The sequence below is a fragment of the Bosea sp. 29B genome, from assembly GCF_902506165.1.
Taxonomy (GTDB): Bacteria; Pseudomonadota; Alphaproteobacteria; order Rhizobiales; family Beijerinckiaceae; genus Allobosea.
In genome coordinates this window covers 6196020-6307856 of the sequence record NZ_LR733817.1, presented here as the reverse complement: position 1 = coordinate 6307856, position 111837 = coordinate 6196020, and the positions used below count along the sequence as shown (strand labels likewise).

At 67.2% G+C, this 111837-nt stretch carries 109 protein-coding genes and 2 other RNA genes (1 of these 111 cut by a window edge); 68 read left to right on the top strand and 43 right to left on the bottom strand.

The features are described 5' to 3' along the window. Together GV161_RS30710 and GV161_RS30705 are read left to right on the top strand one after the other, a co-directional pair. A protein-coding gene (locus tag GV161_RS30710; RefSeq protein ID WP_152013046.1) for a hypothetical protein crosses the window boundary here: on the top strand, nt 1–299 show its end. Its footprint begins 625 nt before the window's first position; the window shows 299 of its 924 coding nt (coding positions 626–924); its start codon lies off the left edge, out of view; the stop codon is at nt 297–299. Further along, a complete protein-coding gene (locus tag GV161_RS30705) occupies nt 296–1309 on the top strand; it encodes a DUF2891 domain-containing protein (protein ID WP_152013045.1) in 1014 nt (337 codons plus the stop codon). Before GV161_RS30710 ends, GV161_RS30705 begins: the two co-directional genes overlap by 4 nt. 12 nt (nt 1310–1321) lie before the next feature. On the opposite strand, the gene GV161_RS30700 is transcribed toward GV161_RS30705, so the two are convergent. Further along, entirely contained in the window at nt 1322–2467 is a 1146-nt protein-coding gene (locus GV161_RS30700; RefSeq protein WP_152013044.1) for an alpha-hydroxy acid oxidase, read from the bottom strand. Between the two features lie 198 nt (nt 2468–2665). Here GV161_RS30700 and GV161_RS30695 point away from each other — a divergent pair, with 198 nt between their 5' ends. Then, nucleotides 2666–4867, top strand: coding sequence for a glycoside hydrolase family 3 N-terminal domain-containing protein (locus tag GV161_RS30695; RefSeq protein WP_159650602.1), 2202 nt, complete (start codon nt 2666–2668; stop codon nt 4865–4867). 248 nt (nt 4868–5115) lie between these two features. Then, nucleotides 5116–5319, top strand: a complete 204-nt coding sequence (locus tag GV161_RS30690; protein WP_057190882.1) for a cold-shock protein — start codon at nt 5116–5118, stop codon at nt 5317–5319. A 178-nt stretch (nt 5320–5497) separates the two neighbouring features. On the opposite strand, the gene GV161_RS30685 is transcribed toward GV161_RS30690, so the two are convergent. Then, the gene (locus GV161_RS30685; protein WP_152013042.1) at nt 5498–6361 is read right to left on the bottom strand and encodes a DMT family transporter; all 864 of its coding nucleotides are present in this window, start codon (nt 6359–6361) and stop codon (nt 5498–5500) included. 84 nt (nt 6362–6445) lie between these two features. Between GV161_RS30685 and GV161_RS30680 the strand changes: the two genes are divergently transcribed. From GV161_RS30680 to metH, 4 genes are all read left to right on the top strand, one after another. Continuing rightward, a complete protein-coding gene (locus tag GV161_RS30680; protein ID WP_152013041.1) occupies nt 6446–7885 on the top strand; it encodes a PLP-dependent aminotransferase family protein in 1440 nt (479 codons plus the stop codon). A gap of 195 nt (nt 7886–8080) precedes the next feature. Next, a complete protein-coding gene (locus tag GV161_RS30675) occupies nt 8081–9094 on the top strand; it encodes a metalloregulator ArsR/SmtB family transcription factor (protein ID WP_193219503.1) in 1014 nt (337 codons plus the stop codon). After that, nucleotides 9094–10005, top strand: a complete 912-nt coding sequence (gene metF / locus GV161_RS30670) for a methylenetetrahydrofolate reductase [NAD(P)H] (RefSeq protein WP_152013039.1) — start codon at nt 9094–9096, stop codon at nt 10003–10005. Before GV161_RS30675 ends, metF begins: the two co-directional genes overlap by 1 nt. Nucleotides 10006–10009: 4 nt before the next feature. Then, nucleotides 10010–13762, top strand: coding sequence for a methionine synthase (metH, locus tag GV161_RS30665; RefSeq protein ID WP_152013038.1), 3753 nt, complete (start codon nt 10010–10012; stop codon nt 13760–13762). A gap of 37 nt (nt 13763–13799) precedes the next feature. On the opposite strand, the gene GV161_RS30660 is transcribed toward metH, so the two are convergent. Further along, a complete protein-coding gene (locus tag GV161_RS30660) occupies nt 13800–14687 on the bottom strand; it encodes a LysR family transcriptional regulator (protein ID WP_152013037.1) in 888 nt (295 codons plus the stop codon). 117 nt (nt 14688–14804) lie between these two features. Here GV161_RS30660 and GV161_RS30655 point away from each other — a divergent pair, with 117 nt between their 5' ends. Next, complete coding sequence (locus tag GV161_RS30655; protein WP_152013036.1) at nt 14805–16004, top strand: MFS transporter; 1200 nt, start codon at nt 14805–14807, stop codon at nt 16002–16004. Between the two features lie 86 nt (nt 16005–16090). Here GV161_RS30655 and GV161_RS30650 read toward each other — a convergent pair whose 3' ends face one another. From GV161_RS30650 to gstA, 4 genes are all read right to left on the bottom strand, one after another. Then, the gene (locus GV161_RS30650) at nt 16091–16552 is read right to left on the bottom strand and encodes a hypothetical protein (protein WP_152013035.1); all 462 of its coding nucleotides are present in this window, start codon (nt 16550–16552) and stop codon (nt 16091–16093) included. A 180-nt stretch (nt 16553–16732) separates the two neighbouring features. After that, nucleotides 16733–18442, bottom strand: a complete 1710-nt coding sequence (locus GV161_RS30645; protein WP_152013034.1) for a Na/Pi symporter — start codon at nt 18440–18442, stop codon at nt 16733–16735. Nucleotides 18443–18680: 238 nt separating this feature from the next. Then, on the bottom strand, nt 18681–19070 hold the full coding sequence (locus GV161_RS30640) for a nuclear transport factor 2 family protein (RefSeq protein WP_152013033.1): 390 nt from the start codon (nt 19068–19070) through the stop codon (nt 18681–18683). Then, complete coding sequence (gstA, locus tag GV161_RS30635) at nt 19067–19678, bottom strand: glutathione transferase GstA (RefSeq protein ID WP_152013032.1); 612 nt, start codon at nt 19676–19678, stop codon at nt 19067–19069. Before gstA ends, GV161_RS30640 begins: the two co-directional genes overlap by 4 nt. Nucleotides 19679–19804: 126 nt before the next feature. On the opposite strand from gstA, the gene GV161_RS30630 reads away from it, so the two are divergent. Then, complete coding sequence (locus GV161_RS30630; RefSeq protein WP_152013031.1) at nt 19805–20170, top strand: helix-turn-helix domain-containing protein; 366 nt, start codon at nt 19805–19807, stop codon at nt 20168–20170. A gap of 11 nt (nt 20171–20181) precedes the next feature. On the opposite strand, the gene GV161_RS30625 is transcribed toward GV161_RS30630, so the two are convergent. The 7 genes from GV161_RS30625 to GV161_RS30595 form a co-directional block, all read right to left on the bottom strand. Continuing rightward, complete coding sequence (locus tag GV161_RS30625; RefSeq protein WP_152013030.1) at nt 20182–20652, bottom strand: VOC family protein; 471 nt, start codon at nt 20650–20652, stop codon at nt 20182–20184. Between the two features lie 150 nt (nt 20653–20802). Further along, nucleotides 20803–21138 carry a hypothetical protein gene (locus GV161_RS30620; RefSeq protein WP_152013029.1) on the bottom strand — a complete coding sequence of 112 codons (336 nt, stop codon included), beginning with the start codon at nt 21136–21138 and terminating at the stop codon, nt 20803–20805. A 248-nt stretch (nt 21139–21386) separates the two neighbouring features. Beyond that, a complete protein-coding gene (locus GV161_RS30615; protein WP_348521232.1) occupies nt 21387–21896 on the bottom strand; it encodes a hypothetical protein in 510 nt (169 codons plus the stop codon). A 39-nt stretch (nt 21897–21935) separates the two neighbouring features. After that, a complete protein-coding gene (locus tag GV161_RS30610) occupies nt 21936–22892 on the bottom strand; it encodes a sensor domain-containing diguanylate cyclase (RefSeq protein ID WP_152013028.1) in 957 nt (318 codons plus the stop codon). 112 nt (nt 22893–23004) lie between these two features. Further along, nucleotides 23005–23793, bottom strand: coding sequence for an N-acetylmuramoyl-L-alanine amidase (locus GV161_RS30605; RefSeq protein ID WP_152013027.1), 789 nt, complete (start codon nt 23791–23793; stop codon nt 23005–23007). Next, nucleotides 23790–24536, bottom strand: a complete 747-nt coding sequence (locus tag GV161_RS30600; RefSeq protein ID WP_152013026.1) for a TerB family tellurite resistance protein — start codon at nt 24534–24536, stop codon at nt 23790–23792. The genes GV161_RS30605 and GV161_RS30600 overlap by 4 nt, the downstream gene beginning before the upstream one ends. Nucleotides 24537–24591: 55 nt before the next feature. Next, on the bottom strand, nt 24592–24891 hold the full coding sequence (locus GV161_RS30595) for a glycine zipper domain-containing protein (RefSeq protein WP_091840392.1): 300 nt from the start codon (nt 24889–24891) through the stop codon (nt 24592–24594). Between the two features lie 313 nt (nt 24892–25204). On the opposite strand from GV161_RS30595, the gene GV161_RS30590 reads away from it, so the two are divergent. Together GV161_RS30590 and rnpB are read left to right on the top strand one after the other, a co-directional pair. After that, a complete protein-coding gene (locus GV161_RS30590) occupies nt 25205–25870 on the top strand; it encodes a lytic transglycosylase domain-containing protein (protein WP_152013025.1) in 666 nt (221 codons plus the stop codon). 154 nt (nt 25871–26024) lie between these two features. After that, nucleotides 26025–26431: RNase P RNA component class A (gene rnpB / locus GV161_RS30585), an RNA gene on the top strand. Nucleotides 26432–26492: 61 nt separating this feature from the next. On the opposite strand, the gene GV161_RS30580 is transcribed toward rnpB, so the two are convergent. Both GV161_RS30580 and GV161_RS30575 read right to left on the bottom strand, forming a co-directional pair. Beyond that, nucleotides 26493–27446, bottom strand: coding sequence for an MBL fold metallo-hydrolase (locus GV161_RS30580; RefSeq protein WP_152013024.1), 954 nt, complete (start codon nt 27444–27446; stop codon nt 26493–26495). Nucleotides 27447–27563: 117 nt separating this feature from the next. After that, complete coding sequence (locus GV161_RS30575) at nt 27564–27989, bottom strand: organic hydroperoxide resistance protein (RefSeq protein WP_152013023.1); 426 nt, start codon at nt 27987–27989, stop codon at nt 27564–27566. A 230-nt stretch (nt 27990–28219) separates the two neighbouring features. On the opposite strand from GV161_RS30575, the gene GV161_RS30570 reads away from it, so the two are divergent. The 10 genes from GV161_RS30570 (at nt 28220) to GV161_RS30525 (ending at nt 38782) form a co-directional block, all read left to right on the top strand. Beyond that, nucleotides 28220–28684: a MarR family transcriptional regulator gene (locus GV161_RS30570; protein WP_193219502.1), complete on the top strand. Its 465-nt coding sequence runs from the start codon at nt 28220–28222 to the stop codon at nt 28682–28684. 384 nt (nt 28685–29068) lie between these two features. Then, the gene (locus GV161_RS30565; RefSeq protein ID WP_152013021.1) at nt 29069–29524 is read left to right on the top strand and encodes a division/cell wall cluster transcriptional repressor MraZ; all 456 of its coding nucleotides are present in this window, start codon (nt 29069–29071) and stop codon (nt 29522–29524) included. Continuing rightward, nucleotides 29521–30525, top strand: a complete 1005-nt coding sequence (gene rsmH, locus GV161_RS30560; protein WP_152013020.1) for a 16S rRNA (cytosine(1402)-N(4))-methyltransferase RsmH — start codon at nt 29521–29523, stop codon at nt 30523–30525. The genes GV161_RS30565 and rsmH overlap by 4 nt, the downstream gene beginning before the upstream one ends. A 2-nt stretch (nt 30526–30527) precedes the next feature. Beyond that, a complete protein-coding gene (locus GV161_RS30555; RefSeq protein WP_152013019.1) occupies nt 30528–30917 on the top strand; it encodes a hypothetical protein in 390 nt (129 codons plus the stop codon). Further along, nucleotides 30914–32710, top strand: coding sequence for a penicillin-binding protein 2 (locus GV161_RS30550; protein WP_152013018.1), 1797 nt, complete (start codon nt 30914–30916; stop codon nt 32708–32710). The genes GV161_RS30555 and GV161_RS30550 overlap by 4 nt, the downstream gene beginning before the upstream one ends. A 136-nt stretch (nt 32711–32846) precedes the next feature. Further along, nucleotides 32847–34319 carry a UDP-N-acetylmuramoyl-L-alanyl-D-glutamate--2,6-diaminopimelate ligase gene (locus tag GV161_RS30545; RefSeq protein ID WP_152013017.1) on the top strand — a complete coding sequence of 491 codons (1473 nt, stop codon included), beginning with the start codon at nt 32847–32849 and terminating at the stop codon, nt 34317–34319. Continuing rightward, on the top strand, nt 34316–35743 hold the full coding sequence (locus GV161_RS30540; RefSeq protein ID WP_152013016.1) for a UDP-N-acetylmuramoylalanyl-D-glutamyl-2,6-diaminopimelate--D-alanyl-D-alanine ligase: 1428 nt from the start codon (nt 34316–34318) through the stop codon (nt 35741–35743). Before GV161_RS30545 ends, GV161_RS30540 begins: the two co-directional genes overlap by 4 nt. Nucleotides 35744–35760: 17 nt before the next feature. After that, nucleotides 35761–36843, top strand: a complete 1083-nt coding sequence (gene mraY / locus GV161_RS30535) for a phospho-N-acetylmuramoyl-pentapeptide-transferase (protein WP_152013015.1) — start codon at nt 35761–35763, stop codon at nt 36841–36843. After that, nucleotides 36843–38273, top strand: a complete 1431-nt coding sequence (gene murD / locus GV161_RS30530; RefSeq protein WP_152013014.1) for a UDP-N-acetylmuramoyl-L-alanine--D-glutamate ligase — start codon at nt 36843–36845, stop codon at nt 38271–38273. Before mraY ends, murD begins: the two co-directional genes overlap by 1 nt. A gap of 47 nt (nt 38274–38320) precedes the next feature. After that, nucleotides 38321–38782, top strand: coding sequence for a cupin domain-containing protein (locus GV161_RS30525; RefSeq protein WP_152013013.1), 462 nt, complete (start codon nt 38321–38323; stop codon nt 38780–38782). On the opposite strand, the gene GV161_RS30520 is transcribed toward GV161_RS30525, so the two are convergent. Continuing rightward, on the bottom strand, nt 38779–39291 hold the full coding sequence (locus tag GV161_RS30520) for a DinB family protein (protein WP_152013012.1): 513 nt from the start codon (nt 39289–39291) through the stop codon (nt 38779–38781). The genes GV161_RS30525 and GV161_RS30520 overlap by 4 nt on opposite strands. A gap of 63 nt (nt 39292–39354) precedes the next feature. Here GV161_RS30520 and GV161_RS30515 point away from each other — a divergent pair, with 63 nt between their 5' ends. The 6 genes from GV161_RS30515 to murB all read left to right on the top strand — a co-directional run bounded on the left by GV161_RS30515 (nt 39355) and on the right by murB (nt 45194). Beyond that, nucleotides 39355–40014 (top strand): TetR/AcrR family transcriptional regulator, encoded by a 660-nt coding sequence (locus tag GV161_RS30515; RefSeq protein WP_348521233.1) that lies wholly within the window; start codon nt 39355–39357, stop codon nt 40012–40014. 109 nt (nt 40015–40123) lie between these two features. Then, nucleotides 40124–41263, top strand: coding sequence for a putative peptidoglycan glycosyltransferase FtsW (locus GV161_RS30510; protein ID WP_152013011.1), 1140 nt, complete (start codon nt 40124–40126; stop codon nt 41261–41263). Beyond that, nucleotides 41260–42360: an undecaprenyldiphospho-muramoylpentapeptide beta-N-acetylglucosaminyltransferase gene (gene murG, locus GV161_RS30505; RefSeq protein WP_152013010.1), complete on the top strand. Its 1101-nt coding sequence runs from the start codon at nt 41260–41262 to the stop codon at nt 42358–42360. Before GV161_RS30510 ends, murG begins: the two co-directional genes overlap by 4 nt. Nucleotides 42361–42381: 21 nt before the next feature. Beyond that, nucleotides 42382–43821: a UDP-N-acetylmuramate--L-alanine ligase gene (gene murC, locus GV161_RS30500; protein WP_152013009.1), complete on the top strand. Its 1440-nt coding sequence runs from the start codon at nt 42382–42384 to the stop codon at nt 43819–43821. A 16-nt stretch (nt 43822–43837) separates the two neighbouring features. After that, nucleotides 43838–44266 (top strand): endonuclease domain-containing protein, encoded by a 429-nt coding sequence (locus tag GV161_RS30495; RefSeq protein WP_152013008.1) that lies wholly within the window; start codon nt 43838–43840, stop codon nt 44264–44266. A gap of 4 nt (nt 44267–44270) precedes the next feature. Next, entirely contained in the window at nt 44271–45194 is a 924-nt protein-coding gene (gene murB, locus GV161_RS30490) for a UDP-N-acetylmuramate dehydrogenase (protein WP_152013007.1), read from the top strand. On the opposite strand, the gene GV161_RS30485 is transcribed toward murB, so the two are convergent. Then, nucleotides 45149–46069, bottom strand: a complete 921-nt coding sequence (locus tag GV161_RS30485; RefSeq protein ID WP_152013006.1) for an EamA family transporter — start codon at nt 46067–46069, stop codon at nt 45149–45151. The genes murB and GV161_RS30485 overlap by 46 nt on opposite strands. A gap of 105 nt (nt 46070–46174) precedes the next feature. Between GV161_RS30485 and GV161_RS30480 the strand changes: the two genes are divergently transcribed. The 8 genes from GV161_RS30480 to recN all read left to right on the top strand — a co-directional run bounded on the left by GV161_RS30480 (nt 46175) and on the right by recN (nt 55919). After that, the gene (locus tag GV161_RS30480) at nt 46175–46690 is read left to right on the top strand and encodes a MarR family transcriptional regulator (protein WP_152013005.1); all 516 of its coding nucleotides are present in this window, start codon (nt 46175–46177) and stop codon (nt 46688–46690) included. A 110-nt stretch (nt 46691–46800) separates the two neighbouring features. Next, nucleotides 46801–47715 (top strand): D-alanine--D-alanine ligase, encoded by a 915-nt coding sequence (locus GV161_RS30475; protein WP_152013004.1) that lies wholly within the window; start codon nt 46801–46803, stop codon nt 47713–47715. Nucleotides 47716–47717: 2 nt separating this feature from the next. Continuing rightward, nucleotides 47718–48647: a cell division protein FtsQ/DivIB gene (locus GV161_RS30470; RefSeq protein WP_244665376.1), complete on the top strand. Its 930-nt coding sequence runs from the start codon at nt 47718–47720 to the stop codon at nt 48645–48647. Further along, nucleotides 48644–49969: a cell division protein FtsA gene (ftsA, locus tag GV161_RS30465; RefSeq protein WP_091840459.1), complete on the top strand. Its 1326-nt coding sequence runs from the start codon at nt 48644–48646 to the stop codon at nt 49967–49969. Before GV161_RS30470 ends, ftsA begins: the two co-directional genes overlap by 4 nt. Before the next feature lie 130 nt (nt 49970–50099). Next, nucleotides 50100–51809 (top strand): cell division protein FtsZ, encoded by a 1710-nt coding sequence (gene ftsZ / locus GV161_RS30460; protein ID WP_152013003.1) that lies wholly within the window; start codon nt 50100–50102, stop codon nt 51807–51809. Nucleotides 51810–52139: 330 nt separating this feature from the next. After that, on the top strand, nt 52140–53087 hold the full coding sequence (gene lpxC / locus GV161_RS30455; protein ID WP_152013002.1) for a UDP-3-O-acyl-N-acetylglucosamine deacetylase: 948 nt from the start codon (nt 52140–52142) through the stop codon (nt 53085–53087). Nucleotides 53088–53255: 168 nt separating this feature from the next. Beyond that, nucleotides 53256–54170, top strand: coding sequence for an outer membrane protein assembly factor BamD (locus GV161_RS30450; RefSeq protein ID WP_152013001.1), 915 nt, complete (start codon nt 53256–53258; stop codon nt 54168–54170). 60 nt (nt 54171–54230) lie between these two features. Next, complete coding sequence (gene recN / locus GV161_RS30445; protein WP_152013000.1) at nt 54231–55919, top strand: DNA repair protein RecN; 1689 nt, start codon at nt 54231–54233, stop codon at nt 55917–55919. Between the two features lie 5 nt (nt 55920–55924). On the opposite strand, the gene GV161_RS30440 is transcribed toward recN, so the two are convergent. After that, entirely contained in the window at nt 55925–56743 is an 819-nt protein-coding gene (locus tag GV161_RS30440) for an MBL fold metallo-hydrolase (protein WP_152012999.1), read from the bottom strand. A gap of 233 nt (nt 56744–56976) precedes the next feature. On the opposite strand from GV161_RS30440, the gene GV161_RS30435 reads away from it, so the two are divergent. Further along, nucleotides 56977–59082: a DEAD/DEAH box helicase gene (locus GV161_RS30435; RefSeq protein WP_152012998.1), complete on the top strand. Its 2106-nt coding sequence runs from the start codon at nt 56977–56979 to the stop codon at nt 59080–59082. Nucleotides 59083–59235: 153 nt separating this feature from the next. On the opposite strand, the gene GV161_RS30430 is transcribed toward GV161_RS30435, so the two are convergent. Further along, a complete protein-coding gene (locus tag GV161_RS30430; RefSeq protein ID WP_159650600.1) occupies nt 59236–59385 on the bottom strand; it encodes a hypothetical protein in 150 nt (49 codons plus the stop codon). Between the two features lie 112 nt (nt 59386–59497). Between GV161_RS30430 and GV161_RS30425 the strand changes: the two genes are divergently transcribed. Genes GV161_RS30425 through GV161_RS30415 form a run of 3 tightly spaced genes read left to right on the top strand, consistent with a single transcriptional unit; the run spans nt 59498 to nt 62446 of the window. Then, nucleotides 59498–60724 (top strand): ABC transporter substrate-binding protein, encoded by a 1227-nt coding sequence (locus GV161_RS30425; RefSeq protein WP_152012997.1) that lies wholly within the window; start codon nt 59498–59500, stop codon nt 60722–60724. 52 nt (nt 60725–60776) lie between these two features. Then, nucleotides 60777–61646, top strand: a complete 870-nt coding sequence (locus GV161_RS30420) for a sugar ABC transporter permease (protein ID WP_152012996.1) — start codon at nt 60777–60779, stop codon at nt 61644–61646. Then, nucleotides 61643–62446, top strand: coding sequence for a carbohydrate ABC transporter permease (locus GV161_RS30415; protein ID WP_152012995.1), 804 nt, complete (start codon nt 61643–61645; stop codon nt 62444–62446). The genes GV161_RS30420 and GV161_RS30415 overlap by 4 nt, the downstream gene beginning before the upstream one ends. A 131-nt stretch (nt 62447–62577) precedes the next feature. On the opposite strand, the gene GV161_RS30410 is transcribed toward GV161_RS30415, so the two are convergent. Next, nucleotides 62578–63387, bottom strand: coding sequence for a DUF2189 domain-containing protein (locus tag GV161_RS30410; protein ID WP_152012994.1), 810 nt, complete (start codon nt 63385–63387; stop codon nt 62578–62580). A 192-nt stretch (nt 63388–63579) separates the two neighbouring features. Here GV161_RS30410 and ligA point away from each other — a divergent pair, with 192 nt between their 5' ends. Then, nucleotides 63580–65730 carry an NAD-dependent DNA ligase LigA gene (gene ligA, locus GV161_RS30405; RefSeq protein WP_152012993.1) on the top strand — a complete coding sequence of 717 codons (2151 nt, stop codon included), beginning with the start codon at nt 63580–63582 and terminating at the stop codon, nt 65728–65730. Nucleotides 65731–65843: 113 nt separating this feature from the next. Here ligA and pepT read toward each other — a convergent pair whose 3' ends face one another. Together pepT and GV161_RS30395 are read right to left on the bottom strand one after the other, a co-directional pair. Then, the gene (gene pepT / locus GV161_RS30400; protein ID WP_152012992.1) at nt 65844–67073 is read right to left on the bottom strand and encodes a peptidase T; all 1230 of its coding nucleotides are present in this window, start codon (nt 67071–67073) and stop codon (nt 65844–65846) included. After that, nucleotides 67048–68118, bottom strand: coding sequence for an AraC family transcriptional regulator (locus GV161_RS30395; protein WP_152012991.1), 1071 nt, complete (start codon nt 68116–68118; stop codon nt 67048–67050). The genes pepT and GV161_RS30395 overlap by 26 nt, the downstream gene beginning before the upstream one ends. A gap of 72 nt (nt 68119–68190) precedes the next feature. Here GV161_RS30395 and GV161_RS30390 point away from each other — a divergent pair, with 72 nt between their 5' ends. The 5 genes from GV161_RS30390 (at nt 68191) to GV161_RS30370 (ending at nt 72358) form a co-directional block, all read left to right on the top strand. Next, the gene (locus GV161_RS30390) at nt 68191–69402 is read left to right on the top strand and encodes an MFS transporter (protein ID WP_152012990.1); all 1212 of its coding nucleotides are present in this window, start codon (nt 68191–68193) and stop codon (nt 69400–69402) included. Nucleotides 69403–69487: 85 nt separating this feature from the next. After that, nucleotides 69488–70351 carry an AraC family transcriptional regulator gene (locus GV161_RS30385; RefSeq protein WP_152012989.1) on the top strand — a complete coding sequence of 288 codons (864 nt, stop codon included), beginning with the start codon at nt 69488–69490 and terminating at the stop codon, nt 70349–70351. 17 nt (nt 70352–70368) lie between these two features. Then, nucleotides 70369–71079: an AzlC family ABC transporter permease gene (locus GV161_RS30380; RefSeq protein WP_152012988.1), complete on the top strand. Its 711-nt coding sequence runs from the start codon at nt 70369–70371 to the stop codon at nt 71077–71079. Next, nucleotides 71076–71375 (top strand): AzlD domain-containing protein, encoded by a 300-nt coding sequence (locus GV161_RS30375; RefSeq protein ID WP_152012987.1) that lies wholly within the window; start codon nt 71076–71078, stop codon nt 71373–71375. The genes GV161_RS30380 and GV161_RS30375 overlap by 4 nt, the downstream gene beginning before the upstream one ends. Before the next feature lie 20 nt (nt 71376–71395). Next, nucleotides 71396–72358 (top strand): cysteine synthase family protein, encoded by a 963-nt coding sequence (locus GV161_RS30370; protein ID WP_152012986.1) that lies wholly within the window; start codon nt 71396–71398, stop codon nt 72356–72358. A gap of 158 nt (nt 72359–72516) precedes the next feature. On the opposite strand, the gene GV161_RS30365 is transcribed toward GV161_RS30370, so the two are convergent. Next, on the bottom strand, nt 72517–74349 hold the full coding sequence (locus tag GV161_RS30365; RefSeq protein WP_152012985.1) for an aminopeptidase P family protein: 1833 nt from the start codon (nt 74347–74349) through the stop codon (nt 72517–72519). Nucleotides 74350–74654: 305 nt separating this feature from the next. On the opposite strand from GV161_RS30365, the gene GV161_RS30360 reads away from it, so the two are divergent. Both GV161_RS30360 and GV161_RS31415 read left to right on the top strand, forming a co-directional pair. After that, complete coding sequence (locus GV161_RS30360; protein WP_129157094.1) at nt 74655–74900, top strand: hypothetical protein; 246 nt, start codon at nt 74655–74657, stop codon at nt 74898–74900. A gap of 59 nt (nt 74901–74959) precedes the next feature. Then, nucleotides 74960–75088 (top strand): hypothetical protein, encoded by a 129-nt coding sequence (locus tag GV161_RS31415; RefSeq protein WP_280179024.1) that lies wholly within the window; start codon nt 74960–74962, stop codon nt 75086–75088. 161 nt (nt 75089–75249) lie between these two features. Here the strand turns inward: GV161_RS31415 and GV161_RS30355 are convergent, their stop codons facing one another. Together GV161_RS30355 and GV161_RS30350 are read right to left on the bottom strand one after the other, a co-directional pair. Continuing rightward, the gene (locus GV161_RS30355) at nt 75250–76197 is read right to left on the bottom strand and encodes a 50S ribosomal protein L11 methyltransferase (RefSeq protein ID WP_152012984.1); all 948 of its coding nucleotides are present in this window, start codon (nt 76195–76197) and stop codon (nt 75250–75252) included. 145 nt (nt 76198–76342) lie between these two features. After that, on the bottom strand, nt 76343–77098 hold the full coding sequence (locus GV161_RS30350; RefSeq protein ID WP_152012983.1) for an SDR family oxidoreductase: 756 nt from the start codon (nt 77096–77098) through the stop codon (nt 76343–76345). A gap of 124 nt (nt 77099–77222) precedes the next feature. Between GV161_RS30350 and GV161_RS30345 the strand changes: the two genes are divergently transcribed. Continuing rightward, entirely contained in the window at nt 77223–77618 is a 396-nt protein-coding gene (locus GV161_RS30345; protein ID WP_244623965.1) for a helix-turn-helix domain-containing protein, read from the top strand. Nucleotides 77619–77646: 28 nt separating this feature from the next. Here the strand turns inward: GV161_RS30345 and GV161_RS30340 are convergent, their stop codons facing one another. The 6 genes from GV161_RS30340 to GV161_RS30315 form a co-directional block, all read right to left on the bottom strand. After that, nucleotides 77647–78135, bottom strand: a complete 489-nt coding sequence (locus tag GV161_RS30340; RefSeq protein ID WP_152012981.1) for a hypothetical protein — start codon at nt 78133–78135, stop codon at nt 77647–77649. Between the two features lie 125 nt (nt 78136–78260). Further along, nucleotides 78261–78845 carry a TetR/AcrR family transcriptional regulator gene (locus GV161_RS30335; protein WP_152012980.1) on the bottom strand — a complete coding sequence of 195 codons (585 nt, stop codon included), beginning with the start codon at nt 78843–78845 and terminating at the stop codon, nt 78261–78263. 101 nt (nt 78846–78946) lie between these two features. After that, nucleotides 78947–79366 (bottom strand): GNAT family N-acetyltransferase, encoded by a 420-nt coding sequence (locus GV161_RS30330; RefSeq protein WP_152012979.1) that lies wholly within the window; start codon nt 79364–79366, stop codon nt 78947–78949. A 124-nt stretch (nt 79367–79490) separates the two neighbouring features. After that, nucleotides 79491–79661, bottom strand: coding sequence for a hypothetical protein (locus GV161_RS30325; protein WP_159650598.1), 171 nt, complete (start codon nt 79659–79661; stop codon nt 79491–79493). Between the two features lie 179 nt (nt 79662–79840). Continuing rightward, nucleotides 79841–82180, bottom strand: coding sequence for a UvrD-helicase domain-containing protein (locus GV161_RS30320; protein ID WP_244623964.1), 2340 nt, complete (start codon nt 82178–82180; stop codon nt 79841–79843). A gap of 158 nt (nt 82181–82338) precedes the next feature. Further along, the gene (locus GV161_RS30315; RefSeq protein WP_152012977.1) at nt 82339–83262 is read right to left on the bottom strand and encodes an alpha/beta hydrolase-fold protein; all 924 of its coding nucleotides are present in this window, start codon (nt 83260–83262) and stop codon (nt 82339–82341) included. 145 nt (nt 83263–83407) lie between these two features. Between GV161_RS30315 and GV161_RS30310 the strand changes: the two genes are divergently transcribed. Both GV161_RS30310 and GV161_RS30305 read left to right on the top strand, forming a co-directional pair. After that, on the top strand, nt 83408–85054 hold the full coding sequence (locus tag GV161_RS30310) for an acyl-CoA dehydrogenase family protein (RefSeq protein ID WP_152012976.1): 1647 nt from the start codon (nt 83408–83410) through the stop codon (nt 85052–85054). An 88-nt stretch (nt 85055–85142) separates the two neighbouring features. Continuing rightward, nucleotides 85143–86015 carry a DMT family transporter gene (locus GV161_RS30305; RefSeq protein ID WP_201303066.1) on the top strand — a complete coding sequence of 291 codons (873 nt, stop codon included), beginning with the start codon at nt 85143–85145 and terminating at the stop codon, nt 86013–86015. On the opposite strand, the gene GV161_RS30300 is transcribed toward GV161_RS30305, so the two are convergent. After that, entirely contained in the window at nt 86006–86893 is an 888-nt protein-coding gene (locus tag GV161_RS30300) for a LysR substrate-binding domain-containing protein (protein ID WP_152012974.1), read from the bottom strand. The genes GV161_RS30305 and GV161_RS30300 overlap by 10 nt on opposite strands. A 111-nt stretch (nt 86894–87004) precedes the next feature. After that, a complete protein-coding gene (gene msrB, locus GV161_RS30295; RefSeq protein WP_244623963.1) occupies nt 87005–87439 on the bottom strand; it encodes a peptide-methionine (R)-S-oxide reductase MsrB in 435 nt (144 codons plus the stop codon). Nucleotides 87440–87655: 216 nt separating this feature from the next. Here msrB and GV161_RS30290 point away from each other — a divergent pair, with 216 nt between their 5' ends. The 4 genes from GV161_RS30290 to GV161_RS30275 all read left to right on the top strand — a co-directional run bounded on the left by GV161_RS30290 (nt 87656) and on the right by GV161_RS30275 (nt 91102). Further along, the gene (locus GV161_RS30290) at nt 87656–88906 is read left to right on the top strand and encodes a DUF3419 family protein (RefSeq protein ID WP_244623932.1); all 1251 of its coding nucleotides are present in this window, start codon (nt 87656–87658) and stop codon (nt 88904–88906) included. 38 nt (nt 88907–88944) lie between these two features. After that, on the top strand, nt 88945–89562 hold the full coding sequence (locus tag GV161_RS30285; protein ID WP_152012972.1) for a class I SAM-dependent methyltransferase: 618 nt from the start codon (nt 88945–88947) through the stop codon (nt 89560–89562). Nucleotides 89563–89608: 46 nt separating this feature from the next. Beyond that, nucleotides 89609–90409, top strand: a complete 801-nt coding sequence (locus GV161_RS30280) for a potassium channel family protein (protein WP_152012971.1) — start codon at nt 89609–89611, stop codon at nt 90407–90409. Nucleotides 90410–90508: 99 nt separating this feature from the next. After that, nucleotides 90509–91102 (top strand): YdeI/OmpD-associated family protein, encoded by a 594-nt coding sequence (locus GV161_RS30275; protein ID WP_152012970.1) that lies wholly within the window; start codon nt 90509–90511, stop codon nt 91100–91102. Between the two features lie 21 nt (nt 91103–91123). On the opposite strand, the gene GV161_RS30270 is transcribed toward GV161_RS30275, so the two are convergent. Next, the gene (locus tag GV161_RS30270; protein WP_152012969.1) at nt 91124–91690 is read right to left on the bottom strand and encodes a thioesterase family protein; all 567 of its coding nucleotides are present in this window, start codon (nt 91688–91690) and stop codon (nt 91124–91126) included. Between the two features lie 146 nt (nt 91691–91836). On the opposite strand from GV161_RS30270, the gene GV161_RS30265 reads away from it, so the two are divergent. After that, nucleotides 91837–93276 (top strand): FAD-linked oxidase C-terminal domain-containing protein, encoded by a 1440-nt coding sequence (locus GV161_RS30265; RefSeq protein ID WP_244623931.1) that lies wholly within the window; start codon nt 91837–91839, stop codon nt 93274–93276. Between the two features lie 97 nt (nt 93277–93373). After that, on the top strand, nt 93374–97018 hold the full coding sequence (locus tag GV161_RS30260; protein ID WP_152012968.1) for an AsmA family protein: 3645 nt from the start codon (nt 93374–93376) through the stop codon (nt 97016–97018). A 94-nt stretch (nt 97019–97112) separates the two neighbouring features. Here the strand turns inward: GV161_RS30260 and GV161_RS30255 are convergent, their stop codons facing one another. Next, entirely contained in the window at nt 97113–97721 is a 609-nt protein-coding gene (locus tag GV161_RS30255; RefSeq protein ID WP_152012967.1) for a LysE/ArgO family amino acid transporter, read from the bottom strand. A 93-nt stretch (nt 97722–97814) separates the two neighbouring features. Between GV161_RS30255 and GV161_RS30250 the strand changes: the two genes are divergently transcribed. Continuing rightward, nucleotides 97815–98723, top strand: coding sequence for a LysR family transcriptional regulator ArgP (locus GV161_RS30250; protein ID WP_152012966.1), 909 nt, complete (start codon nt 97815–97817; stop codon nt 98721–98723). Here the strand turns inward: GV161_RS30250 and GV161_RS30245 are convergent. The 6 genes from GV161_RS30245 to GV161_RS30220 all read right to left on the bottom strand — a co-directional run bounded on the left by GV161_RS30245 (nt 98707) and on the right by GV161_RS30220 (nt 102234). After that, complete coding sequence (locus GV161_RS30245) at nt 98707–98949, bottom strand: ribbon-helix-helix domain-containing protein (RefSeq protein ID WP_152012965.1); 243 nt, start codon at nt 98947–98949, stop codon at nt 98707–98709. The genes GV161_RS30250 and GV161_RS30245 overlap by 17 nt on opposite strands. After that, nucleotides 98946–99146, bottom strand: coding sequence for a DUF4169 family protein (locus tag GV161_RS30240; protein ID WP_152012964.1), 201 nt, complete (start codon nt 99144–99146; stop codon nt 98946–98948). The genes GV161_RS30245 and GV161_RS30240 overlap by 4 nt, the downstream gene beginning before the upstream one ends. A gap of 6 nt (nt 99147–99152) precedes the next feature. Further along, nucleotides 99153–100547: a class II fumarate hydratase gene (gene fumC, locus GV161_RS30235; protein ID WP_152012963.1), complete on the bottom strand. Its 1395-nt coding sequence runs from the start codon at nt 100545–100547 to the stop codon at nt 99153–99155. A 134-nt stretch (nt 100548–100681) separates the two neighbouring features. Next, the gene (locus tag GV161_RS30230; protein ID WP_152012962.1) at nt 100682–101299 is read right to left on the bottom strand and encodes a ClpXP protease specificity-enhancing factor SspB; all 618 of its coding nucleotides are present in this window, start codon (nt 101297–101299) and stop codon (nt 100682–100684) included. Nucleotides 101300–101457: 158 nt separating this feature from the next. Further along, nucleotides 101458–101844, bottom strand: a transfer-messenger RNA (tmRNA) gene (gene ssrA, locus GV161_RS30225). A gap of 93 nt (nt 101845–101937) precedes the next feature. After that, entirely contained in the window at nt 101938–102234 is a 297-nt protein-coding gene (locus GV161_RS30220) for a PepSY domain-containing protein (RefSeq protein ID WP_091840557.1), read from the bottom strand. A gap of 297 nt (nt 102235–102531) precedes the next feature. Here GV161_RS30220 and GV161_RS30215 point away from each other — a divergent pair, with 297 nt between their 5' ends. The 9 genes from GV161_RS30215 (at nt 102532) to GV161_RS30175 (ending at nt 109869) form a co-directional block, all read left to right on the top strand. Beyond that, nucleotides 102532–103326, top strand: a complete 795-nt coding sequence (locus GV161_RS30215; protein ID WP_152012961.1) for a thymidylate synthase — start codon at nt 102532–102534, stop codon at nt 103324–103326. Then, nucleotides 103326–103976: a CPBP family intramembrane glutamic endopeptidase gene (locus GV161_RS30210; protein ID WP_152012960.1), complete on the top strand. Its 651-nt coding sequence runs from the start codon at nt 103326–103328 to the stop codon at nt 103974–103976. The genes GV161_RS30215 and GV161_RS30210 overlap by 1 nt, the downstream gene beginning before the upstream one ends. After that, a complete protein-coding gene (locus GV161_RS30205; RefSeq protein ID WP_152012959.1) occupies nt 103973–104455 on the top strand; it encodes a GNAT family N-acetyltransferase in 483 nt (160 codons plus the stop codon). The genes GV161_RS30210 and GV161_RS30205 overlap by 4 nt, the downstream gene beginning before the upstream one ends. A 4-nt stretch (nt 104456–104459) precedes the next feature. Then, entirely contained in the window at nt 104460–104975 is a 516-nt protein-coding gene (locus GV161_RS30200; protein WP_152012958.1) for a dihydrofolate reductase, read from the top strand. A 169-nt stretch (nt 104976–105144) separates the two neighbouring features. Continuing rightward, a complete protein-coding gene (hflK, locus tag GV161_RS30195) occupies nt 105145–106338 on the top strand; it encodes an FtsH protease activity modulator HflK (RefSeq protein ID WP_152012957.1) in 1194 nt (397 codons plus the stop codon). Continuing rightward, nucleotides 106335–107261 carry a protease modulator HflC gene (locus GV161_RS30190; RefSeq protein ID WP_152012956.1) on the top strand — a complete coding sequence of 309 codons (927 nt, stop codon included), beginning with the start codon at nt 106335–106337 and terminating at the stop codon, nt 107259–107261. The genes hflK and GV161_RS30190 overlap by 4 nt, the downstream gene beginning before the upstream one ends. Before the next feature lie 138 nt (nt 107262–107399). Then, nucleotides 107400–107585 (top strand): DUF2065 domain-containing protein, encoded by a 186-nt coding sequence (locus GV161_RS30185; RefSeq protein WP_091840576.1) that lies wholly within the window; start codon nt 107400–107402, stop codon nt 107583–107585. Nucleotides 107586–107847: 262 nt separating this feature from the next. Beyond that, entirely contained in the window at nt 107848–109386 is a 1539-nt protein-coding gene (locus GV161_RS30180) for a DegQ family serine endoprotease (RefSeq protein ID WP_244623930.1), read from the top strand. 141 nt (nt 109387–109527) lie between these two features. After that, nucleotides 109528–109869, top strand: coding sequence for a DHCW motif cupin fold protein (locus tag GV161_RS30175; RefSeq protein WP_152012955.1), 342 nt, complete (start codon nt 109528–109530; stop codon nt 109867–109869). Nucleotides 109870–109872: 3 nt separating this feature from the next. Here GV161_RS30175 and serB read toward each other — a convergent pair whose 3' ends face one another. Then, on the bottom strand, nt 109873–110763 hold the full coding sequence (gene serB / locus GV161_RS30170; protein ID WP_152012954.1) for a phosphoserine phosphatase SerB: 891 nt from the start codon (nt 110761–110763) through the stop codon (nt 109873–109875). On the opposite strand from serB, the gene miaA reads away from it, so the two are divergent. Next, entirely contained in the window at nt 110731–111714 is a 984-nt protein-coding gene (miaA, locus tag GV161_RS30165) for a tRNA (adenosine(37)-N6)-dimethylallyltransferase MiaA (RefSeq protein ID WP_152012953.1), read from the top strand. The genes serB and miaA overlap by 33 nt on opposite strands. Nucleotides 111715–111837: the final 123 nt, after the last annotated feature.

Here is a 111837-nt window from a genome sequence, read left to right as displayed (position 1 = left end):
TGCGCGGGCAGATCGAGGCGGACTGGCAAGGCGCGCTGCTTTGCCTCGCGCTCGCCTTCGCCTGCAATCTCGGTTTGCAGGGTGCGGGGGCCGCTCTGCTCCCCGGCGCGCTCGTCGAGCGATTGACCGTCGGCCTCATCCTCGGCAACCGCAATGTCGGGCTGGTCTGGTCGGCGCTCGGCGCTGCGGCCTCGCCGCGCATGGCGCTGTACTTCGCGGCGACGCAGTTGCCGATCTATCTCACCCCGCGTCTGATCGACATGATCATCAGCTACGCCAGAGCAAGGAAGCCATCATGACCGCCGCCCGTCTGACGGAAGAGCTCGCACTCCGCTTCGCCCGCATCGCGCTTGGGCATGTCGGGCGCGAATACCCCAACAAGCCGGATCATACGCTGGCGGGGCCGGAGGATGCGCTGACCCCGCGCGAGCTGCACCCGGTCTTCTACGGAAGCTATGACTGGCATTCCTGCGTCCACAGCTACTGGATGCTGGCGCGCCTGCTGCGACGCTATCCCGGATTCGCGGCGGCTGCCGAGATCCGCGCGCTGTTCGACGCGCAGCTGACGCCCGAGAAGGTCGCGGTCGAATGCGCCTATCTGGCAGCTCCGACCGCGCGCGGCTTCAAGCGCCCCTATGGCTGGGGCTGGCTGCTGAAGCTGGCGGCGGAACTGAGCCTGCTCGACGACAAACGCTGGTCGAAGATTATCGCCCCGCTGGCCGAGGTCTTCGCGCAGCGCTTCCGCGATTTCCTGCCGCTCGCGACCTATCCGGTGCGGGTCGGGACGCATTTCAACACCGCCTTCGGCCTGCGCATGGCCGCGGATTATGCGACCGCGACGGCGGACGATGATTTCGCGGCGCTGCTGCGCGACACGGCCCTGCGCTGGTATGGTGCCGATGTCGATTGCCCGGCCTGGGGTGAGCCGAGCGGCGACGATTTCCAGTCCTCGGCCCTGATCGAGGCCGAATGCATGCGCCGCCTGCTGGCGCCGGAGGCTTTCCTGCCCTGGTTCGATCGCTTCCTGCCGAAGCTCGGGCGCCGGGAGCCGGCGACTTTGTTCCGGCCCGCCACTGTCACCGACCGCAGCGACGGCAAGATCGCCCATCTCGACGGGCTGAACCTCAGCCGCGCCTGGTGCTGGCGGGCGCTGGCCGGTGCGCTGCCGGAAGGCGATGCCCGCCGGGCGGTCGCGGAGACCGCCGCGACAGAGCATCTCGCCGCCGGAATTCCCCATATCGCCGGCGACTATATGGGCGAGCACTGGCTCGCGAGCTTTGCCGTGCTCGCTCTGGAAGAGGAGCCCTGAGCGCCGAAAGCCTCAGGCCTTGCCCTTGACCAGGATGCTGGCGTCGACATCCTGAATGTCGCGCTTGCCGCAGAGGGCCATGGTGATGTCCATCTCCTTGCGGATGATCTCCAGCGCCAGCTTGACTCCCTCCTCGCCCAGGGCGCCGAGCCCATAGAGGAACGGGCGGCCGATCAGCACGCCGCGGGCGCCGAGCGCCACCGCCTTCAGCACGTCCTGGCCGGAGCGGATGCCGCCATCCATCCAGACCTCCATGCGTCCGCCGACCTGCTCGACGATTCCCGGCAGGGCTGCGATCGAGGAGACTGCGCCGTCGAGCTGGCGCCCGCCATGGTTGGAGACGATCAGCGCATCGGCGCCGCTCTGTGCCGCAAGTTCGGCATCCTCGGCATCGAGGATGCCCTTCAGGATCAGCTTGCCGCCCCAGCGGTCCTTGATCCATTTGACGTCGTCCCAGCTCAGCGTCGGGTCGAACTGCTCGGCGGTCCAGGCGGAGAGCGAGGTCATGTCGCCGACGCCGCTGGCGTGGCCGACGATGTTGCCGAAGCTGCGCCGCCTGGTGCCGAGCATGCCCATGCACCAGCGCGGCTTCATCACGAGGTTGATCAGGTTGGCGATGGTCGGCTTCGGCGGAGCGGAGAGGCCGTTGCGGATGTCCTTGTGGCGCTGGCCGAGGATCTGCAGGTCGAGCGTCAGCATCAGCGCCGAGCAGCCGGCCGCCTTGGCGCGGTCGATCAGGCGCTCGATAAAGGCGCGGTCGCGCATCACATAGAGCTGGAACCAGAATGGCTTGTCGGTGTTCTCGGCGACGTCCTCGATCGAGCAGACGCTCATGGTCGAGAGCGTGAAGGGCACGCCGGCCCGGGCGGCGGCCCGGGCCGCGAGAATCTCGCCATCGGCGTGCTGCATGCCGGCGATGCCGGTCGGCGCGAGCGCCACCGGCATCGAGACCTGCTCGCCGATCATGGTGGAGGCCAGCGTGCGGTTGGTCATGTCGACGGCGACGCGCTGGCGCAGCTTGATCCCGGCGAAATCGGCCTCGTTGGCGCGGTAGGTGCTCTCGGTCCAGGCGCCGGAATCGGCATAGTCGTAGAACATGCGCGGGACGCGGCGCTTCGCCAGCAGACGCAAATCCTCGATGGTCAGAAGCTGGGCCATGGTCGCCAAATCCCGCGTTTTCTCCGTTCGCTCGGTCGCATGGAACGAAGCGAGAGGCAACCGCGGAGGCCGCGCGCGAAGATGCCGGCGTCGCTTCAGGCCCTGTTCATCGCGATGCGGCGATGCCAGCGGTTGAGCCGGGCGGCCCGATCCTGTAGGGCGGCTCATCCCTTCCGTCCGTTCAGCGAGACCTCAATCATGCTTCTGCGGCTCGTCGCTGCATTCCTGTTCTGCGGCCTTGCGACCTTCGCCCACGCGCAGCAGGAGGGTGTCGGCTGGAAGCAGGGCCGCGAGGCCGCCGAGATCGAGCGCAAGATCACGGCGCTGATCGGCAGGATGACGCTGGAGGAGAAGGTCGGCCAGCTCCACCTCTCCGGGCGCGGCGAGGGCTTTGACATCAACCAGGTCAAGGCTGGCCGGATGGGTGCGGTGATGAACTTCGTCGTGCCGCAGGAGGTTCGGCAGGTCCAGGAGGCCGTCAGGCAGTCGCGCCTCAAGATCCCGCTGATCATCGGGCTCGATGCCGTCCATGGCTTCTCGACCTATTTCCCGCTGCCGCTCGGCCAGGCGTCGAGCTGGAATCCGCAGCTGATCGAGCAGGCGGCCTACTGGACCGGGCGCGAGGCGCGTGCCGCCGGCGTCAACTGGACCTTCGCGCCGATGGTCGACATCTCGCGCGATCCGCGCTGGGGGCGGGTGCTGGAGGGCGCGGGCGAAGACGCCTATCTCGCCAGCATCATCGCGGTGGCGCGGACGCGTGGCTACCAGCGCGGCGGTGTCGCTGCGAGCGTCAAGCACTTCGTCGGCTATGGTGCGGCCGAGGGCGGGCGTGACTACAATTCGACCTGGATCCCGACGAGCCAGTTGCACGACCTGTTCCTGCCGCCATTCAAGGCTGCGTTCGACACCGGCGCGATGACGGCGATGGCGGCGTTCAATGCGCTGAACGGCATGCCGGCCACGGCCCATCGCGGCATGCTGACCGATCTCCTGCGCGGGCAATGGGGCTTTCGCGGCTTCGTCACCTCGGATTTCGGCTCGATCACCGAATTGCGCCTGCACGGCATCGCCAAGGACGACGCGGAAGCCGCGCGCAAGGCGCTGCTCGCCGGCATCGACATGGACATGATGGGCGATGTCTACCACAAGCACCTCGCCAATGAGGTGAAGGCCGGCCGCGTGCCGGTGAAGGCGCTCGACGAGGCCGTCCGGCGCGTGCTCAGAGTCAAATATCATCTCGGCTTGTTCGAGCGCGCGGATGTCGACGTCGCCGCCGCGCCGTCGCTGATGCAGACCGAGGAAGCCCGCAAGGTCGCCCGCCAGGCCGCGCGCGAAGGCGTGATCCTGCTCCGGAACGACAAGCAGACGCTGCCGATCGCGCCGGCTGTGAAGTCGGTCGCGGTGATCGGCGCCATGGCGGTGCCGGAGGATGAGCGGGTCTGGACCGATCCGGCGGGTTTGGGGCGCCGTGTCGTCCAGCCGTTGCCTGAGGCGCTGCGCGAGCAGCTGCCGGCCGACGTCACGGTTACCTACGAGCCTGCCTTCGCCAAGGCCTGCGGCACCGAGTTCAAGGACAAGGACGCGGCGCTGAAGGCGGCGGCTGCCGCCGATCTCATCGTCACCATGCTCGGCGAGGACTGCGAGTTCATGGGCGAGGGCGCCTCGCGCACCAATCTCGGCCTGCCCGGCGTGCAGCAGGAATTGCTCGAGGCGCTGGTCGCGACCGGCAAGCCGGTGGTGCTGGTGCTGGCGACGGGCCGGCCGCTGGTCCTGAGCTGGGCCGACAAGAACGTTGCCGCGATCGTCCAGACCTTCCATGGCGGCACCGAGGGGCGCGCCGCGATCGCCGAGGTGCTGGCCGGCAAGGTCAATCCGGCCGGGCGGACGCCGATGAGCTTCCCGCGCTCGGTCGGGCAGATCCCGGTCTATTACGACCAACTGCCGACGGGACGGCCGCAGAAGATCCGCCAGCGCTATGAATCCATCTACATGGACGAGGCCAACGAGGCGCTCTACCCGTTCGGCTTCGGCCTGTCCTATAGCCGCTTCGCCTATGCCAATCCGCGCGTGACCAACGCCAGGGTGCCGTTCGACGGGGCGACGGAGGTTGCCGTCGACGTGACCAATCAGGGGGATCGCGACGGCCAGGAGGTGGTACAGCTTTATATCCGCCAGCCCGTCGCAGAGCGCTCGCGGCCGCTGCGTCTGCTCAAGGGCTTCGACAAGGTCGCGCTCAAGGCCGGCGAGACCAGGACGGTGCGGTTCAAGCTGGAGGGCAAGGCGCTCGGCGGCCATGACGATGCCGGCCGCTACCAGCTCGATCCGGGTACCGTGGAGGTTTATTTCGGCGGTTCTTCGCTCGCGTCGGTAAAGGCGCAATTCGAGCTGACGAAGCGCTAGAGCCCGTTCCGGGTGACTTGCGTGCAAGTCGCTCGGATAAAACGGTCTCTACCTAAAAGTGCAGAAACGGATTCACCGATCAGGTCGATGCGACTTGATCGGATCCGGCCCTGGCGGACGTAACGGCAACTGCCAGCGGTTTCATCTCGACAAGCTTGCGTTTTCGGTCAATCCTCGCTGTGCGGGGCCTTTTCGACAGCGTTGCCGAGGGCTCCGTTACGACCACGGATGCTCCAAGGGATGCGGCGATGGCGACCGGAACCGTCAAATGGTTCAATACCGAGAAGGGCTACGGCTTCATTCAACCTGCTGACGGCGGCAAGGATGTGTTCGTGCACATCACTGCCGTCAAGGAAGCGGGCCTGATGTCCCTGACCGAGGGACAGAAGCTCTCCTTCGACCTGAAGACCGAGCGCGGCAAGACCGCGGCGGGTGACCTGAAGCTGCTCTGAACGCAGCAAAAGGCCTGATAGGCGTGACGAAGGCTACCGGCCTGCGGTTGTCATGACTGCGCCCAAAGCCGGCAGGCTCACGCTCCATTTGAGAACCGGCCCCGACCGGCCTGGCAACCACGCGCTCACGACGAGGCCTGCTTCTCATCCTTGAGGTCGAGTTGTCGGCGTTCCTGATCTAGCGCGCGTAACGCCGCGCTCCGGCGACGCAGAGGACGACTGCGGCCGAGGTCGCGATCATCTGCCAGCCGACAGTTTCGCCGAGCAGCAGGCCGGCCAGCGCCAGGCCGAAGAAGGGCTGCAGCAATTGCAGCTGCCCGACCGCGGCGATGCCGCCTTGGGCGAGGCCGCGATACCAGAAGACGAAGCCGATCAGCATGCTGAACAGCGAGACATAGGCGAGGCCGAGCCAGGCCGGGCCGCCCGCCTGAGCGAAGGATACCGGCAGCGTCGCGAGCGAGAGGCCGGCCATGATCGGCAGCGACAGGACCAGCGCCCAGGAGATTACCTGCCAGCCGCCGAGATGGCGCGAGAGGCGCGCGCCCTCGGCATAGCCGAGGCCGCAGACGATGACGGCGGCGAGCATCAGGAGGTCGCCGACGGGTGAGGCGGCGATGCCTTGCGTCCAGGCGAAGCCGACGACGCAGAGGCTGCCGAGGATGGCGAAGACCCAGAAGGCAGGCTGAGGCCGCTCGCCGCCGCGCAGCACGCCGAAGATCGCGGTCGCGAGCGGCAAGAGGCCGATGAAGACGATCGAGTGGGCGGAGGTGACGTGCTTCAGCGCCAGCGCGGTCAGCAGCGGGAAGCCGACGACGACGCAGAGCGCGACCACGGCGAGCGGCAGGACATCGGCGCGGGCCGGCCGCTTTTCCCGGAGCGCGAGCAGGAGGGCGAGCCCGAGCAGGCCGGCGATGGCGGCACGTGCGACGGTCAGGAACACCGGATCGAAGTCGGCGACGGCGACGCGTGTCGCCGGCAGCGAGCCGCTGAAGATGACGACGCCGATGAAGCCGTTGAGCAGGCCGTTCGCAGTTCTGTCCATGATCCCTCCAGGAGCCGGCCTGCATGCGGCGGGGGCTCACGGATTTCCAGAGACAGTCCGGTACAGTTCGGGCAAACTGTCCTGATGCAAGAGGCCGTACAGATTAAGGATTCGGTCGATATTACGGCCGCGGGCGATACGCTGGTCGGGCGGGTCATGGCGACGATCCGGCAGCGGATCGCCGGGCGGACGCTGGCGCCGGGCGCCAAGCTGCCCTCGATCCGCGGCCTCGCCGAGAGCATGGGCGTGTCGAAATCGACGGTGGTCGAGGCCTATGAGCGGCTGGCGGCGGAGGGCGCGATCCAGGCGCGGCGCGGCTCCGGCTTCTATGTCCGGCGCCTGCCGCCGCTCTCGCTCGCCGATGTCGCGCCGAAGCTCGACCGGGCGGTCGATCCGCTCTGGATCTCCCGGCAGTCGCTCGACGCTGGCGCTGACAGTTTGAGGCCCGGCTGCGGCTGGCTGCCGCCGGACTGGATGCCCGAAGCCTCGATCCGCAAGGCGCTGCGCAAGCTCGGCCGGGCGGATGCGGCGACGCTGGCCGAATACGGCACGCCGCTGGGCTTGCCGGCACTGCGCCATCTGCTCGCGCATCGACTTGCCGAGCGCGGCGTCGAGGCTGCGCCCGACCAGATCGTCTTGACCGAGTCCGGCACCCAGGCGATCGACCTCGTCTGCCGCTTCCTGCTCGAGCCCGGCGATACCGTGCTGGTCGACGATCCCTGCTACTTCAATTTTCATGCGCTGTTGCGCGTCCACCGGGTCAAGATCGTCGGTGTGCCCTATACGCCGTCAGGCCCCGATCTTGCCCTGTTCGCGCAGGCGCTGACCGAGCATCGGCCGCGGCTCTACGTCACCAATTGTGCCCTGCATAACCCGACCGGTGCGACGCTCTCGGCCACGACGGCGCATCGCCTGCTGAAGCTCGCCGAGCAAGCAGGGCTGACCATCGTCGAGGACGATATTTTCGGCGATCTCGAACCCGATTTCGCGCCGCGCCTTGCCGGGCTCGACGGGCTGGAACGGGTGATCCAGATCGGCAGCTTCTCGAAGACGCTGTCGGCTTCGGTGCGCTGCGGCTACATCGCTGCAAGGCCGGACTGGGTCGAGGGGCTGACCGATCTCAAGGTCGCGCTCTCCTTCGGCGGTGGGCGGCTCGCAGCCGAGCTGGTGCTCGATATCCTGAAGGACGGTAGCTATCGCCGGCATGTCGAGGCACTGCGCCAGCGGCTGGTGCGGGCGATGGCCGAGACGCGCGGCCGGCTCGCCGCACTCGACATCGAGCCCTGGCTGACGCCGCGCGGCGGGTTGTTCCTGTGGTGCCGCTTGCCTGATGGGCTCGATGCGGGGGAGATCGCGCGGCATGCGCTGGGCGAGGGGGTCGTGCTCGCGCCCGGCAACGCCTTCAGCCTGTCCCGGACGGCCAGGGACTTCATGCGCTTCAACGTGGCGCAGGCCGCCGACCCACGCATCTTCAGCGTGCTGCGCGAGGCGATGCGCGCGGCGGCATCGCACAAGTCTGCGTAGGAAAGGCCCTCATCCTTAGACGCTCCGGTAATCCCGGCCGCCTCTTGCCCCTACCTCGCTTCCATTCGAGATAGGGGTGTGCGTTTGTTTGATCCGTCGATGTCGACTGAAATATCGGACAAGCGGCTTGCATCGCCCTCGCATCTGACATAAAGATATGTTTATATCTTTCACCGAGTTTCGAGGTGCTCGCTGGTGACCCGCCGCTCCCACCATTCGCTGCCGACCTTGCTGGCCTCGCTGCGTGCGGCGGGCGAGGAGACCCGTTTGCGAATCCTGGCGCTGTTGGCGGAAGGCGAGCTCTCGGTCTCCGATCTCACCGACATCCTCGGCCAGTCGCAGCCGCGCATCTCTCGCCATCTCAAGCTGATGGCCGAGGCCGGGCTGCTGCGCCGTTCGCGGGAAGGCGCCTTTGCCTTCTTCAGGCTCGACGACGCGACACCCGGCGGTGCATTGGCGCTGACGCTCGCCCGCGATCTCGATCCTGCCGACCCGGTTCTGGCGGCTGATCGCGAGCGCCTCACCGCGGTGCGTGCATCGCGGGCCGCGGCGGCGCAATCCTATTTCGCCAATGTCGCGCGCGAATGGGACCAGTTGCGCACGCTGCATGTTCCCGATGCCGCCGTGGAAGCCGCGGTCGAGGCCGCCGTCGGCGAGACGCCGTTGCAGGCGCTGCTCGATCTTGGCACCGGCACCGGGCGCATGCTGGAGCGCCTCGCGCCGAAGGCAGCGCGTGCGGTCGGCGTCGATGCCAGCCATGCCATGCTGGCGGTGGCCCGTGCCAATCTGGAGAAGGCGGGGCTGTCGCGGGTCGAGCTCCGGCAGGGCGATATCTACGCGCTGCCCTTCGCGCGCGGCTCCTTCGATCTCGTGATCGTGCACCAGGTGCTGCACTTCCTCGACGATCCCGGCCGCGCTTTGCGCGAGGCGGCGGCGCTGCTCTCGCCCGGTGGCCGGCTGATTCTGGTCGATTTTGCGCCGCACGAGATGGAATTCCTGCGCACCGAGCATGCCCATCGCCGGCTCGGCTTCGAGAAAGACGAGATCGCCGCCTGGTTCGCCGAAGCCGGTCTCGAATGCGATCTCGCCAAAGAGGTCACGGCACCCGACGGGGCTTGCGGCCAGCTCGGCGTCATGCTCTGGCGCGGGCGCGACCGGCGCCTCCAGGGTGATTTTCCGATTCGTCAGTTCGATCGTGAGGTTGCGTGATGAACGCTTTCCGCCCCAGCCGCCACGGCTCGCGCCGTCCGCGCGTCTCCTTCGAGTTCTTCCCGCCGAAGAACGAGGAGATGGAGGTCAATCTCTGGGACAGCGTGCGCCGGCTGGAGCCGCTCGGTCCGGCGTTCGTCTCGGTGACCTATGGCGCCGGCGGCTCGACCCGCGAGCGCACCCACAACACCGTCAAGCGCATGATCGACGAGACGGCCTTGAAGCCGGCGGCGCATCTGACCTGCGTCTCCGCCTCCTGCGCCGAGGTCGACGACGTCATCCGCTCCTATTGGGCGGCGGGCGTGCGCCATATCGTGGCGCTGCGCGGCGACCCGGCCGGCGGGCTCGGCACCACCTATGAGCCGCATCCCGAGGGCTATCACCAGACCTCCGACCTGGTCGAAGGCATCCGCAAGATCGGCGAGTTCGAGGTCACCGTCTCGGCCTACCCGGAAAAGCACCCGGAGGCGGCTTCGCTCGATGCCGACATCGATGCGCTGAGGAAGAAGGTCGATGCCGGCGCGACGCGGGCGATCACCCAGTTCTTCTTCGATAACGACGTCTATTTCCGCTATCTCGACAAGGTCCGTGCCAGCGGCATCGATATCCCGATCCTGCCCGGCATCGTGCCGGTGCAGAACTTCAAGCAGACCGCCGGCTTTGCCCGCCGGACCGGGGCGAGTGTGCCGCAATGGCTGGCCGACCGCTTCGAAGGGCTGGAGGACGATGCGGCGACGCGCCGGCTGGTCGCCGCCGCCGTCTGCGCCGAGCAGGTGCTCGACCTGATCGATCGCGGCGTTTCCGACCTGCATTTCTACACGATGAACAAGGCCGACCTGGTCTATGCGATCTGCCATCTCGTCGGCCTGAAGCCGGAGAAGGCGCAGGCGCAGCAGGTTGCGGCGGAGTAGACTGATGTCCGAGTACAAGCCCACCCTCGCCGACGGCACCGAGGTCGAGCGCGCCCTGCGCCAGGCCGCCTCCGAGCGCATCCTGATCCTCGACGGTGCGATGGGGACGCAGATCCAGGACCTGAAGCTGACCGAGGCGGACTTCCGCGGCGAGCGCTTCAAGGGCTGGAACCACGACCTCAAGGGCAATAACGACCTGATCGCGCTGACGATGCCGGATGCATTGCGCGACATCCACCTGGCCTATTACCGGGCCGGCGCCGACGTCGTCGAGACCAACACCTTCTCCGGCACCTCGATCGCCCAGGCCGATTACGGCATGGAGGCGATCGTCTATGAGCTCAACGTCGAGTGCGCCCGGATCGCGCGCGAGGCGGCGGAGATCGCCCGCAAGGAGGACGGCCGCCGCCGCTTCGTCGCCGGCGCGATCGGCCCGACCAACCGCACGCTCTCTATCTCGCCCGACGTCAACAATCCCGGCTTTCGCGCCGTCACCTTCGACCAGGTGCGCGATGCTTACGCCGAGCAGGTGCGTGGCCTGATCGATGGCGGCTCGGAGCTGCTGCTGATCGAGACGATCTTCGACACGCTCAACGCCAAGGCCGCGATCGTCGCGATCCAGGAGGTCTTCCGCGAGAAGGCGATGAAGCTGCCGGTGATGATCTCCGGCACGATCACCGATCTCTCCGGCCGCACGCTCTCGGGCCAGACGGTCGAAGCCTTCTGGAACGCGGTGCGCCATGCAAATCCGCTGACGATCGGCCTCAACTGCGCGCTGGGCGCCCGCGAGATGCGTGCCCATATCAAGGACATGTCGCGCGTCGCCGGCACCCTGGTCTGCGCCTATCCCAATGCCGGCCTGCCCAACGAGTTCGGCCTCTATGACGAGCGGCCGGAAGCGACCGCCAAGATGCTGGCCGAGTTCGCCGATGCCGGCTTCGTCAACATGGTCGGCGGCTGCTGCGGCACGACGCCCGGCCATATCCGCGCGATCGCCGAGGCCGTCGCCGGCAAGGCGCCGCGCGCCATTCCGGAGCCGAAGCCCTATCTCAGGCTCGCCGGCCTCGAGCCGTTCACGCTCGACGAGACGATTCCCTTCGTGAACGTCGGCGAGCGCACCAACGTCACCGGCTCGGCCAAGTTCCGCAAGCTGGTCACCAATGGCGACTATGCCGCGGCGCTTGATGTGGCGCGCGACCAGGTCGCCAATGGCGCGCAGGTCATCGACATCAACATGGACGAGGGCCTGCTCGATTCCGAGAAGGCGATGACCGAGTTCTGCAACCTGATCGCCTCGGAGCCGGATATCTCCCGCGTGCCGATCATGGTCGACTCCTCGAAGTTCCATGTCATCGAGGCCGGCCTCAAGACGATCCAGGGCAAGCCGATCGTCAACTCGATTTCGATGAAGGAGGGCGAAGAGGCCTTCCTCGAGCACGCCCGCATCTGCCGGCAATATGGCGCCGCCGTCGTCGTCATGGCCTTCGACGAGACCGGCCAGGCCGACACCTATCAGCGCAAGATCGAGATCTGCACGCGCGCCTACAAGCTGCTGACCGAGGTCGCGGGCTTCCCGCCCGAGGATATCATCTTCGACCCGAACATCTTCGCAGTCGCGACCGGCATCGAGGAACACGACAACTACGGCAACGACTTCATCAACGCGACCCGCACGATCCGCGAGACGCTGCCGCATGCGCATATCTCCGGCGGTGTCTCGAACCTGTCCTTCTCGTTCCGCGGCAATGAGAAGGTCCGCGAAGCGATGCATTCGGTCTTCCTGTACCATTGCATCAAGGTCGGGATGGATATGGGCATCGTGAATGCCGGCCAGCTCGGCTCCTATGATGACCTCGATCCCGAGCTGCGCGAGCTCTGCGAGGACGTCGTCCTCAACCGTCGCAAGGATTCGACTGAGCGACTGCTCGACGCCGCCCCGCGCTTCAAGGGCGATGGCTCACAGGCGGTCTCGGGCAAGGACCTCGCCTGGCGCGAGGGCGACGTGCACGAGCGCCTCAAGCACGCGCTGGTCAACGGCATCACCGAGTTCATCGACCGCGATACGGAAGAGGCGAGGGCGCAGGCCGAGAAGCCGCTGCACGTCATCGAAGGGCCGCTGATGGCCGGCATGAACGTCGTCGGCGACCTGTTCGGCGCCGGCAAGATGTTCCTGCCGCAGGTGGTGAAGTCGGCCCGCGTGATGAAGCAGGCCGTCGCCTACCTCATGCCGTACATGGAAGAGGAAAAGCGCCTCAATGGCGGCGCCGAGCGCCAGGCGGCCGGCAAGGTGCTGATGGCGACGGTGAAGGGCGATGTCCACGACATCGGCAAGAACATCGTCGGCGTCGTGCTCCAGTGCAACAATTACGAGGTGATCGACCTCGGCGTGATGGTGCCGACGCAGAAGATCCTCGACACCGCGCGCAAGGAGAAGGTCGACATCATCGGTCTCTCCGGGCTGATCACGCCATCGCTCGACGAGATGGTCACCGTCGCCTCCGAGATGGAGCGCGAAGGCTTCGACATTCCCCTCCTGATCGGCGGGGCGACGACCAGCCGCGTCCATACCGCGGTGAAAATTCACCCGGCCTATAATCAGGGTCAGGCGGTTTACGTCACCGACGCCTCGCGCGCGGTCGGCGTCGTCTCCAGCCTGCTCTCGCAGGAGCAGAAGGGGCCTTACGTCGACGGCATCCAGGCCGAATACGAGAAGGTCGCCGCCGCCCATCGCCGCTCCGAGGCCGACAAGCAGCGCCTGCCGCTGGCCAAGGCGCGCGCCAACGCCTTCAAGCCGGACTGGGCGAGCTACCAGCCGCCGAAGCCGACTTTCCTCGGCACCCGCGTCTTCCGGACCTATGACATTGCCGATCTCGTGCCGGTGATCGACTGGACGCCGTTCTTCCAGACCTGGGAGCTGAAGGGCCGGTACCCTGCGATCCTCGAAGACGAGAAGCAGGGCGAGGCGGCGCGCGCGCTCTGGGACGATGCGCAGTCGATGCTGAAGCGCATCGTCGAGGAGCGCTGGTTCAACCCGAAGGCGGTGGTCGGCTTCTGGCCGGCGAACGCGGTCGGCGACGATATCCGGCTCTATACCGGCGAGAGCCGGCAGGAGACGCTCGCCACCTTCCACGGCCTGCGCCAGCAGCTCTCCAAGCGCGACGGCAAGCCGAACATGTGCATCTCCGACTTCGTCGCGCCCGAAGGCATCGAGCGGCCCGACTATATCGGCGCCTTCGTCGTGACGGCCGGGGCGGAAGAGGAGCGCATTTCGGAGAAGTTCGCCCGCGACAACGACGACTATCGCTCGATCATGGTCAAGGCGCTGGCCGACCGCTTCGCCGAGGCCTTCGCCGAGCGCATGCACCAGCTGGTGCGCACCGAGTTCTGGGCTTATGCGCCGGACGAGAACCTCTCGAACGAAGACCTGATCCGCGAGGAATACCAGGGCATCCGGCCGGCGCCGGGCTATCCGGCCCAGCCCGACCATACCGAGAAGGCGACCCTGTTCGAGCTGCTCCAGGCCGAGCCGCGCGTCGGCGTCAAGCTGACCGAGAGCTATGCGATGTGGCCGGGCTCATCGGTCTCCGGCCTCTATCTCTCGCATCCTGACGCCTATTACTTCGGCGTCGCCAAGGTCGAGCGCGACCAGGTCGAGGATTACTCGGTCCGCAAGGGCATGGACATCCGCGAGGTCGAGCGCTGGCTGGCGCCGATCCTGAACTACGAGCCGAGCGCCTATGCGGAGGCGGCGGAGTAATCGCCGTCTCCCCGCGACCCCGGCGGGACGAGGCCTGTCATGAGGCCAGGAACTCTTCGGCCGCGAAGCCGACGAAGGCCCGCAATTTCGGCGAGGCGTAGCGGCTGGCGGGCCACATCACGCTGAGCTTGGTCTGCGCCTCGACATAGCTCTCGAGGATGCGGACGAGCGAGCCGCGCCGCAGGTGTTCGGCGACGGACAGGTCGGGAACGCAGGCGATGCCGAGCCCGCTTTCAGCGAGGCCGATCTGCGCTTCGAGCGCGTTCGTCACAACGCTGGGCTGGATCTCGACCTGCGCCGGCTCGCCACCTCTGGACAAGGGCCATTGGTGGAGCTTGCCGGTGTTGGCGTAGCGGTAGACCAGGCAGGCGTGCCGGGCGAGGTCCTCCGGTGTCTCCGGCTTGCCCATCCTGCGGAAATAATCCGGCGAACCGACGATCGCCTGACGGAAATGGCCGAGCGTGCGGGTCATCAGCCGGGAGTCGGCTGGCTCACCGGTGCGGAGCACCACGTCGAAGCCTTCGCCGATGACGTCGACCACTCGGTCGGTGGAATCCAGTTCGAGCTCGATCTGCGGATGGCGCCGCTTGAAGGCTGCGAGCTTGGCCATCGGGATCATGCTCATCGACGGCAGGCTGACGCGCAGCTTGCCCTGTGGCGTCGCCCGGCTGCGCGACAATTCGAGCTCGGCGGCTTCATATTCGCAGAGGATGCGCCGGCAGCGTTCGAGGAACATCGCGCCCTCCGGCGTCAGCGTGACGCTGCGGGTCGAGCGATGGAACAGCCTTGCGCCGAGCCGATCCTCCAGGCGCGCCACGGCCTTGCTGACGGCCGAGGCGGAGATGCCGAGCTTGCGACCGGCTTCCGTGAAACCGTCGGCGTCAGCCGCATGCACAAAGGCAAAGAGCGCTCCGAGACTGTCCATGCGGCGGCCACTCAGTCATGACGGAAATGTCCAAAGTGTCATGAGTTGTGTCCTATTTTTCGCTCAGTGGGAACCAGCTACCTCAAGCGCCAACCCATCTTCAAAGGCGCTATAGCCATGACATCAGTGACGGATACGGTATCGGCAGGCACGAGCGAGGTGCGGCTGCCCCTAGGGGGGCTGCTGGCGCTTGCCATGGCGGCCTTCATCACGCTCCTGACCGAAATCCTGCCATCGGGCCTCCTCCCGCAAATGGCCGCGAGCCTCAGTCAATCCGAGGCGCTCATCGGCCAGCTCGTCACGGCCTATGCGGTTGGCTCGCTGGTCTCAGCCATTCCCCTGACGATCGCGACGCAGAACTGGCGGCGGCGCACGCTGCTGCTGATCGCGATCGGCGGCTTTGCCGTCGTCAACACGGTGACGGCGATCTCCGACAGCTATGCCGTTACGCTGGTCGCCCGTTTCGTCGCGGGCATGAGCGCGGGGCTGCTCTGGGCGCTGGCGGCCGGCTATGCCGCGCGCATGGTGCCCGACCATCTGCAGGGTCGCGCGATCGCCATCGCGATGGTCGGAGCGCCGCTCGCCCTCTCGCTCGGCATTCCGACGGGAACCTTCCTCGGCACGCTTCTGGGCTGGCGCTGGACCTTCGGCGTGATGAGCGGGCTGACGGTGCTGCTGGTCTTCTGGGTTCTGGCCAGCGTGCCCGATTTTCCCGGCCAGAAGCGGGGGCAGGAGTTCGGGCTGAAGGCGGTCTTCACGCTGCCGGGCGTCCGGCCGGTCCTGTTCGTGGTCTTCGCCTATGTGCTCGCCCACAACACCCTCTACACCTATATCGCGCCCTTCCTCGAGCCGGCCGGCCTCAAGAACCGCACCGATGTCGTGCTGCTGGTCTTCGGCCTGGCGTCGCTGCTGGGCATCTGGATCACGGGCGCCCTGATCGATCGCTGGCTTCGCGAACTGGTTCTTGCGAGCGTCGCACTGTTCGGCTTCTCGGCATTGGCGCTCGGAATCGCAGGCACGGTGCCCTCGGTGATTTATGGCGCCGTCGCCGTCTGGGGGCTGGCCTTCGGCGGGGCCGGGACGCTGTTCCAGACCGCGTCCGCCAAGGCGGCGGGCCATGCGGCTGATGTCGCGCAGTCGATGCTGGTGACGACATGGAATCTCGCCATCGCCGGTGGCGGCATCGTCGGCGGATTGCTGCTGAGCGGGTTCGGCGTCGCGCCTTTCCCTTGGGTGCTGGCGGCGTTGCTGGTCGCGACATTCATGGTCGCGTGGGGCGCGAAGAGCCATGGCTTCCGCGCCGCCGCGACCAGATAAGACATTGCCAATGACAGGCTGTGCGTATTCGGATCTTGCCCGATACGGCACGGCCTGGCTGTCGCTTCAATTGGGGCGCCCGTTGCCTACCCGCCGCAGCGCTGTGCCAGCACGGCAAAGCCCTTCTGCCCGGCGGCCAGCGGGAAGCTCTGCGTCTCGCCCTCGATGCGCAGGGTGAGGCTTTTCCCCTTGCGCAGCACCGACTGGAGCGCGGGCGACAGCGTCGTCGTCGCCTCGAAGTGATTGCCCATCTCGTCGCTGATCAGCTTCATGCCGACATCCGCCTGCCCGCCGCTCGACGAGAACTTGGCGGTCGCGACGGCGTTGTCCTTCATGCCTTCCTTGAAGAAGGGGACCCGCACGGTCAGGCTCTTGCTGGCGAAATCGCAGGAGAAGAACAGGCGCTGGTCGTCTGTCTGCGGCATCTCATAGGCGACGACGATGCCTTCGCCATCCTGCCGGACACCCCAGGTCAGGCCGTCATCGGCCCAGGCGGCGGCTGGGAGCGCCAGAGCGGGCGCCAGCAGGAAAATCGCCTTCGACGTCATGATAGCTGTCCTCGTATCGATCGATCGCCGCGCCTTTGGGGCGAGCAGGCGACAATTCGCGCATTGCACCGTCATTGCGGATCGCTCCCCTTCGCCCGCAATCACGACAGAAATTCAGCTGGAACAGCAAACAGGCCGCACGATGGCGGCCTGTCCACAGTCCGATGAGGAGCGGATCGCTCAGGCCGGCACGGCAGCGGCGTCGAAACCGCCGGCCTCCCGGGTCTGCTTGCTCGGCTCTGTCACGGGCACGACACGCGAGACCGAACGGCGCTCTTCATCGATGCGCTCGATCAGGAAGTAGGCGCGTTCGGCCGAGCCGAGCAGCGCCAGGATCGCGCCGCGCTCGACCCAGGGCAGCTCGGCGCCGAGGCGCAGGCAGCGCTCGCGGACGCTCGTCAGGGCGGCGATGCGCGGCTGCGCCTCCGCGGAGACCAGCGGAGCATCCGGCCCGGCCGGCAGGATCGCGCGCATCGCCTCGGCGACCTGATCGATGACGCTGTCGACGATCTGGCGCCCTGGCGCGCCGAAGGGCTGGCGCTCGATGCGGCGGGCGATCTGGTAGAGGGTCTCGCCGAGACTGGCGGTGAAATCCTCTTCCTCGATCAGGCTCGCGACGAGGTCGGCGCGGGCATAGGGCATCTCGGCCGTGAACATGCCGGAGGTGTACGTCCGGATGTCGCGATTGAGGATGTCGATCGCAGCGTAATGCTCGTCGCTCTTCTCCGGCGCATCGGGCTTGGTGCGAGCGATGTCGAGGAAGAGCTGCGCGGCCTGGAGATAGCGGCCGGTCTCCTTCTGGATGTTGGCGACGGCATGGGCGTGATCGGTGGCCTTGGCGAGGAAGCGCGGCGCCGAATAGTCCTCGATCTCGTCCGTCGCCGTGGCGCCGACCTTCATCAGGACGCGCTCGAAGACGCCGACGAAGGGGAAGAGCAGGACGGTGTTGAAGATGTTGAAGAAGGTCGAATAGAGGCCGATCGCGACCGGGATGAGCGGGAAGGTTTCCTTGCCGTCCTTGACGACCGCAACGCCCGGATCGCCGCCGAACCACTGCATCGCCCAGGTCAGCACGTCCATGGAAACGAAGAACAGCGGTATCGTGATGGCGACGCCGATGATGTTGAAGGAGATATGGGCGTAAGCCGCGCGCTTGGCGTTCTTGGTCAGGTTGAGCGAGGCCATCCACGAGGTGATGGTGGTGCCGAGATCGGCGCCGAGCGAGAAGGCGACCGCGGTCTTCCAATCGAGGATGCCGGCGGCGCCGAGGCCCATGACGATGCCGATCGTCGCCGAGGAGGAGTGGATCATCGCGGTGATGCCGGCGGCGATCAGCACGCAGTAGAGCAGGCCGAGATAGGTGTCGGCCTTCAGCGAGGAGATGACGCCCATCACCTCCGGCATGTTGCGCAGGGGGCGCAGGCCGCCGGTCATCAGGTTGAGGCCGTAGAAGATCAGCGCGAAGCCCATGCAGGCGAGCGCAATGTTCTTCACCTTGTCGGTCTTGGCGAAGATGTGGATCAGCGCGAAGATGCCGGCGAGCAGCAGGCCCAGCGGGCCAAGCGGCAGCGCGATCAGGCCGTTGCCGAGCGTCGTGCCGATATTGGCGCCCATGATCACGCTGATCGCCGGCCGCAGGCCGATCACACCGGCGTTGACGAGGCCGACGACCATGACGGTCATCGCGGTCGAGGACTGGATGATGCCGGTGATGAAGGTGCCGGCGAGGACGCCCTTGGCCGGTGTGCCGGCGATCCTGGCGAGCAGCGCCCGCATCTTGTTGACGGCGAGATTCTGGATGCCGTTGCTCATGAATTCGAGGCCGAGCATGAAGATGCCCAGGCCGCCGATCACAGGCACGATCACCTGCGTGAAGATGTCGACTTGCATGCTCTCGACTCCGACAAATGTGCGCGGTCGCGTCTACCCCCGGGTCGAGGCGTCACGGCAAGCGGCAACAGGCGCGCCCGGCAATGGACGTGCGTGCTTCTCCGTGCCGGCCCCCACCTGGCCAGCGGAGTCCTTAGGCAGGTCGTACGACGTTTGGGTGACTGTGCGTCACAAGGCTGGCGAGCAATCGACGGGCCGCCGGCGTCGATATCCGCCGACGGCCGCGTCTCTCGGCCGTTCAGGTTGCCGCGGAGTCGAGGTCGAAATGGAAGACCTTGGCGATCAACCGCCAGCGCCCATCGAGCCTGATGAAGCTGAGGAGGTCGGTGAAGCGCTTTAGACCGATGGCGCATTCGACGCGGGCCAGCGCGGTGACCGGACCGGCGAATTCGATCGAGAGGATGCGGTCGCGCCGGGGCTCGCCGCGGCTTGCCGGCGAGGGCCGCTTCGCTACCATCGGCAGGTACTGATCCATGGTGAGATGGGTCAGGCTGCCCTCCGTCCCGCAGGCATAGATCGCCTGCGGGTGGAAAAGCTGGCCGAGCTTGTCGGCGTCGCTGTGATGGAGACCGTCGAAATAGTCGCCGAGCGCAGCGACGATCTCTGTGAAACGCGGATCGACGCTCACTGGAGCAGGCCTTCGGCCCGCATCGCTTCCTGCACACTGGCGCGGGCGCCGATCCGCGCCATGAAGGCGCGCAGCTTCGGGAAGGCGTCGAGCGGAACGCTGCGGCTGTCCGACCAGTTGACGATGGTGAAGAGATAGCCGTCGGCGACGGTGAAGTGCTCGCCGAGAAGGTGGCTGCGGCCGTCGGCGAGGATGTTCTCGATATAGCCGAGCTTTTTGGCCACACGGGCCCGCGCCGCCGTCTTGCCGTCCTCGCTCGTGTCGGGGAGGAAGAGCGGCGTGTAGGCCTTGTGCAACTCGCTGCCGATGAAGTTCATGATCTCCTCGAGCCGGATGCGCTCGAAGCTGCCGGGCTTCGGAGCGAGAGCGGCGTCCGGAGCGAGATCGGCGATATAGCGGGCGATGACCGCGCCCTCCGTGAGGACAGTGCCGTCGTCGAATTGCAGCGCCGGGACATAGCCTTTCGGACTGACGGCGGCATAGTCGGCGCCGGTCTCGGTCCGGCCGGCAAGGAGATCGACCTTCTCGAGGGTCACGGGCAGGCCGGCCTCGCGCAGGGCGATATGGGGCGAGAGCGAGCAGGCGCCCGGGGCATAGTAGAGCTTCACGGCAATTTCCTCATCCGCGTTGACGAATGGCGGAGAGCTAGGCCGATGCAGTTACCTCTGTATACGGGGTAACTTGTTGTAACTGCGTTTTCCGGTATCCTCTCGGTAACCGGAGAGCTGACCGCAATGGCTTTGAAACTCAGGAAGAATCGCGCCGCGGCGCAGCCCGAGACCTGCAATGTCGGCGCCTGCATGCAGGTGCTCGGCGGGGCCTGGACGCCGAACGTGATCTGGTTCCTGTCAGGCGGGCCGCGCCGCTTCGGTGAGCTGCGCCGCGACATGCCGGTGATCTCGGCCAAGATGCTGAGCGCGCGTTTGCGAGCACTCGAGGAAAAGGGCGTCGTCCGGCGCAAGGTGGTGCCGACCACGCCGCCCTCGACCGAGTACGCCTTGACCGAGCTCGGGCAGGAATACGTGCCCGCGATCCTGGCAATCGCCGAGGTCGGCGCCAAGCTGAAGGCACAAGCCGTCGCGCGGGCGCAAGCGGCCTAGGCGCCAGAGTTTCAGCCCTTCGCGGCTGCTTCCAGCGCGGCGATATCGAGCTTGACCATCTTCAGCATCGCCTCGGCGACGCGCCTGGCCTTAGCGCGATCGGGGTCCCGCGTCAGCTCGCCCAGCCGCTTCGGCGCGATCTGCCAGGACAGGCCCCAGCGATCCCTGAGCCAGCCGCACTGCTCGAACTTGCCGCCCTCGCCGAGCGCCTCCCAGAGCCGGTCGATCTCGGCCTGCGTCTCGCATTCCACGAAGATCGAGAAGGTGTGGTTGAAGGTGTCGGAGCGCCAGGCCTCGAACGCCTGGTAGCGCTGGCCACCGATGGTGAAGGCGGCGATCTTGACGCTGCCGGCCGGCCCGCTTGGCGATTCCGCCGGCAGGGCGCTGGTCCATTCCAGCGCCGAGTTCGGGATCAGCGACGTATAGAGGCCGATCGCGGCCTCCATGTCCTTATCGAACCAGAGATTCTGGGTGACCTTCATCGCCATGCTCCTTGCTGCGTCATCAGACCGGATGTCGGCCTGTCGTCTCAAGGACGAAAGAGGGGCGAGGGTTCCGACAGACGGCGTTCGTTTTGTGAAGGGAGCATTGGCCGGGAGAGCGGCCCCGCTTCGCAGCGAGGCCGCCATGTCTCACCAGCGATCGTAGCGGGGGCGACCATAGCCGTCGCCATATCCGCGTCGATAACCATAGCCGCCGCCGTAACCACGTCCGTAGCCGCGCCCATAATCGCCGCCGTAATCGCGTCGGTAGCCACCACCGCGTCCGTAGCGCTGGCGATCGAGATTGTCCTGGATGATCTGCATCCGCCGCAGCTTCGCAGCGCTGGCGCTGAATTCGGCCGGCAGCTTGTCGAGCTGCTGCGCGATCGTGGGCGCAAGCGCTCCGTCATGATGAGCGGAGGGCGCGGCACTGACCGCGGTGATCGAGCCCATGAACAGGGCTGCTGCGATCACGAGATGTCGCATGAGGTGTCTCCTGGTTTAGCTGAGGCGATCATCGCACTTGCAATGGCAACGCCGCCTGAACGGAAATGTTCGCTCGCGTTCAGCGAGCGCGGGCCTCTGCTTCAGGCGCGACACGAGATCGTCAGCCGGAACTGTCCCGCCGGCGAAGGTTGGTCAAAGAAGGTTGCGGAGAGGTTGCCGCAGCTGCGGTGCGAGTTCGGCGCATGCGGCGCTGCGGGGCGGGACGCCGTAATGTCAGCTTCGGGTCGTTAGCTGCCCTCCCGATAGATCGAGGGGCCGTCCGGAATTCCAGGCTCGAACGAGATCAATACGCGCTTGGCACGAATGACGCCGTCTAGCCCGTAACAAGGCTCGAGCTCGATTTCTATGTCTTCGGGCGACTGTGGATGCGAGTAGTAGTTCGCGCGGCCGCGGTCTGTTGCGCGTTGCAGCATCAAGCCTCCGATGACGTTCTGGTGGCTGAAACCATCAAGCTGAAGGTCCATGATGTCTTCCATCGCGAACGTGACGATGGCGTGCTTGTCGAACACGAGGTCGTTGCCCAAATCGGCTTGGTAATTCGCGACAAATCCGTGGACGCGAAGCGTACTCACGCCCCAGCGACGCAAATCTAAGCTCACGATCTCCGCGTCGTGAAAGCTAGGAACCTCTCCGAACCAGCGGAGCAGTTCCGGACCACCGGGCACTTCGCGGTAGATGTTCGGGAACTGATCGTATGCCATGCCGCCCATCAGGTCATCGATCAGCGATGTCTGCAAGGGGGCGAAAGCCGACGCCCCGCCCAGCCGCCCGCCCGCTCAGACCACGTGCATCTCGCCGGCGCTGACCATCGCCACGTCGCCGGCGACCTCCACGGGGTCGCCGAACAGGCGCAGGCAGTTGCGGCCGGCGGCCTTGGCGACGTAGAGCGCCGAATCCGCCTCGGCGAAGCGCCGCTCGGGATCGTGCAGCAGGCCTGGCCGCAGGATGGTGGCGCCGATCGAGGCGCTGACCTCGATGGTCGTTCCGCGCCAGGAGACCGGGCGCGACAGCGCCGCTTGCGCCTGTTCCAGCCGGTGGAGGAGATAGGGGCGACCGGCGGCCGAGCAGAGCAGCAGGCCGAATTCGTCGCCGCCGATGCGGGCGATGATCGCGGCGTCGCTGAGCGCGCTTTCCAGCCGCATGGCGATCTGGCGCAGGCATTCGTCGCCGGCGGCATGGCCGAGGCGATCGTTGATCGGCTTGAGGTTGTCGAGATCGACGATGGCGAGCAGGCCGAGCGCGCAGGCGTCGCCGGTGTGGCGGCGTAGGTCCGAGAGCTGCATCTCGAAGGCGCGGCGGTTGGCGAGGCCGGTCAGCGGGTCGCTGTAGGCGAGCCGGCGCAGGCCCATCCACATGTCCTTCTCGCCGGTGATGTCCTGCTTGGCACCGTGAATGCGGGCCGGCCGGCCGTGCTCATGCGTGACCGAGGCGGAGAGGCGCATCCAGCGCTCGGCGCCGGTGGTGGTACAGATGCGGGCGTCCATGACGAAGCCCTGGCCGCTGGTGATCAGCCGGCTGCGCAGGCGTTCCATCTCGGCGCGGGACTCGTCATGGTAAAGTTCGACGATCGAGCGGCGGTTGATCGCGCAGCCGCGTTGCAGGCCGAACAAGTCGTAGATGCCGTCGGTCCAGCTCAGGCGCGTATCGGCGAGCCGACATTCCCAGGCGCCGATGCAGGCCATCAGCGCTGCTTGATCGTAGAGGCGTCTGGCTTCGGCATCCGAGAGCGGCATACGGCGGCCCTTAGCCTTGCGTCGGTGATGTGAGCAACGTCCGCGACGCTAGGGCCGAAGAGTTAATGAAGCTTGCCGCTCATTCGGGCCGGGATCGCCGCAGACCAGCTGATCAGGCGGTCCGCGCGTCCTGCGTCAGCGCGAGCAGGTCGCGCAGCGTCGTGATGGTTGAGCCATCCGCGACGCCGTCGACCTTATCCGGCCGCCAATGGCGCTGGAAGGCGGCGACCACCGCCTCGAAGCGCTCGTCATAGGTGCCGTCGACCGAAACACCGTAGCCGAGCATGGCGAACATCGCCTGCAGCGCCTCGACCGGCGGGCCAGCATCGCCGCGGGCGAAGAAGCGCCCGCCCTTGATCGGCGCCGGCTCGATCCAGAGGCCGACGCCGCCTTCGGCGAAGCGGCGCCAGGGGAATTTCTCGCCCGGATCGATCTTGCGGCCCGGCGCAATATCGGAGTGGGCGAGCACGCGCTCAGGCGGGATCTGCCAGCGCTCGCAGGTGTCGCGGCAGAGGTTCAGCGTCGCGGCGAGCTGAGCCTCGGGAAAGTCGGGCAGGCCGGCGGGGTGGCCGGGATGGGCGATCTCGATGCCGATCGAGGCGGAGTTCAGGTCGGTCTCGCCGGCCCAATGCGAGGCGCCGGCATGCCAGGCGCGGCGCTCTTCCGGCACGAGCTGGAGGGTGTGGCCGTTCTCGAAGACGAAATAATGCGAGGAGACCTGCGAAGCCGGATTGCACAGCCACTGCAGCGCCTCGCCGGCATCGGGCATGCCGGTGTAGTGCAGGATCAGCGTGTCAGGCCGCCGACCTGTCGAGCCGTCGCGGAACTTGCGCTCGCCATGATTGGGCGAGGGGAAGACCTTGGCGGCGAAGCGGCTGTCGGGTTCGAGGGTAAGGCTCACGCCGGCTCGGGCTCCTTACGGCCGATGCCGCGTTCCTTCTCGATCGCGTCCCAGGCGGCGTTGATGGCGGCGAGGCGGCGCGTCGCGATGCAGACCGCCTCTTCCGGCAGGCCACGGGCGATCTCGCGATCCGGATGGTTTTCCAGGACGAGCCGGCGATGCAGCTGCTTCAACTCGCCATCGCTCATCTCGCGGGTGGCGCCGAGCACGAGATAGGGGTCGTCGCGGCGGCGCACGTGACGCGCTTCGATGCGGGCGAAGCCGGCCTCGTCGATGGCGAAGATCATCGCGACATCATGCAGATAGGCGTGCTCGCGCTCATGGATCGCGCCGTCGGCGGCGGCGATCAGGAAGAGACCGTCGAGCACGTCCTCCAGCAAGGCCGGCTCGTCGCGGAAGGCCTCGGCGATCTGCTGGGCATAGGCCTCGAAGCCGTCGCTGGTCTGCTTGGCAAGGTCGAACAGGCGCTCGACATGCGCCCTCTGCTCCTCGGGCACCTCGACGATGCGCTCGAAGGCGGCGATTTCCTCACGTGTCACCACCCCGTCGGCGCGCGCCATCTTGGCAGCGAGCGCGACCAGGCCGGTGGTGAAGATCAATTGCTTGGGGGCGGGGCCGAAGAGCGCGCCTTCGCGGTCGACCAGGACGTGGCCCGCCAGCGCACCAACGAGCGCGCCGAGCGGCCCCCCCAGGGCGAAGCCGAGGCCGCCGCCGCCCAGAAGCCCCCAGAAAGACGAGGTCATCGTTCATCCAGCCACGGCCGGATCGGCCGCGGCTCCTGCGTAGAATGCGAACGGCTCAGCGGCAATAGAGCCGGCCGTAATAGTCGCGGTAGTAGCCGTACGGGCAGCCGCCATAGCCGTCGTCATAATAGTAGCCGCCGCGGCGATAGGGCGAGGTGGCCGAGCCGACGATGGCGCCACCCACGCCGCCGATCGCGGCGCCGGCGAGCGCACCGCCCGCGCGGCCGGTCGCGAGCCCGCCGATCACGGCACCAGTCGCGGCACCGACCAGGGCGCCGCCGCCGACGCGTTCCTCATGCGGCGTGCAGGCGCCCAGCGCCAGCGCGACGGCCGCCATTGCGATCAACTTCCTCATCTCGTTCCCCCTTCTCGGGTCGTATCCAGCAGAACGGTTTCGGCCGGAGCCGTCTTTTTGCATTGCGACCGGCAATTGCGGTGGCAATGCGGCGATGATTTGACCCGTTGCCATGACTGCGTCAACGCCGGTGAGGATGAATCGTTCCAACGCTCAATACATGATGATTACTGCTTTCGAATCGAGGCTAAAGTAATCACTCTTCCCTTGGAGTCGGTCGAAATTTGTTCGTATCGTCCGGATTGTCGTCACATTCATCTATCATTTCGCCGCACCGTTCTTGGCTCCTGTCGATAGATGAGGCTCCTTCTGCATGATGAAAATCTCTGGTAGCGGCTGCGCCGCCTTCGCGATTTGCCTGGCCTTTCTTCAACCCGCTTTTGCCCAGGTGAACGCCGAGACCGACGCCCGCGCCTTCATCGTGCGAGAGGCTGAAATCAAGCGCCAGGCTGCCGCCGCCGAGCAGGGCCAGGATTCGCGCCAGGCGGCTCCCGAAGCCGCCGAGACCAAGGGCGAGCGCAAGGCGCGCGCCAAGATCGCCAAGGCGAGCTCCGAAGGGCGCAAGCCGCTCGCGGCGCCGGCCGGTTCGGAAGGGCTTCGCGCCATGGTCGCCCGCCATGCCGCCGCCAATGGCGTGCCGTTCGCGCTGGCTGACGCGGTGATCCGCGTCGAGAGCCGTTACAATCCGCGTGCGGCCCATGCCGGCAATTTCGGCCTGATGCAGATCCGCCACCAGACGGCGCGCGGCGTCGGCTATGCCGGCGGCGCTTCCGGGCTGCTCGATGCCGAGACCAATGCCCGCTACGGCATGAAATATCTCGGCCAGGCCTATCGCCTCGCCGGTGGCGACACCTGCCGCACCGTGATGAAGTATCAGAGCGGCCATATGGCCAACCGCATGAACGGCGCCAACCGCACCTATTGCGCCAAGGTGCGCAGCATCTCCGGCAGCGCGCACACCATCTCCGCCAGCAACTGATCCCGTGGTCCGGCAGGTCGCCTTGCGATGCCGGATTCAGCCATCGTTGAAAATCAGGCGCTTGCGTGATTTCCAATGGGCGGAATGCGCAATCCCCTGACGCGATTATGCATGCGCTTGACGGCTCAGGCCTTTCCAGCGCAGAGGGAGCCCGCCAGTCGGCCGGACGGCCGCTCCTGCTTCGGCGGGGGAGGAAAGTCCGGGCTCCACGGAAACACGGTGCCGGATAACGTCCGGCGGGGGCGACCCCAGGGAAAGCGCCACAGAGATCGAACCGCCGCATGCTTCGGCATGCGGTAAGGGTGAAAAGGTGCGGTAAGAGCGCACCGCGGACCCGGCAACGGGGACGGCATGGCAAGCCCCACCGGGAGCAAAACCGAATAGGGACGATGCTCGCCCGCAAGGGAGGAGGGGCCGGTTTCCAGGTCCAGTCGTCCGGGTTGGTTGCTCGAGGCGCGCAGCAATGCGCGTCCCAGAGGAATGGCCGTCACGTCGGGGGCAAGTTCCTGCGGGAGCCTGTTCCCGGCCATCCAAAACCCGGCTTACAGGCCGGCTGGCACCCTCATCGCAGCGAAAAGGGCCGGGAGCGATCCCGGCCCTTTCCTGTTCGCAGCGGCTGCGATCAGAGTGCGTAGCTCCAATCGGCGGGAACGAAGCGGAAGGCCGGGCCGTCCTTCAGCACCTTGCCAAAGCCGGGGAAGGGCATGTGCGCCCCGCTGATCAGCAACCCGTCGGTGGCGGCCATGTCGAGCACGCGCCGGCGCGAGGTTGCCGCCTGCTTGCCGTCGGCGTCGAAGACGAAGGTCACCTCGGGCTGCGCTGTCTGGATCACGACGTTGTGGATGCTGTCGCCGACGAGCAGGAGCTGCTCATTGCCCGATGCGACGCGCAGGATGCTGTGGCCGGGCGTATGCCCAGGCGCATGCTCCAGCGTAAGGCCAGGGGCGACCTCGCCTGCCTTCACCTTTCGGGTCCGGCTCGCATAGGGCGCGAGCGCGTTCCGGGCCGAGGCGAAGAAGGGTTTCACCTCGGCCGGAGCCTGGTTGAGGATGCCGTCATCGTGCCAGAAGGCATGTTCGGTCTCGTTGATGACCAGTTCGGCATTGGCGAAGCGCGCCGTCTTCTGCGCGGTGAGCAGGCCCTCGTGATGGTCGGGATGGGCGTGCGTCAGGATGATCGCGTCGATCTGCTCCGGCGTGATGCCGGCGGTGCGCAGATTGCTCTCGGCCCGGCCCATGGTGTCGCCCATCGCGTTCCACGCTCCGGCGCCGGTGTCGAGCAGATAGGTCTTGTCCCTGGTGTTGATGACGAAGGTGTTGACCGCCGTGGGCAGGCGTTCGCCCTGGCCGGCATTGGCGAGGCTCTGGCGGATCGCGGCGGGGTCGCTGCCACCGAAGACCTTGGTATCGAAGGGAATATAACCGTCGAGGATCGCGGTGATCTCGAGGTCGCCGAGCTTGCGGCGATAGATGCCCGGCACCTGGTTGCCGGTCAGGGGCGCGCGGGCTGAAACGGGGAGGGCGGGCGCGAGCGCAGTGGCCGCGGCCGCTGCGAGGAAATGGCGGCGATCGATCATGGGAGTGTTCCAGAAGCTGAAATTGCGGCTCCGGAAACGATGCCTGCTCAAGGCAGGCCAAATCGTCTCACGACCGGAGGGATGTCCGGCCGTGAGGATCAGATGGGTGGCGTAGGGTCAGGCTGCAACCGTCAGCTGGACGTCGATGTTGCCCCGCGTCGCATCGGAATAGGGGCAGACGATATGGGCCTTCTGAACGAGGTCCTCGAGCTTGGCCTTGTCGATGCCGGGCGCCGAGATCGTCAGCTTGACGGCGATGCCGAAGCCCTTGCCGTCGTCGCGCGGGCCGATGCCGACATCGGCGCTGACGCGGGCGTCGTCCGGGATCTTCACGCTCTCCTTGCCGGCGGCGAACTTGAGCGCGCCGAGGAAGCAGGCGGAATAGCCCATGGCGAAGAGCTGCTCGGGATTGGTGCCCTCGCCACCGCCGCCGCCGAGCTCCTTTGGCGTGTTCAGCACGAGCTTGACGTTGCCGGTGTCGGTCGCGGCCTGGCCTTCGCGGCCACCGGTGGCGGAACCATGGGCGGTGTAAAGGATCTTCATCGCTGCTCTCCTTGCTGGGCGGTCCATCCGCCGCGGTCGATGTGATTTAGATTGTGCACAATTGAATTGTCTGCAATTCACATGTCCGTGAACAGGGCGGCACGTGATGCGATGAAAGAGTATCTTGGGTTCGTTGGAGGGAAGACTATCCCATCGGCGAGTTGTTCCAATCCGATCGGATCGCTTCCCCTTCCTGACGAGTCAGGATGCGCTCAACTGACGGCAGGGCCATGACGAAAAATGCGAAGGCTCCATTGGTACGCGGGCTCGACGAGCAGATCTGCTTTGCAGTCTATTCGGCCGCCCATGCCTTCAACCGGGCCTATCGGCCGTTCCTGGCCGGGCTCGGGCTGACCTATCCGCAATATCTGGTCATGCTGGTGCTGTGGGAGCAGGACGGCCAGAGCGTGAAGGCGATCGGCGACAGGTTGATGCTCGATTCCGGCACGCTGACGCCGCTGCTGAAGCGCCTTGAAGGCAATGGCCTGATCCTGCGCAAGCGCGGCCGCGCGGATGAGCGCCAGGTGCTGGTCGAGTTGACCGAGGCAGGCCGCGCCTTGCGCGAGAAGGCAGGCAGCATGCCCAATCCGGTGCCGTGCGCGGTCGAGGACAGCGGTGTCCCACCGGCTCGTCTGCTCGGTGATGTCCAGGCTCTGCGCGAGGCACTCCTGCGCCGGGCCATGGACGAGGGCTAAGGCCCGGCGGGGCAGGGCGGTAGCTCCAAAAATATTTCTGCGTAGCATGTTCCGGCAGCTGGCCGAGGCGCTGCCGTGAGCTGGCGTTCGTGTGCCAAAAATCCTCGTCTTTACGGATAGTTAACCTTAACGGGCTGTGATGTCCGCAGGCTCGGGTAGACCCGTGTCCACAGCGCTGGATCCGTTGACGCCCATATTGTCCCATGCTATCCCAAATCATCCCGTCGAGACCGACAGGCAAGCATCAGGTCGGAGCCCGTGTGCCGCGCGGATTCTGGCTGACGGCGCCGCCATGTCGGGCTCGGCGGGAGTATCGATTGCCGGCGCGTGCCGGCTCGCTTCGCGCCATCGCGGCGCGGTTGGAAGTCCGACCAGGAGGCGGCGTTGACGGACCGCTTCGTCTCCCATTTCACCAACAAGCTCGATGCCAAGGGGCGGGTCTCGATCCCGGCTCCGTTCCGGGCCGTGCTGGCGAAGGACGGCTACGAGGGGCTTTACGTCTATCCGGCGCTCGATCAGTTCAGTCTCGATTGCGGCGGCCATGCACTCCGCGCGACGATCGACGAGATCCTGTCGCGCTTCTCGCCCTTCTCCGAGGAATGGGAGTCGCTCTCGACGGCGCTGAATGGCACCTCGGAGGTGTTGAAGGTCGATCCGGAAGGGCGGATCATGCTGAGCGAGACGCTGAAGGCGCATGCCGGCATCGGCGATACCGTCACTTTCGTCGGCCAGGGACACAAGTTCCAGATCTGGGAGCCGGAGCGCTTCAAGGCGCATCTCGAGGAGGCCAGGGCGAAGCTGCGCGACGTCCGGCGGACATTGGGCGCGAGGCCGGCATGACCAGCGAGCCGCATATCCCCGTACTGATGGAAGAAGCGCTCGATGCGCTCGCCCTGAAACCCGGAGGCCGCTATCTCGACGGCACCTTCGGGGCCGGCGGCTATTCGCGCGCGCTGCTGGAACGCGAGCCCAAGGCGATGCTGCTGGCGCTCGACCGCGACCCGAGCGCGATCGCCGGCGGCGCTGGCCTCGTCGCTGCAATGAGCGGGCGGCTGACCTTGGCCGAAGCGCGCTTCGGCGCGCTGGCGGAAGAGGCCGAGCGCTTCAATATGGCGCCGCTCGACGGCGTCGTGCTCGATATCGGCGTCTCCTCCATGCAGCTGGATCAGGCCGAGCGCGGCTTTTCCTTCCGTTTCGACGGGCCACTCGACATGCGCATGGCGGCGAGCGGCCAGAGCGCCGCCGAACTCGTCAACGAGGCCGATGAGGGCGTGCTCGCCAACATCATCTATCATTATGGCGAAGAACGGCGTTCGCGCGCCGTGGCGCGCGCCATCGTCGAGGCCAGGCGCAAGGCGCCGATCACGACGACCAAGCAGCTCGCCGATCTCGTTGCCGGCATCGTCCGCGGCGAGCCGGGAGGAGCCCATCCGGCGACGCGGACCTTCCAGGCGTTGCGTATCGCGGTGAACGACGAGCTCTGCGAGCTGGTCCGGGCGCTGCACGGCGCCGAGGCCGTGCTCGCGCCGGGTGGGCGGCTGTCCGTCGTCACCTTCCATTCGCTCGAAGACCGCATCGTCAAGCAGTTCTTCGCCGAGCGTTCGGGCAAGGCGCCGACCGGCTCGCGCCATGCCCCGGCCGTGGCCCAGCCGCAGGCGACGTTCAGCCTCGTCACCAAGGGGCCGGTGGCGCCGTCCGAGGCCGAGAGCAGGGCCAATCCGCGGGCTCGCTCGGCCAAGCTGCGCGCCGCGGAGCGTACCGGCATTCCGCCGCGCGCGCCCGATCCCGATCTCGTCGGCCTCGCCGTCGTCCCTGCGCCGCAAACTCGCCGGAGGAGCTGAGCGTGATCAAGCTCTTGCACATCATCGCCATCGGTGCGCTGGTCTCCTCGGCGCTCTATGCCTACTCGATCAAATACGAGACGACGCTGCAGGCCGAGCAGCTGCAGAAGCTGAAGGCCAAGGCCCAGCGCGAGCGCGAGGCGATCGCGGTGCTGAAGGCCGAGTGGCAGTTCCTCAACCGTCCGGAGCGGCTGCAGGCCCTGGCCGACAAGCATCTCGACCTGCAGACGCTGCAGATCACCCAGATCGTGCGGCTGTCCGACATCCCCAATCGCGGGCCGAAGGTCGATTCGATCGGCCGCAAGCTCGAGGACCTCGGCCTCGGACTGCCGACCGAGACCCCCAGGGACCGCAAGAGCAATACCGCGACGACGCCGGGAGCCCGTCCATGAGCCAGGAGCTCGACCAGCAGGGCGCAGCGCCCGAGATCGCCGCCGCAGCAGTCGCCAAGCCCGAAGCCGTGAAGCGCAAATGGCGCTTCCGCACGGAGTGGCTGCGCGACATCTTCCGGATGAGCGGCGAGAAGAGCGAGCCGCGCGTCGGCCTCGTCATCCTCGGCTTCAGCGGCCTGTTCCTCGCGATCGTTGGCCGGCTCGTCATGCTCGGCGCCTTCCCGAGCGACCAGGTCGGCCTGCGCCGGGCGACCTCGAATGCGATCTCGGCGGCGCGGCCCGACATCCTCGACCGCAACGGCATCCAGCTCGCCACTGACATCCGCACCGTCTCGGTCTTCGCCGAGCCGCGCAACATCCTCGACAAGGATGAGGCGACCGAGCTCCTGACCGCGGTCCTTCCAGATCTCAACGCGAAGGAGCTGCGCGACAAGCTCGGCACCAAGAAGGGCTTCGTCTGGGTCAAGCGCGAGATCACGCCGCGCCAGCAGGCCGAGGTGCACCGGCTCGGCATCCCCGGCGTCGGTTTCGTGCCCGAGAACAAGCGCGTCTATCCGAACGGCAATGTCGCCGCGCATGTGCTCGGCTTCGCCAATGTCGACAATATCGGCATCGCCGGCATCGAGAAGTATATCGACTCGCAAGGCCTCCAGGACCTGAACGGCGCGGGCTTCGCGGTCCAGGCCTCCGACCTCAAGCCGGTGCAGCTCTCGATCGACATGCGCGTCCAGCACCTGCTGCGCGACGAATTGGTCAAGGGCATCGAGAAGTACCGGGCGATCGCGGCGGCCGGTGCCGTCATGGACGTCAACACCGGCGAGATGATCGCGCTGGTCTCGCTGCCCGATTTCGATCCCGGCAACCCGGTCGACGCGCTGGAGAAGGACCGGATCAACCGGATGAATGTCGGCGTCTACGAGATGGGCTCGACCTTCAAGGCGCTGACCATCGCGATGGCGCTCGATTCCGGCAAGGCCAACATCAATTCGAGCTATTCGACCGCCGGCGGCATGATGCGTTTCGGCCGGCAGGTCATCAAGGAATACCACGGCACCGGCCGCACCCTGACCGTGCCGGAAGTGTTCCTGCACTCGTCGAACATGGGCTCGATCAAGATGGCGCTCTCGGTCGGCGTCGAGGGCCACAAGGCCTTCCTCAGGAAGATGATGCAGCTCGACCGCATGACGACCGAGCTGCCGGAAAGCGCCTCGCCGATCGTCCCGCAGCGCTGGGGCGAGATCAATACGGCGACGATCGCCTTCGGCCACGGCCTCGCGGTTGCGCCGATCCAGGCGCTGGCGGCGGTCGGGGCGCTGGTCAACGGCGGCTACCTGATCAGGCCGACCTTCCTGAAGCGCTCCGAGGAGGAGGCCAAGAAGGACGCGATCCGGGTGATCAAGCCGGAGACCTCCGAGGCGATGCGCTTCATCATGCGTATCAACGGCGAGAAGGGCTCGGCCCGATTCGCCGACATTCCTGGCTACTTCGTCGGCGGCAAGACCGGCACGGCCGAGAAGGTCATCAACGGCCGCTACGCCAAGAACAAGAACTTCACCACCTTCACGGCGATCACGCCCTCGGACAAGCCGCGTTATGTCTTCCTCGCCATCTATGACGAGCCGAAGGGCTATGCCGAGAGCGGCGGCTACTCGACCGCGGCCTGGAACGCGGGCAAGACCACCGGCAAGCTGATCGAGCGGGCAGCGCCGATCCTCGGCATGGCGCCGCGCTTCGAGCCGCCGCTGTCGCCGTTCCCGCTGATGGCCAAGCTCGGCGCCTGGGGGGCCAGGTAAGCGAGAGCTGTGCTCGGGCCTGGCCCGGGCTCTCTGGACGGAAGGGAGCTTGATCCTGCATGAGCTTCTCGGGTCTACGTTCCGCTTCGCCCGAGAATGACGCGCGGGGTTCCGCGCCCGGCAAGGATATGCGCTTGTGACTGACACCGGCTTCAGCCTCGACCAGCTCTTCCCCGGGGCCTTCGTCGAAACGGACGAGCGCCGCGTCAGCGGCGTCGCCTTCGACAGCCGCAAGGTCGTACCCGGCGATGCCTTCGTCGCGCTTGCCGGCGCCAAAGCCGACGGCGCCCGCTTCATCACCGACGCTGTCCAGCGCGGAGCGGCCGCGGTTGTCGCTAGCGGGCCGCGTCCGGCCGACCTGCCCGGCGATGTCCTCTATGCACAGGTTGAGGATCCGCGCCTCGCCCTCTCGCTGGCTGCCGCCAAGGTGCATCCGCGCCAGCCCGGCACGGTCGTCGCCGTCACCGGCACCAGCGGCAAATCCTCAGTCGCCGAGTTCACCCGCCAGATCTTCAAGGCGCTCGGCCGCAAGGCGGCGAGTGTCGGCACGATCGGCATCGTCACCGAGGCCGGGGCCGATTATGGCTCGCTGACCACGCCGGACCCGCTCTCGCTGCACGCTTCGCTCGACCAGCTGGCGGGCGACGGCGTCACACATCTGGCGATGGAAGCCTCCTCGCACGGGCTCGACCAGCATCGCCTCGACGGCGTCAGGCTCGCCGCCGGAGCCTTCCTCAATCTCGGCCGCGACCACCTCGACTACCATCCGAGCGTCGAGGACTATCTTGCGGCCAAGCTGCGGCTCTGGGAGCTGCTGCCGGCCGGTGCGCCGGTGGTGATCAATCGCGACGAGCCCTATGCCGACAAGGCCGAAGCGGCGGCGAAGGCGGGCGGGCATCCCGTGATCGGCATCGGCCGGGGCGGCGATCGCCTGAAGCTGCTCGACGTGGCCCGCGAGGGCTTCTCGCAGCGCCTGACGGTCGAGGTCGATGAAATGAGGGTGTCGGTCGTGCTGCCAATGGTGGGCGACTACATGGCCGGCAACGCGTTGGTCGCCGCCGGGCTGGCGATCGCGACCGGCGAGGACCCGGTAGCCAGCGTTCAGGCTATTGCCGGCCTCAAGGGCGTTCCCGGCCGGCTCGATCGCGTGGCTGAACACAATGGCGGGCTCGTCGTGGTCGACTATGCCCACAAGCCCGATGCGCTCGCTGCCGTGCTCAAGACCTTGCGGCCCTATGCCAGCGGCCGGCTGATCTGCGTTTTCGGTTGCGGCGGCGACCGCGATCGCGGCAAGCGCCCGCTGATGGGCGGCATCGCCGCTGATGGTGCTAATATCGCGATCGTCACCGACGATAATCCGCGCAGCGAGGATCCCGCCGCGATCCGCGCCGAGGTGCTGGCGGCGGCGCCGGAGCGCCTGCGGGAAATCGGCGACCGGGCCGAGGCGATCAAGGCCGGTGTCACCATGCTGCAGCCTGGGGATGTCCTTGTTGTCGCCGGAAAAGGCCATGAAAGCGGCCAGATCATCGGCGATCGGACGCTGCCATTCTCGGACCATGAGGTGGTCCGCGAGGCGATCGCGGCCTTGGCTGGGGGAAGACTGGGATGACCACCGAACCGCTGTGGACCGGCGCGCGCCTGATCGAGGCGATGGGCGCCCGTTCGCAAGGGCCTGTGCCGGCGGCCGTGACCGGCGCCTCGATCGACACCCGCACACTCGAGCCGGGCGACGCCTTCTTCGCGATCACCGGCGAGGCCCGCAACGGGCATGATTTCGTCGCGGCAGCGCTCGACAAGGGCGCGGCGCTCGCCGTGGTCGACGAGGCGCATGCCGGCGCCTTCCCGGCGGATGTGCCGCTCGCCATCGTTCCCGACGTACTGCGGGGCATGGAAAAGGCCGGCATGGCGCGCCGGGCGGAGCTCTCCGCCAAGGTCGTCGCCGTCACCGGTTCGGTCGGCAAGACCGGCACCAAGGAGGCGCTGCGCCTCGTGCTGTCGCGCCAGGGCAAGACGCATGCGCCGGTCGCCTCCTACAACAACCACTGGGGCGTGCCGCTGACCCTGACCCGGACGCCGCGCGACGTGCGCTACGGCGTCTACGAGATCGGCATGAACGCGCCCGGCGAGATCCTGCCGCTGGCCAAGATGGTCCAGCCCGATGTCGCCGTGATCACCACGATCCAGCCGGTGCACCTCGCCGCCTTCGAGTCGCTGGAAGGGATCGCCCGCGAGAAGGCGGCGATCTTCAATGGGTTGAAGGCGGGCGGCACCGCGATCATCAATGCCGATATCCAGCAGACCGGCCTCTTGCGCGAATTGGCGCTGGCCGCCGGAGCAGGGCGCGTCATCTCGTTCGGCGAGAGCGAGGCTGCCGATGTGCGACTGCTCGGCTGCGCGCTGAAACCCGACGTCTCGACTGCCAATGCCAGCGTCATGGGGCGGGCGGTGACCTACAAGCTCGGCAGCCCCGGCAAGCATATCGTCCTGAATTCGCTCGCCGTGCTGGCGGCGGCCGAGGCGCTCGGCGCCGATCTCGCTCTGGCCGCGCTGGCGCTGGCCGACCTGACTCCGCCCTCCGGCCGCGGCGCGCGGCAGGTGCTGCATGCGCCGGCCGGCCCGTTCACGCTGATCGACGAGAGCTATAACGGCAACCCGGCCTCGATGCGGGCGGCGATCGAGAATCTCGGCCGCATGCCGGTTGCGGGTCGGGGGCGACGCATCGCCGTGCTCGGTGACATGCTGGAGCTCGGCGAAACCGCGCCGGAGCTGCACAAGGGGCTCGCCGACGCGGTCACCGGCAACGGCATCGACCTCGTTTTCGCCTGCGGTCCCCTGATGAGAACCCTGTACGACGCCTTGCCTTCGCACCGCCGCGGCGCTTATGCCGCACAGGCGAGCAGCCTTGAGCCCTATGTGCTCGATGCGGTCCGCGCCGGCGACGTCGTCACGGTCAAGGGCTCGCTGGGTACGCGCATGGGGCCGATCGTCAAGGCGATGACGGCTCGCTTCCCGGTCGTCCAGGCCGACGACTGAGTAAGGAACAAGGTTCGATGCTGGTCTGGCTTGCCGAGTTCGCGGGATCGTTCCCGATCCTCAACGTCTTCCGCTACATCACCTTCCGCGCCGGCGGGGCGACCGCGACGGCGCTGCTCTTCGTGTTCTTCTTCGGGCCCGCGGCGATCTCCTGGCTCAGGATCAAGCAGGGCAAGGGCCAGCCGATCCGCACCGACGGGCCGGAATCGCATCTCGCCAAGCGCGGCACGCCGACCATGGGCGGCCTGATGATCCTGACCGGGCTGTTCGTCGCGACGCTGCTCTGGGGCAACCTACGCAACCCATACGTCTGGATCGTGCTCGGCGTCACCGCGACCTATGGCGCGATCGGCTTCTATGACGACTTCCTCAAGGTGACGAAGCAGTCGCATAAGGGCTTCTCCAGCAAGGCGCGCCTCGGCCTCGAGATCGTCATCGCGCTCGCCGCCTGCACGGCGATCATGCAGGTCAGCCCGCCAGCGATCGCGAGCGGCTTCGCCACGCCTTTCCTCAAGGAGCTGATGATCCCGCTCGGCATCCTGTTCCCGGTCGTCACCGCCTTCGTCGTGGTCGGCGCCGGCAACTCGGTGAACCTGACCGACGGGCTCGACGGCCTCGCCATCGTGCCGGTGATGATCGCGGCCGGCACCTTCGGCTTCATCGCCTATCTCGCGGGTAATGCCATCTTCGCCAACTACCTGCAGATCCACCATGTGCCGGGCGTCGGCGAGCTCGCCGTGATCTGCGGCGCGATGATGGGGGCGGGGCTCGGCTTCCTCTGGTTCAATGCGCCGCCCGCGCAGATCTTCATGGGCGACACCGGCTCGCTCGGGTTAGGGGGCATGCTCGGCACCATCGCGGTCGCGATCAAGCACGAGATCGTGCTGGCCATCGTCGGCGGCTTGTTCGTGGTCGAGGCGCTCTCGGTAATCATCCAGGTCGCGGTCTTCAAGCGCACCGGCAAGCGCGTCTTCCTGATGGCGCCGATCCACCACCATTTCGAGAAGCTAGGCTGGACCGAGCCGCAGGTGGTGATCCGCTTCTGGATCATCTCGGTGGTGCTGGCGCTGGTCGGCCTCGCCACGCTGAAGCTGCGTTGATGACACCGGTCACAGTCTTTGCGGGTAAGACGCTCGCTTTGTTCGGCCTTGGCGGCTCGGGCCTGGTAACTGCGCGCTCGCTCGTCGCCGGTGGGGCCAAGGTCGCGTGCTGGGACGATAATCAGGCAAGCCGCGACAAGGCGGCGGCCGAGGGGCTCGACGTCGTCGATCTTGCCAGCGCCGACTGGTCGGGCTTTGCCGCCTTCGTGCTCTCGCCCGGCGTGCCGCTGACCCATCCCGCGCCGCACTGGACGGTCGAGAAGGCGAAGGCCGCGAATGTCCCGGTGATCGGCGATATCGAACTGTTCTTCCTGGAGCGGGCGAAGATCGCGCCCGCCGCGCCGGTGATCTGCATCACCGGCACCAATGGCAAATCGACCACCACGGCTCTGATCGCACATGTGCTCGAGGCCGCCGGCCGCGACGTGCAGATGGGCGGCAATATCGGCACCGCCGTGCTGGCTCTGGAGCCGCCGGCTCTGGATCGCATCCATGTGGTGGAGTGCTCGACCTTCCAGATCGATCTGGCGCCTTCCATCAAGCCGACAGTCGGCATCCAGATGAACCTGACGCCGGATCATCTCGACCGGCATGGCACCTTCGAGGCCTATGGCGCGATCAAGGAGCGGCTGGTCGCCGCCTCCGATATCGCCGTGATCGGCGTCGACGACGAGCCGTCAAAGCAGATGGCGCGCCGGCGTGCCGCCTCCGGCAAGCCTCTGGTGAAGATCAGCGGCGAGCAGCCGCTCGACGAGGGCGTCTTCGCCGGCGTCACCGCCAATGCCGGCCAGCTCGACACCCGGATCGTCGAGGTCAAAGACGGCAAGCCGAGGGTCGTTGCCAATCTCGCCGGTATCGGTTCCTTGCGCGGCAGCCACAACGCCCAGAATGCGGCGGCTGCCTTCGCCGCCTGCGCCGCGCTTGGGCTGTCCGCCGAGGAGATCGCCGCCGGCTTCAGGAGCTATCCCGGGCTGAAGCACCGGATGGAGGAACTCGGCCGGATTGGCCGTGTCGTCTTCATCAACGACTCCAAGGCGACCAATGCCGACTCGACCGAGAAGGCGCTGACCTCCTTCCGCGAGATCTTCTGGATCCTTGGTGGCAAGGCCAAGGAAGGCGGGATCGAGTCGCTCAGGCGCTATTTCCCCAACATCGCCCACGCCTATCTGATCGGCGCGGCGAGCGATCTCTTCGCCGCGACCTTCGACGATGACGGCCGCGTCGCTTACGAGCGCAGCGGTACGCTCGATGTCGCCGTCACCACCGCGGCCAAGGCGGCGCTGGCGCAGCAGGGGAGCGGCGAGATCGCTGTTCTGCTCTCGCCGGCCTGCGCGTCCTACGACCAGTTCCCGAATTTCGAGGTGCGGGGCGATGCTTTCCGGGCGCTGGTCAGGGCGCTGCCGGGGTTCGAGGCGGTCGCGGCACGCTAGCGGCGTGATAGGTTTGCGGGCAGCCGCCATCCGAAGGTGCCCGTCCTATGCCCAAGATCGATGTCGCAGCCGTGCCGGAGCGCAAGGGCTCCGGCTATCCGAAGCCCTTTGACGCGCCTTGCGCGAACCGTATCCGCAAGCGGCTCGGCAATGCCGGCCGCCTCAGCGATTTCGGCGTCAACCTGATGCGGCTGCCGCCGGGCGGCTGGTCGAGCCAGCGGCACTGGCATTCGCATGAGGACGAGTTCGTCTATCTGCTCGAAGGCGAACTGGTGCTGGTCGAGGATCAGGGCGAGACCGTGCTGCGCGCCGGCGATTGCGCTGCCTTCGCCAAGAACAGCGGCAACGGCCACCACATGATCAACCGCTCCGACAAAGTCGCGGTCTATCTCGAAGTCGGCAGCCGCTCTCCCGACGACGTCATCACCTGCTCCGACATCGACATGATGAGCCCAAGCAGCGACGGCCGCTTCCTGCACAAGGACGGCACGCCCTATCCCGAGGCTTAAGCCGCCGCGCTCTGCTCGCGCCGCATCGGCTCCGACTGGTGCAGGTAGACGGCGAGCGTGTCCCAGGGCGGCGTGATCTTGAGCTGCCACAGGATGCGGCAGACTTCGCCGCGATGGACTGCCGAGTGCAGAGTGACGTGCAGCAGCATCTCCTGCCGCGTCATGCAGCCCTTGTCGCCATCGGTGAAGCTGAACGCCACCGCTTCGGACAGCATCGTCGGTGTGGCTGTCCGGACATAGTCCTGGTACCAGCGGTCCGTCGCCGCGACCGCTGTCCGAAGCTCGTCGAGGGACGGAGTCTCGACCGTGTTGTCGGAGGCGTAGCCATGGTCCGTGCCGGTCAAATGCGCGGCAAAGATCCGGGCCACGACATGGTGGTGACTGACGAGTCTCAGCGCGGTTTCGCGCTCGGTGGCCTGTGACGCTGCGTCGAGCAGGGCGAGCTTATCGAGCAGGTCATGGTTCGCCCAGGCCTGGTAGCCGTAGAGGGTCTGCAGCATCTCGCTCATGGTCGTTGGCCCTACCCAGAGAATGTGAGTAATGTCCTCATATTCGAGGATAGGGCAGCCGGTTTGTCTACTCGCATTGCCAAGGGGCAGCTCTCGATGCGCAAGGAGCCGCGTCAGGCGCGCTCGCGGGCGACGGTCGAGGCGGTGGTCGAGGCCGGTGCTCGCATTCTCAGCGAGCAGGGCTGGGGCGGCTTCACCACCAACAAGGTCGCGGATGCCGCCGGCGTCAGCATCGGCTCGCTCTATCAGTATTTCCCCGACAAGCTGTCGCTGGTGGACGCGATCAGGCGGCGGCATATCGACGACAGCCTCGACGCTGTCAGGCGTGCGCTTGCGGGCACGCAATCGCTCGCGGAGTTCGTCGAAGCCCTGGTGGCCAACCTCATCGCGGCGCACAGCATCCATCCCGGACTGCATCGGGTGCTATTGGACGAGGCGCCGGGCCTCGAGGCCTATCGTGACCAGAACAGCGAGATCGAGGCGCAATACCTGGCGCTCTTCACCCAGGCGGCGACGATCCATGGATCGCAGGGCCAAGGCACCCCCGCTTCGACCGTTGGCCTTGTCATCTCGGATGCCATCGACGGGGTGATCCACAATGCAGCGCGCCGTGGCAGGCTGCACGAGCCGGCGTTGCGCCGCGAGCTCGTCAGGCTGATTTGTGCCTATCTGGCGGATCGCGGTGAGGCCCCAGTGGACAAGCCGCAGCGATCGCAGGCGTGAAGGCGCGATCACCGGCATCGGAATCAATCGGTTAACCATTCATTGACAGAGTGATTCGCCGGAGCGGGCGCCCTCGATTTGCCTGCTCGTCGACGGAGCCTTGTAAACGATGGTCTCGCGCGCAGAACCGAGCCTGAGCGGCCGCTGGTGGTGGTCGATCGACCGTATCATCCTGACGACGCTGGTGGCTCTGATGGTCTCCGGCGTCGTGCTGCTGATGGCAGGCGGCCCGCCGGTCGCCGAACGCCTCGGTCTCTCGACCTTCCATTTCGTCAACCGCCAGGTGGTCTATCTGCTGGTCGCGCTGGCGATCTTCCTCTCGACCTCGCTGCTGGCGCCGCGGCAGGTGCGCCGCATCGCGCTGATCATCTTCCTGTTCTCGCTCGCCGGCGTCGTCGGCACGCTGTTCTTCGGCGTCGAGGTCAAGGGCGCCAAGCGCTGGCTGACGCTCGGGCCGCTCGGCTCGATCCAGCCTTCCGAATTCGTCAAGCCGGCCTTCGTCGTGCTGGCCGCTTGGGCCTTCGCCGAGGGCCATCGCCGGCCCGAGCTGCCGGGCACGATCATCGCCTTCCTGCTGCTGCCGATCACCATCGTGCCGCTCGTGCTGCAGCCCGATTTCGGCCAGACCATCCTGATCACCCTGGTCTGGGCCGGGCTGTTCTTCGTCGCCGGCCTGCACTGGTTCTGGGTTCTGGGGCTCGGCGGTATCGGCGCTGTCGGCCTGTTCATCGCCTATGAGCTCGTGCCGCACGTGCGCGCCCGCATCGAGCGCTTCATGGACAAGGGCTCGGGCGACACCTTCCAGGTCGACACGGCGCTGGAGAGCTTCGCGCAGGGCGGCTGGTTCGGCAAAGGCCCGGGCGAGGGCACGGTAAAGCGCATCCTGCCGGACGCCCATACCGACTTTATCTTCGCGGTGACGGCCGAGGAATTCGGCATCGTCGTCTGCATGGCACTGGTGCTGCTCTTCGCGGTCATCGTGCTGCGGGCGCTGTTCGTGGCGCAGCGCGCCGAGGATCCTTTCGTGCGCCTCGGCGTCACCGGCCTTGCCCTGCTGTTCGGCATCCAGGCTGCGATCAACATGATGGTGAACCTGCACATGATGCCGGCCAAGGGCATGACCTTGCCGTTCATCTCCTATGGCGGCTCCTCGCTGATCTCGCTGGCGCTCGGCACCGGCTTCCTGCTGGCATTGACCCGCAAGCGACCGCGCGCCGAGAGCTTCGGCGAGCCGGGGCGGCGCTCGTGAGCGCAGCAGGACAGGCGCCGCTCGTCGTGCTCGCCGCTGGCGGCACGGGCGGGCATCTCTTCCCGGCCGAGGCGCTGAGCCATGCCCTGCATCGCGCCGGGGCCCGGGTCGCGCTGATCACCGACACGCGCGCCGCCGAATACGCCGGCAATTTCCCGGCCGAATCGATCCACGCCGTGCCGGCAGCGACGCCCTCGGGCAAGTCGCCGGTCGCGATGGCGAAGGCGGCGCTGGTGTTGCTGAAGGGTGGGCTGGCCGCGCGGCAAGCGATCAAGCAACTCAGGCCCTCCATCGTCGTCGGCTTTGGGGGCTACCCGACGGTGCCGCCGGTGTTCGCTGCGGCGCTGATGGGCGTGCCGACACTTCTGCACGAGCAGAACGCCGTGATCGGCCGAGCCAATCGCTTCCTTGCCAGCCGGGTCAAGGCGATCGCCACCGGCTTTGCCGAGGTCGGCGGGCTGACGCCGGACCAGGCGAAGAAATGCACGCAGGTCGGCAACCCGGTCAGGCCGGCGGTGATCGAGGCGGCCTCGCCCTATGCCGAGTCGGACATGCGGCTGAACCTCCTCGTCTTCGGCGGCAGCCAGGGCGCGCGGGTGATGGCCGACATCGTGCCGCCGGCGATCCAGCTGCTCTCGGCGGAGGAGCGCAGCCGCCTGTCGATTGTCCAGCAGGCGCGGGCCGAGGACGATGAGCGTGTCAGGAAGATCTATTCCTCGCTCGGCATCAAATTCGAGCTCGCGCCCTTCTTCAAGGACCTGCCGGCCCGGATGGCGGCATCGCATCTGGTGGTCGCGCGCTCCGGCGCCTCGACCATTGCCGAGCTCACGGTGATCGGCCGGCCCTCGCTCCTGGTGCCGCTGCCGGGCTCGCTCGATCAGGACCAGGCCGCCAATGCCGGCGTGCTCGCCAGGGCAGGCGGGGCGATGATGATCCTGCAGAATGATTTCTCGCCGCGGCGCCTCGCCGCCGAGCTTTCCACGCTGCTCGCCGAGCCGCAGCGCTTGACGGCGATGGCTCAGGCGGCCAAGAGCGCGGGCATACCGGATGCGGCCGACCGCCTGGCGCGGCTCGTGCTGCAGACCGCCCAAGGCTGAACCTTTCAGGACGTATCCATCATGAAGCTGCCGCCGAAGCTCGGCTCCATCCATTTCGTCGGTATCGGCGGCATCGGCATGTCCGGCATCGCCGAAGTCCTGCACAATCTCGGCTACAAGGTGCAGGGTTCGGATGCCTCCGACGGCGCCAACGTCAAGCGCCTGGCCGAGAAGGGCATCAAGACCTTCGTCGGCCACAAGGCCGAGAATATCGGCGAGGCCGAGGTCGTCGTGGTCTCGACCGCGATCAAGCGCGACAACCCCGAACTGATGGCGGCGCGCGAGCAGCGCCTGCCGGTGGTGCGCCGCGCGGAGATGCTGGCCGAGCTGATGCGGCTGAAATCCTGCGTCGCCATCGCCGGTACGCACGGCAAGACGACGACGACCTCGCTGGTCGCGACCCTGCTCGAAAAGGGCGGGCTTGATCCGACCGTGATCAATGGCGGCATCATCAACGCCTACGGCACCAATGCCCGCATGGGCGAGAGCGACTGGATGGTGGTCGAGGCCGACGAATCCGACGGCACCTTCCTGAAGCTGCCGGCCGATGTCGCGATCATCACCAATATCGACCCGGAGCATCTCGACCATTTCGGCTCGTTCGATGCGATCAAGGCGGCGTTCCGCGCTTTCGTCGAGAACCTGCCCTTCTATGGTTTTGCGGTGATGTGCATCGACCATCCGACCGTGCAGGAGCAGGTCGGACAGATCGAGGATCGCCGGGTCATCACCTATGGCGAGAACCCGCAGGCCGATTTCCGCCTGCTCGACATCGACCTCTCTGGCGGCCAGTCGAAGTTCACGTTGCTCATCCGCGACCGCAAGCGCGGCCGCGAGGAGGTGGTGCGCGATCTCATCATGCCGATGCCGGGCCATCACAATGCCCTCAACGCCACCGCCGCGATCGCCGTCGCCTATGATCTGGGCGTGCCGGTCGAGCAGATCCGGGCCGGGCTCGCCGGCTTTGGCGGGGTCAAGCGCCGCTTCACCAAGACCGGCGAGTGGAACGGCGCGCTGATCTTCGACGACTACGGCCACCACCCGGTCGAGATCGCCGCCGTGCTCAAGGCCGCGCGCGCCTCGACCAAGGGCAAGGTCATCGCGGTGATGCAGCCGCATCGCTACAGCCGCCTGTCGAGCCTGTTCGCCGACTTCGCCGCCTGCTTCAACGATGCCGATTCAGTGATCATCGCGGATGTCTACGCGGCCGGCGAGCAGCCTATCCCGGGCATCGACCGCGATTCTCTGGTGGCGGCGATCAAGGCGCGCGGCCATCGTCACACGCTGCCGCTGGAATCCCCGGACAAGCTCGCCGGCATGGTCGCCGAGCTGGCCGGGCCGGGGGATTACGTGGTCTGCTTGGGGGCTGGGAATATCACACAGTGGGCGTATGCCCTGCCGAGTGAGCTTGCCTCTCTTCCTTCTCCCCTCGGGGGAGAAGGTGGCAGCGCGAAGCGCTGACGGATGAGGGCCGGTCGTGGAGCGCAAGAACACGACCGACACGCTCTCCTTCGCCCGCGGTCAGCGACAGGAGCCAACGCGCGCTGAAACCATCTTCTGGCAGGCGGTCCGCGGCCGCCGCTTCGCCGGTCTCAAGTTCAAGCGCCAGATGGCGATCGGTCCCTTTGTCGCGGATTTCTGCTGTTTCGAGCATCGGCTTGTTGTCGAGCTCGACGGCGAGCCTCACGAGACCGATGAAGCGCAGAAGCGTGATGCGCGTCGCGACGCGTTTCTCAGGCATGAGGGCTATCGGGTCTTGCGCTTTTCGAACGAGCGGGTTCTAGGAAACCTCGAATTCGTCCTGCGCGAGATCGCCGAATATGTCGGCCTCGCCGGACGGCCCTCATCCGACCCGGCTTCGCCGGGCCACCTTCTCCCCCGAGGGGAGAAGGAGACGCGCGGGTAAGCTCATGCCTTTCCAAGACATCACCCCCGATATCCGCGCCGCTGCGCCCGAATTGCGTGGGCGGCTGCTCGCCAACCAGGAGATGGCGGGGCTGACCTGGTTTCGTGTCGGCGGGCCGGCGCAGGTGCTGTTCACCCCGGCCGACGAGGCCGATCTCGCTTATCTGCTCGGCAAGCTGCCGGCGGAGATCCCGGTCACTGTGGTTGGGCTCGGCTCGAACCTGATCGTGCGCGATGGCGGTATTCCCGGCGTGGTCATCCGCCTGGCGGGCAAGGCGTTCGGTGAGATCACCCGCGAGGATGGCGACCGGCTGCGTGCCGGCACCGCCGTCCCGGATGTGAAGGTGGCGCGCGCCGCAGCCGATGCCTCGCTCGACGGGCTCGCCTTCTATCGCGGCATTCCCGGCTGCATCGGTGGGGCTCTGCGCATGAACGCCGGCGCGCATGGCGGCGAGACCACCGACGTGCTGGTCGAGGCGCGCGGCGTCACCCGCAAGGGCGAGATCGTGACCCTGTCGCATGCGCAGATGGGCTTCACCTATCGCAACTCGACGGCGTCCACCGACATCGTCTTCACCTCGGCGCTGTTCCAGGGCCGGCCGGGCGACCAGGCCGAGATCCTCGCCGAGATGGAGCGGGTGACCTCGGCACGCGAAGCGGCGCAGCCGATCAAGGAGCGCACCGGCGGCTCGACCTTCAAGAACCCGGACGGCGGCAAAGCCTGGCAACTGATCGATGCCGCCGGTTGCCGCGGGCTGCGCATCGGCGGGGCGCAGGTCTCCGAGATGCACTGCAACTTCCTGATCAACACCGGCGGCGCGAGCGCCGCCGATATCGAGGGGCTGGGCGAAGAGGTCCGCCGCCGGGTCAAGGACAATTCAGGCTACGAGCTGCACTGGGAGATCAAGCGGTTCGGCGTCGCGGCCTGAGTCGGCGTAGCTGCCGCGGTAGGCTTGCGCCGTGACAGCGTGATTCCGGCGATGGTCGAGCCGAAGATGATGGCGATGCCGAGCCATTGCTGGGCGTGGAACCACTCGCCCAGCAGGGCGGCGCCGAGGAAGGTCGCGACCAGCGGGCTGAGCAGGCTCAAGAAGGCGACGCCCGTTCCGATCGCGGCGATGCCGCGGACCCAGAGCCAGTAGGCGAAAGCGGTGCCGATCACGACGAGATAGCTCAGGCCGGTGAGATTGAGCAGGGTCGGCATGGGCGGCAGGCCCTCGACCAGGAGTGCGACCGGCAGGAGCAGCAACCCGCCCAATGTGAGCTGCCAGGCGGCGAGCGCGAGCGGCGTCCCGACCTTGCCCCAGCGCTCGATCAGCACGGTGCCGGTCGCCATCGAGGCGGCGCCGATCAGTGCGGCGATGACGCCGATCGCGTCGAGCTTCACGGTATCGTCGATCACCAGCAGGCCAACGCCGATCGTGCCGGCGAGGGCGGCGAGCACTTGGCCAAGACCGGGCCTACGCAACAACAACGGCCAGGCGAGGAAGGCGACGAGCAGCGGCTGCATCGAGCCGAGCGTCGCGGCGAGCCCGCCCGGCAGGCGCGAGGCGCTGAGAAATAGCATGCCGAAGAACAGGCCGATATTGGCGAAGCCGATGATGGCGAGCGGCAGGAGCTTGTCGCGCGGCGGCAGGCCGGGACCGAGCAGCATCAGGAGGATGCCGGCGGGCAGAGCGCGCAGCGCCCCGACCAGCAGGGGATGCTCGACGGGAAGCGTCTGGGTGAAGACGACATAGGTCGAACCCCAGAGTATGGGCGCCAGGATCGTTGCGAACAGGATGCGGGTCTTGCTGTCGGCCATGATGGCCTCCCTTTGCATCGAAGAGCGTGTCTGCGTAGGATTGTTCGACGACATATAATTCGACATCGAATTATTTGATACGGGATAATTAGGTGCGGGATTTCCATGAGTCAAGCTGACGAGGCCGGGCAAGGCGGACCGCTCGATTCGATCCTCAGGCAATGGCGCCGGGCGCGACCCGACATCGATCCCGGCCCGATGGCGATCTGCGGCGCGATCTGGCGGGCGGCCGAGCGGGTTCGCCTCGGCGTCGGGCGCAATCTCGTCGGCGAGGATCTCGACTTCGCCGGCTTCGACGTACTGATGACGCTGCGCCGCCAGGGCGAGCAGGGTGGCTCGCTGACCCCGTCCGAACTCGCCAAGGACATGATGCTGTCGACCTCGGCGATGACGAATCGACTCGACCGGCTGGAGAAGCGTCGGCTGATCGCGCGGCAGGCCGATCCTCAGGATCGGCGCAGCCTGCGCATCGTGCTGACGCCTGAGGGGTTCGCGCTGATCGAGCGGCTCGTGGTTTCGCATGTGGCGACGGAAGAAGCGCTGATTTCGGCACTCGATCCGGCCGAGCGCGCGCAGCTCAAGGCCCTGCTGGCCAAGGTCGCGGCCGGGGAAGGGGAGTGAGTCCGGCGTGCAACAGCCGGCTCGTCATTAACCGGCAGGGCTCATCGTTAACGCGCCGTTAACCATCTCGGATCAGGTTCGGACCCAGGAGTTCGGTGTCAGGAACCTTGATGAGCAAGCATGTCGCAGTGCTGATGGGCGGGTGGTCCGTCGAGCGTGAGGTCAGCCTCAGCAGCGGCGCGGCCTGTGCTCGGGCGCTGGAAGGCGTCGGCTATCGCGTCACGCGTGTCGAGGTTAACCGCGACGTTGCTGAGGTGCTGGCGAAGCTGAAGCCCGACGTCGCTTTCAACGCCCTGCACGGCCGCTACGGCGAGGACGGCACCATCCAGGGCGTGCTCGAGATCCTCGGCATCCCCTATACCCATTCCGGCGTGCTCGCGTCCTCGCTCGCCATCCGCAAGGACAAGGCCAAGATGGTCGTGGCGGCCGCCGGCGTGCCGGTGGCGAAGGGCGTGACCGTGTCGCGCTTCGAGGCTGCGAAACGGCATCCCCTGCCGCCGCCTTATGTGATCAAGCCGATCGACGAAGGCTCCTCCGTCGGGGTGGTGATCGTTAAGAAAGGCCGCGAGCACCCGCCCCAGGAGATCGCCCGGCCGGACTGGCCTTGTGGCGAGACCATGCTGGCCGAAACCTTCATCGCCGGGCGCGAACTGACCTGCGCGGTGATGGACGGCAAGTCCTTGGGGGTAACGGAGATTCGGGCGGCGACGGGCGAGTTCTACGACTACGACGCCAAATATGCCAAAGGCGGTTCAATCCACATCTGCCCGGCGCAAATTTTACCGAATCTTTACCGCCAAATCGAAGAGTGTGCGTTAACGGCGCATCAAGCAATCGGGTGCCGCGGCGTCAGCCGTTCAGACTTCCGCTACGACGACGAGAGCGACACGCTCGTCTGGCTGGAGGTCAACACGCAGCCCGGCATGACCGAAACCAGCCTTGTGCCTGAATTAGCCGCCCATGCGGGCATGAACTTCGGTGAGCTCGTTAAATGGATCGTCGAGGACGCCTCCTTGAATCGGTGAAGGTGGAACCGGTGTTCGCCGGCGCCAACCTGCCGATGCGCGTGACGGGGCCGCAGCTCCTCGTCGGCGAGCGCTCGCGCCGCTGGTTCCGCGGCTCGCGCCGCAGCGCCGTCGCGGTGCCGCTGGCCGAGCGGCTGCCGGGCGGTCTCGGCTCCTTCCTGGCGATCGGCTTCCTCGTGCTCACGGGCGTGAGCGGCGCGATCCTGGGCGGCCATTACGAGACCTTCCGCGAGAACTACGGCGAGCCCAAGCATGCGCTGGCCCGGCTCGTCGGCCTCGGCATCGATCGCATCACCATCTCGGGCCTGAACGGACTGTCCGAGATCGAGGTGCTGGTCGCCGCCGGCATCGATCCCAAGATCTCGCTCGCCTTCTTCGACGCCGACGAGGCGCGCAAGCGCCTGGAGGCGACGCCGATGATCCGCGAGGCCTCGGTCCGCAAGCTCTATCCCGGCGAGATCTCGATCAGCCTGACCGAGCGCGAGCCCTATGCGCTCTGGCAGGTCAAGGGCGACCTCTTCCTGATCGCTCAGGACGGCACGGTGATCGACAAGATGGATGATGGTCGCTTCGCCTACCTGCCGCTGGTCGTCGGTCCCGACGCCAACAAGCGGGCGAAGGAGTACATCACGCTGCTCGGCGATGCCGGTTCTTTCGGCTCGCGCATCCGCGCCGGCAGCCTTGTCGCCGGCCGGCGCTGGAACCTGAAGCTCGACACCGGTGCCGACGTCCGGCTGCCGGAGCAGGGCGCCGGCGCCGCGCTGAAGCGCCTGGCCAGCCTCGAACAGGACTTCCGAATCAGCGAGAAGGACTTGATCGCCATCGACATGCGCCAGCCTGACCGGGTGACCATGCGCCTGACCGAAGAGGCCGCGACGACGCGGTTCGAGCAGCTCAAGAGCAAGACCAAGAAGAAGGGCGGCGAGGCATGAGCTTGACCTCGCAAGGCCTGACCCCGCGGATGCGTCCGTTGTCGTCGCGCAAGAGCGCGACCTTGTCGATTCTGGACATCGGCACGAGCAAGGTCGTCTGCCTGATCGCCGAATTGAACCCGGCTGAGGCGAACGAGCGGCTGCGTGGGCGCACCCATGTTGCGCGCATCATCGGCATCGGCCACCAGCGCTCGCTCGGCCTGAAGGGTGGCGCGATCATCGATCTGGAAAGTGCCGAGCGCGCTATCCGTGCCGCGGTCGACGCGGCCGAGCGCATGGCCAAGGTCGAGGTCCAGTCGGTCATCGTCAACCTGACCGGCGGCCGGCTGAACTCGCAGCACTACCAGGCCAGCGTCGACCTGCGCGGCGGCTCGGTGGGTGATTCCGACGTGAAGCGCGTGCTCGCAGCGGCGGCGACCCATGCGATCCGGCCGGGCAAGGCGGTGCTGCATGCGTTGCCGACCGGCTATGCCCTCGACGGCTCGCCCGGCGTGCTCGATCCGCGCGGACTGATCGGCGGGGCGCTCTCGGTCGACATGCATGTCGTCGCGGCGGAAGCGGCGGCGGCGCGCAATGTCATGCTCGCGGTCGAGCGCTGCCATCTCGAGGTCGAGGCGGTGGTGGCGAGCCCCTATGCGGCTGGCCTCTCCGTCCTGGTCGACGACGAGGCCGAGATGGGCGTCGTCGTGGTCGACATGGGCGGCGGCACCACCTCGCTCGGCGTCTTCTCCGGCGGGCACCTGACCCATGCCGACGCGATCGCCGTCGGCGGCAACCACATCACGATGGACGTGGCGCGCGGGCTCTCGACCCGTGTCTCCGCCGCCGAGCGGCTGAAGACGCTGCACGGCTCGGCGATCGCCAGCCCGTCCGACGAGCGCGACATGATCGCGGTGCCGCAGGTCGACGACGACGAGCGGGACACGCCGAACCACCTGTCGAAGTCGCATCTGGTCCGGATCATCAAGCCGCGCGTCGAGGAGATCCTCGAACTGGTGCGTGATCGGCTGAAGGCGTCCGGCTTCTCGGCCGAGGCCGGGCGGCGCGTCGTCCTGACCGGCGGTGCCTGCCAGCTCACCGGCATGCCGGAAGTGGCGCGGCGCGTGCTCGGCGGCCAGGTCCGCACCGGCCGCCCGCTCGGGATCAAGGGTTTGCCGGAAGCGGGCAAGGGCCCGTCCTTCGCGGCGGCGGTCGGCCTGCTGGTCTATCCGCAGGTCGCGCATGTCGAACATTTCGAACCGCGGGCGGGGGCGTCGTTCTTCGCCCATGCGACCGATGGCTACTTCTCCCGCGTCGGCCGCTGGCTGCGCGAGAGCTTCTAGAGTTGCGGCCCGCACGGCCGAAAGGCCGGCGCGGACCGGGGTGAGTACGAGCAGAGCGGGGCTTAAGGCCCCTGGCGTGGAAGACGGGACGGCCCGCCAGGAGCCGGACAAGACAGTGAAAGAGGCAATCATGGCGATGAACCTGCAAGCCCCGGACATCCGGGAACTGAAGCCCCGGATCACCGTGTTCGGTGTCGGTGGCGCCGGCGGCAATGCCGTGAACAACATGATCGAGGCCGGTCTCGACGGCGTCGATTTCGTCTGCGCCAACACCGACGCGCAGGCGCTCGCACTCGCCCGCGCCCCGCGCATCATCCAGATGGGCCTCCAGGTCACCGAGGGCCTGGGCGCCGGCTCGCAGCCTGAAGTCGGCCGTGCGGCCGCCGAAGAGGTGATCGACGAGATCCGCGATCATCTCGCCGGCGCGCACATGGTCTTCATCACTGCCGGCATGGGCGGTGGCACCGGCACGGGCGCTGCCCCGGCGATCGCCCGCGTCGCCCGCGACATGGGCATCCTCACCGTCGGCGTCGTGACCAAGCCGTTCCAGTTCGAGGGTCAGCGCCGCATGCGCATGGCCGAGGCCGGCATCGGCGAACTCAACGAGGCCGTCGACACGCTGATCGTCATCCCGAACCAGAACCTGTTCCGCGTCGCCAACGAGAACACCGGCTTCGCCGACGCCTTCGGCATGGCCGACCAGGTGCTCTATTCGGGCGTCGCCTGCATCACCGACCTGATGGTCCGTCCCGGCCTGATCAACCTCGACTTCGCCGACGTGCGCGCCGTGATGCGCGGCATGGGCAAGGCGATGATGGGCACCGGCGAAGCTCAGGGCGAGAAGCGCGCGCTCTCGGCCGCCCAGGCCGCGATCAACAACCCGCTGCTCGACGACGTCTCGATGAAGGGCGCGCGCGGCCTGCTGATCTCGATCACCGGCGGGCGCGACATGAAGCTCTACGAGGTCGACGAGGCCGCCACCCGCATCCGCGAGGAGGTCGACTCCGAGGCCAACATCATCGTCGGCGCCACCTTCGACGAGGCGCTCGAAGGCACAATGCGCGTTTCGGTGGTCGCCACCGGCATCGACAAGCCGATGACTGCCCAGGGCGAGCTCGACCCGACCGAAGCCCGTATCGCCGAGGTCGCAGAGCGGCTGAAGGCCGAGGCCCGGCTGCGTTCGGCCGTCCCGAACATCCGCACCTCCGCCTCAGCGCCTGCTCCCGCGCCCATGCCGGCTCCCGTCACCGAGACCATGACGCCGGAGCCGGTCCGCGCTCCCGCGCCGGCCCCGGTCAGCTTCGCTGCCGATGTCCGCATCGAGCCGGCCCAGCCGCGTCCGGCGATGGTCGCTCCGCCGGTCGCCGAGGCGCCTGTCGCCGAAGCCTTCGTGCCGCATCATGAGGACAGTTTCATCCCGCCGATGCCCGAGCGCGCTGTGATCCGCCCGACCCGCATGCCGCGCGTCGAGGATCTGCCGCTGCCGGCCCAGCACCAGATCGCGCAGAGCCGCGGCGCGGTGCCGGCTCCCGCACCGGCCTCGGTCGAGCAGAAGCGCATGTCGCTGATGCAGCGCCTCGCCTCGGTGGGCTTCGGCCGCAAGGAGGACGAGTATGCCGAGGTGCCGATGGCGCCGCCGGCTCCCGCCCCGCGCCAGGCGCCTCCAGCTCCGGCTGCCGGCCCCAGCGCCGCCCATGCCGAGTTCATGCGCCGCCCGCCGGCGCCTGCCACCCGGCCGGCCCAGGGCCAGCTCGACCAGCTCGGCCGCGCAGCTCCGGCCCGCAATACGGAAGAGGACCAGCTCGAGATCCCGGCCTTCCTGCGCCGCCAGTCGAACTGAGCTTTCGAACCGAGCTTTCCCGGCCGGTTCAACCGGTTTAACAAAAGGCCCGGCGGCACTGTCCGCCGGGCCTTTTTTAACGTCTGAAAAACCATATACATCAAGCAGATGGTTAAGATTTTCTGGCTTTGTAACCTCTGTTACAGAGCGAAAGAAAGCGTGATTTTGAAGCCAATGCGCCTGCGCGTATCTTGCAGCGCATCACCGGGTAAGGGGATTCGGGATTAGTCCCGAGTTCACTGCACATCAGGGAACCGCATCGATCGTCGAAGAGGTTGCGCCGCGAGGCGCCGGCCCAGAGATCGTCGCGCTTAAGATCGGATACTGAGTATGATGGCTGAACGGCAGACGACCCTACGCTCGCCCGTGACCCTCCAAGGCATCGGCGTTCATTCCGGGGCTCCCGCCTGCCTGACCTTGCGGCCCTCCACTGCCAATTCCGGCGTCGTCTTCCTGCGCAAGGGCCTCGAAGGCGGCCATGAGCAGCTGATCCACGCCCGCCACAACAAGGTCAGTGCCACCGAGCTGTGCACCGTGATCGGTGACCAGGTCTCCGGTTCCGTCGCCACGATCGAGCATCTGATGTCGGCCTGTGCCGGCCTCGGCCTCGACAATGTGCTGATCGAGATCGACGGTCCCGAGATGCCGATCATGGACGGCAGCGCCGCCGAGTTCGTCAACGCCATCGAGGCGACCGGCCTCGTCGCCCTCGGCGCGACCCGCCGCTACCTCAAGGTCCTGCGCCCGGTCCGCATCGAGCAGGGTCGCGCCTTCGCCGAGCTCTCGCCGTCGGAGAGCGGCTTCCGCCTCGATGTCGAGATCGACTTCGACACCAAGGCGATCGGCCGCCAGCGCAAGATCTTCGATCTCGACCCCGAGGCTTATGCTCGCGAGATCTCCCGCGCCCGCACCTTCGGCTTCATGCGCGATGTCGAGCAGCTCTGGAAGGCCGGCTTCGCGCTCGGCGCCTCGCTCGACAACACCGTCGCGATCGGCGACGACAAGGTGATCAATCCCGAAGGCCTGCGCTACGCCGACGAATTCGTGCGCCACAAGGTCCTCGACGCGGTGGGCGACCTTGCGCTCGCCGGCTACCCGATCCTCGGCGAGTTCCGTTCCTATTGCGGCGGTCATCGCATGAACGTCCGGATCCTCGAGGCCCTGTTCGCCGACCGCGCCAATTACGCGATCGTCGAGGCCCAGCCGGCCTTCGCCCACCATGCGGTGCAGATGGCGGCCGGCCCGGTGCCTGCCGCGCTTGCGCCCGACCTGCACTGAGCAGGGTATTACGCGACGCCACGCCTTGCATTCGCCCGTTTCCTGTTGGAAACGGCGAACGCACTGCATGAAGCGCCCGTCACGCTTGGCGAAAAGGCTGCTTCTGAGCTAAAGCCATTTCGCGCGCTCTTACCGAAGGGCGTCACAAGGACGGATGAAGTGAGCGTCATGCGGCTGAAGACAATCAACTCCGGCGAATCGACCAGCGGCGGCAAGCGTCTTGTGCTGGCCTTTGCCCTTGCGGCCACGCTCGGCGGCTGCGACACGATGAGCTCGCTCAACCCCTTCGATCGCCCCGAGACCTACAAGCCCGAGGTGGTGGCTGAGGTTCCGGCCGACAAGCTCTACAATGAAGGCCTCGCCCGTCTCCAGAACGGTGACACCGAAGGCGCGAACAAGAAGTTCGACGAGATCGACAAGCAGGCGCCATTTTCGCCCTATTCGAAGAAGGGCCTGATCATGGCCGCTTACTCGAATTACGAGGCGCAGAAATACGACGACGCGATCACCGCCTCGAAGCGCTTCCTGGCGCAGAACCCGGCGAGCCCGGATGCGGCCTATGCGCAGTACATCCTGGCGATGTCCTATTACAACCAGATTCCAGACGCGACGCGCGACCAGGAGCGTACCGACCTGGCGCTGCGCGCGATGCAGGAACTGCTCGACCGCTATCCGAAGTCGGAATACGTCATCGACGTGCGCGAGAAGATGCTGGTCGCGCGCGACCAGCTCGCCGGCAAGGAGATGAATGTCGGGCGCTTCTACCTCGAGAAGCGCAACTACACCGGCGCCGTCGGCCGCTTCCGCGACGTCATCACCAAGTACCAGACCACGCGCCATGTCGAGGAGGCGCTGATGCGCCTGACCGAGGCCTATATGGCGCTCGGCATCACCAACGAGGCGCAGACCGCCGCGGCGGTGCTCGGCCACAACTTCCCTGACAGCCCCTGGTACAAGGACGCCTATACGCTCCTCGAGAGCGGCGGCCTGCAGCCACGTGAGGATCGCGGCTCCTATATCAGCCGGACCTTCAACGGCTTCACCCGCGCTGTCGTCGGGATAACCGGTCTCGGTCGCCTCTAAGTCGGTCTGCTGGTGTCCCGGCGAGGCCATCTCCGGCCGGCACAAGGGAGCTGAGTCACCATGCTCGCTCAGCTCTCGATCCGCGACATCGTTCTGATCGACCGGCTCGACCTGGGCTTCGAGGACGGGCTCAGCGTGCTGACCGGCGAGACCGGCGCCGGCAAGTCGATCCTGCTCGATGGCTTCGCGCTGGCGCTGGGCGCACGCGGTGACGGCGGCCTGGTGCGCCATGGCGAGACGCAAGGCCAGGTCAGCGCCGTGTTCGACCTGCCGATGGCGCATCCGGCGCGGGCTCTCGCCCAAGCGCAGGAGATCGACACCGACGGCGACCTGATCCTGCGGCGCGTGCAATATGCCGACGGGCGCACCCGCGCCTTCGTCAACGACCAGCCGGTCAGCGTCCAGATCCTGCGCATGATCGGCGCGGCGCTCGTCGAGATCCACGGTCAGCATGACGACCGCGCCCTCACCGACCCGGCCCAGCACCGCACCATCCTCGACAGCTTCGGCGAGCTGGCCGCGCAGGCGGTCGAGGTCGCCCGCGCCAGCGAGACGCTAAAAAAGGCGCGCCAGGCCCTGCAGAGCCAGCGCATCCGGGTCGAGACGGCCCGCAAGGAGGCCGATTTCCTGCGCCATGCCGTGGCCGAGCTCGGCAAGCTCGCGCCCGAGCCGGGTGAGGAAGAGGCGCTGGCAGCGCGGCGCCAGGGCATGATGGCTGCCGAGAAGGTCGCCCGCGACATCATCGAAGCCTATGAGGCGGTCGGCGGCACCGCTTCGCCTGTTTCCGCCCTGTCGGGTGTGCTGCGCCGGCTGGAGCGACGTGCCGTCCAAGCGCCGGAGCTTGTCGATCCCTCGATCGCGGCGCTGACCACGGCGGTGGTCGCGCTGGAGGAGGCGGGGGAGACGCTGCAGGCTGCGGTACGCGCTGCCGAATTCGATCCGCGCGTGCTGGAGCGTGTTGAGGAGCGGCTGTTTGCTCTGCGCGCGGCGGCGCGCAAATTCGATGTCCCGGTCGATGCGCTGGCGGCGTTGGCCGAGACCATGGCGGCCGATCTGGCTGCGCTCGATGAGAGCGAAGGCTCGCTGAAGCGCCTGGAGGCGGAGCTCGCCGAAGCCGAGGCGGCTTATGTCGCGCTCGCGACGGTATTGTCCGCAGGGCGCATCCGGGCTGCTTCGGCGCTCGATGCGGCGGTGAAGGCGGAATTGCCGCCGCTCAAGCTGGAGCGGGCGCGTTTCATCACGCAGATCGACAGCGATCCCGATGCGCGCGGGCCGGAAGGGCTCGACCGCGTCGAGTTCTGGGTCGAGACCAATCCGGGGACGCGGCCGGGGCCGATGATGAAGGTCGCCTCGGGCGGCGAACTCTCGCGCTTCATGCTGGCGCTGAAGGTGGTGCTGGCCGAGCGTGGCTCGGCGCCGACCCTGGTCTTCGACGAGATCGACACCGGCGTCGGTGGCGCGGTGGCGGATGCGATCGGCGAGCGGTTGGCCCGATTGGCGGCGCGGGTGCAGGTGATCTCGGTGACGCATGCGCCGCAGGTCGCGGCCAAGGCCGGCCAGCATTTCCTGATCGCCAAGTCGGCTGATGGCGGGGAGGGCGTCGACGAGCGCACCGTCACCCGGGTCTCGCCCTTGCAGGATGGTACGCGGCGCGAGGAGATCGCCCGCATGCTCGCCGGGGCCTCGATCACCGAGGAGGCGAGGGCGGCCGCCGGCAAGCTGCTCGATGCGGCCGGGATGCGCGGCTAGTCGGGTCAGGCCGGGATCAGTTCGTACCCCGAGCCGTTCGCGACGACGCGTCTGAAACCTTCGATATGGCCGCCCGAGACGAGCCAGCCTTCATCCGCTGCGCGAGCAAGGATGGCGCGGCGGGAGGCGAGGGCGGTGGCGGCGTCGAAATCATAGACGAAGCCGATTCCCGGATCGGTGGCCTGCAGATCAGAGAGATGCAGCGCATCGCCCCAGAGCAGCAGGCTCTGCTCGCCTTCGATCAGGTAGCCGCTATGGCCGGCGGTATGGCCGGGGAGAGGGATCAATGTGATGCCGGGCCGCACGATGCCGGCCGGGGCAGGGTGGATGCGGCCAGCATAATGCTTCTTCACCGCTGCCGTGACGGCGAAGCCACCTTGCCGGTTCTGCGGCGTCTTTGCGCGGTTGGTCTCGTTTCCGAAGAAGCCGAAATCGGCTTCGGGCACGACGATCTCGGCATTCGGGAAGCGGGCGTTCTCGCTGTCAAGCAGCCCGAGTGCATGGTCACCATGAAGATGCGTGATCAGGACACGCTCGACCTGCTCGGGTGCAATGCCGGCGCCAGCCATGGCGGCGGGGGCATGGCCCATCGCCGAGCCCCAGGAGGGGCCGGTGCCGGCGTCGACGAGGGTGATCCCGCTGGCGCCCTTCAGAGCGAAGCAGTTGACGGGAATGCTGACCTTCGGCTTGCCCCAGCGCACCACGGCCTCGTCGCGCGCGGCCTCGCCATCGGCATGGATCAGGACGTCGAGCGACGCCTCGAAGATCCCATCGTGGAGCGTGAGCACGTCGTAAGCGCCGACGCGTCGCCAAGTCTCGCTCATCTCGTCAAGTCCCCGCTCCGGTGTGATATGCTTAGACCATGCAGCTCTCTGCGCCGACAACGGAGCGGGCGGCATGGCCGGCATCCGCTGCCGCATACGGGATGGATCGATGCTGCATTCCCTTTTCCTGCGATTTCCTCTATGTGCAGCGCAATATCGCGGTGCCGCGTCCGGCGCCGCCCCTCGTTCTGCGTGCTGCCGACCTGCCAGCTGCAATCTAAGGCCTGACATCGATGTCCTTCATCTCCACGAGTGCGCCGCTGGCGCGGGCGCTCGCCGACCGTAATTACAGCGAGCCGACCCCCGTCCAGGCCGCAGTGCTGGAAGAGGCGGCCGCCGGCCGCGACCTGCTGGTCTCCTCGCAGACCGGCTCGGGCAAGACGGTGGCCTATGGCCTCGCCATCGGCGCCGACCTGCTCGGCGACGCCGAGGCCCTGCCGCGGGCCGAACGGCCGCTGGCGCTGATCGTCGCGCCGACGCGCGAACTCGCCCTCCAGGTCCAGCGCGAGCTCAGCTGGCTCTACAAGCAGACCAATGCCCGCGTGATCTCCTGTGTCGGCGGCATGGACCCGCGCCGCGAGGCGGCTCTGCTCGACGAGGGTGCGCACATCGTCGTCGGCACGCCCGGCCGTCTGCGCGACCATATCGAACGCCGCCGCCTCGACGTTTCGGGCCTGCGGGCGGTCGTGCTCGACGAGGCCGACGAGATGCTCGATCTCGGCTTTCGCGACGATCTCGAATTCATCCTGAAGTCGGCGCCGGCAGAGCGCCGCAGCCTTCTGTTCTCGGCGACGCTGCCGAAGGCGATTATCGCCCTGGCGCGCAGCTATCAGCGCGATGCCCTGCGCATCGAGGTGGCTGGCGGCGAGCGCGGCCATGCCGATATCGAATACCGCGCCATCCGCGTCTTCCCGAAAGAGGCCGAGCTCGCGGTCGTCAACCTGCTGCGCTTCCATGACTCGCCGACGGCGCTGGTGTTCTGCAACACCCGCAACGCGGTGCGCCATCTCGAGGCGATCTTGCTGGAGCGCGGCTTCTCGGCTGTGGCGCTCTCGGGCGAGCTCAGCCAGAGCGAGCGCAATTCGGCGTTGCAGGCCTTGCGCGACGGCAGGGCCCGCGTCTGCGTCGCGACCGACGTCGCGGCGCGCGGCATCGACCTGCCGGGCCTGACACTGGTCATCCATGCCGAGCTGCCGAACGATCCCGAGGTGATGCAGCATCGCTCGGGCCGCACCGGCCGCGCCGGTAACAAGGGCACCAGCGTGCTGCTGGTGCCGGCCTCGCGCCGGCGCAAGGCCGAGATGCTGATCTCCGAGGCCAAGATCGAGGTGAGCTGGGCCGGCCCGCCAACGCAGGACGAGATCCGCGTGCTCGACGAGCAGCGCCTGCTGAGCGATCCCCTGCTCTCCGGCGAGGCGAGCGAGGACGATGCGCCGATGGTCGCGGCCTTGCTTGCGGGGCGCTCGACGGAGGAGATCGCGGCGGCGCTGGTGCGTGTCTATCGCTCGCGCCTGCCCGCGGCCGAAGAGGTCGGCGATCCCAACTTCGGTCGTGATGAACGCCGTCCCGTGCGCAGCGCCGAGGATTACGCAAGGCCGCGCGAGCATGGTGGCGCCGAGCGGCCGGAGCGCCGCGAGAGGTCGGGTCCGCGCGGCGATACCGTCTGGTTCCGCCTGAACATCGGCCGCAAGGACGGCGCCGACCCGCGCCAGCTCCTGCCGATGCTGTGCCGGCGCGGCAAGATCACGCGCGACGAGGTCGGCGCGATCCGCATCTTCGACAAGGAGACCAAGGTCGAGATCGATGCCGAGGTGGCCGAGCGCTTCGCGCAACTCGCCAAGGCGGTCGACCGCGACAAGATCATCATTGAGCCGGTGACGGGTGAAGACGAGCGCCGTCCGGCCAAGCCCTTCGCCGAAAAGGCGAGCCATGCGCCGCGCGGCGCTCATCCGGCGCGCGAGCAGCGCGACGAGCGTTCGACGGCGCCGGCGCGCAAACCCTATGAAGGCAAGGGCAAGCCGTTCGGCGCCAAGCCCTATGATCCGACGCGGCGTGACCGCGAGCCGGCCTATGAGGAGACCGCGATCCTGCGGCCCGAGCGGCCCTTCGACAAAAAGAACGAGCCCGGCGGCAAGCCGTTTGCTGGCAAGTTCAAGGGCGGCAAGTTCGAGGGTGGCAAGAAGCCATTCGGCGCGCCGCATGGCGGCGAGCGCCCGGGCGCCGGCGACGCACGGCCGGCGGGCAAGAGCTTCGGCGATAAAAAGCCGTTCGGGGCCAAGAAGCCCTTCACTGGCAAGAAGCCTTTCGGAGCGAAGAAGCCGCGCCGCGACGATCGCTAGCGCAGGCTGATCTCGGGCTTACCGTCATGGTCGGGCTCGTCCCGACCATCCACGTCTTCCTTCGGGCAGGGCGGTGTTCGAGGCATGGATGCTCGCCACAAGGGCGAGCATGACGCGCTGGAGCAGCGTCGCGCTGGGACCTGAGCCGGCCGCTTAGCGCAACCCCAGGAAAGACAGAATCGCCAGGACGACGACGACCAGACCGACGATGTAGATGATGTTGTTCATGGTGGAGCCCCCTCCGGTTGCGTTGCCGTCGCAGCGCAACGGCTGATGATCGGTGCAGCAGCGCCGCAGCACCATCCGAACGCGCTGCCGTGCGGGATTGTTCCAAAATCGTCGCATAGCTGTTGCACTCCCCAGCCATCCGCTCCCACAATGCCCGCCCGGGCAGAGACCCGGACGGGGGATCGCGATGAGGACGATGGGTAAGGCGCTCGGCGCCGTGTTGATGTTGGCCGGGCTCGTTTTGCCCGCCGCCGCGCAGGACCGGCTGGTGATCGCCGGGCGTGATGCCGGCTTCGCGCCGGCGCTCGCCAAGATGGTCGAGCTCTACCAGGCCAAGAATCCGGCTGTGAAGATCGAGCGGCTCGAGCTCGGTGGCGGCCCCCTCTATGAGCGCCTCGCGGTCGGCGCGCGCGAGAAGACGGCGGCGACCGATGTCGCCATGCTCGACGATATCTGGGCGCCGGAGTTCATGGCGCGTGGCTGGCTTACCGACCTCGACACCGTCGGCGGCCTGCCGGGCGAGTTCGTCAAGTCGGCGATCGATGTCTCCAAGCACAACGGCAAGCTCTATGCCGCGCCCTTCGTCGGCAACATCGCGATGTTCGCCTATCGCAAGGACCTGCTCGCCAAGCACGGCTTCGAGCGGCCGAAAACCTGGAGCGACGTCGTCAAGGCGGCGCAGGTGATCCAGGACAAGGAGCAGGGTGTCTCCGGCCTCGTCTTCCGCGGCATCAAGGGCAACCCGATCGTCACCTCCTTCCTGCCGGTGCTGTGGGCGCATGGTGGCGACGTGGTGAGCGCCGACGGCAAGGCCGTGCTCGACACGCCGGCGGCCGAGAAGGCGCTGACCCAGTTCCTCTCGTTCAAGGCGCTCGCGCCGAAGGGCGTCGAGACCTACAACGCGACTGAATTGCGTGATGCGATCCAGCAGGGCCGCGCCGCGATCGCGGTCGAGATGTGGTCGTCCTGGGCCGGCACGCTCGACGGCAACGCCTCGAAGGTTGCCGGTCAGGTCGAAGTCGTCGCCACACCGGGCGAGGTCAAGGGGCCGGCGCCGATGCTGGGCGCCTGGTTGCTCGGCATTCCCGCGGATTCGCCGAACAAGGCGCGCGCCGCCGACTTCATCCGCTTCGTCACCTCGCCGGAGAACCAGAAGCTGATCGCGCTCGAGACCGGCAACCCGCCGACGCTCACCGCGCTGTTCAACGACAAGGACCTCGTCGCCAAGTATCGCTGGTACCCGGCGCAGCTCGAGGCGCTGAACGTTGCCCAGGCCCGTCCGCGCATCAGCCAGTGGGCCCGCGTCGAGACCATTCTGGGCGACTACCTCCAGCTTGCCCTGATCGGTCAGCTGCAGCCCAAGCAGGCGCTGGCCGAGGCCAACGCCCAGATCGCCCGCGCCCTGACGCGTTGACCTTAACGGGGGCCGCCTCCTCGCGAGGCGGCCCGCTTTTCGTCTGGACGTAATGACCGCTTCCCGCCGCCTGCTGCCCTGGCTCCTGCTGACGCCGGCACTCATCATCTTCGCCGGGCTGACGCTCTATCCGCTCGGGCGGACGCTGGCGCTCTCCTTGTTCGCCACCGATTACGGCTTCGAGAACGCCAAGTTCGTCGGGCTCGAGAATTTCCAGGAGCTCTGGGACAGCCGCTTCTTCCGGCAGGCGGTGACCAATACCGTGCTGTTCACGGTGGTGGCGACGGTACTCGAAGTCGCGGCGGGCCTGGGGCTCGCGCTGCTGCTCAACCGTGCCTTTCCCGGCCGCACGCTGGTGATGACGCTGCTGCTCGCGCCCTTCGTGCTCTCGACCATGGTGGTCACGGCGATCTGGCGGGCCTGGTTCCATTTCGACCTCGGCTTCCTGAACAACCTGCTGCGTACCGTCGGCCTGCCCGGCGTACCTTGGCTGTTCGACCCGAACCTCGCGCTCTGGTCGATCGTGCTCGTCGATCTCTGGCAGACCGCGCCCTTCGCCTTCCTGATCATCTTCGCCGGGCTGCGCCTGATCCCGCAGGACGTCTACGAGGCAGCCCGCGTCGACGGCGCCGGGCCGTGGCGGCGCTTCCGCGACATGACGCTGCCGCTGCTTGCGCCCTATCTCTTCGTCGCGGCGCTGCTGCGCTCGGTGGACAGCTTCAAGCTGTTCGACAAGGTCTACGCCATGACCGGCGGCGGGCCGGGGCAGTCGACCGAGACGGTCTCGATGTTCGTCTACCGGCAGGGCTTTCGCTTCTTCGACATCGGGCTGGCCTCGGCCGCGGCGGTCGTGATGATCGTCGTCGCCGGCCTGCTCGCGGTGATCTATGCGGCCTCGCTGCTCAAGGGGGCGGGCCGATGATCCGGATCATCGCAGCCTTCGGCCTTTGCGCGCTCTCGCTGATCCCGCTCGTCTGGATGGTCGCGACCTCGTTCAAGCCGCCGGCCGAATATGTCTCGACCTCGATCGCGCTCTGGCCGCAGGATCCGACGCTGACGCATTACCGCGTGCTGCTCGACGGTGGGATGTGGCGCCTCGGGCTCAACAGCGTCGTGGTGGCGCTCGGCACGGTGGCCTTGGCGCTGCTGGCCGGCCTGCCGGCCGCCTATGCGCTGGCGCGCTTCGAGCTGCCCAGGCGCTTCGACATCGTCTTCCTCGGCTTCGTCTTGGTGATCAAGCTGGCGCCACCGATCGCGCTCGCCATCCCGCTCTATCAGGTGCTGCGGGCGCTTGGCCTGCTGGACACCCATCTCGGGCTGATCCTCGCCAACCAGATCCTGGCGCTGCCCTTCGCGATCTGGATGCTGCTCGGCTTCGTCCGCGACGTGCCCTATTCCTTCGAGGAGGCGGCGATGCTCGACGGCGCCGGCTTCGTGAAGCGGCTGCTTCAGATCGTGGTGCCGCTGCTGATGCCCGGGCTGATCGCGACCGCGGTCTTCGTCGCGATCATGAGCTGGAACGAGTTCCTGTTCGCGCTGCTCTTCATCCAGACGCCGTCGAAATTCACCTTGCCGGCCTTCATCGCGACGCTGATCAACGAGGATGAGACCTTGTGGGGCAGGCTCTCGGCGATGGGGCTGATCGCCTCGCTGCCGGTGCTGCTCGCGGTCGGGCTGGTCCGGCGCGGGCTGACGCGCGAGGTCTCGGTGGATCAGCATTAACGAGGATCGTCATTCTCGGGCGGAGCGAAGCGCAGACCCGAGAATCTCATGACGATGAGGCGCCAGTCAGCGCCCCATCCGGCCTGAGATGCTCGGGGCCAGCCCGAGCATGACGGCAAAGCGCAACGCGCCTACCGCGGCACGACCTTGCGGTAGAAGTGCCAGCTGGCATGGCCGAGGATCGGCATGACCAGGATCAGGCCGACCAGCACCGGCAGCGAGCCGAGCACCAGCAGCGCCGTGATCGTCAGCGCCCAGTACAGCATCACCCGCGGGTTCTTCTCGACAGCGGCCATCGAGGTCTTCACCGCGGTCGCCATGCTGACATGCCGGTCGAGCATCAGCGGGAAGGAGACGACCGTCATCGAGAACACCAGGATGGCGAAGAGCAGGCCGAGCGCATTGCCGAGGATGACCATCGTCCAGCCATTCACCGTGGTCAGCAGCGGCATCATGAAGCCCTCGAAGGATTCGAGCGGCACATCGCCCATCAGCCAGCGATAGATCACCCAGGCGCTGAACAGCCAGGTGAGGAAGACGCCCGTCAGCACTGCGCCGAGCAGCGCGATCTGGCCGATGCCGGGCGAATGCACGACATCGAGCGCATGCTTCCAGGAGGTGTCCATGCCGAGCTCGCGACGGCGGCTGATCTCGTAGAGGCCGATCGCCGCGAACGGGCCGAGCAGGGCAAAGCCCGAAGCCAGCGGGAACAGCAGCGGGAAGATGTTGTAGCTCACCGTCAATCGGGCGAGCAGGATGCCGGCGATCGGATAGATCAGCGCGATGAAGAGCAGATGGCTCGGCTGGGCCATGAAATCGGAATAACCCTGCTTGAGCGCGTCCTTGATGTCGGCGACGCGGATTTCGCTGACCGGCAGAGCATCGGCAGGCGCAGCATCGTTCGCCGCCATCGGGGGATGATGGATATGGGTATCGGCCATGGCGTTCTTCCCGGTTGCGGCCCGGTTCGCCTTGGCGGTCCTGACGCGATCCTCCGGTCAAGACCTGCGAGGCGTCGAGCATCCATTTCAGCGGGGGTAGCTTACACCCGGCGCGCTCCTGCCACAAATCGGCGTACCCAAATCGTGAAACAGGAGCTTCGCAGGATACTTCCCCTGAACTAGAACTGCGCCATGCCTCAGACTGTTCCCACACCCGTCGAAGATTTGACGCCCGAAGCCGCCCGCGCCGAGCATGAAATGCTCGGGCCGGAGATTGCCGCCGCGAATGCCGCTTATCACAGCGACAGTGCGCCGATCATGGACGACGCGACCTTCGACGCGAAGTTCCGCCGGCTGACCGCGCTGGAAAGCGCCTTTCCGGAGCTCAAGGGGGCTGAGGCGCTGTCCGAGAAGGTCGGCGCGAAGCCCTCGGGCAAGTTCGCCAAGATCCGGCATCGCGTGCCGATGCTTTCGCTCAACAACGCCTTCGCCGACGAGGACATCGCCGATTTCGTCACGCGCGTCAGGACCTTCCTCGGCCGCAAGGACGATCAGCCGATCGCCTTCACCGCGGAGCCGAAGATCGACGGGCTCTCGCTGTCGCTGCGCTACGAGAAGGGCGAGCTGGTCAGCGCCGCGACGCGTGGCGACGGCGAGGAGGGCGAGGACGTCACCGCCAATGCCCGCACCATCTCCGAGATCCCGCACCGGCTGAAGGGCAAGGACGTGCCTGAGATCGCCGAGGTGCGCGGCGAGATCTATCTCGGCCATGCCGACTTCGCCGCGATCAACCAGCGCCAGCGCGAGAAGGAAGAGCGCGAATTCGCCAATCCGCGCAACGCCGCCGCCGGCTCGCTGCGCCAGCTCGACGTCTCGATCACCGCGAGCCGGCCCCTGCGCTTCTTCGCCTATGCCTGGGGCGAGATGCCGGTCCTGCCGGCGCCGACGCAGTTCGGCGTGGTCGAAGCCTTTGCGCGCTGGGGCTTCAGGACCAATCCGCTCATGGCGCGCTGCGAGAGCGTCGAGGCGCTGCTGGCGCATTACCGGTCGATCGAGGCGCAGCGCGCCACGCTCGGCTACGACATCGACGGCGTGGTCTACAAGGTCGACGATCTTTCGCTGCAGGCCAGGCTCGGCTTCGTCGCGCGGGCGCCGCGCTGGGCGATCGCGCACAAGTTCCCGGCCGAGCTTGCGACCACCGTGCTGGAGGCGATCGACATCCAGGTCGGCCGCACCGGGGCGCTCTCGCCGGTGGCGCGGCTGAAGCCTGTGACGGTCGGCGGCGTCGTGGTCACCAATGCGACGCTGCACAACGAGGACTATATCCGCGGCTTCGATTCGAAGGGCCTGCCGATCCGTGACGGCAGCGACATCCGCATCGGCGACACCGTCACGGTGAAGCGCGCCGGTGACGTGATCCCGCGCGTCGAGGCGGTCGACCTCGCCAAGCGCCCTGCCGACGCGCAGCCTTACGTCTTCCCGACGACCTGCCCGGTCTGCGGTTCGGATGCGGTTCGCGAGCATAATCCGCGCTCGGGCAAGGAGGATGCGGTGCGCCGCTGCACCGGCGGGTTGATCTGCGAGGCGCAGGCGGTCGAGCGTCTGAAGCACTTCGTCTCGCGCGACGCTCTCGACATCGACGGGCTCGGCGACAAGCAGATCGAGTTCTTCCACGACGATCCCGACCTGCCGGTGAAGCAGCCGGCCGACATCTTCACGCTGGCTGAGCGCGATGCCGCCAGCCTGAAGAAGCTCAAAGACAAGGAAGGCTTCGGCGCGACCAGCACCAAGAAGCTGTTCGAGGCGATCGACGACCGGCGCAAGCCCCCACTCAACCGCTTCATCTTCGGGCTCGGCATCCGCCATATCGGCGAAACCAATGCACGCCTGTTGGCGCGCCATTACGGCTCGTTCGAGGCGCTGCAGGCAGCCTGCCTCGCCGCCGAGAACCCCGAAAGCGAGGAGCGCGCGGCGCTCGACGCGATCGACGGCGTCGGCCCGACCGTGGTCGAGGCGCTGCTGCAATTCTTCGCCGAGGAGCACAACCAGCAGATGCTCGCCCGGTTGCTGGGAGAGGTGACGCCGCAGCCGCTGGAGGCGGTGGCGTCCTCCAGCCCGGTCGCGGGCCAGATCGTCGTCTTCACCGGCGCGCTCGAACGCATGACCCGCGACGAGGCCAAGGCGATGGCCGAGCGACTCGGTGCCAAGGTCGCCGGCTCGGTCTCGTCGAAGACCGATCTGCTGGTGGCGGGGCCGGGTGCCGGCTCGAAGCTCAAGGATGCCGCCAAGCACGGGGTCAAGGTGATCGACGAAGCCGGCTGGTTCGAGCTGGTCGGAGGGTAGCAGCACCGTCATGCTCGCCCTTGTGGCGAGCATCCACGTCTTGAACACCGCGCTGCCCGAAGGAAGACGTGGATGGTCGGGACAAGCCCGACCATGACGGAAAACGGCCGCTTCTACCCCCGCCCCGCCGCCAGCGTGCAGATCATCCGCGCCACCTCATAGGATTTCTCGAAGGCCGGGACGGGCAGGAATTCGTAGCGCGAGTGGAAGTTATAGGCGCCGGTGAAGAAGTTCGGCGTCGGCAGGCCGCGCGCCGAGAGGGCAGCGCCGTCGGTGCCGCCACGCATCGGGATCTGCTTCTTCCTGATCTGCAGCGCTTCAAGCGCGCCGAACAGCAACTCGACCGGGCGTTCGTCGTCGCCCAGGCTGTCATGGATGTTGCCATAGGTGTCGCTCACCACGCACTCGACGCGGCCGGTCGGGTAGAGCGCGGCGATCTCCGTGGTGACCTCGCTGAAACGGCGCTTACGCGCTTCGAAGCGTTCCTTGTCGAAATCGCGGATCAGCGCGCCCAACCTGGCTTCGCTGGCATTGGCGGTGATGGCGTTGAACCAGACATAGCCCTCGCGACCTTCGGTGTTCTCCGGCGTCTCTGCCCGGTCGAAGCGGCTGATGAAATCCTGCGCCATCAGCACCGGGTTCACCAGCACGCCCTTGGCCGACATCGGGTGGGTACTGACGCCGGAGAGGGTGATCTCCACGGCGGCGGCGTTGAAGTTCTCGATCACTACTTCGCCAAGCTCGCAGCAGTCGATCGTGTAGGCGAAGTCGCAAGGGAAGCGGGCGAGGTCGATGACCTTGGCGCCGCGCAGGCCGATCTCCTCATCCGGCACGAAGGCGACGGCGATGTCGCCATGGCGATCCTGCGGGCCGAGGTTGGCGAGCAGGGTCATGACCACGGTGACCGCCGCCTTGTTGTCGGCGCCGAGCACGCTGGTGCCGTCGCTGGCGATGATCTCAGCGCCCTGCCAGTCGCGCAGTTGCGGATGCTCGGCGACGCGCAACCAGATGTCCCGGTCGCGGTTGAGGCAGAGGTCCTCACCCTCGAAGCGCAGGAGCTGCGGACGGATATCAGGCGAGAGGCCGGCGTCGAAGGTGTCGAGATGGGCGATGAAGCCGATCCTGGGCGCGCCCGCCACAGTGCCCCGCTTCAGCGCCGTGACGGTGGCGCGGTCGTCGATGACGACGTCGTCGAGGCCGAGCGCGCGCAGTTCGTCGGCCAGGAGTTCGGCGAGGCGCTGCTGGCCCGGCGTGCTCGGCAGCGTCGTCGCCTTGATGTCGCTCTGGCTGGTGACCGCGACATAGCGGAAGAAGCGCTCAATCAATTGCTGGCGGATGCTCATGGTCGTCCCGTCGAAGGCTTGGCGGTCTGTGGTCGGCGAGGCGCCCCGAGGCGCTGCCGGCAGGGGAGGCGTCGACCGGCCGCGTCGCGCGGATCGGCGGCTCGGCATTGCGGAAATGACTCGGCGGCTTGCCGATCACGCGCTTGAAGGCGCGGCTGAACGAAGCCTCCGAATCGTAGCCGAGGCGGCGCGCCACGGCCGAGATCCGCATCCGGTCGCGCTCCAGCCATTGCCTGGCCTGTTGCATCTGGACCTGCAGGACATAGCGGGCCGGCGTCTCGCCGACGACGCTGGCGAAGCGCTCGGCGAAGGCGGAGCGCGAGGCGTGCATCACCTTGGCGAGCGCATCGACCGTCCAGTCCTCGCTCGGGTTGAGATGGATCGCGGCGAGCACGCGGCCGATATCGGGATCGCGGGCGGCGGCGACCCAGCCGCTGGCGCTGCCGCAGCCGCGCTCGACCCAGGAGCGGATCAGGGCGGCGGCGACCACGTCCGCCAGGCGGGTGAGGATGCCACCGGCGCCGACGCGATCGAGCGCGAGTTCGCAGGCCATGGTGGTCAGCAAGGCGGGGATGGCCGGCTCGGCCACCGCCATCTCATGCACCCACATCAGCTCCGGCATCATCCGCAGCATCGGGTGCTGGGCATCGACGTTGAAGCAGAGGCTGGCGCTGAAGAACAAGGTCGCGTCGCCTTCTCCCGCCCCGCCGCGCGCCTCGGCGATCTCGCCGCAGCAGTGCTGGAAGGCGCAGTTGCCGTTGGGCTTCGCCGAGAGGCCGGGCTCGCTGGCAAGAGCATGCTCGACGCCGCGGGGCATCAGCACGGCATCGCCCTGTTCGAGCCGGCACCACTCGCCCTCGGGCGTGCGCAGCCAGCAGCCCCGCTCGGCCATGAAGTGAAGACGCGCCGCCGGTTGGGCCGGAAACAGCAGGCACCAGGGCGTCGTCATCTCGTAGCGGGCGTAGTCTACGCCTTCGAGCCGGAGCCCTCGGAGCATCTCCGTGAGCGGGTCGGGTCCCGATCTTCTGGACGATTGGTCAAGCATGCCGGGTTTTTTAGCATGGAAGCTCCAGGCGGTCACGCCTAACTCCGGTGTCCGATCTTCCTGGAGCGACCTATGTCGGATTCCTTGTCAGCCACAGCCGATGCCGAACTTGTCGGCATCGTGCCCGAAGAGCGCACGGCCGCCTGGCCGGCGGTCTTCGCCCTCTCCATGGGTGTATTCGCACTGGTCAGTGCCGAATTCCTGCCCGCCAGCGTCCTGACCTCGATCGCCGCCGATCTCTCGATCAGCGTCGGCGCCGCCGGACAGACTGTCACAGTGACCTCGCTGGTCGGCGTCGCCGCGGCGATCTTCACGCCGATCGTCACCAGCCGCTTCGACCGGCGCCTGGTGCTCTGGTCGCTGCTGTCGCTGCTCGCTCTGTCGAGCCTGGTCACGGCGCTGGCCAACGGCTTCGTCATGCTGCTGGCGGCGCGCTTCCTGCTCGGCCTTGCGCTCGGCGGCTTCTGGTCGATGGCGCCGGCCCTGACGCTGCGGCTCGTGCCGGCGCAGTCGGTGCCGCGGGCGCTGGCGCTGATCTCGGCCGGGGTCTCGGCCGCCTTCATCGGCGGCGGGCCGCTCGGGGCCTATCTCGATTCCCTGATCGGCTGGCGCATGGTGTTCGGGCTCTCGGCTGCGCTCGCTGGCGTCGCCCTGCTGGCGCTGCTGGCGACGATGCCGGCCCTGCCGCCGCAGGCGGCGCCGCGGCTGGGCACGCTGGGAGTTCTGCTCTCGCGCCCGAGCATCCGGCTGATGCTGATCTCGGTGCTCGTCATTATCTCCGGGCAGTTCACCGGTTTCACCTATATCCGGCCCTTCCTCGAGCATGCGCCGCAGCTCGGCGTCACGGCGATCACTGTCGTGCTGCTCGGCTACGGTCTCGGCAATGTCGTCGGCAATTTTGCCGGCGGCGCGGTGGCGGGGCGCGGCGTCAAGCTCGCCATCGTCTCGTTCGCGCTGGCGATCGGCGTGCTGGCGCTGGTCATGCTCCAGTTCGGCGCCTCGCCGATCGTGGCGGGGATCACGGTGGCGCTCTGGGGCTTCGCCTTCGGCTTCGCGCCGGTCGGCTTCCAGACCTGGATGGTGCGCGTCGCGGCCGACCATGCCGAATCGGCGAGCGGGCTCGTGACGGCGGCCTTCCTGGTCGCGATCGCCAGCGGCGCGGTGCTGGGCGGCCTGCTGGTCAACCATGTCGGCGGCCTCGGCCCGATCGGCTACATGGCGGTGGCGACGCTTGCCGGCGCGCTGCTGGTGCTCGTCGCCGGCAAGGAGCCGCCGCGTCCCTGACTCCTGACAGATGGCGACGGTCGCGTGATCGTCGCCATCACTTTTCTTCAAGACATGAGGCCGCCGTTCCGCTCTATCTTGCGCCATGGATCTGATCAGCCAAGGCGACGCATTGCAGGAGATGCCGCTCCGGGAGGGCGAGCACGCCCGCCTGTTCACGGCGGCGCGCTTCTCCGGGCTGGAATGCCTGTCGGCGCAGTTCTCGACCCACACTTATTCGCCGCACGCCCATGAGACCTATGCAGTCGGCACGATCCTGTCGGGCTGCGAGCTCTGGCATGCCCGTGGCCGCACGCTCTTCGCCCGCACTGGCGATCTCGTCTTCAACCACCCGCTCGATGTCCATGACGGCGCGCCGAGCGAGGGCGGCTATCGCTACCGGATGACCTATCCAACGATCGAGCTGATGCGCGAGGTCGCGATCTCGCTGACCGGCGACGAGACGATCGGAACCCCTTTCTTCCCTGAACCGACCGTGCAGGACCCGGAGGGCTCGGCCCTGTTCTCGGAAGCGCATCGCGCGCTGGAGGAGGGCGGCGACGGTCTCGCCGGCGAGGAAGGCCTGCTGCGTGCCTATGGCTGGTGCCTGTCGCGCCATGCCGATCTCTCGATCCGCGATGTCGGGCGCGAGCGCGGGCCGATCGCGCAGGCGAAAGAGCTGCTCGAGCAGCGCTATGACGAGGACCTGTCGCTGGCGGACCTGACGCAGCGCTCCGGCCTGCCGCGGCATCACCTGATCCGGGCCTTCCGGCGCGAGACCGGGCTGACGCCGCATGCCTATCTCGTCGATGTCCGCGTCCGCCGCGCCCGCGAGCGGCTGCGGCGCGGCGAATCCCCCGGCGCGGTCGCGGCCGCCACCGGGTTCTGCGACCAGGCGCATCTGACTCGCGCCTTCAAGGCGAGGCTCGGCGTGACGCCGGGCGTCTTCCGCGCCGCCCATCACGGCTGACGACATCAGGAAACTCCATGTCCTGGAAAGACGAAGCCCGTGCAGGGCTCAATGACATCTGGCCGGCGGCGCTGGCGGCGGTGCCGATTGGCCTGCTCTTCGGCGCGCTCGCTGCCGGCAAGGGCCTCTCGCCGTTCGAGGTCTTCCTGATGAGCGTGCTCGTCTTCGCCGGCGGAGCGCAATTCGCCGCGGTCGAGCTCTGGACGAGCCCGGCGCCGATCTTCGCGCTGGTGTTCTCGACGGCGTTGATCAATGCCCGTCACATCCTGATGAGCGCCTCGATCGCCCCGAAGCTCAAGGGCTTCTCCAACGCGCAGATTTTCGGCGGGCTCTATTACATGGCCGACGAGAACTGGGCGCTGGCCGAGAAGCGGGCGCGCAGCCATCCGGTCACGCCGGCCTACTGGTTCGCCATGGTCGTGCCCTTCGTGCTCGGCTGGCTGACGACCTCGACTACCGGCGCGATCATCGGCGCCGCGCTCGGCGACCCCAAGCGCTACGGCGCCGATTTCGCCTTCACCGCGCTGTTCATCGCGCTGACTGCTGCCTTCTGGAAAGGACGTGTCACCGCTTGGACGGTGGCGGCTGCAGGCATCGCCTCGGCACTGGCCTACAAGCTCGCCGGGCCGCCCTGGCATGTGCTGGCGGGCGCACTCTGCGGCCTCGCCGCCGCCTGGATCGCCGCGGGCGATCTCGCCGAGAAACCCGTCGAAAGCCTGGCCGAATGACACTCGATCCGATCAACCTCGCCGCTTTCCTCGGCATGGCGCTGGTGACCTATCTCACCCGCATCGCCGGTCTCGCCCTCGTCGGTCGGCTCAACCTGTCGCCGCGGGCGCAGGCGGCCTTCGACGCGATCCCACCGGCCGTGCTGATCGCGGTGATCGCGCCGAGTGCATTGGCGACCGGCTGGCCCGAGACGGTCGCAGCATTGGTGTGTGGGCTGGCTGCGACGCGGTTGCCGCTGCTCGGCGTGGTTGCCGTCGGCGTCGCGACCGTGGTTGCCTTGCGCATGGTGGCCTGAAGCCGGCCGGGAGGACACGCATGCGCCCAGTGATGGATTCCGTCGTCGAGGCGATCGGCGACACGCCGCTCGTCCGGCTCGACCGCCTGACGCGGCATCTCGGCGTGAGCGGGCCCATCCTCGCCAAGCTCGACTATCTCAATCCCGGCTTCTCGAAGAAGGACCGGGCCGCGCTCGGCATCATCGAGGAGGCGGAAGCGTCGGGCGCGCTGAAGCCCGGCCAGACCGTGGTCGAGCTCACCTCCGGCAATATGGGCACCGGCCTGGCGATCGTCTGCGGGATCAGGGGCTACCCCTTCATCGCCGTGATGTCGAAGGGCAATTCGGAAGAGCGCGCCCGGATGATGCGAGCGCTCGGGGCCGAGGTCGTGCTGGTCGACCAGCTACCCGGCTCGGTGCCGGGGCAGGTCTCGGGCGGCGATCTCGAACTCGTCGACCACGAGGCGAAGCGGATCACAAGGGAGCGCGGCGCCTTCCGCGCCGACCAGTTCAACCGCGACGGCAACTGGCTGGCGCATTACCAGACGACCGGCCCGGAACTCTGGGAGCAGAGCGGCGGGACGATCGACGCCTTCGTCGATTTCATCGGCTCGGGCGGCAGCTATGTCGGAGTGACCAGGGCGCTGAAGGAGCGCAGCCCGGCTGTGCGCTGCTATGTGGTCGAGCCGGCCGGGGCTGCAGCCGCAGCGGGCGAGGCGGTGACCCGGCCTGATCATCCGATCCAGGGCGGTGGCTACGCGATGGCCGATCTCGCTTTCCTCAAGGATGTGCCGGCGGATGGCTATCTGCAGGTCACCGGCGAAGAGGCGCGCGAGACGACGCGCCTGCTGGCGCGGCTTGAGGGGATTTTCGGCGGGTTCTCGGCCGGGGCGAATGTCGCGGCGGCGGTTCAGCTGCTGCGCGGACGCGAGGTGGGGAAGACGATTGCGGTCATCGTCTGCGATTCCGGGCTGAAGTATCTGTCGACTGATTTGTGGGGGTGACGGGCCCTTCCTTCTCCCCTCGGGGGAGAAGGTGGCAGCGCGGAGCGCTGACGGATGAGGGAAGGCCAGGCTCAGCCTGTCGTCGTCTCTCACCCGGTCGAATCGCCCTCATCCCCCTGCCGGGACCTTCTCCCCCGAGGGGAGAAGGGAGCAAACCGTTACAACGGCAAACACGCCTGCTCCAGCCAGGCCTTCGCCTCGCCTTCGACCAACGGCGCGAGGTTGCTCCAGACCTCAGCATGATAGGCGTTGATCCAGGCGAGTTCGCCCTCGTCGAGCAGCGAGAGGTCGATCAGCGCGCGCTCATAGGGGCACCAGGTCACTGTCTCGAAGCCGTACATGGTGCGGTCGCCGCCGGGGATCTGGCGCTCCTCGACGATGATCAGGTTCTCGATGCGGATGCCGTAGGCGCCTTCCTTGTAGTAGCCGGGCTCGTTCGAGAGGATCATGCCGGGTTCGAGCGGGGTGGTGCCGAGCTTGGACAGGCGCTGCGGCCCTTCGTGGACCGAGAGATAGCTGCCGACGCCGTGGCCGGTGCCGTGGTCGAAGTCGAGCCCGGCCTGCCAGAGCGGGGCGCGGGCGAAGGCGTCGAGCTGGGCGCCCGACGTCCCTTTCGGGAAGACCGCGCGCGAGATGGCGAGATGGCCCTTGAGCACGCGGGTATAGCGGTCGCGCATCTCGGCACTGGGCTCGCCAACCGCCATGGTGCGGGTGATGTCGGTGGTGCCGTCCTCGTACTGCCCGCCGGAATCGACTAGGAAGATGCCCGGCTCGATCCTGCGGTTGCTCGACTCGGTGACGCGATAATGAGGCAGCGCCGCATTGGGGCCGGCGCCGGCGATGGTCGTGAAGGAGACGTCGCGCAGTTCGCCGGTCTTCAGCCGCTCGGCTTCCAGCGCCGCGACAGCGTCGATCTCGGTCAGGCCGCCCTTGGGCGCCTCGCGCGCCAGCCAGGACAGGAAGCGGACGATCGCCGCGCCGTCGCGCAGGTGCGCCCGGCGGCTGCCGTCGAGCTCGGCTGCATTCTTCTTCGCCTTCATCAGCGCGATCGGGTCGGTGCCGGCTTCGGGCGTGCCGCCGGCATCGCGGATCAGCGTGGCCAGCGCCGAGGCCGCCGTGGTTGAATCGAGCCGGACCTTGGCCTTGGCGGCGCCGAGTGCCGTGAGCTGCTGCTCCAGTGCCTGGGGCGGGGCGATCTCGCCGAGTGCGCCGATGGCGTCGCCGGCCTCGTTGGTGATCTTCTCCGGGGCGAGGAAGACGGTCGGCCGGCCCTCGCGCGGCACAATGGCGTAGCCGAGTGGCAGCGGCGTGTGCTCGACATCGCCGCCGCGGATGTTGAAGGTCCAGGCCAGCGCATGCGGATCGGAGAGGACGAGCGCGTCGACCTTGGCCTTGGCGAGCTCCTGCTGGATGCGAGCGAGCTTGTCGGCGCTGCTTTCGCCGGCATAGGCGGCCGGATGCGCCTTGACCGGAGCGGTCGGCGGGGCCGGGCGGTCGCTCCAGAGCGCGTCGATCGGGTTCGGCGTCACCGGCACGAGCATGCCACCGGCCACCGAGACCGCCTTCTCCAGCTTGGCGACGCCATCGACGGTGTGGAGCCAGGGATCGTAGCCGAGCTTGCCGCCGGCCGGCAGATTGATCTCGACCCATTTGTCGAGCGGGGTCTCTTCCATCTTTGTCGGCGTCACGACGCTGGTGTCGGTCTGCGCGGCGGACTGGATGGTGTAGCGGCCATCGACGATCAGCGCCGCCTTGTCGGCGAGCACGACAGCATGGCCGGCCGAGCCGGTGAAACCGGTCAGCCAGGCGAGGCGCGCCATATGCGCAGGGACGTACTCGCCCTGGTGCTCGTCGGCGCGGGGGACGATGAAGCCGTCGAGGCCCTGTTTGGCCAAAGCGGCGCGCAAGGCCGCGACGCGCGGCGCGACCTGCGACGGATCGCTCGGCTCGGAGAAGGACTGGAAGCGGCAAGTGGCGCGGGAATCGGTCATGTCAGGCTCGGCAAGGCAGGATTTGCGGCCACACTCGCCTCCGCGCGCGGGAAAGGCCAGTGCAAAACTGCGGTTTCGCCTCTGCTTTCGCAGCAGGCGCGCGCTGGCTCGCATTTGGGCGATCTGCCACTTGGTTATGCGACTTGCGCAGTCGTTAACGGATTTCTTTTTCCGTCATGCGTTTTTTGCATGTTGTGCATATGCGAACATATCTTCTCGCAAGTGCGAAGACGGCCCACTTTAGTCGCATAAAGAGAACGAGGAAGCGACCGGGACTGTCCTTCGTGATCTCGAGGAGAGACCCTATGACCTATGTGCTGAATTCCACCGACGTCCTTCCGGCCGCGACCCGCGCCGAGGCGACGGAAACCAAGACTGCTGGCCAAGGCTTCTGGCAGCGCCTTTATGCCGCGATGATCGAGAGCCGCCGCCGTTCGGCCCTGCGTGAGCTGCGCGCCCATAGCTACCTGGTGCGCGAGAGCGAGCTGGTGCTCGGCGGTTTCCCGGCGACGACGCTGAAAAGCGACGCCGAGCTGCCTTTCAACCGCTGACCGTCAAGCGCCGCTGGCCGCGAACCGCGCCGCGCGCTTCAAACGAAGGAACCAAGACCATGATCGCCATCGTCAAGCATGCCTATGACTCGATCGTCGACGCCGCCAAGTTCGCGGCCGCGGTCTGGCACGACGCCCGCGCAATGCAGGCGGAAGCCGAAGGGAAGTACGGCCATCTCGGCTTCTGAGCCGGCGGCGGGCCTCGCCGCCGTGCCGGCCGCCTGACGCGACGTCCTGCGCTTCCGATGCTCACGGACTGATGTCCGCTCCGCCTCGGTTCTCGCGTGCCGCGCCAGTCGACTCGGCCTGACGACGAATCCCTGCACGCCGTTGGTGTGAAGCAGTAGGCCTAGTAGAGGCGGCGCGGCCTGGCGGCTGCGCCGCCTCTTTTCATGACCAGCGTTGCCCAGCCCTCGCGCGAGGAGCGCTTGGCCAGCGCCAGCCCCTGATGGCGATAGGCCGAGACCACGCCGGCGACGTCCATCTCCAGCAGCCCTGAGAGGATCACCGCGCCGTCGTCGGAGAGGGCGCGGGCGATCGCAGGCGCGAGCTTGCGGAGCGGGCCGGCGAGGATATTGGCGAAGATCAGGTCGAAATGACGCGGCCTGTCCGCCTTGGCATGGCGAAGGCCTGGCGCGACGTAGAGGTCGAGCGCCTGTGGCGCGTGATTGATCCTGGCATTGCGGGCGGAGACCTCGATCGCGATCGCGTCGATGTCGCCGGCGACGACCTTGCGTTTGACCTGCTTTGCGAGCGCGAGCGCCAGGATGCCGGTGCCGGTGCCGACATCGATGGCATTGCGCGGCCGACGCTTCTTCAATTCGGCGTCGAGCGCCAGCAGGCAGCCGGCGGTGGTGCCGTGATGGCCGGTGCCGAAGGCGAGCGCCGCCGCGATCTCGATGGCGACGTCGTTGACCTTGACCGCGTCGCGATCATGCGAGCCGTGGACGAGAACCCGGCCGGCGCGCACCGGCTGCAGGCCTTCGAGGCTGGCCGCGACCCAATCCTTCTGATTGACCGTGGTGAAGGGCGTTGCATCGATGCCGTCGCCGACGATCGGGCGCAGCATGTCGCGCACGGCCTCTTCGTCCGGATGCGTCGCGAAATAGATCTCGACCTTCCAGGGCGCGTTCAGCGACAGGGTGGTGACGCCGCTCTCGACCTCGAAGGCGGAGACGGCTGTCTCGGTCGGGTCGAAGACCTCGCCCAGGAGCTCGGTCAAGGCACGCGCCTTGTCGCCGCTGGTTTCGAGTTCGAGGACGGTCGCGACCGTCGATGGGAGGAGGCCTTCGCGCATGGGCGCGGCTTAGCAGGGGCGGGGCCGCTTGTCATTCGGTAGCGTCGGTCGTCATTGCGAGGAGCGCAGCGACGAAGCAATCCAGTGGCGACAGAGCTCTACGCCTCCTGGATTGCTTCGCTTACGCTCGCAATGACGGCAGGTGTCAGCCGTGCTGCGCGTTGAGCTGGGCGAAGATCGCGGCGACCTGGCCGTTCTCGGCGGCGAAGCGCAGGGGCTTGCAGCGTTCGACGATGATCTCGCCCGAGGCCGGGGCGCTTGCGAGCAGCGCCATGACCTCGCTGGTGAACTCGGCCAACGGCATTGCTGCAGGATCGACCGCCTGCTGCGGGCCAAGCAGCTCTGTCTGAACGTAAGGCGGGGCGATCTCGATCACCTCGACCGGGGTCGACTTGAGCTGTTCGCGCAGCGCCATCGACCATGAGTGGATCGCGGCTTTGGTCGCGCTGTAGGTCGGTGTCGTCGCCAGCGGCACGAAAGCGAGCCCGGAGGAGACGGTGAGGATCGCTGCGTGCGGCCGCTTCAGGAGATGCGGCAGCAGGGCAGCGGTGAGCCGGATCGGGCCGAGCAGGTTGGTCGCGATCGTATCCTCGGCGGTATCAAGGAAATCGCCGGCCGTGACCGCCTCGCTGCGCATGATGCCGGCATTGTGGATGACGACGTTGAGCGCCGGGAAGCTCTCGACCGCCTGCCTGGCGAAGGCCGCGACATCGTCCTTGTCCTGGATGTCGAGCAGGAGCGCTTCCATGCCCGGATTGGCTGAGGTCACCTCGTGAAGCAGCGCCTCGCGCCGGCCGGCGATGACGACCTGGTTGCCGGCCTTGTGCAGGGCCTCGGCCAGTGCCCGGCCAATGCCAGAGCCGCCGCCGGTGATGAGGATGGTGTTGCCGCTGATGTTCATCGCAAATCCCTTTCCTGGTTGCGAGACATCAGCTGGCGTCGATACTCTTCAACGGTAAGAAGGCTCCCGAAAGTTCGATACGCACCAAAAGGAGAGTGTCGCGATGCATGCGATCCGTGAGGCGATGGCGGCGATGCACAAGCGCAGCGAGGAGATCCCGCCAGTCTCGAAGGTGGTCGAGTCGCTGGTGCGCCAGGTGATCGCGCAGGTGGCCGACAAATGGACGATGCTGGTGCTGGAGGCGCTGGAGGAGCACGGCACGCTGCGCTTCACCGAATGCGGGCGGATTGTCGGTGGCATCAGCCAGAAGATGCTGACCAAGACGCTGCGCGAGATGGAGCGAGACGGGCTGGTCATCCGGACCGTCCACCCGGTCATCCCGCCGCATGTCGACTACACGCTGACCGAGCTCGGCCGTGAGCTCAGTGCGGCCTTCTGTGGCGTCTGGACCTGGGCAGAGACCTATCATGCCGAGGTCTCGGCGGCGCGGCGCGCCTTTAGGGAGCGCGAGGAGGGCTAGGGCCGACCGCCGGGCCGAACGCCTCGGCTCAAGCGGTGGCCGTCTTGCCCCTTCTGCGCAGGTAGAAGATCTGCGCGGTCACGCCGACCACGAGAACGGCGAGAATGCCGCCCTGCACGCCGAGAAGCAGCGGGGATTTCAGGTCGGTGACGAACGGATGCCCGTCCGGAACGCGGCGCAGGATTTCCGTGGCGGTCGGCAACATCAGCAGGAACACTGTCACGCTGAGGGTGATCGTCTCGACATAGGTGGCTACGGTTCGGTGCACCGGCAGGCGGCCGATGGAATAGCCCATGGCAAGAAGCAGGAGCGTCAGCGCGCCGATGACGTAGCTCACCGGCTGATGCCCGATGAGAAAGACCGTGGCGGCGCCGACCACCATGGAGATCAGATAGAGGGTGCCCGCATGCGAGCGCGGCACGATCCGGCCATGGACCGCGAGCATGTAGGCCGCCGCCGGAATGGCGGGCAGGCTGCCGAGCGTATGCACCCAGCCGAGCGTTGAGATGCCGAACATGGGAGGTCTCCTTTCATCGAGTGCCTGACGGCTGCGGGAAGCAGCATCGGAAGGTTGGGTAGTTTCACTTATCTACTAGTTGGTAGGTTTTGATGTGATGGTTCTGCCTCGCGGAGGAGGCCTCTCTAGCGCTGGTTCGTGAGGCGCTCGAGAAGCGGGCGGGTGATGACGCCGAACATCCTGGGATCGCCATAGGCGCGGGCCGAGAGCATCGCGCCATGGACGCTGGCCATGAAGGCTTCCGCTTCGGCCTTGGCCGTGCCGGTGAAACGCAGGCCACCTTGTCGTGCCCCGCGCTTGAGAATCGAGGTGAGCCAGGCGGAGAGCGTCCTGAAATGAGCCCGCACCTCGGGGACGATCTCCTCGGGAAGCACCGGAATCTGGCTCGCCAGCAAAGCGCAGACGCAGAATGGTGCGCTGGCGTCGGCGATGCAGGCTTCCCAATAGCCGATATAGGCGCGCAACTGATCGGCAGGTTCGGCGATCTGGCGTTCGAGGGCAGCAATGCCCGCCTCGGCCTCTTCGCGATAGCGAGCAACGAGCGTGCGGACGAGCTCGGACTTGCTCGGAAAATGGTGATGGATGCTGGCGTTGCGGATGCCGACCACCTTGGCGATGTCGGCATAGCTGAAGCCGTTATAGCCGCCCTCGATCAGCAGCGACCGCGCGCAGCGCAGGATGTCATCATAGGTTGTCGAGGAGTTGGTCATGCAATTTTCTACCTACTAGTAAGTAGGGTCGTCAAGATGACGGGAGAGTTGGAGCGATCACGCCGTCGCGAGCCAGCGCGAAACGGCGAGATCGCCGGGCTTCACAGAACTTTGGTCAGGAAGATCCGGGTCGAGCCGGAGCGGGGTGCGACCTCGCCGAGAACCTGCCAGCCATGGCGCTTGTAGAACTCCGGCGCCTGGAAGCTGACGGTGTAGAGGACGCCGGCGCCGCAGCCGCGGGCGCGCGCCTCGTCCTCGGCCATCGTCAGGATGCGGCTGCCGAGTCCCGTGCGGCGCAGCTCCTTCGGCAGGTAGAACAGGTCGATGAACAACAGGCCCATCGAGGTCCGCCCCACGAGACCGCCGAGCGGGGTGCCGTCCGGGCCGTTGATCGCGATGGCGAGCGGCTTGCGGTCGCGCGCACCGCCCATCTCGGCATTGTAGCTGCCGAGGCCGTCGGAGATCGCGGTTTGGAGGGCAGGGTCGATGCTGTCGGTCAGGCTGACGGTCACGTCAGACATGCGCTGAAGTCCTCAGCCGGTCGGAGAGGGTGCGAGACTATTCCGTCGCCGGCTGGAAGGCGAGGCGCGGCCCCGGAATGAGCGCCATGACATGGGTGGGCTTCAATTCGCCGGGCGCTCGGCTTCAGCGCGCGCCGAGACCTTCGCAGCGCAACTGTTCGCGGCCGCCTTCGTAGCGCCGACGATTGCCGTGCTGCATGTTCTTGTGATCGGCGCAGCAGCCATTCGCCTTGTGAGGCTTGCAGAGCAGGCAGCCGGCGCGGGCACTCTTCGGGCGTTTGCGTTTGTGGTTCATGGCGACCTCTCCGCTGTGAGGTACTACAGGCGACCCTTATCGTCACACTGATCAGTTGTCGTCCCGGGCGGAGCGAAGTGGAGACCCGGGAGCCATTCCGGAACGGTTCAGGAATGGATCCCGGATCGGCGCGGCTGCGCCGCTTGTCCGGGATGACCCGTGTTGAGGATGGGGGCTGTCTACCCCGCCTTCTGCACGAACGAGTCCAGCACCATCTTCCTACCGGCCTTGTCGAAATCGACCGTCAGCTTGTTGCCGTCGACGCTGGCGACCGAGCCGGGGCCGAACTTGACGTGGAAGACGCGGGCGCCGGTGTCGAAGGCGGAGCTTCCCGTCGATTTCGCCGTCAATTCGCCCTCGATCAGCATCGGGCCGCGCTGGCGACCCGAACCGAAGCCACGCTGGCCGGCGTCGGAGAAGCCCGAGCCGCCGCCCGAATTGGACCTGGCCTTGTTCTCCTGCGCGCGCTGCCAGCCCGGTGTCTGGTAGGAGGAGCCGAAGCTCTCCATGCGCTCGAAGCGCGAGGCGCCATAGCCGCCCTGGCTGTAGGCGGTCGGTGCCTGGACGACCTCGACATGGTCCTCCGGCAATTCGTCGATGAAGCGCGAGGGCAGGCTCGACTGCCAGAGGCCGTGGATGCGGCGGTTCGAGGCGAAATAGAGCTTGAGGCGCTTGCGGGCGCGCGTCAGGCCGACATGGGCGAGGCGACGTTCCTCTTCGAGGCCGGCGCGGCCGTTCTCGTCGAGGGCGCGCTGGCTCGGGAACAGGCCTTCCTCCCAGCCGGGCAGGAAGACGGTGTCGAACTCCAGCCCCTTGGCTGCGTGCAGCGTCATGATCGAGACACGGGCGCCGCCATCGCCGCTATCGGCATCCATCACCAGCGAGACGTGCTCGAGGAAGGATGGAAGATCGGGGAATTCGTCGAGCGAGCGGACTAACTCCTTGAGGTTCTCGAGGCGCCCGGCGGCGTCGGCCGAGCGGTCCTTCTGCCACATCTCGGTGTAGCCGCTCTCTTCCAGTACCAGCTCGGCGAGTTCGCCTTGCTGCGTCGCCTCGGCCTTGCCCCGCCAGCGGGCGAAGGCCTCGACCAGCTCGCGCAAGGCGGTGCGGGCCTTGGGCTTCAGTTCCTCGGTCTCGACCACGGCACGGGCCGATTGCATCAGCGAGAAGCCGGTGGCGCGGGCATGGTTGTGCAGCAGCTGGATGGTGGCGTCGCCGAGGCCGCGCTTGGGCACGTTGACGATGCGCTCGAAGGCGAGGTCGTCAGTGGGGCTCACCACGCAGCGCAGATAGGCCATGGCGTCGCGGATCTCGGCGCGCTCGTAGAAGCGCGGGCCGCCGATCACCCGATAGGGCACGCCGACATGGATGAGCCGCTCCTCCATCTCGCGCATCTGTGCGGAGATGCGCACCAGGATCGCGACCTCGGAGAGGTTCTCGCCCTTGGACTGCATCGCCTCGATCTCGTCCGAGATCAGGCGGGCCTCCTCCTGGCTGTCCCAGGCACCGGTGATGGTAACCTTCTCGCCGGCCTCGTCCTCGGTGCGCAGCGTCTTGCCGAGGCGCCCTTCATTGCGGGCGATCAGCTTGGCGGCGGTGGCGAGGATATGGCCGGTCGAGCGGTAGTTGCGCTCGAGCCGGACCACGGTCGCGCCGGGAAAGTCGTGCTCGAAGCGCAGGATGTTGTCGACCTCGGCGCCGCGCCAGCCATAGATCGACTGGTCGTCGTCGCCGACGCAGGCGATGTTGCGCCGGCCCTGGGCCAGCAGCCGCAGCCAGAGATACTGGGCGACGTTGGTGTCCTGATACTCGTCGACGAGGATGTAGCGGAAGCGCTCGTGATAGCTCGCCAGCAGCTCCGGATGCTCGCGGAACAGCGTCAGGCAGTGCAGCAGGAGGTCGCCGAAATCGACGGCGTTCAGCGTCTTCAGCCGGTCCTGATAGGCGGCGTAGAGCTTGCCGCCCTTGCCGGAGGCGAAGACGCCGGCTTCGCCCGGCGGCACGTCCTTGGGCGCGAGGCCGCGGTTCTTCCATGAGTCGATGAAGCCGGCCAGCATCCGGCCGGGCCAGCGCTTCTCGTCGATGCCTTCCGCCTGGATCACCTGCTTCATCAGGCGGATCTGGTCGTCGGTGTCGAGGATGGTGAAATCGGAGCGCAGATCGACCAGCTCGGCATGGCGGCGCAGCAACTTGGCCGAGATCGAGTGGAAGGTGCCGAGCCAGGGCATGCCCTCGGCGACCGGGCCGACGAGGTTTGCGACGCGCTCCTTCATCTCGCGCGCCGCCTTGTTGGTGAAGGTCACCGAGAGGATCTGCGAGGGATAGGCGCGGCCCGTCGAAATCAGATGGGCGATGCGGGTGGTGAGCACGCGGGTCTTGCCGGTGCCGGCGCCGGCCAGGACAAGCACGGGCCCGTCGGTCGCCTCCACCGCCAGGCGCTGCTCCGGGTTGAGCCCTTGCAGATAGCCGGCCGCCGGCTGCGCGGCCGCGCGGGATGCGAGGCCGCCGGGGCGGGGCAGGGGGGCGGAGGTCGTGTGGTCTGACACTGGCTTGGCTTTGGCCCGGCTTGGCGTGATCGTGATTCGTTCACGGTCAATATAGGGGCAGGCGTAGCGGATTGCTCGCCGTCGCGGAGGGTTTTCCGCGACAACGTCGGGCTAGCATAAACCGGCCGGAGTCACCGCGCTGGCAGGAGGTATTTCAGCCCTTGCGTGAAGCCGCGGGGCGCAACGGAGAGATGGTCTTCGTCGTTGAGGACCACCGATTTCAGGCCGAGGCCGGGATATTTCCGCTCCTTCAGCGTTTTCTCGAAGGCGCGATTGTCGCCGACCATGTCGCCGGTCCTGTTGAAGCGCGGATCACCCTTCCGGACGGTCTCGTACTCGCCGACATAGAGGAAGACCTTGGCCGGCAAGTCCTTGCTGCGAGCGGCATAGCCGGATTCCAGCTCGCGATAATGCGCCCGGGCGAACCAGAAGGACGGGCTACCGAGGATGTAGCCGCTGAACATGGTGGGCTCGGTGAGGAGGATTTGTGCTCCGAGCAACCCGCCATAGGAATGTCCGAGGAAGACGCTGCGGCCTGGATCGGTGCGATAGCGCTGGGCGATGAACGGCTTCACCTGATCGCGCAGATAGGTCTGATAGGCTGCTGCCTGGCCATGGGCCGTGTCGCCGGTCCCCTTCGGCGTCGGGGTATAGTCGCGCCGGCGGCTGGCCGCGCCGTCCTCGCCTTTGGCATAGGACAGGCCGACCAGGATGAACTCCTCGACCTTTGGACCCTCGCCATTCAGGCGGCGGCTGATCTGGCGGAGGATCGGGAAGGCGTAGTCGGCATCGGTGGCGTAGAGCACCGGATATGTCCGCTGCGGCTCCTTCCCATAAGATGGCGGCAAGGTGACGAAGACCTGATAGCCGCGGCGTGAGACCGGGTCGGGCACGTCCCAGACCTCACTGTCGGCGATCTCATAGGGGCGGCCTTCGCCGGGCTGCACCTTCGGAATGGATTGGGCCTCGGCCGGTACATGCGCGAGGCCGAAGCCGGCGATGAGGGCGATGATCAAGATATTCTGGACGCGTCGCAGCACGTGAAGGCTCTCCATGGGCCGCGCCGATGGCGGCGCGCGGGGCGAGGTGCGAGGTGCGAGGAGAACTCGGGCGGCAATCGGGCAGGTTCGCAATTCCCGGCCATCAGCATAGTCTGCTGGTTAATGACGGGGGGCGGTTCGCGGATCGGAAGGGAAATCCATGGCCCAGGCATCGCACGCCCCCCAGGTCACCAATCAGGTGCCGCCGCTGGCCGATTACGACGCCTATGCCGCCGATCCGGTATTGAAGGCGGTGATCGCCGCTTTCGACGCCGGCTGGGCCGATGAGCGGCTGCACGAGGCCGGGCGGACGGTCGGCGCGGCCGAGACGATCGAGATGGCGCGGCTCGCCAACCGGCACGGGCCGGAATTGCGCAGCCATGACCGCTTCGGCAATCGGATCGACCAGATCGAGTTCCACCCGGCCTGGCACGCGCTGATGGCCCGCGCGATCGGCCAGGAAACGCATGCTCTCGCCTGGAACCGGCCGGGGCCGGGGGCGCAGGTGGCGCGAGCCGCCCTGCAATATCTCTGGTATGGCTGCGAGAGCGGCATCTGCTGCCCGATCTCGATGACCTATTCGGCGATCCCGGTGCTGAGGCAGGACCGGGCGCGCTGGGCCGAATGGGGGGCGCTGATCTCCTCGAAAACCTACGACAAGAGCCAGGGGCCGGCCGCGGGCAAAACGGGCGCGACCGTCGGCATGGCGATGACCGAGACGCAAGGCGGCTCGGACCTGCGCCAGACCCAGACCATCGCCTATGACAATCGCGACGGCACCTATTCGCTGCACGGGAGCAAATGGTTCTTCTCGGTGCCGCATTCCGACGTCTTCCTGACGCTGGCACGCAACGAGGAGGGCATCTCCTGCTTCGTCGTGCCGGGCTGGCGGCCTGATGGCGAGCGCAACGGCATCGCGATCCAGCGCCTCAAGGACAAATGCGGCAATCGCTCGAATGCCTCCTCCGAGGTCGAGTTCCGCGGCGCGATCGGCCATATGCTCGGCGATCCCGGTCGAGGCCTGCGCACCGGCCTGTCGATGAACCACAATACGCGGCTCGACATCGCGGCCGCCTCGGCAGGGCTGATGCGGCAGGCGGTGATGCTCGCTGGTCATCACGCCCAGCACCGCACCGCCTTCCAGCGCCTGCTGATCGACCAGCCGGTCATGCAGAACGTCCTCGCCGACCTCGCGATCGAGGCGGAGGCGGCGGCCTGGCTCGCCTTCCGGCTCTTCGCCGCGGTCGACCGGCAGGAGCGGTCGGAGAGCGAGAAGCTGCTGGCGCGCATCGGCGCGCCCCTGGCGAAATACTGGGTGGCAAAGCGCACGCCAGCCGTCGTGGTCGAGGCGCTGGAATGCCATGGCGGCAACGGCTTCATCGAGGAGAACCCGATGGCGCGGCATTATCGCGAGGCGCCGCTGAACTCGGTCTGGGAAGGCTCGGGCAACGTCATCTGCCTGGACGTTCTGCGCTCGCTCGAGCGCGAGCCGGGCTCGCTGCAGGCCCTGCGGGCGGAGCTGCACGCGGTCTCCGGCCAGGACCGGCGCTATGACGCGGCGCTCCAGGCGCTCGACAACGACCTGCACGATCTGATCCGCCATGAAGGCCAGGCGCGCCTGCTGACCGAGCGGCTGGCGTTGATGCTGCAGGGCGCGCTGCTGATCCGCCATGCGCCGCATGCGGTCGCCGACGCCTTCGTCGCGACGCGGCTCGGCGGGCACTGGTCCGGCCATTTCGGCGATCTGCCGCTGGCGGTCGATACGGTGACGCTGGCACGCAGGGCGGTGCCGGAGATCGGCCCATAAGCGCCGCTGATCCTGGCATCCAAATTCGGGATTTCTCCTGCAGTCGTCGTTCTGAGAGCCTTTCCGCATGTCATGCGAGGCATTTGGAATGGACAGGCGACAACTGACCGGAATTCTCCTGCTTGTGATCGCGCTGCAGATCCTGCCGATCTCGGATACGTTGGCGAAATCGCTTTCGGCCTCGCTGCCTGTGCTTCAGGTGATCTGGGCACGCTTCTTCTTTCATTGCCTGGCGACCGGCGCCTATACCGCCTGGCGGCATGGCCCGCATCTCCTGCTGCCGACCGTATCCCGGGTGCTGACGGCAAGGAGCATCGCGCTCTGTTTCGCGGTTGCGCTGTTCTATGCCGCGCTCCGCCATATGCCGTTGACCACAGCACTGACCCTCTGGTTCGTCGAGCCCTTCCTCCTGACGATCCTCGCCATGGTCGTGTTCAAGGAGAAAGTCGTGCCGGCGCAGTGGCTGGCGATCGCGGTCGGCTTTCTCGGCATCGTCCTGGCGATCCGGCCGAGCGCCGAGACCTGGCAGTGGAGCTATCTCATCGGCCTTGCGGCGGGCATGGGCTATGCCGTCTTCCTGCTGCTGACGCGGGTCGTCGAAAGCCGGATCCCGGCGATCGTCTCGGTCTACCAGACCGGGCTCGTCGGCTGCGTCCTGTCGAGCCTTGCGGTCATCCCGGTTTGGCAATCGCCGAGCGCTGTCCAATGGCTGCAACTGGTCGCTATCGGCTGCGTCGCCGCGCTCGCGCATCTGCTGATCGTCAAGGCGTTTGAGCGGGCTGAAGCGAGCCTGCTCGCACCCTTCACCTATGCGGAGGTGATCACCGCCACGATCCTCGGTTACCTCGTCTTCGGCGATGTCCCTGATCGCTGGGCTTATGCGGGGCTCGCGCTCATTATCCTGAGCGCGATCGCCGTGGTGCCGCGCGAGCCACGGCGCGAGGTCGCGCCTCAGACGTGATGGGCTTGCGGCTCGTATCGGAATGGCGCTGGCGAGAGTCCGATCCGGATCTCGCCGGCGAGCCCAGCGAGGATAGGTGAGGCGCTGTCCCGGTTGAGCTTGAGGCAGAGATGCACGGGGGCGAGTGGGGGTAGACCCTCGGACTGATCGAGAATCCGCACGCCCGCCGGGACGAGGCTGCGCTCGACGGCGCTCACCCCCAGGCCGGAGCGGACGGCAGCATGGATCGCGCCGATATTGTCGCTGCTGAAGCCGATCCGCCAGTCGCGCCCGGCGGCATCCAGAGCCTCCGCCATCGCCGCCCGGCAGACGCAACCTTCAGGAAATACGGCCAAGGGGAGGGGGCGGCTCTTCGCTTGGTATGCGGCAGCGGCGATCCAGACCAGCTCTTCCGTCCTGACGAGCTCCTCGTCTGCGACAGTGCCACGGCAGGCGACTAGCGCGAGATCGATGAGCCCGTCCTTCAGCTTGCGCTCGATGGCGCCGCCGTTGTCACAGACGACGTCGACCTGAACTTCGGAATGGACCTGGGCGAAGCGCTGCAGGACCGCTGGCAGCAGCATGTTGGCGTAGTCATCGGAGGTGCCGATGCGGACGATTCCCGCCAGACCGGCCTGCCCGATGCGGCTCATCGCCTCGTCGCTGAGCGAGAGGATGCGCCTGGCATAGTGGAGCAGGACCTCGCCTTCGCGCGTCAGCTGGATCTGGCGCCTGGTCCGGTCGAACACTTCCTTGCCGAGCGCCTCCTCCAGCCGCCTGATCTGCATGCTGATTGCCGGCTGGGTCCGGTGCAGCCGGTCGCCGGTGCGGGTGAAGCTCTGCGTCTCGACGATCGTGACGAAGGTCTTGAGCAGATCGGTATCGATCGGCGGCCGCATCCTCGCTCTCCGGCATGAGGTGGGGTGAGGCTACAGGATGAAGGGGGAATGGGCTATCGGATGGCGTCTACCGTCATGGTTGGGACAAGCCCGACCATGACGGTGAGGGCGTCAACCCGCTTCCGGCGCGAAGTCCATCGCCACGCCGTTGATGCAGTAGCGCAGGCCGGTCGGGGGCGGGCCGTCGGGGAAGACATGGCCGAGATGGCCGCCGCAATTGGCGCAATGCACCTCGACCCGGTGCATGCCGAAGCTGTAGTCCTCACTCTCCTCGACCGCGCCCTCAAGCGGCTGGTCGAAGCTCGGCCAGCCGGTGCCGCTCTCGAATTTCTTGTGCGACCTGAACAGGGGCTGGCTGCAGCCGACGCAGGAGAAGGTGCCGGCACGCTTCTCGAAGTTCAGCGCGCAGGAGCCGGCCCGCTCGGTGCCGTGGCCGCGCAGGACGCGGTACTGCTCCGGCGTCAGCTTCTCGCGCCACTCCGCATCGGTGAGCTGGAAGGGGAATTCGCGTTCTGCCGGCTTCCCCGTTTTGGCGAACATGTCCATCAGGCCCATGCGAGGCTCCTTTCCGCGTGCTCTTGCTTGATTGTCGCGCGAGATATGGGGATTTGTCTTCCTGATTTCACGGGGGCGCAACGCGACCTGTTTCACGTTCGCGTTCAATGGCGACGGCGCTCTTCTCCGGCGTCGCCCCGCGTCACCCAACCGTCACGCGACTCCACTAGTCGGCTCGCCATCGCAACGGGCGCGAACGAGGGCTTCGTGACGCAGACGATCCGCGCGGTGAAGCGCACGACGAACCTCGGGCTGACCACCGCCGTCCATCGCAGCAAGCCGCTCTCGCGAGCCGGCCTGCTGGAGCGGATGTTCACGCTCGCCTTCTCCGGCCTGGTCTACCCGCAGATCTGGGAGGACCCGGTCGTCGACATGGAGGCGCTGGCGCTGCAGCCCAGCGATCACCTCGTCGCGATCGCCTCGGGCTCCTGCAACATCCTCTCCTATCTCACCGCCGACCCGGCGAAGATCAGCGCGATCGACCTCAACGGCGCCCATATCGCGCTCGGCCATCTCAAGCTCGCGGCCCTTCGCGAGATCGACGACCACACGGTCTTCCGCCGCTTCTTCGGGCAGGCGCAGTCGAAGGCCAATGTCGCGATCTATGACCGCCTGATCGCGCCGCGACTCGACGCGGTCAGCCGCGCCTATTGGGAGGGGCGCAACCTCACCGGCCGGCGCCGGATCGAGGTCTTCGCCCGCAATTTCTACCGCTATGGCCTGCTTGGCCGCTTCATCGGCACCGGGCATTTCCTGGCGCGCCGGCTCGGCTGCGATCCCCGGGTGATGCTGCAGGCGAAGACGATGGAAGAACAGCGGGCACTGTTCGACCGGCATCTGGCGCCGGTCTTCGACAAGAAACTCGTGCGCTGGCTGGTGCGCCAGCCAGCCTCGCTCTACGGGCTCGGCATCCCGCCGGCGCAGTACAAGGCGCTCGCCGCCGATGGCGATGCCGGTATCCGCGCCGTGCTGCGCCACCGGCTGGAGCGGCTCGCCTGCGGCTTCGACCTGAAGACCAACTACTTCGCCTGGCAGGCCTTCGGCCGCGGCTATGGGCCAGAGCCGGATGCGGTGGTGCCGCCCTATCTGGAGCAGCGCAATTTCGAGACGGTGAAGGCGCGCGCCGGGCGCGTCTCCTATCATCAGAGCGCGATCACCGCCTTCCTCGAGAAGCAGCCGGCCGAAAGCTGCAACGGCTTCGTGCTGCTCGATGCGCAGGACTGGATGAACGATGCCGATCTGACGGCCTTGTGGACGCAGATCACCCGCAGCGCTGCGCCGGGTGCACGGGTGATCTTCCGCACCGCCGCCGATGAGCGCCTGCTGCCCGGCCGCGTGCCGGAGGCGATCCTGGCGCAATGGCACTATGACGAGGCGCGCAGCCGCGAGCTCGGCGCCCGCGACCGTTCCTCGATCTACGGCGCCTTCCACCTCTATGTCCGCAGGGCGGCCGCGTGAGCGCGGCAGAGGCGAACGCCGCTGGCCTGATGGACCGTATGTATCGCTTTCAGCGGCACATCTACGACGCCACCCGCAAGTTCTATCTGCTCGGCCGCGACGGGCTGATCGCCGATCTGAAGCCGCCGCCGGGTGGCGCGGTGCTGGAAATCGGCTGCGGCACGGGCAGGAACCTGATCAAGATCGCGCGGCGCTATCCGCATGCACGCTGCTATGGGCTCGACGTCTCCGAGGAGATGCTGCGCACCGCCCGCGAGCAGGTGGCGAAAGCCGGCCTGTCCGAGCGCATCGTCCTGGCGCAGGCCGATGCGACCAGTTTCGACCCGCAGGCGCTGTTTGGCCGTGCCGGCTTCGAGCGGGTGGTGATCTCCTACGCGCTCTCGATGATCCCGCCCTGGCGCGCGGCGCTGGCGCAGGCGATGCAGATGGTTGCGCCGGGCGGCGCGCTGCACATCGTCGATTTCGGCGACCAGGCGCATCTGCCCGGCCCGTTCAGGGCAGTGCTGAACCGCTGGCTGGCGCTGTTCCATGTCACGCCACGCAAGGATCTCGATGCGGTCGTGACCGATCTCTGCGCCGAGACCGGGACCATCGGCGGGACCACACGGCTGTTCGGCGGATACTCGGTCCAGGCCGTGGCGATCAGGCCGGCCTGAGCGCCGGGGCTGGACGCCGTCGCGGCGACGCTGCTACGCCGATGGGATGAGTGCAGCCGCCGATCCCGACGACAGCAGCAACAAAGGCTTCGGGCTGCGCGACCGGCTTCGGCAGCTCTATCATGGCCGCAGCCTGGCGGCGCTGCGCTTCCAGTTCGCGACCCTGATCGTCGATATCCTGATCATCGGCTTCTTCGTCGCGACGCCGATGCTGCGCGAACGGCCGGAATTCCTCTGGCTCGACTATGCCGTCGCGATCATCGTCGCTGCCGAGATCGCGGCGCGCTTTCTCGCTTCCTCCAACATGCTGCGGCTTGCGCGCCAGCCGACCATGCTGCTCGATCTCTTCATCTTGGCGACGCTGCTGGCGCCGCAATGGCTGGAGAATTTCGGCTTCCTGCGCATCCTGCGGCTCTGGTCGCTGTCGCAGCGCGGGCTGATCTGGGCGCAGTTGCGCGAAACGCGCTACCGCGACTGGGAAGATGTCGCCAAGGCGCTGGTCAATCTCGCGACCTTCCTCTTCGTCGTCAGTGGCTTCGTCTACACCTTCTTCTTCATGAGCCGGCCGGGGCTGGAAGGCTATGTCGAGGCGCTTTATTTCACCGTCGCGACGGTGACGACGACCGGTTTCGGCGACATCACCCTGCCGGGCATCGCCGGCAAGCTGACCTCGATCGTGGTCATGATCACCGGCATCTCGCTGTTCGTCCGGCTGGCGCAAGCCGTGTTCCGGCCGCACAAGGTGACCTTCCCCTGCCCGGAATGCGCGCTGCAGCGGCACGACCCCGACGCCGTGCACTGCAAGGCCTGCGGCCACCGGCTGAAGATACCGGACGGCGACGAGTAGTCGGCAAGTGAGCAGGCAATCTCGGTGCTGACACGAGCGAGCCGCTTTGGCGCCTAGAGGGGGGCGGCGCCTCAGGGCATATTGAGAGTTGGAGCAACGATGGCGCCGGTTAAGGTCGACCCTGACAAGATCCGGGAATTCGAGGATGCCGCTAGCTTTTACAACTGGCTCGGCGAGCACCACCGCCTTGCGGATGAAGTCTGGATCAAGATCCACAAACTCTCATCCGGCTTGCGGTCGATCACTCCGAAGCAGGCGATCGACGTCGTGCTCTGCTGGGGTTGGATCGATGGCGTCAAAAAGAGCCTCGACGAGCGCAGCTATCTGCAACGCTATACGCCGAGGACCGCCAAGAGCATCTGGAGCCAGATCAATGTCGACAATGTCGCCCGCCTGATCGCGGAAGGACGCATGACCGACCATGGCCTGGCGCAGGTGGGTGCGGCCAAGGCGGATGGCCGCTGGGCCCGCGCTTACGGCGCCGGCCGAAACCTGAAGATCCCCGACGACCTCCAGGCCGCGATCGACGCAGAACCTCTGGCCAAGGAGATGCTCTCGAAGCTGAGCGCGCAGAACCGCTTCGCGCTGGCGTTCCGCGTCCATAATCTCAAGACGGAAGCCGGGCGGCGCAAGAAGATCGCGGCCTTCGTCGAGATGCTCAAGCGCGGCGAGACCATCTACCCGCAGCGCTAGAGGGCCGAATGGCGAGCGCGGCTAGTGCCGCGTCTCCGTCTCGCGTTCCGCTTCCTGTGCCGGCTCGCCGAGGGTGATCGCGCTCTTCTGCGGCATGCCGATCATCCGGCCGACCGTGGCCGGGCGCGGCATCTGCGCATGCGCCGCCTTCATGATCGCGAGATTGGCGAGGATGTCGGGCGGGAAGGGCGTCACCCTGCGATCGGTCATGTCGACATGCAAAGAGAGATTCTCGGAGGTCGCAGCGAGCCAGCCTTCGCTGGCATGGCGCATTTCGAGATAATAATGCAGCCGCTTGTCGTCGAAGGCGATGAGTTGCGCGGTGACGCGCACGAGATCGCCTTCCGTCAGCTCGCGCTTGTAGAGCACATGGCATTCGGCAGCGAAGAACGAAGCGTGCCGGCTCTCGACATAGTGCTGGTTGAGGCCGACCAGCGAGAAGACCTCATCGACCGCGCGGTCGAACAGGACATGATAGTAGGCCATGTTGAGATGGCCGTTATAGTCGATCCAATGCGGCTCGACCCGCATAGGGGACGAGACGAAGGGAGCGAAGAACAAGGCGGGCGTGCGAATATCGTCCGGCATCGGCTCCTCCTTTCGGTCCGTCTCTCGTCGATGCGTAGGCGGCTCTGCACCGCCGGCTCTTGCCGGCGCGGTCGCGGCGCGTGAAAACAACACGAGCCGCTGCTCTCAAGGCCGAACCATTCCAGACTAGGCGAAGTTCTCCAGCCATGACAATGCCTTCTACTGCTTCCGTGCCCCCCCATGCTCCTGCTGCAGAGCTGCCGCCATCGCCGCAGTCCGTCGCCGCGCTGACGCAAGCGCTGGCGGCACTGTTCGGCAACCGGCTCGTCACAAGCCTCGCGGTCCGGCAGCAGCACGGCCACACCCTGACCTGGATTCCGAACCAGCCGCCGGATGCGGTCGTCTATCCCGAGAGCACCGAAGAGGTGTCTTCCATCGTGAAACTCTGCGCCCAGCACGGGGTTCCGGTGATCGCCTTCGGGACCGGGACGTCGCTGGAGGGCCATGTCAACGCGCCCTTCGGCGGCGTCTGCATCGACATGTCGCAGATGAAGCGGGTCGTCGCCGTGCATGCGGAAGACCTCGACTGCACGGTCGAGGCCGGCGTCACCCGCAAGGAGCTGAACGAGCATCTGCGCGACCAGGGCCTGTTCTTCCCGATCGATCCCGGCGCCGACGCCTCGATCGGCGGCATGGCGGCGACGCGCGCCTCCGGCACCAATGCGGTGCGCTACGGCACGATGAAGGACAATGTCATCGCGCTGACCGTGGTGATGGCCGACGGCTCGATCGTCAAGACCGCGAGCCGGGCGCGCAAATCCTCGGCCGGCTACGACCTAACCCGCCTCCTTGTCGGCTCGGAAGGCACGCTCGGCATCATCACCGAGGTGACGCTGAAGCTGCATGGCATTCCCGAGGCGATGTCGGCCGGCGTCTGCCCGTTTCCCTCGGTGCAGGCGGCTTGCGACGCGACGATCATGACGATCCAGTCGGGTCTTCCGATCGCGCGGATCGAGCTGGTCGACGACGTGATGATGCGCGGCGTCAACCTGCACTCCAAGCTCGGCCTGCCGGAAACGACGATGCTGTTCGTCGAGTTCCACGGTTCCGAGGAGGGGGTGAAGGAACAGGCCGAGCGCTTCGGCGAGATCGCGGCCGAATTCGGCGGCGGGCCGTTCGACTGGGCGACCAGGCCGGAGGATCGCACGAAGCTGTGGCAGGCGCGGCATGATGCCTATTGGGCGGCGCGCGCCCTCCGTCCCGGCGCGGAATCGGTTGCGACCGATGTCTGCGTGCCGATTTCGCGGCTGGCCGAATGCGTCGACGAGACCAAGCGCGATATCGAGGCGTCGGGCCTGATCGCGCCGATCGTGGGACATGTCGGCGACGGCAATTTCCATACCCAGCCGCTGGTCGATCTTGCCGACCCGGACGAGGTTGCGCGCTGCGAGGCCTTCATCGACCGGCTGGTGAAGCGGGCGCTTGCCATGGAGGGAACCTGCACCGGCGAGCACGGTGTCGGCCAGAAGAAGATGAAGTACCTCACGATCGAGCACAGCCCCGCCGCGCTCGCCACGATGCGGCTGATCAAGCGCGCGCTCGACCCGCAGAATATCCTCAATCCCGGCAAGATCATCGCCTTGTGACATTCCGAACGGGGATCATTCGCAAGAATGTCGTGATCCTGCCGCGACTTGCGTGCATGATCGCGCCCGTCGACATATCGAGGATTGATGCAAGAGCGTGCGTGAGGCCCTGACCTTACTGGCCGGGCTGCTCGTCGCGGCGTTGCTGGCCGCGCTGCTGGGGCCGGGCTTCGTCGACTGGCGCGAGTACAGGCCCCATTTCGAGCGGCGCATCAGCGCTGCGCTCGGCGTGGAGACGCGCGTCGCCGGCGAGATCGGGCTGCGGCTCCTGCCATCGCCGCGGTTGACTCTGGGTGAGGTGCGTCTCGGCTCAAGCGGCAACGCGGCAAGCGCGGCGACCATCGAGACATTGACGGCCGAGCTCGCCCTGGCGCCGCTGGCACGCGGCGAGTTCAGGCTGGTCGAAGCCGAGGCGGATGGGCTGACGCTCAATCTCGTCGCAGACGAAAACGGCGCCATCGCCCTGCCGGCCCGCCAGGGCACGGGCCTTCCGAGCGAGACAGCCATCGATCGCCTGGCGATCCGCCGCTCGGCCGTGATCTGGCGCGAGCCAGGCAAGGCGGCGCAGACGCTGGCGCCGATCTCCGTCGACGTCTCGGCCGTTGCCCTGCACGGACCCTGGCGTGTCGAGGGCGAGATCGCCGGCTCGTCCCTGCGCTTCGCCACCGGTGCGATCGAAGCCGATGGGCGGCTGCGGACCAAAGCCTCGGTCACCGGCGAGCAGGCGCAATTCGGCTTCGACGGTTCGCTGATTCTGGCTGGTGCAGAGCAGAGCGCTCGGCCCGGGCTGGAGGGCAGCTTCACGATCGCGCCCGGCGGCGCGGTCAGTCTCGCCGGACGGGTGAGCGGCGACAGCCGGCGCCTCGACTTCTCGGGCCTAGCCATCGAGATCGCCGGCGGAGCCGCGCGGCTGGAAGGCGAGGGCTCGTTCAATCCGGCGGACAGCAAGGGCAGCCTCCAGCTCAAGGCTCGCCGGCTCGACGCCGATGTGCTGCAGGAGGCGCTGGCCCAGCGGCCGGGCTATCAGCGCGCCTTGCTGGCGCTGCCGGGACCGGTCGAGCTTTTGCTGGAGCTCGACCAGATCGTCTGGCGCGGCGAGGATTTCAGCGGCTTTGCCCTGCGCGGCAAGCTCGATGGCGACGGGCTGGATGGAGGTAGCGCCACGGTCAGGATCGCCAATGCGGTCATCGAGGCGCGTGGCGCGCTCGATGGCCAGGGCTTTCGCGGCACGCTCGAGGCGAAAGCGCCCGATGCACGCCGGGCGGCGCTGGCGCTGGCGCGGCTTGGCGTCGAGGCCGGGCTGGCCGACAGCTTCGCGGCGTTGCGCAGCTTCGACGGGACGGCGTCGCTGGACTGGAGCGGCGAGCGTCTCGCGATCACCCGCATGACCGCGCGAGCCGGCTCCGGCCCGCGGCTCGAAGGTTCCGGGGCGATCACGCCCGGCCGGCTCGATGCGAAGCTGACGGTGAATGGGCTCGACCTCTCGACCTTGCCGCCGGGCGACAGCCTCAACGCGCTCGCCGGGCGGCGCGACCTTGCGCTCGATCTCACCCTGAATGGGTTGCGCTATCTTGCGACGCCGCCGGGCTCGGCCCGGCTCGCGCTGACCCGGCAAGGCAGCGACTGGCGCCTCAGCCGTCTGGCGGTCGATGGCTTTGGCGGCGTCAAGGTCGAGGGTGAGGGGGCATTGCTGCCAGGTGGCGGCGAGATCGCCGGGCGGGTGCGTGCGCCGCGCTTTGCGGCGCTGACGGCGCTGGCCGGGCCCCTGCTGCCGGAGGGCTTTCGGCGCGTGCTGCCGCGGATCGAGGACGGGCTCGCCGGGATCGATGCCGGCTTCAAGCTGGCGCGCGCGCCGAATGGCGAGACCAGCGTCGTGGCGGAAGGCTCGGCCCAGGCCGGGCGGCTTTCGCTCAACGGCAAGATCGACTCTGCCGGCCAGTGGAGCGGCGGCGATGTGAAGCTCTCGCTCGACGATAGGCGCCGCGCCTTCGCCGCCTTCGGCCTGCCGCGTCCGGCGCGAGGCGGTTCGGGCGAACTCTCGCTCGGCTTCGGGCAGAATGGACCGGTCGGCTCGCTCGCCGGCCCCGGTCTGATGCTCGTCCTCGAAGGAGCGGGAGGTGCGGCTCGTCTCAGCCTGCAGGCCGACGGGCCGGATCAGGTCCTGCCAGACGGGCTGGCGCGGCTGGTTCCGGATGGCGTCCTCGATGCGTCCGGGCGCGTCAGCTTCGGCGATGAGGCACGGCTCGACGATCTCGTCGTCAATGCCGGCGGCAAGGCGGCGCGCGGCGCGTTGAGCTTCTCGGCCGAGCGCGGGATCGGCGGGCAGCTCGATCTGCCCTATGTCGCATTGCAGCCCGCGCTCACGGCGGTGCTCGGCCAGGCGCAGCCGGTCGCGGGCAGCCAGTGGTCGCCGAGCCGCTTCCAGGACGCGACTGGGCTCGGCGAGATCAGGCTCGCCCTCAATGCCGAGCGGCTCGACCTGACCGACCGCATTGCCTTGACCAAGGCGCGGCTCGACCTGGCGGCCGGACCGGACGGGCTCGTCCTCGACAATCTCCGCGGCAGCCATGCCGGCGGTGAGGTCAGCGGGCGGCTCACGGCGCGCCGCGACGGGGGATTGGCGCAGATCACCGGCAGGCTCGGCCTTGCCGGGCTCGACCTCGCCGTGCTGACCAAGGGGGCGCTGACCGGCAAGCTGTCAGGGAGCTTCGAGGCTGGCGGATCGGGCGAGAGTCCGGCGCGTCTGATTGCGGCGCTCGGCGGTGCCGGTTCGATCAGCGTTGCGGGCGCCGGCATGGCCCGCTTCGACCCCGCTGCGATCTCGAAGGTGATCGCCGCGACGGGTGAGGATGCGTCCGAAAGCGAGACCGGGCGCCTGCAGGACCGGATCGGCGAAGCGCTGGAGAAGGCGAGCTGGCCGCTCGGCGACGTCACGATACCTTTCACCCAGGCGGCGGGCGTGCTGCGCGTCTCGCCCGTCTCGGTCGAGCGTGCGGGACTGCGGGCCGATGCGACCGGGCTGGTCGACTGGCGGGCGATGACGACGGACCTGCGCCTCAACCTGCGCCCGCTCGGTGCGGCGCCGAAGGGCTGGCCGGAGCAATTGCCGCAGGTCGGCGTCGCCTGGCGCGGGCCGCTCGATGCGCCGCGGCGCGAGACCGATGTCGGGGCGCTCTCCAATGTCGTGGCGGCGCGGGCGCTGGCGCGCGAGATCGAACGGGTCGAGGCCTTCGAGGCGGATCAGCGCGAGCGGGCGATGCATATCCGCCGCCTGCGGGCCGAGCGCGAACTGCGCGAGAACGAGCGCAAGCTTGCCGAATTCCTGAAGGCCGAGGAGGAGCGCCGCATCGCCGAGGAGAAGCGGGCGGAGGAGGCGCGCAAGGCCGAGGAAACCAGGCTGGCCGAAGAGGCCCGCAGGGCGGAAGCAGCGCGCAAGGCGGAGGAGGCGCGCATCGCCGAGGAAGCGCGCAAGGCGGAGATTGCGAAACGCCAGGAGGATCTGCGCAAGGCCGAGGACGAGCGGCGCAGGGCCGAGGCCGACGAGCGGGCGCGACAAGCCGCGATCCGCGCTGCGATCGAAGGACGGCCGGGACCGATGATCCTGCAGGGCGCGCCGCCTTCCTACATTCCGGGTGATCCGCCGGGCTATGGCAGGTCGCGTGGCGAAGCGCCGCCGCTGCCGCCACCGCTCGACATCCAGTCGGTGCCGCGGCCACTGTCGCGGTCGCCGTTGCAGAACTGATTCAAGGCGCTGGCAAACTGATTCAAGCGCGTGCGGGGCTGATTCAGTACTTGCTCGCAAACCGCTGATCTGGCGTTATTTTTTGTCTTTCTGGTCAGCCGCCCTGCAGCAGCTTGAAGGCGATCGCCCACATGGTCGCGGCGACGATGCCGTCGAGGATGCGCCAGGATTTGGGATCGGCGAAAAGCGGGCGCAGCCAGCGGGCGCCATAGCCGAGCCCGAAGAAGAACAGGAACGAGGCGGTCATCGCGCCGGCGGCAAAGACCAGTTCTTGCCCCGGGAACTGGCTGGCGATGCTGCCGATCAGCAGCACCGTGTCGAGATAGACATGCGGGTTGAGCCAGGTCAGCGCGGCGCAGGTGACGAGGCTGGCGGACAGGGTCGCGCCGCCGGCAGTGCCGACCGCAAGCGCCTCTGATGAACGCAGGGCCGAGAGCAGGCTGCGTGCGCCATACCAGAACAGGAAGGTGGCGCCGCCATAGCGCAGGGCCGGCTCCAGCATCGGCAGCATCGCCGTTGCCTGCTTCAGGCCGACGACGCCCGCAAGGATCAGCACGGCGTCCGACAGCGCGCAGGTGAGACAGACCGCGAAGACATGTTCGTTGCGCAGGCCCTGCCGCAGCACAAAACTGTTCTGGGCACCGATCGCGACGATCAGGCTGAGGCCCATGGTGAAGCCGGTAACGTAGACGGAGAAAGGCATGAGCGGCGGTCCCGTTTCTGCCGTTCCGCCTAGCTGCCTGGTTCGCCTTAGTGTAGTTAAACATCATTATGTTGATTAAGCTGAGCTAATGCGATGCTCGACTATCCCGCCTTGCAGGCCGTCTCCCTCGTTGTCAGGACCGGCAGCTTCGACAAGGCGGCGCAGGCGCTGAACGTCACGCCTTCGGCCGTCTCGCAGCGCGTGAAGCAGCTTGAGGAGCGGCTTGGCACGGTGCTGATCATCCGGGGGCAGCCCTGCACGGCGACCGAGCGCGGCGAATGGCTTTGCCGACACATGGAGCAGGTTGGGCTGCTCGAGGGCGAGCTGATGACGCGGCTGCCGGCGCTGGCCGAACCGGACCAGCCACAGCAGCGCGTCACCTTGCGGATCGCGGCGAACGCCGACAGCCTCGGAACCTGGTTTCTGGGTGCGGTCGCCGCGTTCACGAACCGGAGCCCGCATTTGCTAGACATTGCCGTCGACGATCAGGAGCACACCGCCGAATGGCTGCGGCAGGGGCGGGTGCTCGCCGCCGTCACGGCGCTGGAGAAACCGATCCAGGGCTGCCGCGTCATCCCGCTCGGCTCGCTGCGTTATCTCGCGACGGCAAGCCCGGGGTTCATGGCACGCCATTTCGCTGACGGCGTGACCTTACCCGCGCTGGCGCAGGCGCCGTCGCTGGTCTTCAACCAGAAGGATCGCCTGCAAAGCCAGTGGATGGAGGTCGCCTTCGGCGAAAGTCCCGGTCATCCGGTGCATTGGGTACCGTCTACACATGGCTTCGTCGAGGCGTGCCTGCTCGGCATCGGGTGGTGTGCCAATCCGGAGCTTTTGGTGCGCGAGCATCTCGATGCCGGCGGGCTGCGCGAGCTCATGCCCGGTACGGTGCTGGACACGCCGCTGTTCTGGCAGGTCAACCGGGTGGCGGCGGATCGGCTCGCGGATCTGACGCGCGCCGTGGTCGAGACGGCACGCCGTCTGCTGGTCAATCCGCGGGAGTGAGCTTCGCTGTCTCGGAGCGCCCGCGATAATGGGCGAGCACCCGCAGGCGCAGAGCCGAGGAGAGGTTGAGCTCGCCGCGGCCGGAATCGACCTCCACCACCAGGCTGGCGATGGGGCGCTTCTCGGCGGCCGCGATCTCCTTCAGCGCTTCCCAGAACGGCTCTTCGAGCGAGACGCTGGTACGGTGGCCGGCGATGGCGAGGGAGCGCTTACGCAAGCCGCTCACGCCTTGTCCTTGCCGTCGGGATCGTCGGAGAGGCGATGGCCTTCGAGGCGGCGCTCTGCAAGCGTCTTCTCCGCCTCGGTCAATTTGCGCTCGGCCTTGGTCCGGCCGAATTCGATCCGGTTCTGCTCGGCCTTTGCCTCGGCGCTCGCCCGGTCACGGGCCTTGCGAGCGCGGCGGAGGTTGACGACGTCGCCCATCACGCCTCAGCCCGGGCTGAGCATGTCTTCGGCGACGACGGTCTTGTCGAAGAGCTCGGCATCGACGCCGGCCTTCAGCGCTTCCTCGCGGAGCGTCGTGCCGTTGTGGTGGGCCGCCTTGGCGATGGCGGCGGCCTTGTCGTAGCCGATCGCCGGGGCGAGCGCCGTCACCAGCATCAGCGAGCGCGAGAGCAGCTCAGCGAGGCGCTCGCGATTGGGCTCGATGCCCTCGACGCAGTTGGTGCGGAAGCTGTCGGCCGCATCTGCCAGAAGGCGAGCCGATTGCAGGAAAGCCTGCGCGATGACCGGCTTGAAGACGTTGAGCTCGAAATGGCCCTGGCTGGCGGCGAAGGTGACGGTCGCCTGGTTGCCGTGCACCCGGGTCGCGACCATGGTCAGCGCCTCGGCCTGGGTCGGGTTGACCTTGCCGGGCATGATCGAGGAACCCGGCTCGTTCTCGGGCAGGCTGATCTCGCCGAGGCCCGAGCGCGGGCCCGAGCCCATCAGGCGGATGTCGTTGGCGATCTTGAACAGGTCCATGGCGAGCGCGGTCAGCGCGCCATGGCTGTAGGAGATGGCGCCATGGCTGGCGAGCGCCTCGAACAGGTTGTCGGCGGTGCGGAAGGGCAGGCTGGTCAGCCTGGCGACCTCGGCGGAGAAGGCCTTGGCGAAATCGGGATGGGCGTTGAGCCCGGTGCCGACGGCGGTGCCGCCCTGGGCGAGCGCCAAGAGGCCGGGCAGGGTCTGCTCGATCCGGGCGATGCCGAGCTCGATCTGCGCGACATAGCCGGAGAATTCCTGGCCGAGCGTGACCGGGGTCGCGTCCTGGAGATGGGTGCGGCCGATCTTGACGAGGTCGGCGAAGGCCTTCGCCTTGGCGTCGAAGGCGTCCTTCAGCCGGCCGAGCGCCGGCAGCAGGTCCTTGGAGACGGCGAGGGCGGCGGCGATATGGATCGCGGTCGGGAAGCTGTCGTTGGAGGACTGGCCCTTGTTGACGTGATCGTTGGCGTGGACCGGGCTCTTCTTGCCGAGGCCGGCGCCCAGGATCTCGTTGGCGCGGTTGGCCAGCACCTCGTTGACGTTCATGTTCGACTGGGTGCCGGAGCCGGTCTGCCAGACGACGAGCGGGAAGTGCTCGTCGAACTTGCCGGCGAGCGCCTCGTCGGCGGCTCCAATGATCGCTGTCGCGACTACTCCGTCGAGCAACCCGAGCTTCGTATTGACGGTCGCGGCAGCCTTCTTGACCATGACCAGCGCATGGACCAGCGGCAGTGGCATGCGCTCGGCCGGCCCGCCGATCTTGAAATTCTGCAGCGAGCGTTGCGTCTGCGCCGCCCAGTAACGGTCGTTGGCAACGTCGATCGGACCGAAGGAATCGGTCTCGCTGCGGAATCCGGTCATGGCAGGGGGCCTCTAGATCACGATGATTTCGGACCGAACCGATCCGAAATCATCGCGATCGATTCCAAAAGTTCAGAGCGGGATTCACGCGAAAAACCGGTGCCCACTTTTTCGTATCCCGCTCTAGGCTGGTCTCAGGTCTTCTTGCGGAAGGCGTCGAGGCTGACGACCTGGGCGCCGCCATCCTCCTCGGCCTCGGCCGCTTTCTGATCGACGGCTGCGCCGGGCTTGCCGGCCTCGTCTGTTTCGGCTGCTTTCAATTTGGCAGCCGGCAGCGACTTCACCGGGGCCTTGGCGGGCAGAGCGAGCGGTGTGGCGACGCTGGGCTCGGAGGCTGCGCCGCGGGGGGCCTTCGCCGGAGCTGCCGGCTCGCTCGCCTGCGCTTCACCGGCGGCGTCCTGCGTCTCGAACTTCAGGCCGAACTGGACGGACGGATCGAAGAAGGTGGTGATCGCGTCATAGGGGATCAGCAGCCGCTCCGGCACGCCGGAGAAGGAGAGGCCGACCTCGAAGGCGTGGTCGCTGACGTTGAGATCCCAGAACTGGTGCTGGAGCACGATCGTCATCTCGTCCGGATGCTTCTCGCGCAGGCGCTGCGACAGCCGCACGCCCGGCGCGGTGGTCCGGAAGGTGATGTAGAAATGATGGTCGCCCGGGAGCCCGTCACGGCCCGCCTCGGCCAGGATCTTGCGGACGACGCCCTTGAGCGCGTCCTGCACCATCAGGTCGTAGCGGAGAATATCCTTGGTCATCGGGTCCGGGTTCCGTTTCCGCTCCTCTAGATCACGTCGCGACCGGTGGGAAGCTCCCCGAAACGAAAAACGTGACCAATTACATTAGTTTAGAGCGATTCTGATGCAAGGAGAGAGGCCTCCCTGCTGCTCCGCACGGCTGCTCCAGCCGCAAAAAAAGTGGAGGCTTCTGTTGCCAGGCGCCTCCGAGCCCCGCCTTACGCGGCTAAACGCAAGGGCTTTGGTTTGGGAACCAGCACCGCTTACGCGGCGACAGCAACCCGAGCATTGTTGTCGTTGGCAACTATGCTTTAGGCCCGATAACGGCGGTACCATGCCGAGCAAAAGAACAACCTTTACACCCTCGTCGATCCTATTTCGCCCCCGCCGCAGCCCTGCAACCTTGTGGCTGCAAGTCCCCTGCTGCTCGCGCCGCAGGGCTGTGGTGGAGGCGCCGGGTACCGCCCCCGGGTCCGAAAGGCTTATTCCGAAGTCCGTTTATCGCCATAGCCGACCTTGCGGACGGCAAGGCGAATATAGGCACTGAGCGCGCGCGGGGAAAGAGAGCAGGAGGCTCTCCCGGCTAATTTCTGCGCAACACAGCAAAAGCCGCGGGAAACGCCCGCGGCTTTCGTGTTGTTTCAGGAGCCAAGCTGGGCTCAGGGCGCTGCGGCGCCGCCGACCACCGAGCCATCATAGGCATTGAGATCGAGCGTCACCTCGACACCGCCCTGGGCGCGCCCGGCGATCTCCCAGCGCCAATCGGAGAGGGCGATCTCCTCGATATGGACGAGGCCATGGCGGAAGGCGATCGAGCGCGCCTGCGATTCCGTGATCTTCGGCGCGGTGGCGGTTGCCGGATTTTGAGGCTTGGCTTCAGCCGATGCCGATGCCGAAGCATGCCCTGCCAGGCCCACTGCCAAAAGCAGTGCGGCCAGCATGGATAGTCTGCTCATGATACGATCCTCATCAGCCGGGCTTTTGATGCAGCATCGGATCGTTCCGGAAACCGGAAGCCGCTTTCATCCGATGCTCCAAGCGCAGGCCCGAAGCGCCCCTTCTGTTCACCGGGCATTCACATTGGGGCGCCCCTTCGCCATTGCAATATCTGGAGCGATCACGATTTATTTCGATGCCGTGAGACTTGGCCGCGAGGGCTGCGTGAAAAGCGGTTGAGAGCTGCGGCGGGCGGGGAGCGCGCCGGCGCGGATGGCGCTAGTATCTTGCGCTTTTCAGATTCGAATTCGGATTCAATGCACCAGTATCACGCCCTTCTGCAGCGCGTCCTCGACGAAGGCGTCCGCAAGGACGACCGGACCGGCACCGGCACGCTTGCCCTCTTCGGCCACCAGATGCGTTTCGACCTGTCGGAAGGCTTTCCGCTGGTCACGACCAAGAAGCTGCACCGGAAGTCGATCATCCACGAGCTGATCTGGTTTCTGCGCGGCGATACCAATGTCCGCTATCTCAAGGAGAACGGCGTCACCATCTGGGACGAATGGGCCGATGCGAACGGCGATCTCGGCCCGGTCTACGGCAGGCAATGGCGTTCCTGGCCGGCGCCGGACGGCGGCACGATCGACCAGATCGCCTGGCTGGTCGACGAGATCAGGCGCAATCCCGATTCGCGCCGGCTGATCGTCTCGGCCTGGAACCCGGCCGACATCCCGAAGATGGCTCTGGCGCCGTGCCACTGCCTGTTCCAGTTCTTCGTCGTCGACGGAAGGCTGTCCTGCCAGCTTTACCAGCGCTCGGCAGACGTCTTCCTCGGCGTGCCCTTCAACATCGCGAGCTATGCGCTGCTGACCCATATGGTCGCGCAGGTCACAGGCCTTGCCGTCGGCGACTTTGTCCACTCCTTCGGCGATACGCATCTCTACCTCAACCATCTCGACCAGACGCGCGAGCAACTGTCGCGCACCCCGCGGGCGCTGCCGACGCTCAGGCTCAACCAGGCGGTGCGCAAGCTCGAGGATTTCCGCTTCGAGGACGTGGTGATCGAGGGCTACGACCCGCATCCGGCGATCAAGGCGCCGATCGCGGTGTGATGCATCGCGTCGTCGTTCCGGCTCTCGGGCAGGTCCTGTTTGCGGTCGGGCTCGGCTATGCCGGGATGGCGGGGATTTCGATTCTGGCCAACACGCTCGGGAAGCCCTTTGGCTTCGACGCTCGTGAGACAACGTTCTTCCTGAGCATGGGCATTGGAACCGTGCTCGCGGCCTGGGTCGTGGACGGGCGAGGATTGGGCGGGTCATTGGCTCTGTCATGGCCCACAGATCGGCGCACCGTCATCTGGTTCGCAGATGTTCTCCTGCTCGTCCTGGCTGCCGAGGCGATCGCGGCTGTTTCAGGATTTCTGGGGTCGATAGAGGACCTCAAGGCGATGTCCAGCTCGGAGCGCAGCTGGCTCGGATTTCTGAATGCGGTCCTTCTGGCTCCGGTCGTCGAGGAAGTGTTGTTCCGGGGACTGCTGTTCACGCGCTTGCGCCAGCGCTTCTCTACGTGGCCAGTTCTGGCGGTCGTGACGTTGGCTTTCGGCCTGTTGCATGCCGAAAATGGTCTCTTGCATGTCGTGTCGGTTCTGCCAGCTGGGGCATTTCTCGGTTTCGCCCGCGAGTACTCTGGCGGCATTGGCTTGCCGATTGTGCTTCACGCCTGCATGAACCTGGCGATCGTCGCCGCGGGGACCCTTCTATGACTCTCTCCATCCGTCCCGCCCGGCCCGACGAAGCCGGCCTGGTGCTTTCCTTCGTGCGCGAGCTCGCCGAGTACGAGAAGCTGCTGCACGAGGTCGAGGCCAACGAGGCCGACATGGCCGCCGCCCTGTTCGGGCCCGAGCCCAAGGTATTCTGCGACATCGCCGAATGGGACGGCGCTCCCGCCGGCTTTGCGATCTGGTTCTACACCTATTCGACCTTCACTGGCCGGCACGGCATCTGGCTCGAGGACCTCTATGTCCGGCCCGAGCAGCGCGGCCGCGGCATCGGCAAGGCGCTGATGGTGCGCCTCGCCAGGCGCTGCGTCGACGAGGGGCTGTCGCGCTTCGCCTGGTGGGTGCTGAACTGGAACGAGCCCTCGCGGGTGTTCTACCGCTCGATCGGCGCGGTGGCGCAGAGCGAGTGGACGGTGAAGCGGGTCGACGGCGAGGCGCTGCGCAAGCTCGCGACCGGGGGCTGAGCGCGTGGGCAAGCTTCCCGTCGTCCTGATTGCCGCGATCGCCGACAATGGCGTGATCGGCCGCGACAACCAGCTGATCTGGCGGCTGCGGACCGATCTGCGCCGCTTCCGCGAACTGACCATGGGCTGCCCGATCATCATGGGCCGCAAGACCTTCCTGTCGATTGGCAAGCCCTTGCCGGGGCGCCAGACCGTGGTGCTGTCGCGCGATCCGCAATTCGGATCGGACGGCGTCTACGTCGTGCCGACGCTCGACCAGGGGCTGGAGACGGCGCAGCGGCTCGGACAGGCGATGGGCGCGCGCGCCGTCATTGTCGCCGGCGGCGGCGAGGTCTATGCGCAGGCGCTGCCCTTTGCGGACCGGCTGGAGCTGACCTTCGTCCATGCCAGCCCGGAGGGCGATGCGGTCTTCCCGGTTTTCGATCGCTCGGCCTTCCGCGAGAGCGCCCGCAGCGAGCATCCGGCAGGCCCGGAGGACGAGTTCTCCTTCGCTTTCGCGACGTTGGATCGGGTCTCTTGAGCCCTCAGGTGGGAGGACTGCGACGAAGGGTCTACGACCAAAGGCGCTTGCGTCGTTGACGAATCCGTGGCCGATGCCCAATTCAACGCGCATTGCGCCTGATGGCGCTGACAGCGTTCAACCGTTCAGCTATGCACGGTCGAAGCAAAGAATGAGGAACGGCTGAGGCATGCCTTGGAGTAACCAGAGCGGTGGAAGCGGCGGCAGTGGCGGCGGCGGTGGCGGTGGTCCCTGGGGCCAGCGCGGCGGCGGCGGCAATGGCGGCGGTCCCTGGGGCGGCGGCGGTCCTTCCGGCGGCAACACTCCGCCCGATCTCGAGGAGATCATCAGGCGCGGCCAGGATCGGCTGAAGAACTTCATGCCGGGCGGCAATCTCGGCGGGCGCGGGCTCCTGCTCGTCGGCCTCGGCCTTGTGCTGCTCTGGCTCGCCACCGGCGTCTACACGGTGCGGCCCAACGAGGTCGGCCTCAACCTGATCTTCGGCAAATATGTCGGCAAGACGGGACAGGGCCTGAACTACAACCTGCCTTATCCGATCGGCAGCGTGGTCAAGCCGCAGGTGACCAACGTCATCACCACCGAGGTCGGCTTCCGCACCGTCGAATCGGCGCGCACCTCGCGCCAGACCGACATCGCCGAGGAAAGCCTGATGCTGACCGGCGACGAGAACATCGTCGACATCGACGTGATCGTGCAGTGGCAGATCGATCCGGGCACACCCGAGGCCTTCGTCTTCAACATCCAGGATCCGCCGGGCACGGTGAAGGCCGTGGCCGAGAGCGCGATGCGCGAGGTGATCGGCCGGCGCAATATCCAGCCGGTGCTGACCACCGACCGCGCCGCGATCGAGACCGAAGTGCGCCAGCTGATGCAGGACACGCTGAACACCTACCGGGCCGGCGTGCAGATCCGGCTGGTCCAGCTGCAGAAGGTCGACCCGCCGCAGCAGGTCATCGACGCCTTCCGCGACGTCCAGGCGGCGCGTGCCGACCAGGAGCGCCTGCGCAACCAGGCCGAGACCTATGCCAACCAGGTCGTGCCCGAGTCGCGTGGCCGCGCCGCGCAGCTCCTGCAGTCGGCCGAAGCCTTCAAGGACCAGACGGTCAACGAGGCGCTCGGCCAGATCAGCCGGTTCAACTCGGTCTATGAGCAATACAAGAACGCCCCCGCCGTCACGCGCGAGCGTCTCTTCCTCGAAACCATGGAGCGCGTCTTCGGCGGCATGGACAAGGTGATCCTCGACCAGAACGGCACCGGCAACGGCGTCGTGCCCTATCTGCCCCTCGGTGAGATCGGCCAGCATCAGCCGCGCCGGCCGGCTGGCCAGAACCAGGGCCAGGCCCAGCAGGGAGCGACGCGATGAACGGTTTTCTCCGCGTCGCCGTGCTGGCGGTCATCGCCATCGTCGCGGTCGTCTTCTACGCCGCGACCTTCGTCGTGCAGCAGACCCAGTCGGCGATCGTGCTGCGCTTCGGCGCCGTGCGCAGCGTCGTCACCCAGCCGGGGCTCTATTTCAAGCTGCCGGCGCCGTTCGAGCAGGTCACCTACCTCGACAACCGCATCCTCGATCTCGACCTGCCGTCGCAGGAAATCATCGCTTCCGACCAGAAGCGGCTCGTGGTCGACGCCTTCACGCGCTACCGGATCTCCGATCCGCTGCGCTTCTTCCAGGCGGTCAACAACATCCCGCGCGCCAATTCGCAGCTCGCCTCGATCGTCAACGGTAACGTCCGCTCGGTCCTGGCCGAGGCGACGTTCACCTCGATGGTGCGCAACGACCGCTCGCGGCTGATGAACCGCATCCGCGACGACGTGAACCGCGAGGCAGGCCGCTTCGGCATGACCGTGGTCGACGTCCGCCTGCGCCGGGTCGACCTGCCGGCTGCCAACTCGCAGGCGGTGTTCCAGCGCATGCAGACCGAGCGCCAGCGCGAGGCGGCGGAAGCGCGCGCGCTGGGCGGCCAGCAGTCGCAGGAAATCCGGGCGCGTGCCGAACGCGACGCGATCATCATCGTCGCCGAGGCGCAGCGGAAATCCGACGAGATCCGCGGCCAGGGCGAGGGCGAGCGCAACCGCATCTTCGCCGAGGGCTTCGGCAAGGATCCGGAGTTCTTCGCCTTCTACCGTTCGATGCAGGCTTACGAAGCGAGCCTGAAGTCCGGCGATACGCGCATGCTGCTGACGCCCGACTCGCCGTTCTTCCGCTTCTTCAACGACCCGTCCGGCAAGCGCGCCGGAGCGGCAACCGATGCAGCCCCGGCGACGCCGGCGGCCCCGAAGCCCTGATCCCAGAGCAGGACGCGAAAAAAAGTGGAAACCGGTTTTTCGCAGAAGTCTTGCTCTAAGCCCTTCGAATCGGTCACGTTCGATAATCTTGGATCGGTTCGATCCAAGATTATCGTGATCTAGGACCGAGCGCTGCGCATGACAGATTTCCTCGCGGCGCTCGGCCTGGTCTTCGCCATCGAGGGACTGCTTTTCGCGTCGATACCGGAGATCGCCAAGGAGGCGCTGCGCAGCGCCTCCGAGACTCCGGCGGACCGCATGCGCCTGATCGGCATCGTCTCGGCGATCGTCGGCGTGGGCTTGGTCTGGCTGGCGCGTAGCTGACGGCAACCGGATCGCTCGGCTTGCGCTGCGAGCCGAGCGGAACGCGCTCTGAGGGCCTCAAACGGGAGCCGCCCGGGTTCTGCCGGGGCTCCGAGCCATTTTCCGGCGATCACGGCATTATGACGCAATCTTGCGTCGCCCTTCCGCCGTATTTTGGCGTTCTTAAGTTGCGTTCGGATTCCGGCTGCGCTGCAATGCCGTCAAGGCGACCCCGCCAACCTCGGTCTCTTGGCGCGACATCATCATGATCATGAGGACATCGATGGCATTCACACATTCCCACGCCTACCGCCTGGCGCGTATCGCGACAGTTGCCGGCATGGCGTTCGCGACGGTGCCCGCCTTCGCCCAGGCGACGCCGGCGCCTGGCAACGTCCAGGCCTCGCCGCAGGCCCACGGCACCACCATCTCGCTGGCCGATCTCGCCGAGCGGGTGATGCCGGCCGTGGTCAACATCGCGGCGGTGACGACCAGCGAGACGCGCGGCCGCAACCTGCCGCAGCTGCCGCAGCTCGGTCCCGACACCCCGTTCGGCGACCTGTTCGAGGAATTCTTCAATCGCCGCGGCCGCGGCGGCGAGCAGGGCCAGAACCAGAACCAGCCGCCGCAGCAGCGCCGCTCGCAATCGGCGGGTTCGGGCTTCGTGGTCGACCCGTCCGGCCTCGTGGTGACCAACAACCACGTCATCGGCGATGCCAACGAGATCACCGTGGTGTTCAGCGACGGCCTGCGCCTCAAGGCCGAGGTCATCGGCAAGGACACTAAGGTCGACCTCGCGCTGCTGCGCGTGAAGCACGACAAGCCGCTGCCCTTCGTCAAGTTCGGCGATTCCGACAAGATGCGGATCGGCGATCCCGTGATGGCGATCGGCAACCCGTTCGGCCTCGGTGGCTCGGTCTCGTCGGGCATCGTCTCGGCCCGCAACCGCGACATCAACCAGGGGCCTTACGACACCTATATCCAGACCGACGCGGCCATCAACAAGGGCAATTCCGGCGGCCCGCTGTTCAACATGGCCGGCGAGGTGATCGGCATCAACACCGCGATCCTGTCGCCGACCGGCGGCTCGGTCGGCATCGGCTTTGCCGTGCCGTCCTCGCTGGCGACCAACATCGTCGATCAGCTGCGCGAGTTCGGCGAGACCCGCCGCGGCTGGCTCGGCGTGCGCATCCAGAACGTCGATGACGCTGCCGCCGAGGCGCTCGGCCTCGGCACCGCCCGCGGCGCGCTGATCGCCGGCATCGACGAGAAGGGCCCGGCCAAGCCCGCCGGCCTCGAAGTCGGCGACGTGATCGTCAAGTTCGACGGCAAGGACGTCAAGGACTCGCGCGAGCTGCCGCGCATCGTCGCCAGCACTGCGGTCGGCAAGGACGTGCCGATCCAGGTGATGCGCAAGGGCAAGGAACTGAACAAGACGGTCAAGCTCGCCCGGCTCGAGGATGGCGAGAAGGTCCAGCAGGCTTCGGCCAACAAGCCCGCGGGCGAGGCGGCCAAACCGGTGACCGCCTCGGCGCTCGGCCTGGAGTTCTCGGCGCAGAACGATGATCTGCGCAAGCGCTACTCGATCAAGGACGGGCTGAAGGGCGTCGTCATCACCAAGGTCGATGCCAACTCCAACGCCGCCGACAAGCGTATTCTCGTCGGCGAGCTGGTGGTCGAGGTTGGCCAGGAGCCGGTGAACTCGCCGGAGGACGTCACCAAGCGGCTCGACGCCCTCAAGAAGGAGGGCAAGAAGTCGGCCCTGCTGCTGGTCTCGAACGCCCAGGGCGAGGTCCGCTTCGTCGCGGTGACGATGAGCTGATCGTCTCTCGACGATCGATCAAGGAAAGGCGGCCTGCGGGCCGCCTTTTTTGTTGGGCGATGGCAGCGATCAGCATTTTGCATTGGCCGGGCGAGGGTGGCTCCGGCAGGGTTGCCGGGCACGCGTCACGGAGGCCCGCCAATGCGCATGAGCGAGATTCCCTTCGGCACGACCGACTGGTCGACCGTCGAGCCCGAATATTTTGCGGGAGAGCAGGGCCAGGCGATCTGGCGCACGCGTCGCTTCGGGCCGCCAGACAATCAGATCCGCGTCAGGATGGTCGACTACTCGCCCGGCTATGTCTCGGACCACTGGTGCGAGAAGGGGCATATCCTGCTCTGCCTGGAGGGCGAGCTGGAGACCACCTTGGCGGATGGCCGGGTGATGTGGCTGCGAGCCGGGATGAGCTACCAGGTTGCGGACAAGGCCGAGCCGCATCGCTCGCGCTCGCCGAACGGCGCGCGGCTGTTCATCGTCGATTGAGGCTCAGTTCCGGACGATCTCGTCGCCGCGATAGCCCTGGGCGTAGAGCAAAGCAGTGAGATCGGCATGGTCGAGGCGGGCATCGGCCGCAGCCGCCACCGCCGGCTTGGCGCGATAGGCGACGCCGAGCCCGGCCTCGCCCAGCATGGCAAGATCGTTGGCGCCATCGCCGACGGCGAGCGTCGCCGCGTCCGGCAGGCCGAAGCGGGCCCGCAATTCGATCAGGGCGTCGAGCTTGGCCTGCTTGCCGAGGATCGGCTCGGCGACGAGGCCGGAGAGTTGAGCGCCTTCGCTCAGCAGGATGTTGGAGCGGTGCTCGTCGAAGCCGATCGTCGCGCTGATTGGGCCGGTGAAGACGGTGAAGCCGCCCGAGACCAGCGCCGTATAGCCGCCATGAGCACGCATGGTGCGCACCAGAGCGCTGCCGCCGGGCGTCAGCGTGATGTTCCTGGCGATGATCTCGTCGACGACGCCGAGCGCGATGCCCTTCAGCAGGCCAACGCGCTCGCGCAGCGCCGGCTCGAATTCGAGTTCGCCGCGCATGGCCCGCTCGGTGATGTCGGAGACCTTCTCCTTCAGGCCGACATAGGCGGCGAGCTCGTCGATGCACTCCTGCCCGATCATGGTGGAATCCATGTCGGCGAGAAACAGGCGCTTGCGGCGGGTGGCGGCCGGCTGGACGATGATGTCGACCGGGGCGCCGTCGAGGGCCTCGCGCAGCGCCGCTTCGAGCTTGCGCGCATCGCCGGCTTCCGCGAAGAGGTCGACCGCGATCTCGCCGTCGAGGCGCTCGATCGTCGCCGGGGCGGGCGCAGCGGCGCGCAGGCGGGCGAGCAGGCCATCGTCGAGCAGGGCCTGACCATGGGCGGAGACGAAGGTGGCGACGAGCGTCATGACGGAGCCGGAAGCGAAGTGAGATACAGCGCGGTGCTCATCGCAGGTCCGACCGCGAGCGGCAAGTCGGCGCTGGCGGTCGAACTCGCTCGCCGTTTCGGCGGCGTCGTGGTCAATGCCGACTCGATGCAGGTCTATCGCGATCTCCAGGTCATCACGGCACGGCCGACGCCGGAGGAGATGGGCGAGGTGCCGCACCGGCTCTACGGCCATATCGACGGCGCGATGAATCATTCGGCGGCCGCCTATGCGGCCGAGGTCACGGCGCTGCTCACGGAGCTGGCGGGACAGGGCGCTCTGCCGGTGCTGGTCGGCGGCACCGGGCTCTACTTCAAGGCGTTGACCGAGGGGCTCTCGGATATTCCGCCGGTGCCGGATGAGGTCCGCACCGCGTTCCGGACCCGGGCCGAACAGCGCGAGACCGGCGAATTGCATGCCGAGCTCGCCGGCAAGGATCCGGAGATGGCGGCGCGCCTGCGGCCGAACGATCGCTTGCGGGTGATGCGGGCGCTGGAGGTGTTCGAGGCGACCGGGCGCTCGCTGGCGAGCTTCCAGGGCGCGCGCCGGCCGGGGCCGCTGGCCGGGCAGAGCCTGCTCAAGCTCTTCCTGGCGCCGGAGCGGGAACTGGTGCGTGCCCGGATCGACGCCCGCTTCGATGTGATGATGGCGCAGGGCGCGCTCGACGAGGTCGCGGCCCTGCGCGAGCGCCGGCTCGATCCGCTGCTGCCGGTGATGCGCGCCCATGGCGTGCCGGGGCTGATCGCCTATCTCGACGGCAGGCTTTCGCTGGAGGAGGCGGTGGCTCGCGGCAAGGCCGATACCCGCGCCTATGCCAAGCGGCAGGTGACCTGGTTCCGTCACCAGATGGAGGGCTGGACAGCGGCCGCGCCGGAGGCGGCCTTGGACGTGGCGCTGGCGGCTTGCGCGAATGGCGCTTCGATTGCCGGCTGAATCCTCGCTTGACCATGCGGCGCTGCTCGTTTAGCGTCCGGCAACTTTCGTTTCGACAGGGCTGCGACATGCGCAAGCTTATTATCGTACAGGTGCGCTGGTAGGGGCCGGTTTAACAACCGG

Bases quoted from the DNA above. Each gene is read 5' to 3' on its own strand.
- murD (WP_152013014.1), top strand. From the start codon at position 36,843: ATGACACCGGTCACAGTCTTTGCGGGTAAGACGCTCGCTTTGTTCGGC.
- GV161_RS30330 (WP_152012979.1), bottom strand. From the start codon at position 79,366: ATGTCTGACGTGACCGTCAGCCTGACCGACAGCATCGACCCTGCCCTC.
- metH (WP_152013038.1), top strand. From the start codon at position 10,010: ATGTCCGAGTACAAGCCCACCCTCGCCGACGGCACCGAGGTCGAGCGC.
- msrB (WP_244623963.1), bottom strand. From the start codon at position 87,439: ATGGACATGTTCGCCAAAACGGGGAAGCCGGCAGAACGCGAATTCCCC.
- GV161_RS30485 (WP_152013006.1), bottom strand. From the start codon at position 46,069: ATGGCCGACAGCAAGACCCGCATCCTGTTCGCAACGATCCTGGCGCCC.
- GV161_RS30425 (WP_152012997.1), top strand. From the start codon at position 59,498: ATGAGGACGATGGGTAAGGCGCTCGGCGCCGTGTTGATGTTGGCCGGG.
- GV161_RS30230 (WP_152012962.1), bottom strand. From the start codon at position 101,299: ATGACCAAGGATATTCTCCGCTACGACCTGATGGTGCAGGACGCGCTC.
- GV161_RS30390 (WP_152012990.1), top strand. From the start codon at position 68,191: ATGTCGGATTCCTTGTCAGCCACAGCCGATGCCGAACTTGTCGGCATC.
- GV161_RS30570 (WP_193219502.1), top strand. From the start codon at position 28,220: ATGACGAAAAATGCGAAGGCTCCATTGGTACGCGGGCTCGACGAGCAG.
- GV161_RS31415 (WP_280179024.1), top strand. From the start codon at position 74,960: ATGATCGCCATCGTCAAGCATGCCTATGACTCGATCGTCGACGCCGCC.
- GV161_RS30175 (WP_152012955.1), top strand. From the start codon at position 109,528: ATGCGCATGAGCGAGATTCCCTTCGGCACGACCGACTGGTCGACCGTC.
- GV161_RS30215 (WP_152012961.1), top strand. From the start codon at position 102,532: ATGCACCAGTATCACGCCCTTCTGCAGCGCGTCCTCGACGAAGGCGTC.
- hflK (WP_152012957.1), top strand. From the start codon at position 105,145: ATGCCTTGGAGTAACCAGAGCGGTGGAAGCGGCGGCAGTGGCGGCGGC.
- GV161_RS30265 (WP_244623931.1), top strand. From the start codon at position 91,837: ATGACAATGCCTTCTACTGCTTCCGTGCCCCCCCATGCTCCTGCTGCA.
- GV161_RS30335 (WP_152012980.1), bottom strand. From the start codon at position 78,845: ATGACCAACTCCTCGACAACCTATGATGACATCCTGCGCTGCGCGCGG.
- GV161_RS30700 (WP_152013044.1), bottom strand. From the start codon at position 2,467: ATGGCCCAGCTTCTGACCATCGAGGATTTGCGTCTGCTGGCGAAGCGC.
- GV161_RS30220 (WP_091840557.1), bottom strand. From the start codon at position 102,234: ATGAGCAGACTATCCATGCTGGCCGCACTGCTTTTGGCAGTGGGCCTG.
- GV161_RS30695 (WP_159650602.1), top strand. From the start codon at position 2,666: ATGCTTCTGCGGCTCGTCGCTGCATTCCTGTTCTGCGGCCTTGCGACC.
- GV161_RS30595 (WP_091840392.1), bottom strand. From the start codon at position 24,891: ATGAGGAAGTTGATCGCAATGGCGGCCGTCGCGCTGGCGCTGGGCGCC.
- GV161_RS30270 (WP_152012969.1), bottom strand. From the start codon at position 91,690: ATGCCGGACGATATTCGCACGCCCGCCTTGTTCTTCGCTCCCTTCGTC.
- GV161_RS30375 (WP_152012987.1), top strand. From the start codon at position 71,076: ATGACACTCGATCCGATCAACCTCGCCGCTTTCCTCGGCATGGCGCTG.
- GV161_RS30280 (WP_152012971.1), top strand. From the start codon at position 89,609: ATGAGTGCAGCCGCCGATCCCGACGACAGCAGCAACAAAGGCTTCGGG.
- GV161_RS30340 (WP_152012981.1), bottom strand. From the start codon at position 78,135: ATGTTCGGCATCTCAACGCTCGGCTGGGTGCATACGCTCGGCAGCCTG.
- GV161_RS30305 (WP_201303066.1), top strand. From the start codon at position 85,143: ATGGACAGGCGACAACTGACCGGAATTCTCCTGCTTGTGATCGCGCTG.
- GV161_RS30415 (WP_152012995.1), top strand. From the start codon at position 61,643: ATGATCCGGATCATCGCAGCCTTCGGCCTTTGCGCGCTCTCGCTGATC.
- ftsA (WP_091840459.1), top strand. From the start codon at position 48,644: ATGAGCTTGACCTCGCAAGGCCTGACCCCGCGGATGCGTCCGTTGTCG.
- recN (WP_152013000.1), top strand. From the start codon at position 54,231: ATGCTCGCTCAGCTCTCGATCCGCGACATCGTTCTGATCGACCGGCTC.
- GV161_RS30420 (WP_152012996.1), top strand. From the start codon at position 60,777: ATGACCGCTTCCCGCCGCCTGCTGCCCTGGCTCCTGCTGACGCCGGCA.
- GV161_RS30520 (WP_152013012.1), bottom strand. From the start codon at position 39,291: ATGAGCGAGATGCTGCAGACCCTCTACGGCTACCAGGCCTGGGCGAAC.
- GV161_RS30525 (WP_152013013.1), top strand. From the start codon at position 38,321: ATGCCCAAGATCGATGTCGCAGCCGTGCCGGAGCGCAAGGGCTCCGGC.
- metF (WP_152013039.1), top strand. From the start codon at position 9,094: ATGAACGCTTTCCGCCCCAGCCGCCACGGCTCGCGCCGTCCGCGCGTC.
- GV161_RS30180 (WP_244623930.1), top strand. From the start codon at position 107,848: ATGGCATTCACACATTCCCACGCCTACCGCCTGGCGCGTATCGCGACA.
- GV161_RS30355 (WP_152012984.1), bottom strand. From the start codon at position 76,197: ATGCGCGAAGGCCTCCTCCCATCGACGGTCGCGACCGTCCTCGAACTC.
- GV161_RS30410 (WP_152012994.1), bottom strand. From the start codon at position 63,387: ATGGCCGATACCCATATCCATCATCCCCCGATGGCGGCGAACGATGCT.
- GV161_RS30360 (WP_129157094.1), top strand. From the start codon at position 74,655: ATGACCTATGTGCTGAATTCCACCGACGTCCTTCCGGCCGCGACCCGC.
- GV161_RS30370 (WP_152012986.1), top strand. From the start codon at position 71,396: ATGCGCCCAGTGATGGATTCCGTCGTCGAGGCGATCGGCGACACGCCG.
- mraY (WP_152013015.1), top strand. From the start codon at position 35,761: ATGCTGGTCTGGCTTGCCGAGTTCGCGGGATCGTTCCCGATCCTCAAC.
- serB (WP_152012954.1), bottom strand. From the start codon at position 110,763: ATGACGCTCGTCGCCACCTTCGTCTCCGCCCATGGTCAGGCCCTGCTC.
- GV161_RS30590 (WP_152013025.1), top strand. From the start codon at position 25,205: ATGATGAAAATCTCTGGTAGCGGCTGCGCCGCCTTCGCGATTTGCCTG.
- rsmH (WP_152013020.1), top strand. From the start codon at position 29,521: ATGACCAGCGAGCCGCATATCCCCGTACTGATGGAAGAAGCGCTCGAT.
- GV161_RS30480 (WP_152013005.1), top strand. From the start codon at position 46,175: ATGAGTCAAGCTGACGAGGCCGGGCAAGGCGGACCGCTCGATTCGATC.
- GV161_RS30380 (WP_152012988.1), top strand. From the start codon at position 70,369: ATGTCCTGGAAAGACGAAGCCCGTGCAGGGCTCAATGACATCTGGCCG.
- GV161_RS30475 (WP_152013004.1), top strand. From the start codon at position 46,801: ATGAGCAAGCATGTCGCAGTGCTGATGGGCGGGTGGTCCGTCGAGCGT.
- murB (WP_152013007.1), top strand. From the start codon at position 44,271: ATGCCTTTCCAAGACATCACCCCCGATATCCGCGCCGCTGCGCCCGAA.
- miaA (WP_152012953.1), top strand. From the start codon at position 110,731: ATGGGCGGAGACGAAGGTGGCGACGAGCGTCATGACGGAGCCGGAAGC.
- GV161_RS30345 (WP_244623965.1), top strand. From the start codon at position 77,223: ATGGCGGCGATGCACAAGCGCAGCGAGGAGATCCCGCCAGTCTCGAAG.
- GV161_RS30540 (WP_152013016.1), top strand. From the start codon at position 34,316: ATGACCACCGAACCGCTGTGGACCGGCGCGCGCCTGATCGAGGCGATG.
- GV161_RS30350 (WP_152012983.1), bottom strand. From the start codon at position 77,098: ATGAACATCAGCGGCAACACCATCCTCATCACCGGCGGCGGCTCTGGC.
- GV161_RS30705 (WP_152013045.1), top strand. From the start codon at position 296: ATGACCGCCGCCCGTCTGACGGAAGAGCTCGCACTCCGCTTCGCCCGC.
- GV161_RS30580 (WP_152013024.1), bottom strand. From the start codon at position 27,446: ATGATCGATCGCCGCCATTTCCTCGCAGCGGCCGCGGCCACTGCGCTC.
- GV161_RS30685 (WP_152013042.1), bottom strand. From the start codon at position 6,361: ATGGACAGAACTGCGAACGGCCTGCTCAACGGCTTCATCGGCGTCGTC.
- fumC (WP_152012963.1), bottom strand. From the start codon at position 100,547: ATGACCGGATTCCGCAGCGAGACCGATTCCTTCGGTCCGATCGACGTT.
- GV161_RS30435 (WP_152012998.1), top strand. From the start codon at position 56,977: ATGTCCTTCATCTCCACGAGTGCGCCGCTGGCGCGGGCGCTCGCCGAC.
- GV161_RS30395 (WP_152012991.1), bottom strand. From the start codon at position 68,118: ATGCTTGACCAATCGTCCAGAAGATCGGGACCCGACCCGCTCACGGAG.
- GV161_RS30440 (WP_152012999.1), bottom strand. From the start codon at position 56,743: ATGAGCGAGACTTGGCGACGCGTCGGCGCTTACGACGTGCTCACGCTC.
- GV161_RS30185 (WP_091840576.1), top strand. From the start codon at position 107,400: ATGACAGATTTCCTCGCGGCGCTCGGCCTGGTCTTCGCCATCGAGGGA.
- lpxC (WP_152013002.1), top strand. From the start codon at position 52,140: ATGATGGCTGAACGGCAGACGACCCTACGCTCGCCCGTGACCCTCCAA.
- GV161_RS30600 (WP_152013026.1), bottom strand. From the start codon at position 24,536: ATGACCTCGTCTTTCTGGGGGCTTCTGGGCGGCGGCGGCCTCGGCTTC.
- GV161_RS30205 (WP_152012959.1), top strand. From the start codon at position 103,973: ATGACTCTCTCCATCCGTCCCGCCCGGCCCGACGAAGCCGGCCTGGTG.
- GV161_RS30385 (WP_152012989.1), top strand. From the start codon at position 69,488: ATGGATCTGATCAGCCAAGGCGACGCATTGCAGGAGATGCCGCTCCGG.
- GV161_RS30325 (WP_159650598.1), bottom strand. From the start codon at position 79,661: ATGAACCACAAACGCAAACGCCCGAAGAGTGCCCGCGCCGGCTGCCTG.
- ligA (WP_152012993.1), top strand. From the start codon at position 63,580: ATGCCTCAGACTGTTCCCACACCCGTCGAAGATTTGACGCCCGAAGCC.
- GV161_RS30620 (WP_152013029.1), bottom strand. From the start codon at position 21,138: ATGCGACATCTCGTGATCGCAGCAGCCCTGTTCATGGGCTCGATCACC.
- GV161_RS30645 (WP_152013034.1), bottom strand. From the start codon at position 18,442: ATGCAAGTCGACATCTTCACGCAGGTGATCGTGCCTGTGATCGGCGGC.
- GV161_RS30210 (WP_152012960.1), top strand. From the start codon at position 103,326: ATGCATCGCGTCGTCGTTCCGGCTCTCGGGCAGGTCCTGTTTGCGGTC.
- GV161_RS30660 (WP_152013037.1), bottom strand. From the start codon at position 14,687: ATGGACAGTCTCGGAGCGCTCTTTGCCTTTGTGCATGCGGCTGACGCC.
- GV161_RS30630 (WP_152013031.1), top strand. From the start codon at position 19,805: ATGGCTTTGAAACTCAGGAAGAATCGCGCCGCGGCGCAGCCCGAGACC.
- GV161_RS30510 (WP_152013011.1), top strand. From the start codon at position 40,124: ATGGTCTCGCGCGCAGAACCGAGCCTGAGCGGCCGCTGGTGGTGGTCG.
- GV161_RS30610 (WP_152013028.1), bottom strand. From the start codon at position 22,892: ATGCCGCTCTCGGATGCCGAAGCCAGACGCCTCTACGATCAAGCAGCG.
- ftsZ (WP_152013003.1), top strand. From the start codon at position 50,100: ATGGCGATGAACCTGCAAGCCCCGGACATCCGGGAACTGAAGCCCCGG.
- GV161_RS30650 (WP_152013035.1), bottom strand. From the start codon at position 16,552: ATGACGTCGAAGGCGATTTTCCTGCTGGCGCCCGCTCTGGCGCTCCCA.
- GV161_RS30625 (WP_152013030.1), bottom strand. From the start codon at position 20,652: ATGAAGGTCACCCAGAATCTCTGGTTCGATAAGGACATGGAGGCCGCG.
- GV161_RS30365 (WP_152012985.1), bottom strand. From the start codon at position 74,349: ATGACCGATTCCCGCGCCACTTGCCGCTTCCAGTCCTTCTCCGAGCCG.
- pepT (WP_152012992.1), bottom strand. From the start codon at position 67,073: ATGAGCATCCGCCAGCAATTGATTGAGCGCTTCTTCCGCTATGTCGCG.
- GV161_RS30310 (WP_152012976.1), top strand. From the start codon at position 83,408: ATGGCCCAGGCATCGCACGCCCCCCAGGTCACCAATCAGGTGCCGCCG.
- GV161_RS30240 (WP_152012964.1), bottom strand. From the start codon at position 99,146: ATGGGCGACGTCGTCAACCTCCGCCGCGCTCGCAAGGCCCGTGACCGG.
- murC (WP_152013009.1), top strand. From the start codon at position 42,382: ATGAAGCTGCCGCCGAAGCTCGGCTCCATCCATTTCGTCGGTATCGGC.
- GV161_RS30450 (WP_152013001.1), top strand. From the start codon at position 53,256: ATGCGGCTGAAGACAATCAACTCCGGCGAATCGACCAGCGGCGGCAAG.
- GV161_RS30575 (WP_152013023.1), bottom strand. From the start codon at position 27,989: ATGAAGATCCTTTACACCGCCCATGGTTCCGCCACCGGTGGCCGCGAA.
- GV161_RS30285 (WP_152012972.1), top strand. From the start codon at position 88,945: ATGTATCGCTTTCAGCGGCACATCTACGACGCCACCCGCAAGTTCTAT.
- GV161_RS30275 (WP_152012970.1), top strand. From the start codon at position 90,509: ATGGCGCCGGTTAAGGTCGACCCTGACAAGATCCGGGAATTCGAGGAT.
- GV161_RS30680 (WP_152013041.1), top strand. From the start codon at position 6,446: ATGCAAGAGGCCGTACAGATTAAGGATTCGGTCGATATTACGGCCGCG.
- GV161_RS30255 (WP_152012967.1), bottom strand. From the start codon at position 97,721: ATGCCTTTCTCCGTCTACGTTACCGGCTTCACCATGGGCCTCAGCCTG.
- GV161_RS30190 (WP_152012956.1), top strand. From the start codon at position 106,335: ATGAACGGTTTTCTCCGCGTCGCCGTGCTGGCGGTCATCGCCATCGTC.
- GV161_RS30250 (WP_152012966.1), top strand. From the start codon at position 97,815: ATGCTCGACTATCCCGCCTTGCAGGCCGTCTCCCTCGTTGTCAGGACC.
- GV161_RS30690 (WP_057190882.1), top strand. From the start codon at position 5,116: ATGGCGACCGGAACCGTCAAATGGTTCAATACCGAGAAGGGCTACGGC.
- GV161_RS30550 (WP_152013018.1), top strand. From the start codon at position 30,914: ATGAGCCAGGAGCTCGACCAGCAGGGCGCAGCGCCCGAGATCGCCGCC.
- GV161_RS30300 (WP_152012974.1), bottom strand. From the start codon at position 86,893: ATGCGGCCGCCGATCGATACCGATCTGCTCAAGACCTTCGTCACGATC.
- GV161_RS30655 (WP_152013036.1), top strand. From the start codon at position 14,805: ATGACATCAGTGACGGATACGGTATCGGCAGGCACGAGCGAGGTGCGG.
- GV161_RS30315 (WP_152012977.1), bottom strand. From the start codon at position 83,262: ATGGAGAGCCTTCACGTGCTGCGACGCGTCCAGAATATCTTGATCATC.
- GV161_RS30430 (WP_159650600.1), bottom strand. From the start codon at position 59,385: ATGGTGCTGCGGCGCTGCTGCACCGATCATCAGCCGTTGCGCTGCGAC.